The sequence below is a fragment of the Brevibacillus borstelensis genome, from assembly GCF_036700025.1.
GTDB lineage: Bacteria > Bacillota > Bacilli > Brevibacillales > Brevibacillaceae > Brevibacillus > Brevibacillus borstelensis.
Map to the genome: position 1 here is coordinate 413,014 of NZ_CP144922.1, position 115,343 is coordinate 528,356.

General features: G+C 53.5%; 95 protein-coding genes and 1 riboswitch (2 of these 96 only partly in view). Of the genes, 62 read left to right on the forward strand and 33 right to left on the reverse strand.

What is annotated here, in order from left to right; genetic code table 11:
- On the reverse strand, positions 1-2,349 hold the 5' portion of the coding sequence (locus V5G20_RS02060) for a hybrid sensor histidine kinase/response regulator (RefSeq protein WP_338463119.1). It extends 660 nt beyond the left edge of the window; 2,349 of the gene's 3,009 nt are visible here — the first part of the coding sequence; its start codon is at positions 2,347-2,349; its stop codon lies off the left edge, out of view.
- Positions 2,350-2,643: 294 nt separating this feature from the next.
- On the opposite strand from V5G20_RS02060, the gene V5G20_RS02065 reads away from it, so the two are divergent.
- From V5G20_RS02065 to V5G20_RS02105, 9 genes are all read left to right on the forward strand, one after another.
- Positions 2,644-4,842, forward strand: coding sequence for a DNA topoisomerase III (locus V5G20_RS02065; protein ID WP_338463120.1), 2,199 nt, complete (start codon positions 2,644-2,646; stop codon positions 4,840-4,842).
- Positions 4,843-5,183: 341 nt separating this feature from the next.
- Complete coding sequence (locus tag V5G20_RS02070; RefSeq protein ID WP_031932481.1) at positions 5,184-5,996, forward strand: HAD-IIA family hydrolase; 813 nt, start codon at positions 5,184-5,186, stop codon at positions 5,994-5,996.
- Between the two features lie 114 nt (positions 5,997-6,110).
- On the forward strand, positions 6,111-7,394 hold the full coding sequence (locus V5G20_RS02075; RefSeq protein ID WP_122958004.1) for an ABC transporter ATP-binding protein: 1,284 nt from the start codon (positions 6,111-6,113) through the stop codon (positions 7,392-7,394).
- A gap of 27 nt (positions 7,395-7,421) precedes the next feature.
- On the forward strand, positions 7,422-8,777 hold the full coding sequence (locus tag V5G20_RS02080; RefSeq protein ID WP_338463121.1) for an ABC transporter substrate-binding protein: 1,356 nt from the start codon (positions 7,422-7,424) through the stop codon (positions 8,775-8,777).
- A gap of 28 nt (positions 8,778-8,805) precedes the next feature.
- A complete protein-coding gene (locus V5G20_RS02085; protein ID WP_311067930.1) occupies positions 8,806-9,696 on the forward strand; it encodes a sugar ABC transporter permease in 891 nt (296 codons plus the stop codon).
- Between the two features lie 11 nt (positions 9,697-9,707).
- The gene (locus V5G20_RS02090) at positions 9,708-10,511 is read left to right on the forward strand and encodes a carbohydrate ABC transporter permease (protein WP_024983035.1); all 804 of its coding nucleotides are present in this window, start codon (positions 9,708-9,710) and stop codon (positions 10,509-10,511) included.
- A 15-nt stretch (positions 10,512-10,526) separates the two neighbouring features.
- Entirely contained in the window at positions 10,527-11,336 is an 810-nt protein-coding gene (locus V5G20_RS02095) for a sugar phosphate isomerase/epimerase family protein (RefSeq protein WP_003388708.1), read from the forward strand.
- Between the two features lie 43 nt (positions 11,337-11,379).
- On the forward strand, positions 11,380-11,934 hold the full coding sequence (locus V5G20_RS02100) for a glycerol-3-phosphate responsive antiterminator (protein WP_024983034.1): 555 nt from the start codon (positions 11,380-11,382) through the stop codon (positions 11,932-11,934).
- Between the two features lie 239 nt (positions 11,935-12,173).
- A complete protein-coding gene (locus V5G20_RS02105; protein WP_003388706.1) occupies positions 12,174-12,917 on the forward strand; it encodes an MBL fold metallo-hydrolase in 744 nt (247 codons plus the stop codon).
- Positions 12,918-13,059: 142 nt separating this feature from the next.
- Here V5G20_RS02105 and V5G20_RS02110 read toward each other — a convergent pair whose 3' ends face one another.
- Genes V5G20_RS02110 through V5G20_RS02125 form a run of 4 tightly spaced genes read right to left on the reverse strand, consistent with a single transcriptional unit; the run spans position 13,060 to position 16,593 of the window.
- A complete protein-coding gene (locus V5G20_RS02110) occupies positions 13,060-14,751 on the reverse strand; it encodes a hypothetical protein (RefSeq protein ID WP_327985704.1) in 1,692 nt (563 codons plus the stop codon).
- Between the two features lie 22 nt (positions 14,752-14,773).
- Positions 14,774-15,253 (reverse strand): divergent PAP2 family protein, encoded by a 480-nt coding sequence (locus V5G20_RS02115; RefSeq protein WP_338463122.1) that lies wholly within the window; start codon positions 15,251-15,253, stop codon positions 14,774-14,776.
- Positions 15,254-15,296: 43 nt separating this feature from the next.
- Positions 15,297-15,653: an SMR family transporter gene (locus tag V5G20_RS02120; protein ID WP_003388703.1), complete on the reverse strand. Its 357-nt coding sequence runs from the start codon at positions 15,651-15,653 to the stop codon at positions 15,297-15,299.
- Positions 15,654-15,678: 25 nt separating this feature from the next.
- A complete protein-coding gene (locus V5G20_RS02125) occupies positions 15,679-16,593 on the reverse strand; it encodes a decaprenyl-phosphate phosphoribosyltransferase (RefSeq protein ID WP_024983031.1) in 915 nt (304 codons plus the stop codon).
- A 324-nt stretch (positions 16,594-16,917) separates the two neighbouring features.
- On the opposite strand from V5G20_RS02125, the gene V5G20_RS02130 reads away from it, so the two are divergent.
- The 8 genes from V5G20_RS02130 (at position 16,918) to lpdA (ending at position 26,081) form a co-directional block, all read left to right on the forward strand.
- The gene (locus tag V5G20_RS02130; protein WP_122958007.1) at positions 16,918-17,943 is read left to right on the forward strand and encodes a DctP family TRAP transporter solute-binding subunit; all 1,026 of its coding nucleotides are present in this window, start codon (positions 16,918-16,920) and stop codon (positions 17,941-17,943) included.
- 82 nt (positions 17,944-18,025) lie between these two features.
- Positions 18,026-18,505, forward strand: a complete 480-nt coding sequence (locus V5G20_RS02135; RefSeq protein ID WP_003388700.1) for a TRAP transporter small permease — start codon at positions 18,026-18,028, stop codon at positions 18,503-18,505.
- Positions 18,502-19,788, forward strand: coding sequence for a TRAP transporter large permease (locus tag V5G20_RS02140; protein ID WP_003388699.1), 1,287 nt, complete (start codon positions 18,502-18,504; stop codon positions 19,786-19,788). The genes V5G20_RS02135 and V5G20_RS02140 overlap by 4 nt, the downstream gene beginning before the upstream one ends.
- A 13-nt stretch (positions 19,789-19,801) precedes the next feature.
- Positions 19,802-21,259, forward strand: coding sequence for a PLP-dependent aminotransferase family protein (locus tag V5G20_RS02145; protein WP_003388698.1), 1,458 nt, complete (start codon positions 19,802-19,804; stop codon positions 21,257-21,259).
- 144 nt (positions 21,260-21,403) lie between these two features.
- On the forward strand, positions 21,404-22,345 hold the full coding sequence (locus V5G20_RS02150; RefSeq protein ID WP_422387997.1) for a thiamine pyrophosphate-dependent dehydrogenase E1 component subunit alpha: 942 nt from the start codon (positions 21,404-21,406) through the stop codon (positions 22,343-22,345).
- Positions 22,338-23,315: an alpha-ketoacid dehydrogenase subunit beta gene (locus V5G20_RS02155; protein ID WP_338463124.1), complete on the forward strand. Its 978-nt coding sequence runs from the start codon at positions 22,338-22,340 to the stop codon at positions 23,313-23,315. Before V5G20_RS02150 ends, V5G20_RS02155 begins: the two co-directional genes overlap by 8 nt.
- 26 nt (positions 23,316-23,341) lie before the next feature.
- Positions 23,342-24,709, forward strand: a complete 1,368-nt coding sequence (locus tag V5G20_RS02160; protein ID WP_227277653.1) for a dihydrolipoamide acetyltransferase family protein — start codon at positions 23,342-23,344, stop codon at positions 24,707-24,709.
- Between the two features lies 1 nt (position 24,710).
- On the forward strand, positions 24,711-26,081 hold the full coding sequence (gene lpdA / locus V5G20_RS02165; protein ID WP_338463125.1) for a dihydrolipoyl dehydrogenase: 1,371 nt from the start codon (positions 24,711-24,713) through the stop codon (positions 26,079-26,081).
- A gap of 123 nt (positions 26,082-26,204) precedes the next feature.
- Here the strand turns inward: lpdA and V5G20_RS02170 are convergent, their stop codons facing one another.
- Entirely contained in the window at positions 26,205-27,194 is a 990-nt protein-coding gene (locus V5G20_RS02170; protein WP_003388691.1) for a bile acid:sodium symporter family protein, read from the reverse strand.
- A 15-nt stretch (positions 27,195-27,209) separates the two neighbouring features.
- On the reverse strand, positions 27,210-27,980 hold the full coding sequence (locus V5G20_RS02175; protein WP_003388690.1) for an SDR family NAD(P)-dependent oxidoreductase: 771 nt from the start codon (positions 27,978-27,980) through the stop codon (positions 27,210-27,212).
- Positions 27,981-28,178: 198 nt separating this feature from the next.
- Here V5G20_RS02175 and V5G20_RS02180 point away from each other — a divergent pair, with 198 nt between their 5' ends.
- The 5 genes from V5G20_RS02180 (at position 28,179) to V5G20_RS02200 (ending at position 34,222) form a co-directional block, all read left to right on the forward strand.
- Entirely contained in the window at positions 28,179-30,782 is a 2,604-nt protein-coding gene (locus V5G20_RS02180; RefSeq protein WP_338463126.1) for a TPM domain-containing protein, read from the forward strand.
- Between the two features lie 218 nt (positions 30,783-31,000).
- On the forward strand, positions 31,001-31,501 hold the full coding sequence (locus tag V5G20_RS02185) for a DinB family protein (RefSeq protein ID WP_172920890.1): 501 nt from the start codon (positions 31,001-31,003) through the stop codon (positions 31,499-31,501).
- Positions 31,502-31,585: 84 nt separating this feature from the next.
- Positions 31,586-32,647, forward strand: coding sequence for an ABC transporter substrate-binding protein (locus V5G20_RS02190; protein WP_003388687.1), 1,062 nt, complete (start codon positions 31,586-31,588; stop codon positions 32,645-32,647).
- A gap of 4 nt (positions 32,648-32,651) precedes the next feature.
- Positions 32,652-33,425: an ABC transporter ATP-binding protein gene (locus V5G20_RS02195; protein WP_024983022.1), complete on the forward strand. Its 774-nt coding sequence runs from the start codon at positions 32,652-32,654 to the stop codon at positions 33,423-33,425.
- A 5-nt stretch (positions 33,426-33,430) separates the two neighbouring features.
- Complete coding sequence (locus tag V5G20_RS02200) at positions 33,431-34,222, forward strand: ABC transporter permease (protein WP_279041643.1); 792 nt, start codon at positions 33,431-33,433, stop codon at positions 34,220-34,222.
- Positions 34,223-34,499: 277 nt separating this feature from the next.
- Here V5G20_RS02200 and V5G20_RS02205 read toward each other — a convergent pair whose 3' ends face one another.
- The 5 genes from V5G20_RS02205 to V5G20_RS02225 form a co-directional block, all read right to left on the reverse strand.
- Complete coding sequence (locus tag V5G20_RS02205; protein WP_422387989.1) at positions 34,500-35,360, reverse strand: alpha/beta hydrolase; 861 nt, start codon at positions 35,358-35,360, stop codon at positions 34,500-34,502.
- Positions 35,361-35,395: 35 nt separating this feature from the next.
- A complete protein-coding gene (locus V5G20_RS02210) occupies positions 35,396-36,421 on the reverse strand; it encodes an iron ABC transporter permease (protein ID WP_338463127.1) in 1,026 nt (341 codons plus the stop codon).
- Positions 36,414-37,421 (reverse strand): FecCD family ABC transporter permease, encoded by a 1,008-nt coding sequence (locus tag V5G20_RS02215; protein WP_003388681.1) that lies wholly within the window; start codon positions 37,419-37,421, stop codon positions 36,414-36,416. The genes V5G20_RS02210 and V5G20_RS02215 overlap by 8 nt, the downstream gene beginning before the upstream one ends.
- A gap of 10 nt (positions 37,422-37,431) precedes the next feature.
- Positions 37,432-38,451, reverse strand: a complete 1,020-nt coding sequence (locus tag V5G20_RS02220; RefSeq protein WP_024983017.1) for an ABC transporter substrate-binding protein — start codon at positions 38,449-38,451, stop codon at positions 37,432-37,434.
- Positions 38,452-38,536: 85 nt separating this feature from the next.
- Positions 38,537-40,162, reverse strand: coding sequence for an AraC family transcriptional regulator (locus V5G20_RS02225; protein ID WP_338463128.1), 1,626 nt, complete (start codon positions 40,160-40,162; stop codon positions 38,537-38,539).
- A 178-nt stretch (positions 40,163-40,340) separates the two neighbouring features.
- On the opposite strand from V5G20_RS02225, the gene V5G20_RS02230 reads away from it, so the two are divergent.
- Positions 40,341-40,925 carry an RNA polymerase sigma factor gene (locus tag V5G20_RS02230; protein ID WP_338463129.1) on the forward strand — a complete coding sequence of 195 codons (585 nt, stop codon included), beginning with the start codon at positions 40,341-40,343 and terminating at the stop codon, positions 40,923-40,925.
- Positions 40,900-41,817: a hypothetical protein gene (locus tag V5G20_RS02235; RefSeq protein ID WP_251247250.1), complete on the forward strand. Its 918-nt coding sequence runs from the start codon at positions 40,900-40,902 to the stop codon at positions 41,815-41,817. Before V5G20_RS02230 ends, V5G20_RS02235 begins: the two co-directional genes overlap by 26 nt.
- 229 nt (positions 41,818-42,046) lie before the next feature.
- Here V5G20_RS02235 and V5G20_RS02240 read toward each other — a convergent pair whose 3' ends face one another.
- Positions 42,047-42,526, reverse strand: coding sequence for a CarD family transcriptional regulator (locus V5G20_RS02240; RefSeq protein WP_003388675.1), 480 nt, complete (start codon positions 42,524-42,526; stop codon positions 42,047-42,049).
- 188 nt (positions 42,527-42,714) lie between these two features.
- On the opposite strand from V5G20_RS02240, the gene V5G20_RS02245 reads away from it, so the two are divergent.
- The 3 genes from V5G20_RS02245 to V5G20_RS02255 all read left to right on the forward strand — a co-directional run bounded on the left by V5G20_RS02245 (position 42,715) and on the right by V5G20_RS02255 (position 44,861).
- Positions 42,715-43,326, forward strand: a complete 612-nt coding sequence (locus V5G20_RS02245; RefSeq protein WP_024983015.1) for a class I SAM-dependent methyltransferase — start codon at positions 42,715-42,717, stop codon at positions 43,324-43,326.
- Positions 43,327-43,451: 125 nt separating this feature from the next.
- On the forward strand, positions 43,452-43,658 hold the full coding sequence (locus V5G20_RS02250) for a YwbE family protein (RefSeq protein ID WP_024983014.1): 207 nt from the start codon (positions 43,452-43,454) through the stop codon (positions 43,656-43,658).
- Between the two features lie 216 nt (positions 43,659-43,874).
- On the forward strand, positions 43,875-44,861 hold the full coding sequence (locus V5G20_RS02255; RefSeq protein ID WP_338463130.1) for a lipoate--protein ligase: 987 nt from the start codon (positions 43,875-43,877) through the stop codon (positions 44,859-44,861).
- Between the two features lie 210 nt (positions 44,862-45,071).
- Here the strand turns inward: V5G20_RS02255 and V5G20_RS02260 are convergent, their stop codons facing one another.
- Together V5G20_RS02260 and V5G20_RS02265 are read right to left on the reverse strand one after the other, a co-directional pair.
- Positions 45,072-45,650, reverse strand: coding sequence for a DinB family protein (locus V5G20_RS02260; RefSeq protein WP_171506143.1), 579 nt, complete (start codon positions 45,648-45,650; stop codon positions 45,072-45,074).
- A gap of 76 nt (positions 45,651-45,726) precedes the next feature.
- Positions 45,727-46,671, reverse strand: coding sequence for a helix-turn-helix transcriptional regulator (locus tag V5G20_RS02265; RefSeq protein ID WP_171506139.1), 945 nt, complete (start codon positions 46,669-46,671; stop codon positions 45,727-45,729).
- Between the two features lie 1,038 nt (positions 46,672-47,709).
- On the opposite strand from V5G20_RS02265, the gene V5G20_RS02270 reads away from it, so the two are divergent.
- From V5G20_RS02270 to V5G20_RS02300, 7 genes are all read left to right on the forward strand, one after another.
- Positions 47,710-48,057, forward strand: a complete 348-nt coding sequence (locus V5G20_RS02270) for a hypothetical protein (RefSeq protein ID WP_003388668.1) — start codon at positions 47,710-47,712, stop codon at positions 48,055-48,057.
- 413 nt (positions 48,058-48,470) lie between these two features.
- Positions 48,471-49,553: an ABC transporter substrate-binding protein gene (locus V5G20_RS02275; protein WP_172920271.1), complete on the forward strand. Its 1,083-nt coding sequence runs from the start codon at positions 48,471-48,473 to the stop codon at positions 49,551-49,553.
- Between the two features lie 85 nt (positions 49,554-49,638).
- On the forward strand, positions 49,639-50,592 hold the full coding sequence (locus V5G20_RS02280; protein ID WP_031932503.1) for a nucleoside hydrolase: 954 nt from the start codon (positions 49,639-49,641) through the stop codon (positions 50,590-50,592).
- Between the two features lie 26 nt (positions 50,593-50,618).
- Positions 50,619-51,440, forward strand: coding sequence for an ABC transporter permease (locus tag V5G20_RS02285; protein WP_003388663.1), 822 nt, complete (start codon positions 50,619-50,621; stop codon positions 51,438-51,440).
- 5 nt (positions 51,441-51,445) lie between these two features.
- Positions 51,446-52,234 carry an ABC transporter permease gene (locus V5G20_RS02290; protein ID WP_003388662.1) on the forward strand — a complete coding sequence of 263 codons (789 nt, stop codon included), beginning with the start codon at positions 51,446-51,448 and terminating at the stop codon, positions 52,232-52,234.
- Between the two features lie 15 nt (positions 52,235-52,249).
- Entirely contained in the window at positions 52,250-53,311 is a 1,062-nt protein-coding gene (locus V5G20_RS02295; RefSeq protein WP_039070751.1) for an ATP-binding cassette domain-containing protein, read from the forward strand.
- Positions 53,312-53,336: 25 nt separating this feature from the next.
- The gene (locus V5G20_RS02300; RefSeq protein WP_024983007.1) at positions 53,337-55,052 is read left to right on the forward strand and encodes an adenine deaminase; all 1,716 of its coding nucleotides are present in this window, start codon (positions 53,337-53,339) and stop codon (positions 55,050-55,052) included.
- A gap of 212 nt (positions 55,053-55,264) precedes the next feature.
- On the opposite strand, the gene V5G20_RS02305 is transcribed toward V5G20_RS02300, so the two are convergent.
- Positions 55,265-55,402, reverse strand: a complete 138-nt coding sequence (locus tag V5G20_RS02305) for an aspartyl-phosphate phosphatase Spo0E family protein (protein ID WP_122958019.1) — start codon at positions 55,400-55,402, stop codon at positions 55,265-55,267.
- Positions 55,403-55,778: 376 nt separating this feature from the next.
- The gene (locus tag V5G20_RS02310) at positions 55,779-57,149 is read right to left on the reverse strand and encodes a helix-turn-helix domain-containing protein (RefSeq protein ID WP_003388658.1); all 1,371 of its coding nucleotides are present in this window, start codon (positions 57,147-57,149) and stop codon (positions 55,779-55,781) included.
- Between the two features lie 454 nt (positions 57,150-57,603).
- On the opposite strand from V5G20_RS02310, the gene V5G20_RS02315 reads away from it, so the two are divergent.
- The 4 genes from V5G20_RS02315 (at position 57,604) to recQ (ending at position 63,713) form a co-directional block, all read left to right on the forward strand.
- Entirely contained in the window at positions 57,604-59,295 is a 1,692-nt protein-coding gene (locus V5G20_RS02315) for a methyl-accepting chemotaxis protein (RefSeq protein ID WP_003388657.1), read from the forward strand.
- Between the two features lie 159 nt (positions 59,296-59,454).
- On the forward strand, positions 59,455-60,807 hold the full coding sequence (locus V5G20_RS02320) for an MATE family efflux transporter (RefSeq protein ID WP_024983004.1): 1,353 nt from the start codon (positions 59,455-59,457) through the stop codon (positions 60,805-60,807).
- 205 nt (positions 60,808-61,012) lie between these two features.
- Positions 61,013-61,693: an MgtC/SapB family protein gene (locus tag V5G20_RS02325; protein ID WP_003388655.1), complete on the forward strand. Its 681-nt coding sequence runs from the start codon at positions 61,013-61,015 to the stop codon at positions 61,691-61,693.
- A 229-nt stretch (positions 61,694-61,922) separates the two neighbouring features.
- On the forward strand, positions 61,923-63,713 hold the full coding sequence (recQ, locus tag V5G20_RS02330) for a DNA helicase RecQ (RefSeq protein WP_024983003.1): 1,791 nt from the start codon (positions 61,923-61,925) through the stop codon (positions 63,711-63,713).
- A gap of 430 nt (positions 63,714-64,143) precedes the next feature.
- On the opposite strand, the gene V5G20_RS02335 is transcribed toward recQ, so the two are convergent.
- The gene (locus V5G20_RS02335; RefSeq protein ID WP_338463131.1) at positions 64,144-66,003 is read right to left on the reverse strand and encodes an SH3 domain-containing protein; all 1,860 of its coding nucleotides are present in this window, start codon (positions 66,001-66,003) and stop codon (positions 64,144-64,146) included.
- Positions 66,004-66,017: 14 nt separating this feature from the next.
- Complete coding sequence (locus V5G20_RS02340) at positions 66,018-66,959, reverse strand: hypothetical protein (RefSeq protein WP_338463132.1); 942 nt, start codon at positions 66,957-66,959, stop codon at positions 66,018-66,020.
- Positions 66,960-67,314: 355 nt separating this feature from the next.
- Between V5G20_RS02340 and V5G20_RS02345 the strand changes: the two genes are divergently transcribed.
- The 8 genes from V5G20_RS02345 to ltrA all read left to right on the forward strand — a co-directional run bounded on the left by V5G20_RS02345 (position 67,315) and on the right by ltrA (position 82,906).
- Positions 67,315-69,099 (forward strand): vWA domain-containing protein, encoded by a 1,785-nt coding sequence (locus V5G20_RS02345; protein WP_122958303.1) that lies wholly within the window; start codon positions 67,315-67,317, stop codon positions 69,097-69,099.
- A 12-nt stretch (positions 69,100-69,111) separates the two neighbouring features.
- A complete protein-coding gene (locus V5G20_RS02350; protein ID WP_031932511.1) occupies positions 69,112-72,501 on the forward strand; it encodes a tubulin-like doman-containing protein in 3,390 nt (1,129 codons plus the stop codon).
- A 19-nt stretch (positions 72,502-72,520) separates the two neighbouring features.
- Positions 72,521-74,878 carry a hypothetical protein gene (locus V5G20_RS02355; RefSeq protein ID WP_031932512.1) on the forward strand — a complete coding sequence of 786 codons (2,358 nt, stop codon included), beginning with the start codon at positions 72,521-72,523 and terminating at the stop codon, positions 74,876-74,878.
- Complete coding sequence (locus V5G20_RS02360; RefSeq protein WP_003388645.1) at positions 74,875-76,158, forward strand: vWA domain-containing protein; 1,284 nt, start codon at positions 74,875-74,877, stop codon at positions 76,156-76,158. Before V5G20_RS02355 ends, V5G20_RS02360 begins: the two co-directional genes overlap by 4 nt.
- Positions 76,159-76,180: 22 nt before the next feature.
- Positions 76,181-76,816 carry a hypothetical protein gene (locus tag V5G20_RS02365; protein WP_003388644.1) on the forward strand — a complete coding sequence of 212 codons (636 nt, stop codon included), beginning with the start codon at positions 76,181-76,183 and terminating at the stop codon, positions 76,814-76,816.
- A gap of 12 nt (positions 76,817-76,828) precedes the next feature.
- Positions 76,829-78,091, forward strand: a complete 1,263-nt coding sequence (locus V5G20_RS02370) for a TRAFAC clade GTPase domain-containing protein (RefSeq protein WP_122958304.1) — start codon at positions 76,829-76,831, stop codon at positions 78,089-78,091.
- 2 nt (positions 78,092-78,093) lie between these two features.
- Positions 78,094-80,853, forward strand: a complete 2,760-nt coding sequence (locus V5G20_RS02375) for a hypothetical protein (protein WP_338463133.1) — start codon at positions 78,094-78,096, stop codon at positions 80,851-80,853.
- Between the two features lie 754 nt (positions 80,854-81,607).
- A complete protein-coding gene (gene ltrA / locus V5G20_RS02380) occupies positions 81,608-82,906 on the forward strand; it encodes a group II intron reverse transcriptase/maturase (protein ID WP_024985477.1) in 1,299 nt (432 codons plus the stop codon).
- A gap of 159 nt (positions 82,907-83,065) precedes the next feature.
- Here ltrA and lplT read toward each other — a convergent pair whose 3' ends face one another.
- From lplT to V5G20_RS02405, 5 genes are all read right to left on the reverse strand, one after another.
- On the reverse strand, positions 83,066-84,265 hold the full coding sequence (gene lplT, locus V5G20_RS02385; protein ID WP_122957995.1) for a lysophospholipid transporter LplT: 1,200 nt from the start codon (positions 84,263-84,265) through the stop codon (positions 83,066-83,068).
- A complete protein-coding gene (locus V5G20_RS02390; protein WP_003388637.1) occupies positions 84,265-86,376 on the reverse strand; it encodes an AMP-binding protein in 2,112 nt (703 codons plus the stop codon). The genes lplT and V5G20_RS02390 overlap by 1 nt, the downstream gene beginning before the upstream one ends.
- 142 nt (positions 86,377-86,518) lie before the next feature.
- Positions 86,519-87,160, reverse strand: coding sequence for a response regulator (locus V5G20_RS02395; RefSeq protein ID WP_003388636.1), 642 nt, complete (start codon positions 87,158-87,160; stop codon positions 86,519-86,521).
- A gap of 30 nt (positions 87,161-87,190) precedes the next feature.
- Positions 87,191-88,564: a sensor histidine kinase gene (locus V5G20_RS02400; protein WP_024984501.1), complete on the reverse strand. Its 1,374-nt coding sequence runs from the start codon at positions 88,562-88,564 to the stop codon at positions 87,191-87,193.
- A gap of 255 nt (positions 88,565-88,819) precedes the next feature.
- A complete protein-coding gene (locus V5G20_RS02405; protein WP_338463134.1) occupies positions 88,820-89,368 on the reverse strand; it encodes a GbsR/MarR family transcriptional regulator in 549 nt (182 codons plus the stop codon).
- Between the two features lie 251 nt (positions 89,369-89,619).
- Between V5G20_RS02405 and proV the strand changes: the two genes are divergently transcribed.
- From proV to V5G20_RS02420, 3 genes are read left to right on the forward strand one after another with little or no spacing between them, the layout of a single operon-like run.
- The gene (gene proV, locus V5G20_RS02410; protein WP_338463135.1) at positions 89,620-91,020 is read left to right on the forward strand and encodes a glycine betaine/L-proline ABC transporter ATP-binding protein ProV; all 1,401 of its coding nucleotides are present in this window, start codon (positions 89,620-89,622) and stop codon (positions 91,018-91,020) included.
- 1 nt (position 91,021) lies between these two features.
- On the forward strand, positions 91,022-91,861 hold the full coding sequence (locus V5G20_RS02415) for an ABC transporter permease (protein WP_024984499.1): 840 nt from the start codon (positions 91,022-91,024) through the stop codon (positions 91,859-91,861).
- A gap of 11 nt (positions 91,862-91,872) precedes the next feature.
- Complete coding sequence (locus V5G20_RS02420) at positions 91,873-92,811, forward strand: glycine betaine ABC transporter substrate-binding protein (RefSeq protein ID WP_003388631.1); 939 nt, start codon at positions 91,873-91,875, stop codon at positions 92,809-92,811.
- Between the two features lie 263 nt (positions 92,812-93,074).
- Here V5G20_RS02420 and V5G20_RS02425 read toward each other — a convergent pair whose 3' ends face one another.
- From V5G20_RS02425 to V5G20_RS02440, 4 genes are all read right to left on the reverse strand, one after another.
- Positions 93,075-95,255 (reverse strand): sensor histidine kinase, encoded by a 2,181-nt coding sequence (locus V5G20_RS02425; RefSeq protein WP_338463136.1) that lies wholly within the window; start codon positions 95,253-95,255, stop codon positions 93,075-93,077.
- The gene (locus V5G20_RS02430) at positions 95,233-95,925 is read right to left on the reverse strand and encodes a response regulator transcription factor (RefSeq protein ID WP_031932521.1); all 693 of its coding nucleotides are present in this window, start codon (positions 95,923-95,925) and stop codon (positions 95,233-95,235) included. Before V5G20_RS02430 ends, V5G20_RS02425 begins: the two co-directional genes overlap by 23 nt.
- A 288-nt stretch (positions 95,926-96,213) precedes the next feature.
- Complete coding sequence (locus tag V5G20_RS02435) at positions 96,214-96,510, reverse strand: YxcD family protein (RefSeq protein WP_003388627.1); 297 nt, start codon at positions 96,508-96,510, stop codon at positions 96,214-96,216.
- Positions 96,498-96,932, reverse strand: coding sequence for a hypothetical protein (locus V5G20_RS02440; RefSeq protein WP_003388625.1), 435 nt, complete (start codon positions 96,930-96,932; stop codon positions 96,498-96,500). Before V5G20_RS02440 ends, V5G20_RS02435 begins: the two co-directional genes overlap by 13 nt.
- 211 nt (positions 96,933-97,143) lie before the next feature.
- Positions 97,144-97,236: riboswitch (cyclic di-GMP riboswitch) on the forward strand.
- Between the two features lie 99 nt (positions 97,237-97,335).
- On the opposite strand from V5G20_RS02440, the gene V5G20_RS02445 reads away from it, so the two are divergent.
- The gene (locus tag V5G20_RS02445) at positions 97,336-97,524 is read left to right on the forward strand and encodes a hypothetical protein (protein WP_338463137.1); all 189 of its coding nucleotides are present in this window, start codon (positions 97,336-97,338) and stop codon (positions 97,522-97,524) included.
- Positions 97,525-97,678: 154 nt separating this feature from the next.
- On the opposite strand, the gene V5G20_RS02450 is transcribed toward V5G20_RS02445, so the two are convergent.
- Positions 97,679-98,824, reverse strand: a complete 1,146-nt coding sequence (locus V5G20_RS02450) for an IS4 family transposase (protein WP_025845287.1) — start codon at positions 98,822-98,824, stop codon at positions 97,679-97,681.
- Positions 98,825-98,959: 135 nt separating this feature from the next.
- Here V5G20_RS02450 and V5G20_RS02455 point away from each other — a divergent pair, with 135 nt between their 5' ends.
- The 4 genes from V5G20_RS02455 to V5G20_RS02470 all read left to right on the forward strand — a co-directional run bounded on the left by V5G20_RS02455 (position 98,960) and on the right by V5G20_RS02470 (position 103,796).
- A complete protein-coding gene (locus tag V5G20_RS02455) occupies positions 98,960-100,762 on the forward strand; it encodes a methyl-accepting chemotaxis protein (protein ID WP_338463138.1) in 1,803 nt (600 codons plus the stop codon).
- 140 nt (positions 100,763-100,902) lie between these two features.
- Positions 100,903-101,772, forward strand: a complete 870-nt coding sequence (locus V5G20_RS02460; RefSeq protein ID WP_024984496.1) for a transporter substrate-binding domain-containing protein — start codon at positions 100,903-100,905, stop codon at positions 101,770-101,772.
- Positions 101,773-101,978: 206 nt separating this feature from the next.
- Positions 101,979-102,176 (forward strand): cold-shock protein CspD, encoded by a 198-nt coding sequence (gene cspD, locus V5G20_RS02465; RefSeq protein ID WP_003388620.1) that lies wholly within the window; start codon positions 101,979-101,981, stop codon positions 102,174-102,176.
- Between the two features lie 117 nt (positions 102,177-102,293).
- Positions 102,294-103,796: a DEAD/DEAH box helicase gene (locus tag V5G20_RS02470; RefSeq protein ID WP_172920543.1), complete on the forward strand. Its 1,503-nt coding sequence runs from the start codon at positions 102,294-102,296 to the stop codon at positions 103,794-103,796.
- Positions 103,797-103,900: 104 nt separating this feature from the next.
- Here V5G20_RS02470 and V5G20_RS02475 read toward each other — a convergent pair whose 3' ends face one another.
- Positions 103,901-105,178, reverse strand: a complete 1,278-nt coding sequence (locus V5G20_RS02475; RefSeq protein ID WP_003388616.1) for a Glu/Leu/Phe/Val family dehydrogenase — start codon at positions 105,176-105,178, stop codon at positions 103,901-103,903.
- Positions 105,179-105,367: 189 nt separating this feature from the next.
- Here V5G20_RS02475 and V5G20_RS02480 point away from each other — a divergent pair, with 189 nt between their 5' ends.
- Positions 105,368-106,273 (forward strand): LysR family transcriptional regulator, encoded by a 906-nt coding sequence (locus tag V5G20_RS02480; protein WP_003388614.1) that lies wholly within the window; start codon positions 105,368-105,370, stop codon positions 106,271-106,273.
- On the opposite strand, the gene V5G20_RS02485 is transcribed toward V5G20_RS02480, so the two are convergent.
- The gene (locus tag V5G20_RS02485) at positions 106,245-107,471 is read right to left on the reverse strand and encodes an ABC transporter permease (protein ID WP_338463139.1); all 1,227 of its coding nucleotides are present in this window, start codon (positions 107,469-107,471) and stop codon (positions 106,245-106,247) included. The genes V5G20_RS02480 and V5G20_RS02485 overlap by 29 nt on opposite strands.
- A gap of 6 nt (positions 107,472-107,477) precedes the next feature.
- Positions 107,478-108,176 carry an ABC transporter ATP-binding protein gene (locus V5G20_RS02490; protein WP_003388609.1) on the reverse strand — a complete coding sequence of 233 codons (699 nt, stop codon included), beginning with the start codon at positions 108,174-108,176 and terminating at the stop codon, positions 107,478-107,480.
- Between the two features lie 111 nt (positions 108,177-108,287).
- Between V5G20_RS02490 and V5G20_RS02495 the strand changes: the two genes are divergently transcribed.
- The gene (locus V5G20_RS02495) at positions 108,288-109,334 is read left to right on the forward strand and encodes a Gfo/Idh/MocA family protein (protein ID WP_171505944.1); all 1,047 of its coding nucleotides are present in this window, start codon (positions 108,288-108,290) and stop codon (positions 109,332-109,334) included.
- A gap of 97 nt (positions 109,335-109,431) precedes the next feature.
- Complete coding sequence (locus V5G20_RS02500) at positions 109,432-109,764, forward strand: PepSY domain-containing protein (protein ID WP_024984494.1); 333 nt, start codon at positions 109,432-109,434, stop codon at positions 109,762-109,764.
- A gap of 127 nt (positions 109,765-109,891) precedes the next feature.
- On the opposite strand, the gene V5G20_RS02505 is transcribed toward V5G20_RS02500, so the two are convergent.
- Complete coding sequence (locus tag V5G20_RS02505) at positions 109,892-110,959, reverse strand: YeiH family protein (protein ID WP_039071561.1); 1,068 nt, start codon at positions 110,957-110,959, stop codon at positions 109,892-109,894.
- A 207-nt stretch (positions 110,960-111,166) separates the two neighbouring features.
- Here V5G20_RS02505 and V5G20_RS02510 point away from each other — a divergent pair, with 207 nt between their 5' ends.
- The 5 genes from V5G20_RS02510 to eutM all read left to right on the forward strand — a co-directional run.
- Complete coding sequence (locus V5G20_RS02510; protein ID WP_024984493.1) at positions 111,167-112,072, forward strand: LysR family transcriptional regulator; 906 nt, start codon at positions 111,167-111,169, stop codon at positions 112,070-112,072.
- Positions 112,073-112,403: 331 nt separating this feature from the next.
- Positions 112,404-113,054 (forward strand): ethanolamine utilization microcompartment protein EutL, encoded by a 651-nt coding sequence (gene eutL, locus V5G20_RS02515; RefSeq protein WP_003388600.1) that lies wholly within the window; start codon positions 112,404-112,406, stop codon positions 113,052-113,054.
- Positions 113,055-113,070: 16 nt separating this feature from the next.
- Positions 113,071-113,589, forward strand: coding sequence for a BMC domain-containing protein (locus V5G20_RS02520; RefSeq protein WP_003388599.1), 519 nt, complete (start codon positions 113,071-113,073; stop codon positions 113,587-113,589).
- The gene (locus V5G20_RS02525; protein WP_024984492.1) at positions 113,586-115,079 is read left to right on the forward strand and encodes an acetaldehyde dehydrogenase (acetylating); all 1,494 of its coding nucleotides are present in this window, start codon (positions 113,586-113,588) and stop codon (positions 115,077-115,079) included. Before V5G20_RS02520 ends, V5G20_RS02525 begins: the two co-directional genes overlap by 4 nt.
- Positions 115,080-115,141: 62 nt before the next feature.
- Positions 115,142-115,343 carry the 5' portion of an ethanolamine utilization microcompartment protein EutM gene (gene eutM, locus V5G20_RS02530; RefSeq protein ID WP_003388597.1) on the forward strand. Its footprint extends 86 nt past the window's final position, so only the first 202 of its 288 coding nucleotides appear in the window; its start codon is at positions 115,142-115,144; its stop codon lies beyond the right edge, outside the window.

Here is a 115,343-nt window from a genome sequence, read left to right on the forward strand (position 1 = left end):
CGCATCGACCGGTTTTGTGACATAATCGTTGGCGCCGGAGTGGAAGCCCGCTTCTATATCCTCGGGGCGATTGCGTGCGGTCAAAAGCAGGATGGGCAGCTCAGAAATGGAAAACCGCTCACGAATTGCCGCCGTCAACTCATACCCCGACATCTGCGGCATCATCACGTCCGTAATAACCAGGTCCCACTCGTTTTCGCTCAAAATGGCCAGCGCTTCCTTTCCGCTCGAAGCGGTGACGATTTCGTAGTGATCCAACGACAAAATGTTTACGAGTACGTTGACGTTTACCGGATCATCGTCGACGGCCAGGATGCGTGCTCCTTCCGTTGCCGGGACGTCCGCTTTTGGCTTCGCCGCGACCGCGGGCAGCTCGGAAACGGATACGGCAGTTTCCAGACGGGTAACCGAATCGGATGAGGCCAGAACGGAAACATTGCCAGATGGAAGACGAGATGGATCAGTAAGCGGCAGGCTGAAGGTAAAAGTAGTGCCCTTTCCAGGCGTCGAGCTTACCTCAATGGTGCCGCCATGCAGCTCAACCAATTGCTTGCATATGCTCAGGCCCAATCCGAACCCGCCGCCTTCCATCCCGGCGCTTCCCTGTTCGTAAGGCTGGAAAATCCTTAGCTGTGTCTCTTTGTCCATCCCGACTCCGGTATCGGAGACCATGATAAAGACTTTCCCCGCTTTTGCCTGTGCTTTGACGACGATGTCTCCTTCGGGCGTATATTTCACCGCATTGTGAAGCAGATTGAACAAAATCTGGATCAGGCGGTGTTCGTCGGCCATGACGCCGGGCAGGTTGCCGGGGATCTGATTGACGAGCCGCACAGGTTTTCCTTCCGTAAGAAAACGAATCATATCCAGCACGCCCGAGGCAACGGTTTGCACTTGCACGTTTGCTACCTGAAGCTGAATCCGCCCCTCCTTGAGACGATTCAAATCAATCAGGTCATTGAGCATCAGGGACATTCGTCTGCCGACGGAAATGAGCAGCTTCATGTTTTCCCTGCTGTTGTTGTCAGAAATGCTTCCGCTATCAAGTACCGACTGTGCAATCGACAAAATGCCGTGCAGCGGATTTCGCAGTTCATGCGAGGTGTTCACCAGGAAGTCGTCCTTCAGCTTGTCTGTCTTTTTCAGCTTCTCGGCAAGCAAGGCCGTCTGGGTGGAAGCCCTGAAATAGCGCCGGAACCAGTAGGAGGCGAGAGCGATGACCGTTGCGATCATATCAAGCGGGTAATAACCCATCTCCATCGAGCTGTTGCCTTTGATAATCCCCCATAGCAGGTTGAGCATGATGCTGATGGCGCCGAGACACAAGAAAACGACATCCGGGTCATCCTTCAAGGTCTTTTGGAAAAAGAGCCCGGGGATGATCAAAAAAGGAAAGAGGACGACAAGCACCTTAAAGAGATTGATGGCAGGGTACAGGGCAGACGTCGACAAATTCAGGATCAAACTGATGCAAGCAGCGACGAGGTACCAACGGGAAGCTCGAAAGACCACAAAATCCGGAAAGAGGTGCCTGACATATTGAAAGAGAAACACGGAAGCCCCCAGAAAGGAAATGGAGACCAGCTTCCGGTGCCATTCGTATTCGAGCGGCATCCATTGCAGGAGGAGCCGATCATCATCCAGCACAATCGTGAAAATGGCCGACATCATCAACAAAGCAAAATAGATGAGCGACTTTTGCCGTACCCCGAGAAAAAAGAAGATCAAGGCATAAATAATGTGCAGGCTCAAAATCAGGATGACAACGACTTGGGTTCCGACGGAAAATTCCACGGCCCGATTCACCGCTTGCTGGGACCCGAACTTGACGGGGTCCACCATTCCCGCGGAAACGCCGTTGTAGTAATTGGCGGCGTGAATGACGATGTCTATCTCCCCGCTGTCCGCCGTAAAAACAGCAGAATAAGGGACACTGATCGCTTTGGTTTGTTCAGCGTTTACATCCGGATAGCCGGCTTGCCCCATCAAACGGCCGTTTACGTACAGTTCAGAGGCGGAGACGATGCGGTGGACACGTATTTCGTACGGTTGATGGCGGTCAGGATTCACCAGTACGCGCAAGCGATATGTACCGTACCCGAATGATGAGTTCTTTTCGGAAGTAAGATAAGATTTCCAGTGGCCGGGTACTTGAACGATTTTCTTGGATGTCTCCGTTTGCCCTTGCAAACCTGTATCCGTGCCTGAGTGCCTTGCGAGAAACTGACTGGGATAAAACTCCCACTCGCCCTTCAAAGAAATCGGACGCTCAGACGCAAAGTCCCAATCACGCAAGTCCAGTACGCCCTGGACAGCGCGTGGCTGATCCGGAGGGAAGTTCAGGTACATCCATAAAATCCGGATACTTGTCAAAGTCAGTATAAAGATAATAGCAATTAGGAAAAGTTTTCTTTTCGTCATAGTTTCAATAATTCTATTTAGGCGATACAATCCCTTTTATTCAGGGGGGGAATAAAATGCCTTTCGAGCATTGGCGGGCGCAAAATGGACATGGATCCCTCACAAACATTGTTCAAGAGACAGAGAATTGATTATGATGGGGGAAGGATTCTCTGAAGAGGAAAGAACATCACGGCAAACAAACACCGGTCCCTCTTCACTTCTCAAGAAAGGATGTCATCAATGAGCAAAACGTTGGTACTGGCTGAAAAGCCTTCCGTTGGTCGGGATATAGCAAGAGTGCTGCATTGCCATAAAAAAGGAAACGGCTTTTTCGAGGGAGACAAGTATATCGTAACGTGGGCCTTGGGCCATCTTGTTACCCTGGCTGATCCGGAAGCGTACGGCGAGCAGTTCAGTTCGTGGAAGATCGAGGACTTGCCGATCCTGCCGCCTTCCTTCCGGCTGGTGGTGATCAGGGAGAGCAGCAAGCAATTTCATGCGGTGAAACAGCAAATGCTCCGCAAAGACGTAAAAGACATCGTCATCGCCACAGACGCGGGCCGCGAGGGAGAGCTGGTGGCCAGGTGGATCATCGAAATGGTCCGGACAAACAAGCCGCTCAAACGCCTCTGGATTTCGTCCGTGACCGATAAAGCGATCAAAGAGGGCTTCCAACGGTTAAAAGACGGCAAGGAATTCGAGCATCTATACGCCTCTGCGGCTGCCCGCGCGGAAGCGGACTGGGTAGTAGGCATCAACGCGACGCGGGCTTTGACCTGCAAGCACAATGCCCAGCTTTCCTGCGGACGGGTACAGACGCCCACGCTCGCCATCATTGCCAAAAGAGAGGAAGAAATTCGCCGGTTTGTGCCAAAGCCTTATTACGGCATTGCCGCTGTCGCTGAAAACAACCTGCGGCTGATTTGGCAGGACCCGAAAACAAAGGAAACGAGAACCTTTTCCAAGGATGCCAGCGATCAGATCCTGAAGGACATCAAGGGGAAGGAGGCCGAAATCGTCGAAGTCGCGAAAACGCTGAAAAAGAGCTATGCTCCGCAGCTCTACGACTTGACCGAATTGCAGCGGGATGCCAACAAGCTGTTCGGCTATTCGGCCAAAGAGACGCTTTCCATCATGCAGAGCCTGTATGAAAACCACAAGGTGCTGACCTATCCGCGAACCGATTCCCGTTACCTGTCCTCTGACATCGTTGAGACGCTGGCGGACCGGATCAAAGCGGTACAAATCAAGCCGTATGCCCTGCTGGCTGCGAAGGTGCTGCGGTCCGGAATCAGGGCAAACAAGTCCTTTGTCGATGACAGCAAGGTATCCGATCACCATGCGATTATTCCGACCGAGCAGAAGGTCTTTTTGGGAGACTTGAGCGACAGGGAGCGAAAGATTTTTGACCTGGTGGTAAAACGCTTTCTGGCGGTGTTGTTCCCGCCGTTTGAGTACGAGCAGACGACGATCCAGGCGAAAATCGGCGTTCATTTGTTTACAGCCAAAGGAAAAAGGGTCACGGCTTCCGGCTGGAAAGAAGTGTACGATCACGATTACGAGGAAGAGGAGTCAAAAGAAGGTGTAGCCGATCAACTGCTGCCAAGCATCTCCAAGGGAGACCGGCTGCGCATCAGTTCAGCGACGCGGACAACCGGGGAGACGAAGCCGCCGGAGCCGTTTACCGAAGCGAGCCTCTTGTCCGCGATGGAAAATCCGGCAAAATATATGGCGCACGAAAAGAAAGAGCTGATCCAGACCATCGGCGAGACGGGCGGGCTCGGAACGGTCGCGACGCGCGCCGACATTATCGAAAAGCTGTTCAACAGCTTCCTGATCGAGAAAAGGGGCAAGCACATCCATATCACCTCGAAAGGAAAGCAGTTGCTGGAGCTCGTCCCGGAAGATTTGCAATCGCCGACGCTGACAGCCCAGTGGGAGCTGAAGCTGGGGTCGATCGCCAAAGGCAAGCTGAACAAGCAAGCGTTTATCGGCGAGATGAAGAGCTATGCCAAAACCGTCGTTCAGGAAATCAAGAATAGCGACAAGAAATTCCGCCACGACAACCTGACCCGCAGCAAATGTCCGGAGTGCGGAAAGTTCATGCTGGAGGTAAACGGGAAAAAAGGCAAGATGCTCGTCTGTCAGGACCGGGAATGCGGCCACCGGAAAACAATCGCCAAGGTGACGAATGCGAGATGCCCGCAATGCCACAAAAGGCTGGAGCTGCGGGGCGAGGGAGAAGGCCAGACGTTCGTCTGCGTCTGCGGCCACCGGGAGAAGCTGTCGACCTTTAACGAGCGGCGGAGCAAGGAAAAGAACACCAAGGTGTCCAAGCGGGAGGTAGCGAAGTTTTTGAAGGAGCAGGAAAAGGAAGCCGACGGCATGATGAATACGGCACTCAAAGACGCGCTTGCCAAGCTGAAGCTGGACAATTAATGATTCATTCGCAACGATCGCGATCAGTAATCGTTTGCTATCGGTGATAATGGAGTGGCCTTATGTATTTGTGAGGCCACTTTTTCTGTTTTTTGACGCGGCTTAACAAAACTGAGACGATTCTTCAACACCAGCTTAACAATCGGTTGGTACGATCATCTTGCAACCAATCATTTGATACCGACTGTACGCGGGTTGAGACGAGGAGAAAGCCCCCATACAGGAATAGCGTGGAGAAAAGACAGACCTGGCTTTTGCAGGGATGTTTATCTGTGCTATTGCTGCATGGGGGCATTTTGCGTACAGCCGATGCTGTCACGGAAAGGAGCAGGCGGGAGGCTTTGCTGGACACAACGTTGTTTGATGCGTATTTCTTTGACCTGGATGGGACGGTCTTTCTCGGAGACCGGCTGCTTCCCGGAGCGGCAGAGACACTCGCGGGGCTGCGCGTAAGCGGCAAAAAAGTGATGTTTCTGACCAACACCTCCGTCCAGACGCGGGAGGGCTGTCAGGTGCGCCTGCACAAGCTGGGCGTAGACGCGGAGCTGGAGGAAATCATGACGGCCGCCTATGCCGCAGGCCTGTACTTGAGAGAACAGGAAGCCCGGCCGCGCGTGCTGATCATCGGCGAGTCTGCGCTGAAAGAGGAAGTGGATGGCTTTCAAATTGAGCAGGTGCAAAATCCAGCGGAGGCGACGCATGTACTGGTCGGCATGGACCGCGCGTTTACATATGCGAAGCTGCAGGCCGCGATGGAAGCCGTCAGCAGCGGCGCCCGGCTGATCGTCACCAATCCCGACCCGGTCTGTCCCGTTCCCGGCGGCTCCATTCCCGATACAGGAGCGCTGGCAAAAGCAATTGAGACCGCCAGCGGCAAGAGCGCCTGGGCGATGATCGGCAAGCCTTCCGCCTTTTACGCCGAGAAGGTGCTGGCGAAAGCAGGGCTGTCAGCGGAACGGTGCCTGATGGTAGGGGACCGGCTGGAAACGGACATCCTCCTCGGACGAAAAAGCGGCATGAAAACGGCCCTCGTCTTGACGGGGGTAACGGACAGATGCGCTGCTGAATCCTCAGAAATTGTTCCGGACTACATCCTGCCGACGATTGGGCAGTTGTTTTCGATTGCGGGAACCGGAACGGGAGCCGTTTCATGACGGCTTAACAGGACCTTTACACAAACCAAATTATTCCTTCGCAAGCGATTGCTATGATGGGAGGGGCATGCAGAGAACGATGGAGCACAAGTGCAGAGATAAGGGGGGAGAGACATGGCCGAAGTAGAATTGCGGCGCATTTGCAAAACGTTTGACCGGCAAACGGTTGTCCACGAGGTGAGCGCCCTGATTGAGCCGGGCGAGTTTTTCGTCCTGGTGGGTCCCTCGGGATGCGGCAAGTCGACCACACTGCGCATGATTGCCGGATTGGAGGATATCAGCTCCGGGGAGCTGCTGATCGGGGGAAAACAGATGAATCACGTCCCGCCGAGCGGCCGGAGCATCTCGATGGTGTTTCAAAACTACGCCTTGTACCCGCATTTGACGGTGAAAGAAAATATTTTGTTCGGCCTGAAGGTGCGCAAGGTGGACAAGCAGGAGCAGGCCAAAAGGCTTGCGCATGCAGCAGAAATGCTGGGGATCTCTCAGTTGCTGCAGCGAAAGCCGCGCGAGCTGTCCGGCGGGCAGCGCCAGCGTGTAGCGCTCGGGAGGGCGATCGTCAGCCAGCATCCGATTTGCCTGATGGACGAGCCGCTGTCCAATCTCGATGCCAAGCTGCGGGGCCACATGCGCACGGAAATCCGCCAGTTGCAGCAGGAGCTGGGGATCACGATGATCTACGTTACGCACGACCAGGTGGAGGCAATGACGATGGGGGACCGGATGATGGTGCTCCGCGACGGGCAAGTCCAGCAAATCGGACGACCTTTGGACGTGTACAACCAGCCGGCCAATTTGTTCGTCGCCGAATTCACCGGCTCCCCTCCGATGAACACGGTGAACGGAACGTGGGCAGGCGACGGTTCTTGCCAGGGCGTGGTGATCGGGACAGGCAATGAAAAAGCATTTCTCCCGATTGGCTATCGCGAGGGGATCAGGGAGGGCGCTCCGGTGGTCTTGGGCATCCGTCCCGAGGCGCTGCAGCCCTTCGCAGCGGAACCGACCGTCGGCATCCCGGACCATACGGCGAGCGAGCGAGCCGGTCAGGGCAAAGCGGAGCGGGCGGTCCAGGGCATAAGCCAGTTGGCAAGCCTGGCTGCAAATCCGGTTGCAAGCCCGGCGGCAGGCTCGGATGCGAGTGCCGGAGCCATCACTTTGCCCGTCAGGGTGGAGGCTGTCGAGATTCTCGGCTCGGAGACGATCGTCGAGTTCGCTTTGGCAGGCGCCCGCTGGAAGGCCAAATGGAACGGGCAATGGCCTTGCCGGAGGGGAGAAATGGTCCGAGTCGGGTTCTACCCGGGCCAAATTTGCCTGTTTGACCCGCAGTCGGGCAAAAATCTGACTGCTTCGGAGTCAAAGACCATCCACCAAAACGTTTTGCAAATAAACGCCATCTAAAAGACGCGAAAAGGGAGAGAGTAACCGATGCGTACAGTTGTGAAAGGGTTGTTTTCCGTACTGATGAGCATGGCATTGATCACGGGCTGCTCGAGCGGGAATGCCCCGGCGACGGGCAGTCAGGCTGGAGCAGGAGCAGGATCGGAAGCCGCAGCCGGATCGGGAGCGGGCAAGGCAAGCGGGGAAAAAACAGAGCTTACCTTCTTCTATCCGGTAGCGGTCGGCGGTCCGCTGACGAAGATCGTCGACGGCATGGCGGGGGAATTCAACAAGGCGAATCCCGATATTGCCGTGAAACCGGTCTACACCGGAAGCTACCAGGATACGACGACGAAAATCCAGGCCGCCGTCCAAGGGAAGACGCCGCCTGACGTTGCGGTCATGCTCTCGACGGAGCTGTACACGATGCTGGACATGGACGCGATCCTTCCGTTGGACGATTTTATCGCCAAGGATGGCGGCAGCGAGTACGTAAACGACTTTTATCCGGGCTTCATGGCCAACTCGCAAGTAGACGGCAAGACGTACAGCATCCCGTTCCAGCGCAGCACCATCGTCCTTTACTACAACAAGGAAGCGTTCAAAGAAGTCGGCCTTGACCCGGAAAAGCCGCCGCAAAACTGGGATGAGCTGGTGGAGTATGCGACAAAGCTGAAAAAAGACGGGCGCTGGGGTGTCGAAATCCCGACATCCGGGTTTCCGTATTGGATGTTCCAGTCCTTTGCTCTGCAAAACGGCAAAAACCTGATGACCGAAGACGGGAAAAAGGTCTTCTTCGATACGCCGGAAAACGTCGAAGCGCTGCAACTGTGGGTCGATTTGGCGAAAAAGCATCAGGTCATGCCGGAGGGCGTGATTGAGTGGGCGACGGTGCCGTCCGATTTTCTCGAGGGCAAGACGGCGATGATGTACCATACGACCGGAAACCTGACGAACGTGAAAAACAACGCGAAGTTTGACTTTGGGGTAGCGTTTTTGCCCGCGAAAAAGACCTTTGGCAGCCCGACAGGCGGAGGAAACTTCTATATGTTCAAAGGCATCGACGAGAAGAAGCAGGAAGCGGCGTGGAAGTTCATCCGTTTCATGACTGAGCCGGAGAGGGCCGCGCAATGGAGCATCGATACAGGGTACGTAGCCACGCGCAAATCGGCCTACGAAACCGAGAGCATGAAAGAGTACGTCAAAACATTCCCGGTGGCGGCAGTCGCCCGCGACCAGTTGGCATACGGACACGCCGAGCTGTCTACACATAACAACGGGAAGGTGACCAAAGCGCTGAACGACAGTCTGCAAGCCGTGATTACCGGTCAGACGGAGCCTGCCGCGGCATTGAAAAAAGCGCAGGAGGAAGCGGACAAAATCCTCGCGCCGTTCAACAAATAAAAGCAGCAGATGAATTGGGGGAGCGACAATGGGGTTGGAACAACGCGCAAAATGGAGGATCAACATCTACGCCTGGCTTCTGCTCCTTCCCTCCCTCATCTTCCTTGTTCTGTTTACCTTTTATCCCGTTCTTCAAACGGTTATCCTGAGCTTTTACCAAGCGGATCTGGGTTCCCCGGAGCCGTTTTTTAACGGGGGAGACAACTACAGAATCATGCTGGAAGATGACGTGTTCTGGAAGGTGCTGACCAACAACTTGTGGTTTGCTCTGGGGACGGTGCCGACGAGTATCGCCCTGGGACTTGCGATGGCTTTGTTTGCAAACAAGGCGCTGCGCGGCAAAGGGTTTGTCCGCACTGCCTACTTTTATCCGACGGTCGTCCCGATGATTGCCGTCGCGAATATATGGCTGTTCATTTACACGCCGGAGTACGGGGCTTTGAGCCATGTCATGGAATGGTTCGGCCACGGCGGGATGAACTGGCTGGGAGATCGGACGAACGTCATGTTTGCGATGATCTTCATGGTGATCTGGAAGGAAGCGGGCTACTTCATGATTTTTTATCTGGCCGGCTTGCAAAATATTTCCAAGGAACTGTACGAATCCGCCTCGATGGACGGAGCCAAGCCGTGGACGGTGTTCAGGCGAGTGACGTTTCCGCTGTTGATGCCCACCACGATGTTCGTCTTGATCATTGCGTTTACCAACTCGTTCAAGCTGGTCGACCATCTCGTCATCATGACCAAGGGCGGTCCGGACAACGCCAGCAACCTGTTGCTTTACTACATTTACGAGACGGCGTTTTCCTTCTGGGATCAGGGCATGGCTTCCGCTTTGACAGTCGTCATGGTGGTCATCCTGCTGCTCGTTGCCGCGATTCAATTTTTTGGTCTGGATAAAAAGATTCATTACAACTGAGGGGGAGTCAGATGTTTCGCAAAATAACGGGGGTGGCGATGTACGGGCTGGCCGCCCTCTGGCTGTTTCCGCTTGTGTGGGCCTTCTGGACGGCATTCCGGCCGCGAGAGCTGGCGATCTCCTGGACGCTCAGTCCCGATTTCACGCTGGATAACGTGATCAAGGTATGGAATGCGGCTCCCTTTGCCCAGTATTATCTCAACACATTTCTGATCGTAACGGGCGTGCTCGCCGTGCAAATCGTGACCGCCACGCTGGCTGCCTACGCCTTTGCGAAGCTCCGGTTTTGGGGGCGGGACGCGCTGTTCATCCTGTTTTTGGTGCAACTGATGGTGCCGGCAGACATCCTCATCTTTCCCAATTACAACGTGCTGCGGGACCTGTCCTTGCTGGATACGAAGCTGGGCATCATGATGCCGTATTTCGCCTCGGCGTTCGGCGTTTTTCTCTTGCGGCAGACATTCAAGACGATCCCGCATGAGCTTGAGGAAGCCGCACGTATGGAGGGCTGCTCGTGGTGGCAGATTTTGTGGCGGGTGTACGTTCCGCTGGCCCGGCCGACCTACATCGCGTTTGGACTGGTGTCGGTCAGCTACCACTGGAACAATTTCATGTGGCCGCTCATCGTCACCAATTCGGTGGAAAACCGTCCGTTGACCGTCGGACTCGCCATTTTTGCCCAGTCGTTCGAGACAGGGGCGCAGTGGGCCGAGGTGAGCGCCGCCACAGTGATGGTCATTTTCCCGCTGCTGCTTGCCTTTTTGCTGTTTCAGCGGCAGTTTATCAACAGCTTCATCCATTCCGGTGTGAAATGACGAGGGGGGAAAGCGATGAGTGCAAAAGCTTCTTATGCCATCTCAACGTACGCGCTGTTTGACCAGCCGCTCAGGGAAGCGATCCAGCGGCTTGCCGACGGCGGCTGGACGTCGATCGAAATCATGTGCGAAGCAGGACACAGGGAGCTTCTCGAGTGGTCGGCTGGCGAGCTGAACGATCTGCGGGCGCTGGGCAGCGAAAAGGGGATCGTCTGGTCGATCCACGCGCCTATCGACGGATGCAACCCGGCGGCAGCAGGCGGGCTGAGGGAGCAGACGTCAGATGCGATGAAGCGCTGTCTGGAGGTGGCTGCATTTTTGGATTGCACGCATGTGGTGATGCACGCCGGAGAGGTAGAGGATCGCCTGGATGGGGCGGAGCGCGAGCGGGGAGTGGAGCGGGTCGCGCAGTTTATCGAACCGCTTCTGCCACATATCGGGGATTCGCGTACACGGCTTCTTCTGGAAAACGTGCCTCCCTACCCCAAGGTGCTCGGCTGGACTGTCTCCGATCTGATCGCCATCTGCAAACAAGTGGCTTCGCCATCGGTGGGCATTGTCTACGACATCGGTCACGCTCATCTGATCCGCAAAGGCTACGCTCTGGATGGTCTCCGGGAGGTCTTTCCGTATATGCAGGCCCTTCACCTGAGCGACAACCGGGGGATCAAGGACGATCATCTGGCTGTAGGCGAAGGAACGGTTCCTTTTGCCGCGATATTGTCTCTACTCAAGGAAAAGGGGTTTGCCGGCAGCTGGGTCATTGAGACGACATGCGTCGCGGATGCCGAGCTGAGTATCTCGCGGTTGAGCCAGCAGCGATGAGGGAGGTTGCGAGGGAACAATGTCAGAAGGCGAGGGGATACCGATGGACATAAGGACGTTACTGAAGGCAAATCCGGTCATTGCCGCCACGGAGCAGGACCAGCTTGCAGCGGCGATGGCATCTCCGGTCAGCGCCATTTTGCTGATGTACGCAAAGCTGACCCGGCTGATGGAGGAGACGGAGACCTTCACGCAAGCGGGCAAGCCGATTTTCGTTCACACGGATCTGATGAACGGTCTTTCCAATGACAAGGAATCCTGCCGTTTTTTATCCCGGCACATACGCCCGGCAGGTATTGTCACAACCAAAGGACCGATGATCCGCGTGGCGAAAAAGGAGGGGCTTTTGACGATTCAGCGCGTCTTCTTGATCGACTCCAGCTCTTTGCAGAATACGATCAGAAATGTGCAGGAAAACCAGCCCGATGCCATCGAAATCATGCCGGGCATCGCGCCTTCGATCATTCCGTATATCAAAGAACAGCTCTCCCAGCCGATTATTTTGGGCGGGTTGATCTGGACCCGGAAGCAGGTGCAGGAAGCGCTTGCCCACGGAGCGGATGCGGTATCGCTCAGCAGGTCGGAGCTGTGGAATTGATTGCAAAAGGACTAACGAATATGCAAATCTTGACGGATCTCAAGTGGATGAATGAACGGAGAATGTTGGCATGATTACCGGAAAAATATCTGTTGACAAAAATAAATATTTGTGTTATCATTATAATTTATGGAATTGACCCCAACTTTGAAAGTGTGATACATAATATTGTGTAGCTTATAGGAGAATCCATACTTTGACAATCTCCTGCATCCACTTTTACATTGGGGGAATCTTTTTTGAGCAAACAGACTGGTGTAAACATGCTTCATTTGCATGAGAATTCTGTCGGTGGCAGTACCGCATTGCACCCGACCCTGATCTGGGATGACGAGGCAGCTGTCCTGATCGATACCGGTATGCCCGGATCATGGGAGCGAATCCGCACAGCCATGCTGGAGGCGGGTGTTTCTCCTGCCATATTGAAAGCAGTAATTCTGACGCATCAGGATTTCGACCACATCGGCAGCGTACCCGAGATCATCGCTGAGGCGGAGCAAGCAAAAGTGTATGCACACAAGCTCGATCAGCCTTACATCGAGGGGACGCTGCCTCTCATAAAAACGAGTCCCGAAGCAATGGCTCCTTTGCTGGAGATGCTCCCGGAAGAAGAACGCCAGAAGGCGATAGACTTTTTTGGCAATCCGCCGAAGGCCAAGGTGGACCATACTCTTGATGACGGCGACGAATTGCCCTATGGCGGCGGGATTCGCGTCATTCACACACCGGGGCATACCGATGGGCACATCAGCCTTTATCTCGTCCAAAGCAAGACGCTGGTTGCAGGCGATGCCTTGATCTGTGTGAACGGCACTTTGCAAGGTCCTGTAGCCCGGACAACCCTGGACATGGAAGAAGCCCGGCGCTCACTTGCAAAGCTTCTCGATTATGAGATCGAGTCGGTCATTTGCTACCACGGCGGGCGCAGCGATCAAAATGTGAAAGGGCAGTTGGAGCAGCTTGCACAGAGAGACCCTGCCTAGCAGACAGGGGAAGAACAACGGGCTTTCCTAACAGCAAAGATCCGGTAGAAACCTCGACAATATAGAAAATCGCAGCCAATTGAACAAACGAAGCGCCTCCTGATGACAGGAAGGCGCTTTTGTTTCGAGATTCCCTTATTACTTACGGAATAATGTACAGCGTCCGGGAAGAAGACAAACCTTTCGCCTGCTTTTCGTCGATTTTGGTCTCAACAAACGGGATTCCCTCCTCCTGCAGCCGGACGCGGTTGGCATTGAAGTGCCGGAAATCGACCAGCACTGGCTGAGTGCTCTGCTTCATCGCCTGCAGCTGCTGTTTGAGCAGCAGATGCGAATAGCTCTGTCCGATAAAATGACCGAAGCCGACCAAAAACGCGTTTGCTATAAGAGCGCAGAGCAAAAGCCTGCTTCCATTTTGAATCCACGCTTTTCCGCTTTCCAGTCCCATCACGGCAATCAGGACGGGAATGATCCAAAGCTGGGGGACATACCGGGCCCACCACGACTCCGGATTGATCAAAACCGTAAACAGCAGGATAGCCATGACGAGGAAAACTGGCCGATGCGCCCGTCTCTTTTGCAGCAGCAGGCCAAAAATGACCAGGCAGCCGAGCAGCACGGCTCCCCCGAACATGGGACCGAATCCGGCTACCCGCACATCGGGAGAGATGAACGCCGTTATCTCGTACGGCGTGACCGAAAACGGCCATTTGAGCTGGCTTTCTCCGTCGTTTCCGACGTTGGCGGTCGTCGCAAACAGAGAAACAAAGAACTTTTCAAACCGGTTTTTGTCCAGAAAATCATACGGGCTGTTGGTTTTCATGATGTCGACCGCATTTTCGCCAGCCAGCGGGTAAAACGGATGGCCCTTCGTCAGCGTATTCGTTACGTATGGATTGTAGCCGACGAGCGCCACACAGATGAGCAAGCTGGCCGTGAATGCGGCAAGCAGGCTTTTCCACCGCCCCTCGCTGTCGTAGAGGAAAAAGAGCAGCAGCAGCCCGCAGCCGAGCAGGACGGCGTAAACAAGGGCGGTAAATTTCACCTCGCCGAGCAGAATGAGCGCCGAGCAAAGCCCGGCAAGCGTCCACGGGTGATACCGTTTGTACAAAAGATAGCCGAGCGCACAGATGCACAAAATGAGCGATGCCAGCTGTCCGTCAATGTAAAAGGTGATCAGCTGCGTTACCACCACAGGATTGCAGGCCAACAGGAGCGAGAGAATAACCGCTCTTTTCGGCTTCGCTGGAAAAGCTGTCAGCATGGCGGCTGCAGACAGAAAAAAAGACGCAAACAGCAGGATGAAGTTGAAGATCTTGCTCACTTCAATCTGATCGGTCACTTTGTAAAGCAGAGAATCGAGGAGCCAAGGGCCTTTGCTGTAGTGGTTGATCCACAGCTCGAACACCGTCAGCAGCTCGCGTCCCTGCAGCTTCGCAAGCTCTGCATCTGTGGGCGCCTCCAGCTGTTCATAGACCGGATTCCATCCATCCTTCAGAAGGATAATCGCTTCCTGGTGATACGTTTGCCCATCCCATGACAGGTCGTAGGTGTGGGCGCTCACATACAAGCTGATTCCCAAAACGAGCGCAAGCCCCGCGAGAGTGGAGAGAAACGCGGCCACTGTGCGGGCAGGAAAGAATGAGCGCGTCATGCCCCACATGCTAAGAAGGCCGAGAGCCAGGGACAGCCAGAGGCTGATGCCGGTAATCGGTATTCCGCATAACAACAGGACCGAAGTGAAAAACAGCATAAAGGCTAAAAAGAGGATCAACGCAATCCCCAGAATAAAGGAATAGTTCCCCAGCTTGTTTATATTTGTTGATTCGTTCATACTTTCTCTTTCTCTCCCATTCCTAGCCAAATAGACTCGGGCTTGCTTGTGAAAGCACGTGCAAAAGCTTCGCAAGCAGCACGCCGAGAACAATCCCTCCTACAATCTCACCTTTGGTATGCCCCATGCTTTCGCGCAGCGGCTTTGCGACGGAAGCAGGCGAATCCGCTGCGACACTCGACTCTGCAGAGACCGACTGGTACGGCGCTGTCGCCATCCGGTTCAGCGCTTCCGCATGCTTGCCGACGGCCCTGCGCAATCCCATCGCGTCAATGATGACGATAAACGTAACCGCAACTCCCAGCCCGAATACAGGATGGTCAAAGCCTTCGCGCAGGCCGATCAGGGCAATGCTGGTGACCATCACAGTCGTATGGGTGCTGGGGAATCCGCCGTTTCCTATTTTTGACCGGGCTTCCTTCCCAAAGCGAAGGTAGTTGATAAAAAATTTGACCGTTCCCGAGACGAGCCATCCGATAAACGGTGCCAACGCGTACAACATGTGAATTCCTCCGATAAGATAAACTGCCAAGCTGCGGGATGTGTCAGGACTGTGCCAGCACAATGACGCCGATGATGATGATCGCAAGGCCCGCCATCCGCGTGGCAGACATCGGCTCCTGAAACAGAAAAACCGACAGGATCGCTACGAGGACATAGCCCAAGGCGGCCATAGGGTAGGCGTAGGAGAGCTGTACCCTTTCGATGGCCGCTATCCAGACAAATGCGGAGACTCCGTACAGGGAAAGTCCGACGACGATCGGTACGTTGGTGATGTACTGCAAGATTTTCAGCAAAAACAGATCGCTCTTTCCCGCCAGAGACGAGGCTCCCAGCTTCATGGCGACCTGCCCGCATGCGCTGAGCAGGATCGAAACAAAAATCAGGACGTGCGCCTGCATACCCTTCATCCACCTATCTGTGCTGTTATTCAAAAAAATACAGGATGCCGGCCACCGTAACCACATACAAGAGCACCGTGATCAGGATCGGCTTGTCCTCCAGCAGCACTTTTTCCGGACTGCCTCCCTTGCCGCTCATCGCAATCAAATAGAGGTAGCGGAAAATGCCAAAAATCACGAACGGAATCGTCCACATCAACTGGATCGTCCGCCCGGATGTGAAGGTGAACAACGAGTAGCTGATGATCGTTGCCGTTGTCACGATCGTATTGAATTGATTCAACAATTCTGTCGAGTAGAACTCCAGTACTTTCCGGTGGGAACCTTTTTCCGCTTGCAGCAGTTGAAGCTCGTGCCGCCGCTTGCTGATGGCCAAGAAGAGAGCCAGCAGCATGGTGCAAAGCAAAAACCACGGGGTCAGCGGGGTTCCGATCGCGAGGCCGCCTCCGATCGCACGGAGGACAAAACCGGCAGAGATAATCATCACATCGAGAATGACTACATGCTTCAGCTTGAGTGAATACGCGCAGTTCAGCAAAAAGTAAACCAGCAGCACAAAACCGAGGAGCGTATTGACAGAGAAGGCGACAGAAAGGGAAACAATCAGCAGCAAAGCACCGAAAGTCAGTGCCAAAAACGGGTTTAATGCCCCCGAAGCCATGGGCCGGAACCGCTTTTCGGGATGGTTCCGGTCGTTTTTGATGTCTACAAAATCATTCAATATATAGACACAGCCGGATACGAAGCAAAAAAGGAAAAAGGCGAGAATAGCTTTGCCGCCAACATCCATATCCACTCGGCGGAAAGAAAACAAAAGGGCAGCAAAAACAAGCAGGTTTTTTGTCCATTGCTGAGGCCGCAGCTGACGAATCAACAAAACCAAAACATTTTGGACAGGTGCTGTTTGCGCTTTTACTTTCACAGAATTCGGCAATCCCATATGACTCTCCAATCTATTTACTATGTAGCATGTTACCAAAGGTAAGACGACAATTACCAACAAATAGTAACATAATTGATCGATTTTTGCTGTTTCGTTCCGAATCCAGTTCACAAAAAAGGAGATAAAGGCAAGGGGCAAATCTTGAAAGTGGATATATGGAATCAAGGAATTGCAAGGAAAATCGCTATCCAAATAAAGGGATGTTTGCAAATAACGCCCAAAATATAAGGCCAATTTGATTATTGGATATATACCCTTAACACAATTGTCACTATTCTAAAAATTAAAAATTGAAAGCGTATACAACGCGGGGGAGGACATATGAAAAGGCTCGTAAGTTTTGGACTCTCTGTATTGATGGCGGCAGCGCTGGCAGCCTGCGGTTCCCAGCAATCGAACGGAAGCTCTCAAGTTCAGGGGGCAGGCGCGTCGCAGGAATTAAAGCTCAAAGTGAGCATTACGGTCTCGGAGAAAGACACCTGGGGAGTTGCGGTGAAGAAGTGGATGGAGGACGTCGAGCAAAAGTCAAATGGCCGGATCAAAATGAAAATGTATGCAAATGAATCTCTCTCCAACGGCAACCAGCCAAAAGGTCTGGAGGCAGTCCAAAACGGGTCGACGGACATTTCTCTCCACTCTACGATTATCTACAACGTACTCGACCCGAAGTTTGCCGCGCCTTCTCTTCCCTGGCTCATACCAAGCTACGAACAGGCTGACAAAGCGATGAACGGAGAAGCCGGGCAAAAATTGATGGAGCTCGTTCGCAGCAAAGGGATCGAGCCTCTCGCATTCGGGGAAAGCGGCTACCGTCAAATTACAAACAGCAAGAGGCCGATTCTCACCCCGGAAGACTTGAACGGACTGAAGATCAGAACGCCTTCCATGGAAGCGATGGTGGCTACGTATAAGGAGTTTGGCGGTGATCCGACGGTTATGAACTTCTCGGAGGTGTTTACCTCCTTGCAGCAAGGTGTGATCGACGGACAGGAAAATCCGCTTCCGATCATTCTCAACTCCAAACTGTACGAGGTGCAAAAGTACTTGACTGTATGGAACTACATGTACGATCCGATCGTTTTTGGCGTCAATAAAAAGCTGTATGACAGTCTGGACGCGGACACGCAAAAGCTGCTGAGAGAAACGGCCCAAGAAGCCGCCAAATACCAGATCGAGCTGAATCGCAAAGAGAACGAAGAAGTGCTGGCGCAGCTCAAGGAAAAAGGGATGGAAGTCGTCGAGCTGACACCTGAGCAGATCAAGGCATTCCAGGAAAAAGTCCAACCGGTTATCGACAAATATGAGGGCATCATCGGCAAGGATCTTTTGGATGCATTCCGCAAGTAAACACGACAGGTGGAAAAAGGGGCGATAAAGCCCCCTTTTTCATCCCAATCGCAGGGCAATTGCTTTTTACGGGGGGATCGTCATGAAATTCTGGGTTCGGCTGGAAGAGTGGATTCTGGCAGTCTTAATGGGCATCATCTGCGTTTTGACAATGGTCAACGTATTATCGAGATATTTTTTCAACAGCTCGCTTTCCATGACGGAAGAACTGACCACCAACATCTTCGCTTTCATCATTTTTATCGGAGCGGCCTTGCTTGCCAGGGAAAACGGGCACCTCGGCTTTGCGCTTTTGACCGATCAGCTTCCCGCCCGCTTCCGGATCGTTTGTACCGTGATTGTCGGCTGTTTGACGACGGTGTTTTTCGTCATTCTGCTTTGGTACGGTTGGGAAATGGTCATGCAGCAGTATCAGTACAACCAGAAGACGCCGGCCATGGGCCTGCCGGAGTGGCTGATGGGTCTGTCGGTGCCGCTCGGTGCGCTGCTGTGCATGTTTCGTTTCTGGGAAGGGTACGTCCTGGAGATACGAAGGCATAAAAGAGAGGAGGCAAACCAATGAGCGCAACAGCGATTTGTCTATTCGGGTCCTTCTTTCTGCTGCTGTTTTTAAACATGCCTATCGCCGTAGCCCTCGGCCTCTCTACCGCGATTACGCTGCTGCTGTTTGATCTGCCCATCCAGTCGCTGCCGCCGACCTTGTATTCATCGTTGACCAAATTTACGCTGCTCGCGATTCCGTTCTTTTTCCTCGCCGGGCTGATCATGGAGAGGGCGGGCATCTCCAAAAGGCTAATCCAGCTAGCTCAGACGCTTACCGGCCATTTCACGGGCGGGCTTGCCATCGTGTCAGTCGTGGCAGCGTGTTTCTTCGCGGCGATTTCCGGTTCCGGTCCCGCTACGATGGCCGCCGTGGGCGCGATTATCATACCGGCCATGGTCAAGCAAGGCTATCGCAAGGATATGTCGGCAGGGCTTCTCGCGACGGCAGGCGGCATCGGCATCATCATTCCGCCCAGCATCGCCTATATCATCTACGGTGTAATCGCGGAGGTTTCCATTGGTAAAATCTTTATGGCGGGGATTGTCCCCGGCCTCTTGATGGGTGCCATACTGGCGCTGACGGGATACATGATCGCCAGGAAAGAAAAGATCCCTACGCTTCCGAAAGCGAGCGCCAGGGACATTGTGGCTGCTCTGAAGGATGCCTCGTGGGGCTTGATGGCCCCTGTGATCATCCTGGGGGGAATCTACACGGGGATTTTCACGCCGACAGAGTCTGCCGTTGTGGCAGTATTCTACGGTTTGTTTGTCGGAATTTTTATCTACAAGGAAATCAAAATCAAACATTTGCCAAGCCTCTTGGTGGAATCTGCGAAAACGACAGCGATGATCATGCTTATCGTCGCCTCGGCCTCCACCTTTGCCTGGCTGATCACGGTTGAGGGGATTGCGGAGGATTTGGCCAATTCCTTGATGAGCATCGCCCCCAACACGATTACGATGCTGCTGATGATCAACCTGGTCCTGCTGATCGCGGGGATGTTTGTGGATGCCATATCCGCATTTTATATTTTCTTGCCGATCTTTTTGCCGATTCTCACCATGATGGACATTGACCCTGTCCATTTTGGCGTCATGATGACGATGAACCTCGCCATTGGTCTGGTCACACCGCCCGTTGGCCTCGATCTTTACGTTGCTTGCGGACTGGCGAAAATTTCGTTGAAGGAGATATCGAAAGGGGTTATTCCGTTTATTGTCGCATCCATACTCGCGTTGCTCGTGATCACTTACATTCCGTCTATTACACTGTGGCTTCCTGAACTGTTGAACATGAAATAAGGAGTGATCTCTTTTGTCAGCGACCCATTGGGATCAAATTGTTCTGGATGCGGTGGAAAAAGAGCCCTTGTACAAGCAAATCTCGCGGCAGATAGAACAAATGGTGCACGAAGGGAAGTTGAAGCCCGGGACGCGGCTGCCTTCCGAGCGGCGGATGGCTGAGCTGTTGAAGGTGAGCAGGATGACGATCACGCTTGCCAATGAAGACATGAAAGCAAGAGGGATCGTCCGCAGCCAGCAGGGGAGCGGCACATATATCATGCGCGGACCGCAGATGGAGCGGACAGAGCAGGTTGTCACCTGGCATGCCGACTTCGCCTATCAGACGGGGAATGTCAATCATGCGATGGAAGAGATCATGCGTTTTGGCCGAGACCCGCGCCTGATCAATTTCGCGGGTGTCGGCACGGCCCCCGAGGTTCACCCGGGAATCGAGCTGAGCCAATACTTTGCCGAGCATTTGCGGAAAAACCCGATCCTGCTCCAGTTGCCCGCACCGACGCAGGGCTATGAGCCTCTGCGGATAGACGCTTGCAAATGGCTGGAGGAGAGCGGCATTCACGCCGACCCGAAAGAGATCATGATCGTCTCCGGAGCGATGCAAGGACTGGACCTCATCAGCAGGCTGTTCCTGGCTCCGGGCGATTACGTCATCATGGAGGACCCCGGATTTCTCGCCGCCTCTGACGCGTTTACGGCGACCGGCGCCAAAATATTGCGCATCACCCTGGATCAGGAAGGGATTCGCATCGACAATCTGGAGAATCTCCTGATGCAGTTTCCGGTGAAGTTTATTTACGTAAACCCGACGTTTCACAATCCGACTGGCGTGACCATGTCCCTGAAACGGAGAAAGGACCTGCTCGTCCTCGCGAAAAAATACAGGGTTCCCATCGTCGAGGACGATCCGTTCAGCTTGATTTATTTCGGCAAAAAACCGGTGCCGCCGCTCAAAGCGCTGGATCAGGACAATTATGTCATCCACCTCCAGTCGTTCTCGAAGTATTTGTTTCCGAGCCTGCGGGTAGCTCTCCTGGTAGCCCCGGAAGGAATCATCTCCAATTTATCCACGATCAAGCAGCGGATCGATCTGCACAGCAACAACCTGACGCAGATTGCCGTGCATGCCTATTTGACGGAAGGGCGCCTGTCGGTCCACGCAGCCAGGCTCCGTCAGGCCTACAGCGCGCGTCTGTCCCTCATCAGGGAAATCGTAAAGGACATGCCTGAAATCCGCTGCAGCATGCCGGAGGGCGGTGTCTTTTTGTGGTGCAGGATCCCCAGCCAGGTCCGGGCGGAGAGACTGCTGCAGACAGCCCTGCGCAAAGGCGTATCGTTTGTGCCGGGGAACTGGATGAGCGGCGTGGGCTTGGGAGAAAATTATCTCCGCCTGGCCTATACACAGCCCTCGCTGGACTTGTTGAAAACCGGATTCGAAATGATTCGTGAGGCCATTTCCGAATATCAGTAAGACCAATCACGAGAATGGTTATATGAAAACGTTTGCACACCCCTTATGCTGATGGTGGGAATTCTCACATCTTACCAGAAGGGGTGTTTTTTGGTGGGTAATAAAGCGATATCGACGGACCTCTTGCAGGATTGGTATTACCACATGCTCTTGATCAGACGCTTTGAAGAGGCGATCAACGAGAAGTTTTTAGCCGGGGACATTCCGGGTTTTGTTCACTTGTACATTGGCGAGGAAGCGACCGGAGTCGGCGTTTGCTCCGCCTTGAACCGCACCGATTACATTACCAGCACACATCGGGGGCACGGCCACACCTTGGCAAAAGGCGCCGAAGCAAAACGGTGCATGGCCGAATTGTACGGGCGCAAGACAGGCTACTGCAAGGGAAAGGGCGGATCGATGCATATTGCTGACTTTGGCATTGGCATGCTCGGGGCAAACGGCGTCGTGGGCGGCGGGTTTAATTTGGCCGTCGGAGCCGCGCTGGCAGTCCAATTGCGCAAAGGCTCAGAGGTAGCCGTCTGCTTTTTCGGCGATGGGGCGAGCAACCGGGGTACCTTTCACGAGGGGCTGAATATGGCAGCCGTCTGGAAGCTGCCCGTCGTATTTGTCTGCGAAAACAACCAGTGGGCATCGACGACGCCGATTCACGAAGCGACGGCCGTCACGGATATTTCCGTAAGAGCGTCGTCCTATGCCATGCCAAGCGCGATGGTGGATGGCAATGATGTTTTTGCCGTGTATGAAGCCGCAGTAGAAGCCGTAGAACGAGCCAGGCGAGGCGAGGGCCCTACACTTGTCGAGTGCAAAACGTACCGGATCAAAGGCCATTTCGTAGGCGATCCAGAGCAGTACCGGACGCGGGAAGAAGTGATGAGCCAGATGGAGAGCAACGACCCGATCAAGAAATTCCTCGAGCGGGTTCTCCCGGAAAAGCTTCTGACCGAAGAGCAGCTCCAAGCAATCGAGCAGCGGGTCGCGGAAGAAATCGAAGAGGCGATCCGCTTTGCCGAGGAGAGCCCTTACCCTGATCCGGAGGAAGCATTTGATGATCTGTACGTAGAGGAGGAGGCCAGCCATGCGTAACATATCCTTTTCTCAGGCAACATTGGAAGCGATGCAGGAAGAAATGCGCCGGGACGAGCGAGTCTTTATCATGGGAGAGGACATCGCAAGCCAGGGCGGCATTTTTGGGCAGTTCAAGGGCTTGCCAAAGGAATTCGGACTGGAGCGCGTACGCGATACGCCGATTTCGGAAACCGCGCTGGTGGGAGCGGGAATTGGCGCCGCTCTCGCGGGAGCGGTGCCGGTCGTCGATATGCACTTTGCCGATTTTATCGGGGTGACGATGGACGAGGTGCTCAACCAGATGGCCAAAATACGCTACATGTTCGGGGGCCAGGCGACCCTGCCGCTCGTGCTGCGGGCACCTGACGGCGTGACACGCTCAGCGGCGGCGCAGCACTCGCAATCGCTGGAAGCATGGTTTTTGCATATTCCGGGCCTCAAGGTCGTCATTCCGTCCAATCCCGCGGATGCCAAGGGGCTTCTGAAAGCGGCGATTCGCGACCAAAACCCGGTGATCTATTTTGAACACAAAGACTTGTTCAGCAAAAAAGGACCTGTTCCGGACGGCGACTACCTCACCCCGATCGGCAAAGCGGCGGTCGTGCGCGAAGGGAAGGACGTGACCATCGTGTCGTACTCGGCCATGCTGGGGAAATGTCTGGAGGCCGCCGATCAGCTTGGCAGCCTGCACGGAATCGAGGCGGAGGTGATCGATCTGCGGACGATTGTTCCAATGGACATGGAGACGATCTACGAGTCTGTCAAAAAGACACATCGTCTGGTCGTAGCCCATGAGGCGGTCAAAACAGGCGGTGTCGGGGGAGAAATTGCCGCCTCGGTCAGCGAAAACATCCTCGAGTACCTGGACGCCCCCATCATCCGCGTAGGTGCCGCCTTTACCCCGATTCCTTTCAGCCCGCCTCTGGAAAAGCAGGTGATTCCACAAGTGGAATCAATCGTAGAAGCTGTTCTGCGGGCACGCTGGTAAACAAATTGAAGGAAGGGGGAAATAACATGGCATTCGTAATCACCATGCCCAAGTTCGGTTTGACGATGACAGAGGGGACCGTTTCCGTCTGGTGCAAAGCTGTAGGCGAGCGTGTCGAGAGCGGCGAAGTGCTGTTCGAGGTGGAGACAGACAAGATCACCAATGAAGTGACGGCACCAGGAACCGGGGTTTTGCGCCATATTTTTACGCCCGCAGGCGCAGCGGCACAGGTCGGGGCAGCGCTTGCGATCGTGGCGGAAGAGTCCGAGGATATTAGCGGGTTGCTGGGAGCAGACGGTCAGCAGGGGGCAGGCGAGGGTTCACATCACAAATCCAACGATGCTGTTAGCCGTGATTCGAACGATGCTTCGAGTCTCGAATCAGGCGATCACACCCTTTCTGAGGGGCTTCGCCTCGCGACTCCGCTCGCTCGCAAGCTCGCCAGGGAGAAGGGAATCGATATAGGCCAAGTCAGTGCATCCGGCCCGAGAAGCATCGTTGTCTCCCGCGATGTCGGGGATACTGGGGCAAAGCAGCCGGCTATCTCGCCAGCAGCCAAAAAATATGCGGAGGAGCAAGGTGTGGCCTGGGAGAGGATCGACCAGCGGGGGCGGATCATGCTGCCTGACGTGATTGCCGAACAACTGAAGCAAGCGGGAGGTCAGTGGACGCATCCGCCACGGGAAGCGGAGTCGGCAGCCGCAACCCGCCCGATGACAGGCGCACGCAAGGTGATCGCGGAGCGGATGACCCGAAGCTGGCAGCAGATCCCCCACGTTACACTCACCAGGGAAGTCGATGTAACTCCGCTGCTGGCCGCACATGCCATTCTTTCCGCAGATTTGGCGAGTACGGGGACCAAGCTGACCGTTACCCATTTTCTGGTCAAAATCGTTGCCATGGCTCTGCAAAAGCACCCCAGTCTGAACGCCTGGTGCCAAAATCAGGCGATCACTATCCACCCGGACGTCCATCTCGGCGTGGCTGTCTCTGTCGAAGACGGGCTGCTCGTTCCGGTCATTCCTCACGCGTGCAAACAAGATTTGGGCGAGATAGCGGAAGCCTTGCATAATCTGACGACGCGCGCCCGCGAGCAGCGCCTGACGGTCGATGAAATGCGCGGGGGCACGTTTACGATCAGCAATCTCGGCATGATGGGTGTCGACGGTTTTACGCCGATCATCAATCCGCCAGAAACCGGGATATTGGGGATCGGCAGGATCGTCGAAAAGCCCGTATGGATCGGTGATGACCTCGCTCGACGTTCCATGCTGACGCTGTCCCTCTCTTTTGACCATCGGGCACTCGACGGGGCGGAGGCAGCCGGGTTCCTCCAGACGGTGCATGACTACATCCAGCAGCCGCTGCGGCTGCTTGTAAAGGGGAGGCGGTAGGATGAAAAAAAGGCTGATCGTCATCGGTGGAGGGCCGGGAGGATATACGGCAGCTTTGCGCGCGGGCCAACTGGGGGCGGACGTCACCCTGATTGAAAAAGGACAGCTCGGCGGCACCTGCCTGAATGTCGGCTGCATCCCGACAAAAAGCCTGCTGGAGTCCTCCCACATATGGGCGAAAAGCAGTCAGTGGTTCCCGGAGAACAAAGCTGGTGAAGTTCCATGGCCGTCCATTCTGGAGCGGAAAGAAAAAGCGGTCATGCAGCTTCGAAAAGGCGTAGAAGGGTTGCTTCGGAAGGGGCAGATCAGGGTCGTAAAAGGGACAGCTTCGCTTGCCGGAGAGAAAAGGGTGGCTGTTGCGGGAGAAGAGCAGTTGTTGCTGGAGGCGGATGCCATTATCCTGGCGACAGGCAGCCGTCCGGTCATTCCGCCGATTGAAGGCATTGACCTGCCGGGAGTAGTCACAAGCGATGAGCTGCTCTCCGTTGCCGAGCTGCCCAAACGCCTTGCCATCATCGGAGGCGGGGTCATCGGCGTGGAATTTGCGACCGCTTTTTCCGAGCTGGGCGTGGATGTGCATGTCATCGAAGCGGCAGAGCGCATCCTGCCGAATATGGACCCGCAACTGTCCCGGCAGTTGAAAGAGCTGCTGGAAAGACAAGGCATTGCCTTTTGCCTTGGCCAAAAGGTCGTAAAAATCATCAAGAAGGAAACGGAAGGGCTGGAGCTGCAATTGTCGGAAGGCAAATCGGTACAGGCCGACCTGGTGCTGGCGGCGGTGGGCAGAGCAGCCGTTCTGGAACCGCTCGGGCTGGATAAGGCGGGGATTCGGGTAGTGAACGGCAAAATAAAGGCAGATGCGTATCAACAGACGAATCTGCCGGGCATCTACGCCATCGGGGATTGCGCAAGTCCGATCATGCTGGCGCATGTCGCGATGGCAGAAGGCAGGGTAGCGGCTGAACATGCCCTGGGCTTCCCCACACAGCCAGTCAACTTCGACCTTGTCCCTCACTGCGTCTACTCTCATCCGGAAGCGGCTATGGCAGGCCTAACGGCAGAAGAGGCGAGAAACAGGGGATTCGACGTTCAGGAAGGGGTCTTTCCGCTGATGGCAAGCGGCAGAGCCCTGGTTGGGGGAGAGACGGACGGGTTTTTAAAGGTGGTAGCGGACAGAAAGTACGGGCGGCTTCTCGGCATTCATCTGCTGGCTCCGCACGCGACCGAAATGATTGCGGAAGCGTCGCTCGGTCTGACGCTCGAGGCTACGCTCGACGAGCTGGTCAAAACGATCCATCCGCATCCTACGGTCGCGGAAGGCATCCAGGAAGCCGCGATGAGCATCATGGGGCAAGCAATTCACCTCCCCTAGTCCAGGATGCTGCGGCTTGCATGCCTGCCAAGAGGCACTGCCGTACACGCCAGGGAAAAGGCTGGTTTGCAGAAACCTAAACAGACAAAAAAAGGCTCCCTTGTCTCGCAGACAAAAGGGGCCTTACTGCGTTGACTGATGTTGTGCCGCAGAGCTTGAGCTCGATCTGTATCGCTGCCAGCGGGTGCGGGCCGGTTCCCACAAAACGGCGATGAAAGCGCCGAGGGACGTATTGGTGATCATATTCGCTACAGCAGGGACCGCAGCGATCGGGCTGATGTGCTCCATGGCAAGAAGCGCAGCCAGGGCCGTATTGCAAATCCCGAATTCATAGACGACGGACCGTCGATCCGCTTCCGGCATCCGGAAACCGGCGCCAAAGCAGTACCCGAGCACCATGGGAAGGGTTATTTGCAGAAATACGCAGAGAAACAGCCAGGGGAGCAGGACCAGATTCTCCTGAAGCATGGTCTGCGCGCCGGAAACGACAGCGAGATCAACAACGATGAGGGCGGCAGCAGAGAGCAGGGGAATGACTTTCTTGACAGGGGCCAGCCGCGACTCCCATTTCCACTGGATCGCCAGGCCCGCCAAAATCGGCAGGAGGACGACGTACACCATTTGCAAAAACAGCGGCAGAAAAGCTACGGGGACAACGCTGCCGACCGTCGCTTTCATGATCAGCGGGGTCAAAACGGGGCCCACCAGCGTATCCACAGCGGACATCATGATGCTCAAAGCGAGCGTTCCTCCTGCCATAAAGGTGTACAGATTGGCTGATGTCCCGCTGGGCACCGCCCCTGCGAGGATTGTCCCCGCCAAGAGATCAGGCTGATCCCGGAAGAACAGAAACGCGAGCCCGATGGAAATGCCCAGCGAGATCGTCCATTTGCCGGCTACGCCAAGCAAGGCGTTCTTTGGCTGCCGAATGACCCGTCTCAAGCTCTCCTGCGACAAGGTAAGTCCCATGTTAAACAAAATAAAAGCGAGCGCAGGGGCGGTCCAATTTTTCAAGAACAGAAAGTGGCCGGGAAAGTGGTAGGCGAGAAGCGCACAACAGACGATCCACAAGGGCAACAATTTGGTGACGGCGGCTTGGAAAAAGCGAAGCATAGGCGGTCCTCCCGGCTATGTAACTGTCCACCCGCCGCAGACGTTTACGGATTGGCCTGTTATATAGGCAGCGGCGTCGGATGCCAGGAATGAAACGGTTTTTGCTACATCATGCGCGGAGCTGATTCGCCCGAGCGGGATGTTACCGATGTAATTTTGCAGGGACCTTTCGCTGCTTTGGCCAAAGAGAGCGCTCATGTCGTCAGCCATTTTCGCCAACAGCTCTGTTTCCATGGCACCGGGACAAACGGCGTTTACGCGAATGCGTCTTGGGGCAAGGACAATCGATGCAGTTTTTGTCACGCTCAAAACCCCCGCTTTTGAAGCCGCGTAGGCTGCGGAGAGCGGGCGCGGGCTGTTTGCCGCAACCGAGGCGATATTGACGATGGAGCCGCCGTCATGCAGGAATGGAGCGGCGGCTTGTATCATGAAAAAGACAGCCTTCAGGTTGATATTCATCACCAGGTCCCAGTCGGAGCTTGTGACCTGATCCATCGGCTTGACGATATTGACGCCAGCGTTGTTGACCAAAACGTGGAAGGCCCCGTGCTCCTGAACGATCTGGGAGAGCAGGCCTTGTATCGCATCTGTTTCCGCCAGATCGATTTGTTTCCCATCTGCTGTATGACCTTTGGATCGGAGCGTTTCGACGGCGGCAAGCAGTTTATCCGGATTGCGGTCCAGCAAAACAACGCGGTGACCAGAAGCAGCGAGGTCCTCTGCAATCGCGTAGCCAAGTCCCTGAGCCGCACCGGTAATAACCGCCAGCTTTTTTTCTGAACACATGGGTATCGCCTCCTTCATGATCTTCCTCTCGTCAATACCCACAGTATTGCTTGCAGCCGACGAGCGAGTCTAGAGCCACTTCCACAATTGGCCTTTCGATTGCGGAGGAGAAAAATGGAAAAGCAAGCCGGGCAAGCGCGACAGCTCTCGTTACTGTATAATTTGGAAATGAACGACATATCAGGAAAGGATTAAAGAATGAAGAGAATCAGTTTGTTTATGTTGGCGATCCTGTGGCTTGTCTCGGGCTCCATCGCCTCCGCGGCCGCTCTCCCGGAGCGGAATGGAGTCGTGACCGACCCCGTCGGGTTGTTTTCATCCGATGAAGCCGAGCAGATCAAAGAGAGTACGAAGGACAAAAAGTACGAGCTGCTGCTCCTTACCGCCAGCGGGCTGGATGAGGCGGAAGGGGAGCGCTTGGCCAACGAGGCCTACGACGGCTGGAAGCTCGGAAAAAATCAACTGATGCTGGTCGTGACGGTGAATCCGAATCACGTGCATCTCGTATTCGAAAACAAGGAGCTGGCAAGTCAAGTCGCCCAAAGCGATGCGGGGGATGTAAAGGGGATTCTCGACCTGCAATTCGTACCGCTGGCGCGAGAGGGAAATGTCGCTGCAGGAGTGATTGCGGTCAGCGACTACGTCAATGAGATTTCCGAGTCGGCGTCTGCGGGGAATGCGGGAGTCACTGCGACGACCCCGGCATCGTCTCCGGCAAATGCGACGACGGCACCGTCAGCATCGCCCGCGGCCTCAGGCGCTTCAAAGGCACCCTCCGGCAATGCGGCAACATCGAAGCACGCTGCGACTCCGCCGCCATCATCCGCTCCATCCGGTTCGGCTCCTGCACAGGCCAAATCGGCGACATCGGCTCATTCCCAGAACTCCATCGTCTGGGTTCTGCTCTTTCTATGCATCGGAGCGGCTCTGTTTTTCACGATCAGACAGCTTGTCTATCGCTCCCGTCTAAAGAAAATGCTGGACCGGGCTGTAAAGAGCCATGCGGAAGCGACGCCTGCCGTCGACCAGATGATCGTCTCCGGGCTGTTCCGCGAGCTGGAGGTCGGCCTCATCGAGGGGGAAACGAAAAAGCAGGTTGCACAGCTTGAACAAGCCGCCCTTCAGCTGCACAAAGAGTCGCAGCAGCTGCAGGAGCAGCTGGCGGGACAAAAGGTTTCCTTTTTCTCCGGGGCCAAAACGGAACAAGCCATACAGGGCCTTCTGGATGCAGTGGAGGCGTATTGTAACAAAATTGAACAAAATCAAGCAAGATTGAAAGAAATTGAAAGGCTGTCCGTCGAGGTAAGGCGTCTCGTCGAAGAGGCTAAAGAAAGAGCAAAAGAGACGTCGGCAATCATCGAGGCGCTCGCCAGGGAAACGTCCTTCTCCTTGACCGTCATGAGGAAGCAGCTGGAACAGGCGGAAGCCATTTTGAACAAAGCGGACAGCATGGATGAATTTGATTACTTGCAAGCCGAAGGACCTGCCAAAGAGGTACATCAGATGTTTGACGGCTTGCGGGCTGCTGTCGATGAGATCAGAGCCCAGATCGAAAAGCACAAGGAGTTTCCTCCCCGGATCAAGCTGAGAGAGGAGGAGCTTCGCCAAGTGGTGGGACGTGAACAGCTGCTGCTTGTCGATGCCGACCCTTTTGCCATTTTGAAAGCGGCGGAAGCGGAAGTGCCGCGCCTCGGAGCGCTGATCGAAGCAGGTGACAGCAACGAAGCAAAGGCATGTATCGATGGCATGGAGAATGGTTTGCAACAGGCGAGCGACGTCGTAGCGGAAATGATTCGGCACCGAGATAGCGCAAGAGCGACAGTACGCAACACGGAACAGCTTCTGGCTGAACTGAGGGAATTCGATTCCGCGTACAATCAGGAGTTTGCGAGACTGCGCGAACGCTTTGCCGAAGTTCATCTCCGTGAGCAGGAAGAGCGTTACGGACAAATCATGGGGGACAAGGAAGAGCTTGAACGGCTTTTGATCGAAATAAAGTCGGCGCTTGACGAGCGCGTGCAAAAATACAGGCTGGCCCACGAACGGAGCGAGCTGTCAGAGCACCTGCTTTCACAGATAAAAAATGTCCGGGAGCAGAGCCTTGGCTATCGCATGGCTCTGGAGGAGCGGGTACAGACGGCAGGCGACCGTTTTCAGCAGTTCCAAAGCCGTTTCTATCAATCAGCGTCTGCTTTTGAGCAGCTTTATGTCAGAATTCCCGAGATTGCCAGGATGATCGCCGAGATAGACAAGGAGATCAACGGGCTGGAGAGCCTGATGAACGGTCAATTGCTCGACGTCTATCAGATCGAGGAGGCGCTGACTTCATTTGAAATGCTTGTCGATCAGCTTGCTCACCGGGTGGAGCTGGTCAAGCAGAAAAAGGAAGAGACGGTGCGCGCTTTCCGGAGGTTCGAGGACGCCTATTCGAGCAGACGCAATCGATACGGCAGAAGAATCCGCCTTTCCCGCTATTCCTCCCAGTACGATCGCTTAAAAGAACAGGTGGAGCTGGCGATCAGGGAGGGGGCCTTTGCCGAGGCCATGCAGGAAATCTCCCGAGGAGAAACGATCCTCAGCGAAATGGATCGGGAGTACCGGCGAGCTTTGGATGAGGAGCGCCGACGAAACAATTCTGGCGGATTTGGAGGCGGCTTCGGAGGAGGTTTTGGCGGCGGCTCGGGAGGAGGACGCTCTTCGGGAAGCTCGAGCTGGGGCGGAGGCGGCCATTCGTCAGGCAGCTCAAGCTGGGGAGGCGGGTCGTCGAACAGCGGGAGATCCTCCGGGTCGTCGCAATGGTAGACAATGTGGTCCGACTACTGCCATACAGCACCGCAAGGAGAAAAAACGGCTGGCTTCCGGCCGTTTTTTCTTTGGCCAACAAAGTTTCGCGAAGCCCATTTTCATAAAGGCAAAAGGGGGCGTCAGGCACTTGATGCCGACATTGCGCCAGTTCCCGGAAGACCTGTGGTATCCTATGGAGTATGAATCAAAATACATAGGGAAGAGAGGGAGCAGGCATGCATCGTTTTTACAGCCAAACACTGAAGCTGCTGGACACGGAGCTGGAACGGATCAGGAAAGCATTGGACCGATTGCCGGAGGAGCGGGTGTGGAAAAAAGTGCGCGGGAGCACCAACAGCGTCGGCAATCTCTGTTTGCATCTGGCCGGAAACGAATATCAAAACATCGTCAGCGGGATCGGCCAAAAGCCGTTCATCCGGGAAAGATCGGCAGAATTTCTCGCGGAAGGCGGCGTCAGTCCGGACGAGCTTTTGGCGCAGCTGACAGGCGTGCGCCAGCAGACGCGGGCGATACTGGAATCGCTCTCGCCAGAAGATATGGAAAGAGAAGTGACGATTGTCTATCCGCCGGACGCGGGAATCGCCTCGTACACCCGTCATTTGCTGGAAATCCTGTACCATACGACTGCCCATTATTCGTATCATACAGGTCAAATTGTCTACATGACCAAGCTTTTACAGGACGGCGATGAGCATTTATTGAGCTGGAAGCATTGATCTATGTCACTTTTTGTGTTACTTTGTCGAAATATAATGGTAATTTTACGACGATCAAAAGATCACGACATGGAGGGGCGTTACGTGAAGAAATCAGCAATGCTAGTTGCAAGCACTCTATTGACTCTATCCCTGGCTCTCGCTGGCTGTGGAAAGCAGGAAGGGGAAAGCGCAGCCGGAGGATCAAACGGGCAGCAGAAGGCGGAAGCCGCTACTGTCCAAATCGGGATGCTCAAGCTGACAAGCTCTGCACCGTTGTTTATCGGGATCGAGAAAGGCTTTTTCAAAGAGGAAAACATTGATGCGCAGGCAAAGTGGTTTGAAGCTGCTCAGCCGATCGCGGTAGCGACAGCTGCAGGAAGCGTGGATGTCGGGGCAACCGGGATTACAGCTAGCCTGTACAATATGGTTTCGGGCGGACAAAAATTGGTGATTGTGGCCGACAAGGGAAGGGAACAGCAGGGCTACTCCTCCTCTGCTTTGTTAGTGCCTGGCGATTCACCACTTAAAAGCATCGAAGAATTAAAGGGAAAGAAAATCGGCATTACACAGACCGGATCGACCTATCATTACATGGCCGGCAGAATGCTGGAAAAGCATGGCCTTGGCCTTGGCGACGTGGAGCTCGTTCCGCTCAACAGCATCAAAGGATTGATGGAAGCGCTCAAGAGCAAGCAGGTGGATGCTGTTCTTTTGAACGAGCCGAATATCTCGACCGTTGTAGACGAGGGCTACGGCAAAGTTATCGCGCAGGTAGGCGACGAGATCGAGTACCAAACTTCGGGCATCTTCTTCTCTCCGAAGCTGGCTGAGAACAAGGATGTGGCCGAACGCTTCCTGAAGGCATACGCAAAAGCGACCCGTTACTACTACGATGCCGTTCTCACAAAGAAAGACGGACAGATCGTCCCTGGCGAGCATTACGATGAAGTCGTCCAAATCATCGCCAAGTACACCGATCAAGAGCCGGACATGATCAAAAAAGGATTGCCTTACATTGACCGCGACGGCAAGCTGCTGGAGTCCGACATCAAGACCCAGGTAGAGTGGTATGCCAAGGAAAAGCTGATCGACAAAGCGATCGATACGAGCGAAATCGTGAATACGCAGCTATTGGAAGATGCTTTGCAAAAGTTAGGGAAGTGATCGCATGAGAATTGTCATCGAAGATGTCGGCAAGACGTTTCTTGATTCAAAAAAACGAGAAGTGACCGCGCTTACGAACATCAATTTTTCCATTGAAGAGCAGGAGTTCGTCGTGCTGGTCGGACCGAGCGGCTGCGGCAAGTCCACGCTGCTCAACATCGTCGGAGGCTTGATGTCGCCCAGCAGCGGGACGGTCTATTTTGAAGGAACCCAGGGGAAAAAGCCCAAACTAGGCATTGTCTTTCAGGAAATTGCCCTGTTTCCGTGGCGGACGGTCTATGAAAATGTCATCTACGGACTGGAAGAGAGCGGCGCCAGCAAACAGGAGCAGCAGGAAAAGGGCAAGCACTACATCGACATGGTCGGCTTGCAGGGCTTTGAAGGGGCGTACCCGAAACAGCTCTCAGGCGGGATGAGGCAGCGGGCCGGGATCGCCAGAGCGCTTGCGGTCGAGCCGGATCTGCTGTTGATGGACGAGCCTTTCTCCGCGCTGGATGCCCAGACGCGCACACTCATGCAGGAGGAGCTGCTGACGATCTGGGACCGGACCAGACTGAGCACGCTGTATGTAACGCACAACATTCAAGAGGCCGTTTACCTGGCTGACCGGGTGATTGTCCTGTCCAGACATCCGGGCCAGATCAAGGAGATTATCCGCATTGACCTTCCGAAAATAGGAAGGGACAAAGAAGAGTACCGCAGCCAGTTCGAGCAATACGCCGATCAAATCTGGCAGCTGATCAAACACGATGCCCAGGAAGCGCTGAAGGAGGGGTGAGCAAGATGAACGAGCAAAGACAAGTCATTACCAACCGCGTCGCCTTTCTGGAGCAAAAAATTCCGGGCTATGCCGCCGCACTGGGGATTGCCGGACTGGTGGCACTGTGGGAAATCGTCTGCCGGATGAACATCGTACCCCCGCTCTTTTTGCCTGCTCCCTCCGCTATTTTGACAGCGGCATGGGACATGCTCGTGAACGGCGAGCTGATCGAGAATCTGCTGGCCAGTATGTACCGGATCGGAGCGGGATACGCCATCGGAGCGATCTGTGGAATCGCGATTGGCCTGATCCTCGGGTTCTCCCGGTGGGCCGATGCCATTTTGACCCCTATCGTTTATTCGATTTATCCGATTCCGAAAATTGCCCTGCTGCCGCTGATCATCCTCTGGTTCGGGATTGGCGAGATGCCCAAGGTCGCAATCATCGCACTCGGGGTGTTCTTCCCGGTCGTGATCAATACGTATTCGGGCGTGAAAACGGTCGATCCCATTTTGATCAAGGCCGCTGTCACCTTTGGCTCCAACCATCTCAATGTCATCCGAAAAGTGATCCTGCCAGGGGCGCTCCCGATGATCTTTGCCGGTCTGAAGCTGGCGGCCGGAACCTCGCTGCTCCTGTTGGTGTCTGCGGAAATGATCGCGGCCCAGCAGGGGATTGGTTCCATGGTGCTGCACTACGGAAACCTGATGATAACGACCAAGCTGATGGTGGGCGTGCTGTTCCTGTCCCTGCTCGGTCTGATTTTCAACCGCACGCTGCAGTGGCTGGAGCGAAAGCTGATTCCGTGGAAGTAATGTGAGGGATGCGGCTTTGGCGAAGGGGCCGGACTCAAAGCAAAAGCGTAAGTCAGGCTGTCAGGAAAGTGAGTCCCCGCCTCCATGCTGCTTGAGAGGAAAACAAAAGCTGACGTTTGCAAGCTAGTTTGCATACGTCAGCTTTTTCCTTTTCCGCTGCAAATGGTTGTACCTGTATAGCAGAAGCTGGACTGGCTGTAGCGGTGTTGTCCAGGTAAGTTGGCTTCGGCGTTATGCTTATAAAGAAAAGTGGCTCCCTTTTATGAAGCGGCCCCATTTATAAAGGGCGGGATACAAACCGCACGGCGCGGCTGATCAAGCCCGGCAGCACCGAAACATGGCCTTCTCCCTCATACTCCTTGTACTCGGTGCGAATCCCGCAGTCTGCCAAGGCGGAAAGACGCTCTGCAAGCTCCTTTGCATTCTCGTTCATGCGGCTCTGGTGGCCCTTCTCCAGCTCTCCTACCGCGATCATGATGCCGATGTCGCCGACTGCCTGCTGCTTTGCAAGGGAAGAGAACTGCTTCTCGGCTTCCAGCAGAAAGGCCTTGTTCCAATGGATGGACGGACTGCCGGCGATATAAGTCTGGAAGGCGTGCGGACGGGTGAACAGGACTTGCAGGACAAAAAGACCGCCAAGAGAGTGCCCAAAGATGGCCTGTCTGCTTTTATCGACAGGGCAGCAGCTTTCAATCCTCGGCTTGAGCTCCTCCTCGATGAAAGTCAGAAAGGCTTCGGCGCCGCCGTGCTCCGGCCACGCGGTCCCATCAGGCCGAGGAGGGAGCTCGGCAAGGGGGCTTGGCATCGTAAAATCATAAAAGCGGGCGGGCGGAAACGGCGCTTCCTCTGGATAGCCGATCCCGACAATAACCGCCGGAAAAACGCCCGTCTTCTCGGAGCGGCGGGACTGAATGCGTACGGCCTCCGCCATCGTGGCGAACAAGGCGTTGGCGTCGAGCAAATAGATCACCGGATACCCCGAGGGTGGCGGAGCCTCGCTTGGCCTGTAAATGAGAATGCGATACTCCCGGCTGCTGACGCTGGAGCGCATGGCGTACTGTTCGGTTTGGGGAAGAAAGACCCCGCCTCCGCCTTCCCACACGTTCACTTCTTCAAGCTCCTTTTGCTGGCTCTCCACTGTATCTACTTCCTCTCGCAGTATTTTTTTCGGACTCAACGGCTTTTTTTTCTGGAAAGCAAAAAGATGAAATAGGGAACACCGATGATCGCAATGACGATTCCGACCGGCAATTCGGCCGGGGCAAAGAGGAGCTTGCCAATCGTGTCAGAGACCAGCACCAGCGCCGCTCCGACCAGTCCGCAAACAGGAATCATGTGCCGGTGGAAATGGCCGACCAGGCGCTTCGCGATGTGGGGAGCCATCAGTCCGATAAAACCGATGCCACCCGACACCGAAACACAGGCGCTCACGATGCCGATGCTGCACAGGATGAGCATTGCCTTTTCTTTTTCCGACGAAACACCGATGCCGATGACGATGTCTTCGTCCAATTTGAACACATCGAGGATGGCCGACTTGCTGACAATGACGGGAATCAGACAGACCAGCCACGGGAGGATGGAGGCGATATATTTCCAGTTGGCGTTGTAAATGCTGCCCGAATTCCAGACGACTGCCATCTCAAAATCGCTCGCGTTCATCTTCAAGGTCAGAAAAAGGGTGAGCGCACCGAGCCCGGAACCGATCGCAATCCCGGTCAAAAGCAGGCGCTGCGGCTCCAGCCGCCCGTCTTTCCAGGCAAAAAGGTAGATCAGGAGGGCCGCCAGAAGACCGCCAGCCAACCCGAAAAGCGGCATGGTCAAAATCGCCGTCCACCCGGTTCCCTTTACCTGTCCCTGATAAAAAAACAGAAAGATCACCATGGCCGCGCTTGCCCCCGCATTGATTCCCAAAATGCCGGGATCTGCCAGGCCGTTTCGCGTAATTCCCTGAATGACCGCTCCGGCAATGCCAAGCCCGATTCCGACCAGCACGGCGATGACGATGCGCGGCAGACGAAACTCAAGGATGACCAAATCATGTTCCGGCTGCGGGTCGATACGCAAAAGCGTCCGAACAATATCCATCACAGTCATATCGAAAGAGCCGTTCGTCAGGCTGATATAAGCAGCGGCCAGAATCACGCCGATCCCGGCGGCCAATACGGCAGCGTAACGGCCTTTGGAAGCATTATGCACGCTTTTCGCCCCCTCTTGTCCGGATCAGATAGAGAAAGAAAGGGACGCCAAGCAAGGAAGTGACCACGCCAATCGGCATCTCGTACGGATAGTTGACAAACCGGCTGAGCACATCGCATAGCGCCAGAAAGATGCCGCCAAGCACCCCGGAGCACGGGATGATCCATCTGTAGTCGGCACCGGCCAAAAAGCGGGCGATATGGGGAACGATGAGTCCCACAAAGCCGATTTTTCCTGCCAGCGCTACGGATATGCCGGTCAGGATGACCACGCTTCCGGTAGCCATAAACTTGATAGCGGTCGTTTTTTGCCCGAGGTTGACGGCGATCTCCTCTCCGAGAGACAGGACCGAGATGGACTTGGAGAGCCAGATCGCTGCCAGTATGCCGACCACCGCAAACGGGACTGCCAGCTTGACCAGCGTCGGGTCCAACTGGTGAAGCCGGGCGTTGTACCAGAAGCTGATGCTTTGCGACACCTGAAAGTAGGTCGCCACAGCGGTAGCCACGCTGCTCAAAAACGTGCCGATAATCGTCCCCAGAATCGCCATGCGCACCGGGGAGAGCCCCCCCGGCAGCAGGGTGGACAGTGTGTAAACAAGAAAGATGCTGAGGGCCGATCCTATAAAGGAAAAGAGAATCATCTCCATCGAGGACGAGTTGGGCATAAACACCATGCAGATCGTGATGGCAAAAGCCGAACCGTCGGTCACCCCCATAATGGAAGGCGACGCCAGATAATTTCGTGTAATCCCCTGCATGATCGCCCCTGAAATAGCCAGGAAGGCCCCGATCAACAGGGCCCCGATCGCTCTCGGAAATCTGGAGTGCATGATAATCTGGTGATTGACATTGCCCGGATCAAAATGGAACAGCGCATCGCGAATCGTATCCACATCAATCTCCTTGGCCCCATAAAGGACTGACAGCAGGATCGCAAGGACGATGAGAACCGGCGAGCTCCCCAGGATCAGGGCAGATGCAAGCTTGTTTGAACGCATCGTATTCTGCTCACTTTGTCTGCTGGATGCCACTGTCTTTTACCGCCTTGAGGAAGGCCACTTTGCTGTAGGCTGTGCCGCCCTGGGCAACCGGGTCTACGATATTCACGAAGAGATTGCCGTTTTTAACGGCGTTGATGCTCTTCCAGATCGGGTTGTTTTGCAACTCCTCGAAAACCCGGGGGGTGTCTTTGTTTTCGCTCTCGGCAAATTGGACGAACAGATAATCCGGATTCATCTCGGACAGCTTTTCAAGGGAAATGAGATGCTGCGCCTTCGCCTGCTTGACCTCCGCAGGAGCTTCCGCACCGAGGTCGGCGTAAAGGGACGGGTTGAAGAATACGGATTCCGGATAAATAAACGTGCTGCCTGCCCGGACGCGAATGGCCAAAACCTTTTTGTCTTTAAAGATCGGCCCGATTTTTTCCTTGAGCTCCTGCACTTGTTCCTTGTAGGTTTGCAGCACCTGCTTGGCCTTGTCTTGCTTTCCGGCAAGCTCTGCCAAGAGGTTCAGATTGGCTTCCCAGTCTGTCGATATATGGGAGACCGGAATGGTAGTAGCGACTTTGTTCAATTTCTCGATGGTTTCTGCCGGGAATTTGGTGCTGGCCAGAATCACATCCGGCTTCAGCTTCAAGATCGCCTCGATATCCGGCTGTGTTTTCTCCCCGATCCCTACGGTTCCTTCGGTAATCTCGGCGAACACCGGAGCGAACTTGCCTCCGGTCGTCATCGCCCCAACCGGCTTCACGCCAAGCACGAGAGCATCCTCCATTGACTCGACCGATCCGGTGATCACAATCCGGTCGGCGACAGCCGGAACCGTGTAGTCTTTCCCGAGATATTGGATTGTCCTTGATTCGGCGGTAGCGTTTGCCGGATTGGCAGCAGGCTTGCCGCCAGCTTCCTGGGCCACGGCAGGGCTTGTCGATGAACCGTTTGCCGTTGTCGCCGCCTTGTCGGCTCCGCATGCCGCAAGCGCCGCTGCCATCAGGGAAACGAACAGTACCGCACAATATTTTTTGAGCATCGTTGCTTTTCTCCTCTCCAGGAAATGCGTTTGATAATCATTCTCAACAATGAGTATAAACCAGCTCCCGCGAACGGAACATGGACTATATCCGGAAATCATTTGGACGATCTCCATGCAGCCGCATCAAAAGGTCGTCCACCATTCGGTCGCAGGCATAGGCGGAGTATTCTCGCCACGGGTCGGAGGAGATGAGATGCACCCGGTTCTTGCGGACGGCCTTCAAATCCCGCCAAACTGCGGACGATTGCAAATGGTGCCATTCCCCAAGCGATTCCGGCTCCTGGCAAACGTTGACCAAAATATGATCGGGGTCCAGATCGGCCAATTGCTCCACGGAAATGGCTTGCCGGTGTTCGTCAGGACGCGGGCCGGGAATGACGTTCAGCATCAAATCGCGGCGGAGGACATCCATCATCCCGCGAGCCGGAGATACGTAGAAGCTTTTTTTGTAGATACTCATGGCGAGCACTTTGTCATCCTTCAGTTCCCGATGTAGCCGCTCCCTGGCGGACTTTGTCTTTTGGTCGTAGCTGCGCAGCCAGCAGTCGGCTTCATGCTCCGCCCCCAACAACTGGGCCGTCAGCTTCAGTTGATCCCGCCAGTGCATCCCCGCTCCGGGTATGTAGAGGATCTGCGCGATTTGCTCCAGCTCTTCCCGCTCCCTGGTGTGCAGGCTGTCCTTGTCGCACACGATGATATCCGGCTTGGCATGGGCGAGCATTTCCACATTGGATTCCCAGTCCCGGTTGAACCGATAGGCGCTCAGGTGCAGCGGAATATCCGCCCGATACCGCCGATGGTAGTAATGCGTCCATTTCGGGTGGAGGGGTGCGGCGTAGGGCGTGATCTGCAGCGCGAGCAAATGTCCGAGAATGGACGGAGTATAGGCAACGATTTTCCGGCGGCGGTTTTTTATGTAAATGCTGGGGGAAACTCCTACCACTTTCTTGAACTTTCGGCTAAAGTAGAACTCGTCGCTATAGCCTACCTGGTGGGCAAGATCGCGAAGGCGAATATCGGATTGCAGCATGAGCCGTTTGGCGTTGTTGATCCTCACCTCTGTCAGGTAGTCGATGCAGCTTTTTCCGTACGTCTTTTTAAACAGGTCGACAAAGTACTTCGGACTGATGTCGGCCATGCGGGCCAACTGTTCAATCGTCAGATTCTGCTGGTAGTGAGCTTCGATATACGTCTTGATGCTGTCCAGCGTTGTTCGCGGGTCCCGCTCGGGGAGAAGCCGGATCTTTTTCAGCAGCACATACATCAGCTCCAAAAACGCCGATTGCCCGCGAAAATGTTCCAACGGTTGGTCGCTGCGAAAACAAGCGGTAACCAGATCGCACAGCAGCAAAGCCTTGGGCTCGGGGTAAACCGGCACCTCGCCCGCCAAGGGGAAGACACTAGCGGTCTTTGTGTCTTCCAAAACCGCGAATCTGACCGCATATAGCTCGACTTCCTTTTCAGACTCGGCAAACACCCCGATGGTTTGACCGGGATAAGCGAAATGAATCGCATCCGGACGCAATCGGTAATCGTGAAAATCGATCATCAAACGCCCCTCTCCGGCTTTGGAGACGAAGAGAATATGGGACTCGATGAGCTGTTGTTCCATCTTGCCGACGCGAATCAGTTCGGCGCTCTGCAGCTTCAGCCACAGGTCGTTTAAAATGTTTTGGACAGATTGTGTATGGTCAGGGGTATATTCCAAGCTGGAAACCTCCAAATTTCAATAATGATAATCATTATCACTACCTTACGTTAGCATAGACGCACTTTTATGGTCAATTGCCAGTAGACAGTTTTGGCAAACGAAAAAAATTTTTCGGATACGGTCACAAAGTGCGATCGTTGATTGTTATAGAAGGGCAAAAGGGGGTGAAAAGCTCTTGGATAAAGAGCAAATCGAGCGGCTTGTCGTGGAGATCAAGGCCTCCGGTTCGCTTGAAGGGTTCGGAATGGTCATTGAGCAATTGCAGCAGCCTATTTTCACTTATTGCTATCACATGCTCGGGCATCGGCAGGAGGCGGAGGACGCGGTTCAGGAGGTTTTCATAAAAGCCTATGAAAACCTGGAAAAGTACACGGAAGTGGTTTCCTTTTCCGCATGGGTCTACAAGATTGCCTATCATCACTGTCTCAACCTGATCAAGCGAAAGCGGCTTTACCGCCTGGTTCCCTTTTTGAACAATCGGGTGCCGGCGGATGACCGAGAGGAAGGAGCAGCCCGGGTGGAACAGGGCCAGTTGAGCGCTCCCCTCCATCGGGCGTTATCGACTCTATCCCCGGAGGAACGAAATTTGATCCTTTTACGGGTAATCGAAGAAAAAGGCTATGAGGAGTTATCTGTTCTTTTCCAAGAAAAGCCGGCAACCTTGAGAAAACGATACGAACGGGCAATGAAAAAGTGCAAAAACCAACTACTTTCGCAGAAAGGTGGGGAAATGAGTGAAGCGTTCAGACTCATTCGATGAAGTCAAACAGCTGATAACGGATACACCAGTTCCCCAGATTGATATTAAGGATCAGGTGCTGGATCGTTTGCGCGAGCGGCAAAATAAAAAGGAGGAGTTTCGAGTGAAAAAAAGAATGGGATTGATCATTGCGGCGTGTGTGGTATTCAGTGTGACAACAGCGTATGGGGCGGTAAAAGTGTATGAATTGAAAAATGAAAAAGGCGAAGTCGTATCGCAGATCACCCACACGACAGCAGAACCGGGAGAGGGTCAGCATAAAACCTACAGCCAATTGTTCAATGAAGTCCGTGAATCTGTCAAACCGGGCAATGCTGCTGCGGTCTATATCGTCCCGGACAATCCGAATAAGATCGTGAGCTTCTTCCAGATCCCGATTACCTCGACTGACCGGGCAGTAATACAGAAGGAGGCGGGAGACAAGTTTACTTTCCCGGCCGAATTGGCAGGCGGTTTCACGTTTAAAGATGGTTCGGTTCAACACGAAGTCATTCGTGACTACAACAAGGAAGACTTTTATAAAGAGGCAGAGGAAACAAAGAAGGATGTCATCGTAAAAGAACTGAAGGTGGAACCGACATTCCAGCTGATAGCAGGTACCTATTCCAATAGCAAAGGTGACGTTACGGTAAGAATCGAGAACTTTGAAAAAGTCAAGTATTCTGCCGCGGAAGCAGGCCCGGACGATACTGTGGAAAATGTAAAAGTAGGCGGCCAGGAGGCCCTTTACCAACTGACTAATCTCAAGGGAGAAAACGGAAGTGTAGTAAGGGTTGACAAGTCCATTCAATTTTACAAGGAAGATAAAAAATTGATGGTCTTTGTATCGACTTCTTCCCCGGACATTGCTAAGGAAGACTTGCTCGCCATCGCGGAAAAGCTCGTGAAATAATCTCTCCTGACCCAAAATTTTTACAAAACCAGTTCGCGATCGTGGACATCATCAAATGGCCAAACAGCGATCTGGAACAATACTGCATGGTCTATCAAAAAACATAGAAAAAAGGGGCTTTCCCTCATGTCTGAAAAGACGAGGGGAGCTCCTGTTTGCGTATCGCATAAAAAAACTGCCTCACAGGTTCGTTGAGGTAGTGGAGGGTATTGCTATAGCCAGTGATAAATTACCGATGAATGGCCTGCATCAATAGGGCGGATGCTTCTTCTGTTGCAATCCCTTTGACGAGTTCTACTTCGCTGATGAATAATTGCTGTGCCTGATCGAGCATAAGCTTGTCTCCTGTGCCGAGCACCTTTGTTCTCGAGATCCAGGTCAGATCGCGGATGACTTCGGCCTCCTCGTAAATATCCCCGCGTTTGATCTTCTCCATATTGATGCGGTGTCTCTGGGCAGCGGTGACGCTCAAGTCAGGCTCTCCCTCGTTCAGGGCGACAAAAGCAGCTTCCAGTGTATGCTCTTCTACAATCGGGCGAATGTTCAGATCGTCCATCTTGTGCAGCGGGACCATGATTTGCAGTTCTCGAAGCAACATGTCCAAAACAAAGTATGGCTGTTTTTCGCCGAGAAATTCTTTCTCAACAATGGCTTCGATCACTCCGGCTCCGTGGATCGGATAAAAAATCTTGTCGCCAATGTGAAACATAACCCCACCCCCGATCTTGTAATACATCTAGTATAACACAAATTTGATATTCGGTAAAAATAAATAATCTTACCACATGAAAATATTTTATGTCAATAATGACTTTGGGTGCTTTCCGAGCCGTTTCTATGAATTTGCCTGTGAATGCGGTAAGATGGGAGAAAATCATGCAGGAAGGGGTGACGGGTATGCTTTCATGGACAGGAGAAAGGATTATCCCCAAGCTGCTAAAGCCGACAAATGGCATGCTGCTGGAGCACATCGCCCGCTATTATTTCGCCACTCCGTACATCCGCGGAAGGGTGTTGGATTTGGCATGCGGCACTGGATATGGCTGTCATATGGTGGCCAAGGACCGAAAGCGCGAAGTCACCGAGATTGTCGGGGTGGATATTGATCCGGAAACGGTCGAGTATGCCAATCGGGAGTACAATCACCAAAAGGTTGTCTATCAGCAGGGCGATGCGCTTGACCCGCACCTGCCGGAAAAGCTCGGGATGTTTGATACGATCCTCAGTTTCGAAACGATTGAGCATGTAGCGGATGACGTTCGGTTCATGGACCAGCTTTATCGTCTGCTGAAGCCGGGCGGGACGCTTGTTTTGTCCAGTCCGTTCGGACGGGGGAGAGGCATGCCGACCAGCGAGCCTTTTCATGTCCATCAGCTGACGCCGGAAGAGTTCCAGGAGCTGTTTGTCCGTTTCTCAGATGTAGACATCTACTATCAGCGGGGTGTTACCTTTGAGAAGCCGAGAAACGGCGTTCGTTATTTTATCGGAGTGGCGGTTTGCACGAAGTGAGGATGTTGGGTTGAGCTTGTCGACAGAGCAGGTTCAAAAGAAGGCTGTAAGACAAGGAAGGATACAGACAACTGGAGGTTTTGCGAACAATGGCAGACAAAGCGAATCAACCGCTGCCAACCAGCCTGGCGGGGCAGCAGCGAAAAAACATATATCCGGGACTTGAGGTCGAGATCGTTCTCAAACAGGATCAACGCACCGGAAAGACGACGCGGGGGATCGTCAAAGATCTTCTGACCAATTCTCCGGCTCACCCGCACGGGATAAAGGTTCGCTTGCAGGATGGGCAGGTCGGCAGAGTGAAGACGATCGTGTCCTCTGAAAAACAATGACAAACGGACGCGGAGGGGCGTTCGTTTTAAAGAGAGGCCGGACGCTTCTCTTTTTTTTTGCCTGGAAGTGACAGAGAGTGTGCCATACAGAGAGCAGACTCATAGGAAAAAAGGGCCGGATCGGTTATAGTACAAGAGAGTGCATCCGTTTTCCCGGCCTTCGACAGAGGCAGAAATAAAAGCAAAAGACAAAAGAGTGACAGGAGGACAAGCCTGATGCTTTTCATCGACAATCAAAACATAACCGACCCCAGGATCAATCTGGCCATCGAAGAATACGCATTGAAATATCTCCCTGCCGATCACGACTACCTGCTTTTCTACATAAATGAACCGTCTATTATCATCGGCAAGAACCAGAATACGGCCGAAGAGATCAATGCCGACTATGTAGCCAAGAACGGCATTCACGTCGTCCGCCGCCTGTCCGGTGGAGGGGCTGTCTACCACGATCTGGGCAATCTCAATTTCAGCTTTATCACCAATGACGACGGGAACTCCTTTCACAACTACCGCAAGTTCACGGAGCCGGTCGTAAAAGCGCTGAACGAGCTGGGCGTCGAAGCTGAACTGACGGGACGCAACGACATTCAGGTAGGGGAGCGGAAAATTTCCGGCAACGCCCAGTTTTCCACCAAAGGGCGCATGTTTACGCACGGGACCCTGCTGTTTGACTCCCAGATGGAAAATGTAGCCTCAGCCTTGAATGTGAACCCGGAAAAGTTCAAATCCAAAGGGGTAAAATCGGTTCGCAGCCGCGTGGCCAACATTTCCGAGTTTTTGCGTGAGCCGATGAGCATCGAACAATTTCGGCAGCACATTCTCAACTCGATTTTTGCCGGATCACAAGTGCAGCAGTATGTACTGACTGAAGCAGACTGGAAACGCATCGACCAGATCTCGGCGGAGCGCTACCGGAACTGGGACTGGAACTACGGCAAGTCGCCGGCTTTCAACGTCAAGCGGGTGAAGCGGCTTGGCTCAGGGACCTTCGATGTCCGTCTGTACGTGGAAAAGGGATTGATCAAATCTGCCTCCGTCTATGGAGACTTCTTTGGCTTGGGCGAAACTTCGGAGTTTACGGACAAGCTGGTGGGTGTAAGGTATGACCGGGAAGCACTGGAGCAGGTGCTGGATACGTTGGATCTCGCGTATTATTTCGGGCCGGTCACCAAAAAGGAATGGCTGGAGATGGTGCTGTAGCGAGGAGGGGCGGCAATAGCCCGAGTCCTGCCGCATGGGTGCTGTATCATACTCGAAGCAAGTGAACGTCTTAAAAAAGCGGAAGGCTCTTTCCCGGCGAAACGTGTGTCGAGGAAAGAGCCTTTTTTGCTTATTGGGCACTTGGAGTTGGTCCCATGCCTTCGGACCGTGTGCCTCAGTTTCTTCCGGCCGGTCTCTCGCAGCAGTCGGTCATACCTGCATCAGCAGAGCATCCAGACGTTCTTTTTGCCGCAGGTGGTGGCGGTAGTGCATCTCTACGATGGCGAACCACTCCGTCGCATTCAAGTGGCCAAAGGCTGGATGGGGAGCCGTAAAGACGGGAGAAATGTCAGCCAAAACCGGCTCCAGCTCGCGCATCTTGCTAAAAACCTGGCGCAATCCTTCTGCAAGCTGCTCCTTGCTCTCCGGCTGCGGAGGCGTATATTCCGGGGAGGCCGGGACACGAATGCGCACAGGAGGGAGGCTGCCTTGGGCAAATACCGCTTGCCCTGCTTCCGTTTTTTCTCCTGGCGTATCTCCGCCTGACAAGGACTCGCTGCCAGCTTCGCCGTTTGCGGCTTCAATCTGCTCGCTCTGCGCTTTGAAGGTATCCACGTGGCGAAGCTGCATGAACAGGGCGGCGCGGATCAAATGCATATACATTTGTCCGAGCGACCATTCGTCTTCACTTGGTTTGCGGGTGAGCTGCTCCATATCATAGCGGTCCAGTTCCCTCACGTACAGCTCCGTGATTTCCTCCATTTTTTTCAACGTCTCTTTCGTATTCATAAGCATATCAGACAGCTCCTCTCGTTTTCTCGATCTACTCTCCTTACTATACGAGAGCGCTCCTGACAGCAGTATGTCAGTAGTGTTTCAGCATGTTTTCGATTTCTTTACGCACGTGCAGCCGAAACGATTCCGGCTCGACGACCACCGCCTTGCTTCCCCAACCGAGCACCCATGGCAGCACTTCCTCGGGCTGCCGGACCCGGAGCGTGACGAGCAGGCCGTCCGGATGGTCCTGAATAGCGTCTATATAATAGAAACGCGATTCCCTTGCCTTGTCGGAAACGTCATGCGCAATGCGGACAGTGATTGTCATAGTTCGGTCATCTGCCGGGGTATAGTCCTGCAGATTGAAATCGGGAGGCCGCACCGCTTTTTCATCCAACAGGGTAAGATCACGCATTCGCTTTACGAGAAAACGGCGGATGTCCGCCCGCAGCTCGCAGTACCCGAGCAGTCCCCATGAGCCGTTTACGAATACCAAGCCATAAGGAGCGACGGTACGGAGGTTTTGGCGATTTCCATCTGCTTCAGGTAGCTTTTTCGTATAGAGAAACCGCACTTTCCTTTCCTCTTGTATTGCTTGACGGAGCAATTGCAGCATCGTCCGGGAATCGGCATCTGCTGCCGATTGGGCGGTGAGCAGTTTCATGCCGGATCGCGTCTTCTCCACTTCCCGCTGTACAGCTTGGGGCAGGATCGCTTCGATTTTTTTGCGCGAGGCTTTCGCTTTGGCGAGATAGAGCGGATCGAGCTGCTGTTCGACGAAGTCGAGTCCGAGCAGCAGGGTTACCGCTTCGTCCGCCGAAAAATGAAGCGGCGGCAAAAAGTAGCCCTCCATCAAGGAATATCCCTGCCCGGGAGCGCCGACAATCGGAACGCCAGCCTCTGACAGCGCCTGGACATCGCGGTAGATGGTTCTTACGCTTGTTTCGAAAATGGCTGCCAGATCTTCGGCACGCAATGTTCCTTTACGCTGCAATTCGAGTACGATGGCGAGCAGGCGGTCCGTCTTGTTCATCGTGTTCAGCTTCCCTCCGCAGGTGATTTTCCTTCACTGTAATCGGTTGGTCGGCGTCTGGCAACTGGGGCTCTTTTTCTTTCCAATGGGTACAGCCCGAAAGGCCGCTGATCGGGCTTTGGTGGAGGAGATGAAAAAGCAGAAAAACGCTCAAGGTTCGGTGGGACACTGCTTGGAAGATTCACTGTCCGGCTCCACTCCAAAAGCGGAACCGCGTCCAAAAGCAGCGACTCAGGGAGCTTCTCAGAGTTGGACGCTAAAAGCGTGTTCCGCACTCTTCGCTCTGCCTGGGAGGTGTCCCAAAGACCTTCGCGTTTTTCTGCTTTTTCATCTCTACAGCTTTGGGGTTCGTTCAGACATTTTTTCCGGGTAAATCAAAGAGGGAAGGATAAAGGACAGAGGAATAAGAAATGAAATCCGAGTCTGAATCAGAATTGCAACCTTATTCTTATTATGCAAGCGTCCACCTTCTTCGCCATCAGATCATATCTCAACCATCGGATAAGCCGTCATCCTTGAACACTTCAGACTCCCTTCTCATCCTGAGTTTCCTACAAAATCCGTTACCTCCCTTAAGACTCCCCCAGCAAAAACCCGAAGCAAACCCCCTGCTCGTCAAAGAAGCATGTTCCCAGACGAACGCCTGTGGAGCCCTGCCCAGCTTCGCAAGCAATCGCGGGGAAACAAAGCGCAACCTATGAATAAGCTTCGAAGCTGCGCGTCGTTTTGCGCTTTCCCGCGATTGCTTGCGAAGCGGACAGTCTCAGCTTCCTCGCAGGGCGGAGCCGAAGTGAGTCTGGGAACATGCTTCTTTCCCTGCAGTCCCGTTGCTTATACAGATTTTCACGACAGCAACGGCTATCCTCATAAAGCAGGTACACACCAGGATAAAGCCAGGATAAAGCCCATTCCGAATGATAAAGCTTCGCATCGTCTATTATTTGTGCGAAAATACGAATGTTTACTTGCCCGAAGACAAGATCATATGTATAATGAGGACAATGAATATACCTGAACATCGCTCTAGCAGGTGATATCATGAGCCTACTGGACTCGAATGAGAGTAAAAAAAAGCTGAGCCATATCTACAACGAGATCTCCAAGGAATTATTCGGATTTGGCACAACGCTCTTGCGAGTGGAGATTGACAAGCAGATCATTACCTTTCAAGCCAAGCATCGCAGGTCGCCTCGTTCAGCAGCGTTGGAAGGTGAAGCCCCAACGCTCAAGCTGGAAGTCGATTTCCGGATGTCGCTTTTGTACAAAAAGAGACTCCGCGAGCGGCTGGAGGAAGAGATGGGTCTGCGCATTGAGGCAGTCTTGCGGGATTATGATGCACCGACGTTGTGGGCGATCACCAATGTGATTTTGTTGGAGTCGCCATAATCGAATACGTGAAACCGCCAGTGAACGGATTATCCCTTTTGATCTATCTTAAGAGATGACCGGAGCGTGGCTGAAACGGGCGTCACTGTTCTTTGTTTACAAAGAAAAGTGCTCTTGTTAGAAAGCAAGTTTTCTACCAAGGGTACTTTTCTTTTTCTATTTGGCAAAAAAATACAAATGGCAAGGCGGTGAGACTGCAGCGCAAGATAAACAAGCGAAATGAAGCAAAACAAAACGTAGAAAAACGCAGCCGAGCGAACCCAAACACAACTGAAGATTAGCAAACAGGACAATGATAAGCATTATTTTGTTTCTTTTTACTAAAAAACAATTAAAAAAAACGAACGTATTTTGATGTTATTATATTAATGTTCGATTTTAGTGAATAACGCAATGGGTGGAGGAATATAGCGATGAAGAAAACGAAACTGTTTGGTGGCTTTCTGACCATTTCCCTGTTGTCCGCGGCTTTGGCCGGATGCGGCGGAGGAAACGGACAAGCGGAAAACGGAGCAGCAGGCGGTTCAAACAAAGGCGAACCGAAAAAGCTGGTTATCTCTACGTGGGGCTTCTCCGAGGACTTTTTCCGCAAAGAAGTGTACGAGCCGTTTGAAAAAGAACACAACGTAAAAATCGTCGTGGAAATCGGAAACAATGCGGAACGACTCAATAAAATCCGCCAGGGCAGCTCGCAAGTAGACGTCATCTACCTCTCCGACTACTATGCTCAGCAGGGCATCGATGCCGGTCTGTTTGAAAAAATCGACCGCAGCAAGATCCCGAACATTGACCAAATCTACGACATCGCCAAAGCGCCGCTGGGCGAGGACTACGGCCCAGCCTATACCATCGGCCAATTTGGCATTGCCTATAATCCGACCGTCATCAAGACCGAGGTGAAATTCTGGAAAGACCTGTGGAATCCGGAGATGGCCGGCAAACTGACACTGCCGAACATCACGTCGACCACCGGTCCAATGCTGCTGGACGCTGCTTCAATTGTAGCGGGCAGCGAAGCATTCGATGAAGACAAGGCGTTTGCCAAGGTAAAAGAAGTGAATCCGGGCGTCGTAAAATACTACGACAAAACTTCCGAATATGTGAACATGTTTAGCCAAGGCGAAATCGCAATCGGTCCGATCATGGAAATGTACTTCAAGGACATCCAGGCTGCCGTACCGGAAGCAAAATTCGTATCCCCTGAGGAAGGCGGCTACGCGGTCATGAACACCGTGAACGTCGTCAAGGGAAGCAAGAACAAAGAGCTGGCCGAAGCGTTCATCAACTGGCAGTTGAGCGAGGAAGTCCAGGAAAAATCGGCGAAAGCCAAAGTCGATTCTCCTGTAAATACGAACGTACAGCTTTCCGACGAGGAAGCAAAAGGCGTCACCTACGGTGCAGAGGTCATCGGCAAGCTGCGCAAGCTGGACATGAAGGCCGTAAACGAGCAATCCAAAGCATGGATTGACCGCTGGAACCGGGAAATCGCCCAATAGATCGCTAAGACGAAAACAAGGGTATATCACACACATATGCCCTTGTTTTTCTGTCAAAAGGACAAGTAAACGCTGGCAATTGTACATGCCAAAGGAGGACCCTGCCGTGAAAGAAAAAGTCATCCTCGATGTCGATACCGGAATTGACGATGCCCTGGGCATCATGCTGGCAGTCAAAAGCAAACGCTTCGATATTCTCGGGATCACGACGGTGAACGGAAATGTGTCGCTGGCAAAAGCGACGGAGAACACCTTGAAGGTACTGGAGTTTTTGGGCGTGGAGAAGGAAATTCCGGTGATCCGTGGAGCAGACCGTCCTGTACTCAGACCGACCTTTTTTGAACACCGGGTCCATGGAGAGGACGGGCTTGGCGGAGCGCTGCAGGACGTTTCCGTGAAGACACAAGCAGCAGTCGGCTTTGCCCCTGACTTCCTGATCGAGAACGTGCTGCGCCATGACGGAGAAATCACCTTGATCATGACGGCGCCGCTGACCAATCTCGCATTGGCGGTGCGGAAATGTCCGGAGATCGTCCGCCATGTAAAAGAAGTGATTGTGATGGGCGGCGTGGTCAAGGATTTCGGAAACGTTACCCCGACGGCGGAGTACAACATCTACGTCGACCCCGAAGCGGCCAAGATCGTCTTTCACGCCGGATTCCAAAGGCTCACACTCGTCGGTCTGGACGTGACGCGCAAAGCGTTGTTGACGGAGGAGCATATCCGCCAGCTTGGAGACACTCCTGTCGGCCAATACGTGAAGACAAGCACGGCTGATTACATGCAGCGCTACTTTGAGAGGAATGGCGTACGTGCATGTGCCCTGCACGACCCGCTCGCAGTCGGGGTCGCGCTGCAAAAAGACCTGGTAGGGACCCGGAAGCTTTTTGTGGACGTGGAGACCCGGAGCGAGCTGTGCGACGGCCAGACAGTATGCGATTTCCAAAACCGCTTGTCCAAAGCGCCGAACATGGACGTTTGCCTTGAGGTAGATTCCAAAGCGTTTCTCGACCTATTTATCCGCACGCTGCAGTCGTAGCGAAATCAGGAACAGGAGTACATGTGATGAAAAAACTGGGTTTGTATTTGTTGCTGCTGCCTGGACTGCTGTTTTTAACGCTGTTTATGGTCATTCCCATTGCAATGACGATACTGTCTACGTTTTTCCAGGAAGGAAGCTTTACGCTTGAGGGCTATCTGCACTTTCTCGCCGACCCGTACTTCCTGAAGATCTTGTGGACAACCTTGCAGGTAAGCGTGGTAACGACGATTGCATGCATTCTGCTGGGCTTCCCGGCAGCCTACTATATCTCCAAGCTCGGACCGCGGAAAAAGGGAGTTCTGCTCGCGCTGGCGATCTTCCCGCTGCTGACCAGCTCTGTCGTCCGTTCGTTCAGTTGGATGATCATCCTTGGGAAAAAGGGGCTGTTGAACAGCTCGCTGCTTTCGCTGGGGCTGATCGAAAAGCCGCTGGAAATCCTCTATACGCCGAGCGCCATGATGATCGGCCTGATTCACCTGTTTCTCCCGCTGATCATCATCACACTGGTAGGGGTCATGGAAAATATCGATCCAGACCTGCTGAAAGCGGCAGAAAGCCTGGGTGCATCCAAGTTTACGGCGTTTCGCCAGGTGATCGTTCCTTTGAGTGTGCCGGGCTTGATCATCGGCAGCATTCTGGTCTTTGTGGGCAGCCTGACCGCCTACACGACACCGGCGCTTCTCGGAGGGAAGCAGCGGGTGATCTCGACGTTCCTTTATCAAAACGCGATTACCTTGAATGACTGGCATATGGCCTCCGTGATCGCCACGATCATGATTGCAATCACCTTTATCGTGATCGGGCTGATGAACAAACTGGCTACGAAACTAAATCCGAAGGGGTAAGAGGCATGCGGGAGAAAAATCGAGGGCTCGCCCTGTTTACGTTTTTAATCTTTCTCTTTTTGCTCGGGCCGTTGCTGATTATTTCGGTTACCTCATTCGAGCCCGGCACGGTGTTGAAATTTCCGCCTCAGGGCTTCTCGCTGAGATGGTATGAAAACATTTTTGAGGTAGAAATGTTCATGGAGACATTCAAAACCTCCATGATTGTGTCGCTGGCGGGAAATTTGCTGGCTCTGGCTTTGGGCATCCCGGCCGCTTATGCGCTGAGCCGCTTTCAGTTCAAGGGGAAGTCGCTTCTAAACGGCGTCTTCATCTCTCCCGTTCTGATTCCGGGAATCGTCATGGGATTTGCCATGCTCAAATACGTCATCATCACGTACCAACTGCCGATTTACGCGGGCCTTTTGGTCGGGCACACCGTATTGATGCTCCCGTTTATCATCCGGGTCATCGCATCCAGCCTGTCCAACTTTGATTTTGCCATCGAAGAGGCCTCGCTCAGTCTGGGGGCCGGACGGCTGGAAACCTTCTTCAAAGTCGTACTCCCCAACATTCGGTCGGGGATTATCGCGGCGGTCCTGATCGCTTTTCTCGAATCGTTCAACAATGTCGACATTTCCGTGTTCATGACGGGGCCAGGGGTCAGCACACTGCCGATCCAGATGCTGACGTACGTGGAGAACTACTTCGATCCGACGATCGCCGCCATCTCGGTATTGCTGATGATCATTACGGCTATCTTCATGTTCATCATTGAACGTCTCATGGGTTTGTCCTACTTTACCAAACGATAATGGAGGCATCAATTCATGGCATTGCTCACGCTGGAAAACGTATCGGTCGCCTATGAAAATCAGAACATCCTGGACAATTTCAGTTTGAATATCGAAAAGGGCCAGCTCATTTCACTCCTTGGTCCGAGCGGCTGCGGGAAAACGACGACACTGCGGCTGATCGCCGGGTTCCTGGAGGCCAAAGCGGGACGATTCCTGTTCGACGGCAAGGATTATACCCGTGTGCCGGTAAACAAGCGCAACTTCGGCTTTGTCTTCCAGAGCTACGCGCTGTTTCCGCACCTGTCCGTGTTTGACAATGTCGCGTTTGGACTTCGGCTGCGAAAGGTCAATCAAGCCGAAATCGACCAGCGCGTCCGCCACATTCTCGATGTTGTCAGCCTGAACGGTTTTGAAAAGCGCTTCCCCAAGGAGCTTTCCGGGGGGCAAAGGCAGCGTGTGGCGATTGCCCGCGCACTGGTCATACAGCCCGATCTGCTCCTGTTTGACGAGCCGCTGAGCAATCTGGACGCCAATCTGCGGGTAAACATGCGGGTGGAAATCCGCCGCATCCAGCAGGAGCTGGGCATTACGACGGTTTATGTGTCCCATGACCAGGAGGAGTGCTTCTCCATCTCCGACCAGGTGGCGATCATGAACAAGGGGATTATCGAACAGCTTGACGATCCGGCGACTATTTTCAAGTATCCGCGGACGGAGTTCGTCGCCCGGTTCATCGGCTTCAACAACTTCATCGACTTTGGCGAAAGAACGGAGCAGGACGGGGAGATCCATTTGACTGCAGGCAGCCATACGTTCCGGGCTGCCAAAAATCTGGGTACAGCCAACCATTCCGGGAAAAAAGGGGCGATCCGTCCGGACGACCTGGTGGTCAGCGCGGAAGAACCGGCCGATTCGGTACGAAATGTGTTGAAGGGCAAGGTGAAAGTAAGCACGTTTTTGGGCAGAAGCTATCAGTATGTCGTGGAGACCGACCTGGGCGATTTTACGGTCAATCAGGAAATGGATTCCCCTTATAAAGCAGGCCAGCCGGTCTATCTGATGTTTCCCAAAGAAAAGCTGGTTTTGGTCGACTAATCGTCAGCAGACAGGAGGGGTATCCATGCAGGTTGATCTGCTCATCTTGCAGGCAAACGTATACAACAGTTATTTCAAACGGTTCACGAAAGGCAATGTCGCCGTTCTGGACGGACGGTTTCTCTATATCGGGCAGCGCGGCGCGGAAAGCTTTGAAGCCAGGGAAGTGATCGACGCAAAAGGGCGCTACATGATTCCCGGCTTGGTCGATATCCATCTGCATATTGAGAGCACGATGGTGACGCCGGAGACCTTTTCGTTTGGGCTGATTCAAAACGGAGTGACGACGATCGTTCCCGAGCCGCATGAGATGGCCAATGTGTTTGGCATCTCTGGCATCCGGGAGATGATCCGGGCAAGTCAGAACTGTATCGTCGATATGTTTTACGCGATCCCCAGCTCGGTGCCGGCGACATCGATGGAGACGACCGGAGGGGCTGTGGAGATCGAGGACATCGACGAGCTGCTTCGTTCCGAGCGGATTATTTGCCTCGGCGAAATCATGAACTACGTCGACGTGATCACCGATCCGGATTGCAAGACCAATCGCATTCTGGAGCATATCCGCAGCCATTACCCGGATCTCGTCATCGAAGGCCACTGTCCGAAGCTGCTCGATCTCGACCTGCACCGCGTCATTTTCGCCGGTGTGGATTCCGATCACACCCACCAGACATTGGAGGGGATGGAGGCCAGAATGGCAGCGGGCATGTTCATCGAGATTCAGGAAAAGTCGATGACGGAGGAAGTAATGAGCTACCTCGTCACAAACGACGTATCCGAGCTGTTTTGCTTCGTCACGGACGATGTGATGACTGATTCGCTCTACCATCGCGGACATCTTAACCACATCGTCAAAAAGGCGATCCAGATGGGGATGGAGCCGGAGAAGGCGATCTATGCCGCCACGTATACCCCGGCGAGAAGGATGAAGCTGCTCGACCGCGGAGCCATTGCGCCAAACAAGGTAGCCGATTTCATGCTGCTGTCCGATCTGCGCGAGCTGGCGATTGATGAGGTCTACAAGAATGGGAAAAAGGTATACGACAAAAATGAAGCATATCGCCAACAGGTAGTGCCCAATCAGTTCCCGGCCCATTTTTATCAAAGTGTGCAGCTTTCGCCACTCACCGAGGAAGACTTCAAGGTGCGCATGGATGCGGATGCGGCCGATGGACGATACACCGCCCGGGTCATGCTGGTAAAAGACGGCTCCACCTTCACCGAGGAGCATCACGCCCCGGTCGACATCCGCGGGGGAGAGCTCTGCTGGCAGGAGAGCGGCTACGGTCTGATCGCCGTATTCGAGCGCTACGGCAGGAACGGCAACCGGGGCTACGGCCTGATCGGCGGCGACACCATCAAGCGGGGAGCTGTGGCCACTACCTACTCCCACGACAATCACAATTTGCTCGTAGTTGGGCACAATCCGCAAGACATGGTGATGGCAGCCAATCAAGTCATCCGCAACCAGGGCGGCTTCTGTGTGGTCGACAACGGAGAGGTGCTGGCCAATCTGCATTTGCCTGTAGGCGGGATTTTGACCGAGGAACCGCTGGAGAAGACGGCCAAAGAAGTGGAGGAGCTGCGCAAAGCGATGCTGTCGCTCGGCTATCGACACTACAACCCGATCATGTCCATCAGCACGCATTCCTTGCCGGTCAGTCCGGCCCTCAAGCTTACGGACCTCGGATTGATCGATGTAAACCAGGGCAAGGTTGTTCCGCTGCTGGTCCAGTAAGATTGTCAATACGGAACGAGAACGAATATAAACGGTATAACAAAAAACGGCCGCTGTATAGAAGACAGGGCCGTTTTTTCATGACCAGCTTTCCTTCTTTATATAAAACAACTGGCCAGCTCGTTCCAGTTCCTTGATTTGGACAAAAAAAGAACCGGCAGCGCTCAGATTGCGCCCGGTTCCGACAGGAAGGTGTATACTGCTGCTCGATCTCAGTTTATCGATTTCTTCACATTCATTCTGCTTTGCAACTGGACAATATACTTGTCCAGGCGCTGGCTCAGCTCTATTACTTCCCTATGTGAAAATCCCTTTTCGCAAGCCAGTTCGACCAATTGCCTTCGCAGCATTTCTGTGACCTCTATTAACTCTTTATCTTCTTCCAGGAACCCCTTCTCTTTTGGCTCGATCACCCTGAATATATACTTATCTGAATGGGGTTCAAATGTACTGCTTGTGTACGCTCTCTTGCTTGCAGCTACAGCTATACCAATACCCCCTTTTTTTGTAAGAACAATTATTTTAAATATAATCTGTTATGCGAAAAATGAGGGACTGACAAAAATTGTATAAAAGAAAAAAGCATCCGATTTGGATGCTTTTATTTTCCTACCCCATGATCGTATTGGATTACTGTTGGAGGTTTTTTTATGGTGACTTCTCCAGATACTCCATTGATGCCGATCCCTAACCCCAATACCAAACATACCGACAAAATAAAGCTCTTCATACCTTCCTGCTCCTTTCGTCTACAAGGGTTTGAAATGTTTTCTTTTGCTTGTCCGATGCGTGCTGAAGATGTGTCCAAAACAACCCAATGCATCGTTTGAAATAGTCGAAGTCTTTGGATGCATCGGACAAAACAAGGCAACGTAAGGTTTCGTCCAGGCCTGTGGAGTAATCGCCTTTTTTAAACAAGTATACCACTAATTGGTACAGAAAGTGAAGATGGAGAATTTTATCAACAGCATCTTGGTACTCTTCAAAACGTTTTATGTCTTCTGAAAACCGCTCCAACACAGATTCAACGGGAAAGCCGAACTCATTCGCAGATTTCATGATCGTTACCAGACCAGGAAGCACCTCACTTGGATGTTCAGACAGGAAATCCAAATAATCGGGCAGCACTTCTATACTTCCTGTACTCATGGACAAGGTGTACGAATTAGCCAATGCCCATAATCGCAGTTTTTCAACCTCTGCTTCAGCTTCTTCATCAAGAAGCTCGAACCAGCTCAAATCGGCATAGCCGTTCGTATAATGCTTCGATTCCTCGTACCTTCCCATATTTTTTAATGCTACCGCTTTTAACAGAAAACCTTGTCCATAGTAAACAATCAAAGGGCGTTCCGTTTTTGGCAATTCGCTGGGCCTGTTGTTTTTTCGTCGGCGAAGCTCGTCCTCATAGACGATCATTGCCAGCTCCCTTAGTTCGTCAGCGTACTTCTCAACATCTTTCCACCTTCGTAGGGTGTAACATACATTTGCTAAATGCAGGAGAGCATCCAACTGGTAATCTTCAGCTAACCGCTTGCGATAAGGCTCAAAACGAATGACAGCTTTAAAATCTTCCTCAGAGTTCGTTCCTTCCACCGCTCGGAACAGTCGATATTGGCTGATGACAAACTGATTTGAGTAGCTGTCCTTCTCGTTATCGATGACGAACTCGTAAAAAGGAACGGATTCTCTCCGTTTTCCACTCTCAAATAGCTGCTCTGCTACGGTAAATAGAATCGAAATGTTCTTAGGGTTATCCAGCAGCCGGGAAACGGCAGCATCGATACAATCTTGTCTGCCGATCTCCGCACAACGAACCAGATACGGAATCAAGCGCGGCCGTGAAATTTTCCCTTCGCCCAAACATTCTTCTGGATACAATTCGTACAACCATCCAGGAGGGTAACCAAAAGCCTCAGCCATCTTGTCGAGATGGCATATCGTTAAAGCACGCGGCGGATTGCCGTTTAAAATTTCGCTCAAACTTCCAGGGTTAATACCGGTCAATTCACTGAATTTACTTAGTGTATAGCCATTTTCCTTTAAGTTTTTTTCGATTTCTGACCGCAACGACCGTTTCAATGTCTCTTGCAGCCTCATGAGAAAATACCCCCTACTCCCCAATGGACAGATACTAGGTCCCCTCGCTCCGGTATGGAAAATCTCAATTTTCTAATATCCTTTATATTAACACACTACCCATAAAAAGGTAAAAATTTAAGCTGCAAAAAAAGTGTTAGGCAGCAAGCGATACTTTGGTATATATTGGTGAAGCAAGCCTTTTTACTTACATGGAAAAAATTTCAATAGGGTAAAAGCTCTGGAATTATTGAAGGGCTTGCCATCAGGCGATAAGTCTACGTACTCATAAATTGGGTCTATTTTTTAACAGGAGTAAGACGATCGTTTCGCTGAGGGGAAAGTCATGTTTTCGCTCTACCTTCCAATAGGAGTAAGTAAACGGGTAAACCATCAGTGGGAAAGAAGAGGTGGAAGCAAAAGATAGGAGTGCAGCTATACGGAACCAACTACAGAAAGAGAGAGTGAAACCGCTGTGAAGATAGCCAAAGCCATAAAGGTGGCCATTGTTTTTTTCCTGTTGTTTTCTGTTCTGACCATAGGCAGCCTGTATATGCTGGCCGAATCGATTCAAAAACAGGATCGGGCAGTCGAAATGCAAATGGAAGCAAAGCAGCTCGGTGACGAATTGCTCGACTCCAGCGAATACTTGACCAATGAACTCAGGAACTACGTCCAATCCCGCGATAAAGAAAATTATGATAACTACTGGCGGGAGGTTAACGAGGCCAAGACTCGGGAAAGAGTCCTCGAACGAATGACGGAAATGCACGTTCCGGAATACCTGGTGGACAAGGTAGAACAAGCCAAGCAAAGCTCCGATGTTTTGGTCGGGCTTGAAAAAAGGATATTCCAGCTGACAGAAGCCGGAGAGTATGAGCTGGCACTCAAGGTTTCGTTCGGTGAAGAATACAAACAAAAGAAGCAAATGGTCATCGAGAAGCTGGAGGAATTCCAGCAGGAGCTGGATGCATGGGCCACGGATCTGGCGGACAGCATGACCAATCAAATGTATTTGTTCATGTGGGTAACGATTGCCCTGGTGGTCATTATGGCCCTCAACTCGATAGGAACGATTCTCTATTTGTATCGGAAGGTAAAACCTCTATCGGTCGTAACGGAGACAGCCGATCTCATCGCATCCGGCAACCTTCGCGTACCGGATTTGTCTATTAGCGGAAAAGACGAGGTTGCTCAACTGAGCCAGTCCGTAGGGAAGATGGCGAAAAGCCTGCGGGAAGTCATCAGCGTTGTCAGTGACTCCAGCGATAAAATCGCTTCCTCCTCCAATGACTTGCTGATGAGCTCGGAGCAAACCGCTCAAGTGGCCAACCAGGTAGCGAGCGCCATGCAGGAGATGGCGACCGGTGCCGAGCGTCAAGCGATCGGGGCGCAGACGAGCAGCCAATCGATCTCCGAAATGGCGGAGGGGATCAGACGGATTGCCGAGTCGTCCAACTTCGTATCGGTCTCGTCCCAAGAAGCTTCGGAGCAGGCCGTCGAAGGCAGCAGCTCCGTCGAGAACGTAGTCAACCAGATGAAGCTGATCGATTCGAGTGTGGCTCAGACGGCAGAAATCGTCAAAGAACTGGGTGAGCAGTCCAAGGAAGTCGGGCAAATCGTCGAGGTGATCACGGCGATCTCGACGCAGACCAATCTGTTGGCGCTGAACGCAGCGATTGAGGCGGCCCGCGCAGGCGAGCATGGAAAAGGATTTGCGGTTGTAGCCGATGAGGTACGCAAGCTGGCCGAGGACTCCAAGCAGTCGGCGGAACAGATCGCCATGCTGATCAGCAACATTCAGGCCAGCACGGAACAAGCCGTCCAGCAGATGCAAAAGGTAGCCCGGGTCGTAGAAGACGGTACACTTGTCGCCAATGTCGCGGGAGAGTCCTTTGAGCGCATCCAACGCTCCATTCAAAAGGTGTACGAAGAAATCCACGAGGTATCCAGCTCTGCGGAGCAGCTTTCCGCCAGCTCGGAGCAAGTGGACGAGGCCGTAAAAGAAGTGCTGAATCTGGCAGTCGAAGCGTCGTCTCAAGCCCAAAGCGTAGCCAGCTCCTCTCAGGAGCAATTGGCGACAAATGAGGAGATTGCCGCTTCCACGGCGTCCTTGCATCAGTTGGCCGATGAGCTGAAAAGGACAATGCAAAAATTTGCTTTATAGGAAATAAATGTATGATAAAAAAGGTGCCCCCAAGCGGTGCACCTTTTTTATCAGCCGGGAGCTGGCGTGCACTTCTTTTCTTTACTATTCCTTACAGATGTCTCTATAATAACAGTCAGTACGTTTTAAAAATCTGTACTACAAGGATGTTAGACAACCATGCAACAAACGAATACGTTTCAGGAAAAACTCCGTCAGCTTTTCGTAGTGCTGCTGCCGATTCTGGTTACGCAGCTGGCTTTGTTCAGCATGACGTTTTTTGATACGGTCATGTCCGGAAAGGCAAGCCCGGTTGACCTCGCGGGGGTTGCGATCGGCTCCAGCCTGTGGACGCCTGTACAGGCCGGTCTGACAGGAATTTTGCTGGCCGTCACGCCGATGGTGGCGCAGATGGCGGGAGCGATGCGAAAGGATCAAGTGCCGTTTACCGTCATGCAGGCGCTGTATTTGTCTGTTGTCATCGCGATTGGGGTCGTCATACTCGGCGCGCTGCTGCTCGGTCCCATACTGGACGGGATGAGTCTGGAGACGGAAGTTCGCCATATTGCCTACTACTATCTTGTGGCAATCTCGTTTGGCATTATTCCTTTGTTTGTCTATACCGTTCTCAGATGCTATATAGATGCACTGGGCATGACCAGAGTGACCATGGTCATTACACTGATGTCGCTGCCGATCAACGTCGCGCTCAACTACGTCATGATTTTCGGTTACTTCGGTTTTCCGCGGCTGGGCGGTATCGGTGCCGGATTGGCCTCGGCCATTACTTACTGGATCATCGTCTTGATCAGTCTGTACGTGGTGCACCGGGTAGAACCGTTTGTGGAATACGGCATGTTCAGCAAGTTTTACCGCGTCTCGATGGCTGCCTGGAAGGAGCTTCTCAAGCTCGGCGTTCCGATCGGGTTTTCTATCTTCTTCGAGGTCAGCATTTTCGCCGCCGTTACGCTTTTGATGAGCGAATACAGCACGATCACCATTGCCGCCCACCAGGCAGCGATGAACTTTGCCTCCTTCATTTATATGGTGCCGCTCAGCATCTCCATGGCACTGACGATTGTGGTCGGTTTTGAAGTGGGGGCAGAGCGGTTTCGGGATGCGCGTCAGTACAGCTACATGGGCATCACTACAGCCGTGGGAATGGCCTCGCTGTTCGCTGTAGGCCTCTATTTCTTCAGTGAACAAGTGGCAGGGTTCTACACCAATGACCCGAGCGTTCTGGAGCTGGCCCAGCATTTCCTGATGTATTCCATCCTCTTCTTGCTGTCCGATGCGGTAGCCGCACCGATTCAGGGAGTGCTCAGGGGGTACAAGGATGTGACGGTGACGTTTATCGTGGCCCTTGTATCGTATTGGGTAATTGGTCTGCCGCTCGGGTTTGCGCTGGCCCAGCTGACGTCGCTGGGAGCCTTCGGATACTGGATCGGACTCATTACAGGCCTGGCGGCGGGAGCGATCTTCCTGTTTGGCCGTCTCCTGTCATTGCAGAAGCAGAAAATCAGAGGAACCTAGCGAGCTTCATACCGATTTTCGCTTCGGCGGGATGCCTTCTACAAGGCGTTCCGCTTTTTGTATGAAGAAACCGGGGCGCGTTTACAATAGGGAAGGAAGATGTCCCGAAATTTTTCTCCAATTTTTACGAAAAAACGTTTATACTTTCTACAAGGCTTTTCATGTTAGAAAACCTTACATTGACATAGAGAGGAGGAGAATGATGATGGCTTATGATTTTTTGGTGAAACTGGGCATCGCCATGTTTTTAGGCCTGCTGATCGGTGTGGACAGACAGCTCAAGCACAAGCCTCTGGGGGTAAAAACCAGCATGGTTATCTCGGTAGCCAGTTGTCTGATCACGATTGTGTCGATCGAATCCGTTCACCGATTCTCCTTGCCCGGACACACCAATATGGACCCGATGCGCTTGGCTGCACAAATCGTCAGCGGGGTCGGTTTCTTGGGCGCGGGGGTGATTCTGCGGAGAAGCAACGATGTGATCTCCGGCCTCACGACAGCGTCCATGGTATGGGCAGCCTCTGCCCTTGGGATCGCAGTTGGCTCGGGCTTTTACTTTGAAGCCGTTTCGGCCACGATCCTGATCATTTTGGCGATTAATCTGTTTCCGCTCATCTTGAAATGGGTAGGCCCGAGCACGTTGCGGCAAAGGGATCTGGCCGTCAAGATCATCGTTGAGGGGGAAGGAGACCTCGATACGATTTTCAAACAAATCAAGCGTATGAACATGAGTGTGAAGCGGGTAAAGGTCAAGGATGTGGAGCAGGGCCACCAAAAGCTCGAAATGGTGATTTCTGCCGAGGATGATACGTACACGACAGATATTTACCGCTCCCTGAAAGAAGTCGACCATATTGTGTCGGTAGAAGTGGAAAGCAGGGAGTAAAGTGGAAAGCACGAAGTTAAAGTGGAAAGCACGAAGTAGAGAAAAAAGTGGACTTTTAAAAAACGGCGCGGCTCCCCAAACGAGATGGAGCGAGCAGAACATTTTTAAGCACCCTATGCGGTGCTTTTTTTTTCTGGAAGTTCCGACCTTCTCTTGTTTTGTCTCAAACACTTTCTATACACTAATAGAAATAACAGGATAAAAACTCAGAAGAGAAGGTGAATTCTCTTTGTTGCACCAAGCTGAAGAAGTCTTGCAAAACTATTTTGGATACACTGCCTTTCGCGAAGGACAAAAAACGATTGTCGCGAGTCTTCTTTCCGGCCACGACACTTTGGGCATCATGCCGACCGGGGGCGGAAAGTCGATCTGTTATCAGGTGCCGGCCCTTTTGTTTGACGGAGTCACGATTGTCATTTCCCCGTTGATTTCTTTGATGAAGGACCAGGTGGACGCGCTGGTCAGCATGGGGATCGCGGCTGCGGAGATCAACAGCACGCTGGATTCCTCTGAGGTGCGGGACAGGATGAGAAAAGCCCGGGAAGGGACGTACAGGCTGCTGTACGTAGCCCCGGAGCGTTTGGAAACGGAGAGCTTTTTATCCCTTGCAAGCGAGCTGCCGATCTCCATGGTAGCGGTCGATGAGGCGCATTGCGTCTCCCAATGGGGGCATGATTTTCGCCCGAGCTATCTCGCGATTTCCCGCTTCATCCAAGCGCTGCCCGTCCGGCCTGTAGTCGCTGCCCTGACGGCTACGGCTACGCCCGAGGTCACCGAGGACATCAAAAGACTGCTCACGCTGCAGGATGAGCGCGTCTACATCAGCGGGTTTGGCCGGGACAACCTCCACCTTTCCGTGCGAAAGGGGGAAGACAGGCGCCGGTTTATCCTCGATTACCTGGAGGCAAACCGGCAGCAATCCGGGATCGTCTACGCATCTACGCGCAAAGACGTCGATGCGCTGTACGAGTTCCTCGATGGGCGGGGTTTTTCCGTCACCAGGTACCACGCCGGTCTGTCCGAGGCGGAAAGGGCCCGCAATCAGGATGCGTTTCTCTTCGACGACGCCAAGGTCATGATCGCCACCAACGCATTTGGCATGGGCATCGACAAGTCCAATGTCCGGTACGTCATTCACTACAGCATGCCGAAAAACCTGGAGGCCTACTACCAGGAGGCGGGCCGCGCCGGACGGGACGGAGAGCCGAGCGAATGCATCCTGCTCTTTCATTCGCAGGATATCCAGACGCAGATGTTCTTCATCGAGCAGAATCCGCTCGGGGAAGAGAGAAAAGAGCACGAATACAAAAAGCTGTACGCCATGATCGATTACTGCCGGACGCCGCGCTGCCTGCAGCAGTACATCGTAAGGTACTTCGGCGACCACTCGGCGCCGGAGTGCGGCAAATGCGGCAACTGCACCAATGACGCTGAGCTGGCCGACGTCACGCTGGAGGCCCAGAAGGTCTTTTCCTGCGTCAAGCGGATGCGCGAGCGTTTCGGGGCTTCACTCGTCGCCCAGGTACTGAAGGGCTCCCGCAACAAAAAGGTGCTGCAATTCGGCTTTGAAAAGCTGCCGACCTACGGCCTGATGAGCGATTACACGGAAAAGCAGATCGTCGACCTGATCGAGCTGTTTATCGCCGAGGGCTACCTGCGCGTGACGGAAAGCAAGTACCCGACCCTCGCCCTGGGCGACAGGGCACTGCCTGTGCTCAGAGGGGAAGAGCAGGTGTGGCAAAAGGTGCTCATCCGTCCGGTCAAGCGTGAGGAGGACGACGAGCTGTTCGAGCGCCTGCGACAGCTTCGCAAAGAAATCTCGCAGAAGGAAGGCGTGCCGCCGTATGTCATTTTCCACGACAGCACCTTAAAGGAGCTGAGCCAGCTTTGTCCGACTGATAGAGAGACGATGCTGACCGTGAAAGGGGTTGGGGCGGCCAAGTTTGAGAAGTACGGCCAGGCTTTTTTGGATTGTCTGCAGGATTATGCGCAAGCAAAGGCGGGAGTAGGTTCGCAATAATTTATTCGCAACAGGCGGGATTGACGGCTATAAGGATATTTTGACTATGAAACTTCAGTAAGAAACAGTGTTAAACATCGTTTCATACTGATCTTTCAATTACAGGATAAAAAACTGCCGTGCAAACGGTAGTTTTTTGTTTTTTAGCGCAGTGAGCCGGAGCAAACCGTGCCGCCTCCAGGCATTCCGGCTTTTCCAAAACCCCGGGTGTCCAGTACTAATCGCAGAGCGAGTTAAGCCATATTTGACAGAGCAAGAGCACGCAAACTTTGTAAAGAACAGGGAAGCCGGTACCACTATAAATTAAAGGATGGAGGGACAGATCAAGCGATAAGGGGAAATATGCCGATAGGGCCGGAGCCAAGCGACCGAGCAAAAAAAGAACGCAGAATAATCTCTGCGTTCTTCCATGCCAAGCAAGAAGGCGTCCCTACGGAACCGTGTTGATCCACCCTTTTTTCCCTTCAAACGACACCTGGTACCAGCCATCCGCTTCCGTGAGAATCGTGACCGACCCGTTCGCGGGAATCTGGCCGACCTGCTCATACTGTTCGCCAGGACCTGCGTACATCTTGATCGCATTTCCGGCATTTGCGATATCGGGCGGGGCTTCTTCGGCGGCCGGAGAGCCGTCTGATGTTTTGCCGGGCGTCGGCGTTCTGTCTCCCCGGCCCTGATTTTGCGGGTCGTGCCGGGAATCTTGAGGTGTATCTTGCCGCGACTCATCCTGAGCATCGTCTCCGGTTTCCCCCGATGCATTGTCCTCGCCTTCCGCCGTCTCCGACAGGTAATCATCCTTCTTGCCTTCGTACACGAGGCCCTTTTCTTCCAGCTTGAAAAAGGCAATCTGGCCTTCCCCTTCGCCTGTCGGGTTGTCAACGATGATCAGCTCCGGGTTTTCTGCGGCAAAGCCTTCTCCTTCGATTTCAAAGACTTTGGCAAGTCGCGAGCTGAACAAGTCTGGGGCGAACCCTGTGTAAAGGTAGGTGCGCTCCTTCCCTTGGGCCTCCAAAAAGATAAGCGGGGCTTCCTTTTCGCCAAGCGCTTCGGACAGGCTCAGCTTGGATGGCGCAACGCCCGAGCCAACCGATTTCTCCAGATACAGCACATTCCCATCCGGCATTTTGGCCGCGAGGTAAAGCTGCGGATCATCGTCTTCAGTGAGTCCGACTGCGTAAACCTGCGAACCCCAGAGGCTTTCTCCAGACATGACGAACCGATAGGCCTTGTCCGGGTATTTTTCCCTCAAGAGCCGTACGGGCTCATTGTCCACCCAGCGGCTTTCCGCCTCAGCGATCAGAGTGGAGGTGTCTTCGAGCGCATTCAGCTCCCGATACAGCTCGATCGCTTTCTCGTATTGACGAGCGTCGACATAGCGCTCCGCCTGACGAAGCTTGCTGCTGATGTAACGGTCGATCTGGTCGAGGGCTTCGGAGCGGGAAGGAAGCACGTCCCGGATCTCTCGATATGCCTTGGCCAGCGCAATGAAGGCAGGCAAATCGTCCTGACGGATGGCCGAGCGTATTTCCTCCTTTGCGTACCGTTCCAGAAGTGCGACCAGCCAATCTGCCTGGATGCTTGCCTGCTTGTAGGCACGCAAGCTGTTCGCCGCGCTTGCCGTCACTTCGGGAAAGCTGCCGGCAGCGGTCAAATGAGCAAACTTCGCTTCATCATAGGAGCGGAACAAGCGGGTCAACTCCCGCTTTTTTTTGTCCGTACCGCCGTAGTATTCGTCGGGGATGGCGGCGAGCGAGGCGATAAACTCCTCGTTGCGGTAACGCTTCTGCACTAGATTGTTCTCCAGTGCGCCCTTTGCCAGCTCCATGGCTTGCAAAAAGTAGCTGTTTATATTCGATTCCAGCGAAAGACGGTTGGATATTGCCTTGAAAAAGGAGACAGTCTGAGGCTCCTGCTGCTTCACATATTTGCTTTTCATGCCATGGTAACCGTCGTATATCGCAAGCATCCGCGCGTCATCCCGTTCCTTTATGGCAGCATCTGCCTGACGGGCAAGCGATTCCAGCTCCAGCCTGATCGTGGTCAGTCCCGACAACGACCGGCTCCAAGCTTCATCTCCGTACTGGATGGAGGTGATGCCATTGGCTTTGGAGAACGTCTCTTCCGCGAGGAGCAGATTGTTTTCCTCATAGTAGCCCCGCGCCTTTTCATACAGGCTGACTTTGTACAGGCTAAACCCGATTTTCCAGACGACCCCGACCGCGGCGATGATGAAAAGAACCAGGAGGGCATTGCGGACCCAGAGCGACTTTCGATAGGAAGAGACAAACATGCCACCAAACTCCTTCACAGCACACCTTTAAAGTCGGGATCAAATGAATAGCGCGTTTCGATCAGGCTGGAGGCGGCTTCGCGCAGACTGCCCCAATTCTCGTCCGGATTCGCCTTGAGCAGCTTGGCCAGACGCAGCAGGCGCTCCCGAGGGATGTACTCCAGCGACTCGGAAATGAAATCCTGGTACATGACGACATAGGATTTCATCCGCAGCGCGGCGCCCGCCACCTGTCCGATCACACGCGTGCCGTTTTCTTCAAGGAAGATGTTCCCCTTGTAGCGGATGACGTAGTCGATGACGGACTTCTTCAACAGCCACGGCTGCACCTTGAGGACCTCGCCGAGATACTCGATGAAATCTCTGTCATACGTAGACGGAATCAGCGTCTCCAGCTCAAGCTCCATGTCCTTGCGCAGGACGAAGCGATTGAGGAGCATGATTTTGCACACCTTGACGGCATCGGAGTGAAACAGACAGCCGACCTCCCTGATCTTTTCGTAGGCGTCCTTGAAACGCTCCGCTTCGACGTCCTCGTTCACTTCGACCAGATTCCGGGTCAGACCGCTCTTGATTTTGCCGTGTTCCTTGCTGATCAACTTCATAAAGTGGTTTGTTTTTTCGTAAATGGAATATTTTTTCTGAAGAAGCGCATACAACAGCAGGGATACGACTCCGCCAACGGTTGCGGCTGCGAGCTGCCAAAGCGTGTCTGCGCTCAGGATGGCCAGACAGATCAGGAGGCCCAGGATCAGCAGCTGCTTCTGAAAATGGCGGCGGCTCAGGATGTGCGAGAGCTGACGCAGAGAAAGGAAGCTGTTTTTTCTGCCGCAGACATCGCACTCCCCGTGCTCCAGCACGGTGTACGATTCGCAGTGCTTGCAGTACTTCAAGCGCTCAAAGGCGTGTGTGGTTTTCTTGCTTTTCCTGAACTGGACGCCCAGCTTTTTTTTCATAGGGTTCCCTCTCGTCATTCAACAAGGTAAGCAGATGTTGGTCGACTTCCGCTTCAGACAGGTTTTTTCGTTTGTGCAAAAGGAGCACGACGTATCGCGCTGCCAAAACCAGCAGGATCACGGCAAGGATATAATAGGTAAGCATTCTATCATTCTCCCAACTTGGTTTGTCGAGTTATGTAACAAAAAATGAAGTAGCCCGTATAACGTTATATAGGCCGAAGGATTCTTTTTCATCCAAGTTAGTGTAGAATATAGTGGTAATCTTGTCATAATATTGCTTCATTTGCAATACTTCCAAATTCGTTCGGTCTATGAATTCGACAAAAATCTACATAAGCGGAGGTTCTAACAGATGATACGTATGACAGCACTCTTTCGATACATCCTGTGTCTGTGGCTTCTGCTGGGACTGGTGACCTCGGGAGGAACCACGGGCTTTGCGCAAGCGGGCACAGACAAAATGGACGCCGTGCTGGTGGTGGACGTCAGCAACTCCATGTCGGAAAGCGACAAAAACGGCGTCAGCCTGGAAGCGATGAAAATGTTCGTGGATATGACCTCGGCCCAGGGGAACAAGATCGGGGTCGTTGCCTACACGGACAAGATCGAGCGGGAAAAGGCGCTGGTCAATGTCAATTCCGAGCAGGACAAAAAGGATATCAAGGCATTTATCGACAGCCTGCAAAAAGGGGCGTATACCGATATCGCGGTCGGAGTGGGCGAAGCGGTAAAAATTTTGGAGGACGGGCACGACCAGGCCCACTCTCCGATCATCGTGCTGCTGGCCGACGGCAACAACTATTTGAACAAGGCCAGCAGCCGTACACAGCAAAAATCCGACCAGGAGCTGGCGGCGGCGGTCAAGACCGCAAAGGACAAAGGCTATCCCATCTATACGATCGGGCTGAATGCGGACGGCAAGCTGAACCGTGCTCCGCTGCAGCAAATTTCCGCGGAGACAGGCGGCGCGTTTTTTGAAACGAGCACAGCAGACAGTCTGCCGCAAATACTAAGCGAAATTTTTGCCAAACACGCGAAGGTAAAAGTCGTTCCGGTCCAAAACTTCACCTCCAACGGACAGTTCCAGGAGGTACCTATTTCCATTCCGAATGGAAGCGTGCTGGAGGCAAACATCTCGATCACGTCCGGGAAAGCGGTCGAGCTGAAGCTATTCGACCCCACAGGAAAAGAATTGACGATTCCGTCCAATGACATCCTGCTCTCCCGCTCCCGCACGTATTCGCTGCTCAAGCTCGTGCAGCCTGCCCAAGGGGAATGGAAGCTGCAAGTAAAGGGTGCCGACCGGGACAAAATCAACGTCAATCTGATCTTCAACTACGACGTGGGGCTGGAGATGGAGCCGCTCCCGTCCAAGACGTACAAGGCGGGCGATGTGATTCCGATCAAGGCGGCGCTGTCGACCAACGGCCAGCCGGTCAGCCCTGAGCTTTACAAAAAAATGAAGGCCAAGCTGATCGTCCAGGATATGAGCAGCAAGCAGACCAGCGAGATCGATCTGACGAACACCGGCAGCGGGTTTGAAGGCAGCTACACCATCCCGGCCGCAAGCCGGTACGAGATCAAGGTAAGGGCGGAGGAGACCAGCTTTTACCGGGAAACGAAGCCGGTTACCGTAGATGCGTCGCAGGGTGGAGGAAAAGCAACGAGTCCGCAGCCGCCAGCGTCTTCACATACAGAGGAGTCAAGCCCATTTCCGTGGACGGCGGTGATCGTGGGGGCTGTCGGATTGATACTCGTGGCTGCCGGAGCGATCTATCTGCTGTCTGCCTGGAAAAAGGCGAACAAAGGCTTTACGGGCCAGGTCGCCATTGAGATTGTCGATGAGGATACGGGCGAGAAGTCGAGCCCGCAGTACAAAAAACTGAGTGCATTTAAAGGAAAGGTCAAGCTCCACCAGCTCTTGCAGCTCGCACCGGAGTTCCAGGAGACCGAGAAGGTGGTTTTCCTGCCGGGCAAAAACGATACGCTGCTGATTGAGAACCGCTCCGGCTGCCGGATCGAGAAGGCAGGACGCGTCCTCGATGCCAGCAAGGGCAAAGAGCTGAAAAAGAACGACCGCATCAAAATATCACTGACAAGCGTGAACAAGTCCGTTTATGTAGATTACATCGTGTAGGAGTGATCGAAGATGAAAGCAGTAGTGAGAGAACATATCCAACAGTTGGACGTATCGCTTGGCGGAGGAATTGTCAGCGACAAGATTCGTGTCGATACCATCGACAACCCGATGCTCGTCATCGGGATCGGCGGGACGGGGATCGACGCGCTGCTCCGCCTGAAATACCAGGTAAACCGCCGCTTCAAGCTGCCGGTAGACCCGCTCTCCAAGAAGCGGAAGGAAAAGCCGGACAATATCGAGTTCATCGCGTTTGAGACAAACGAGCACGACCGCAACAAGAAGTACAAGGGCATCGGCCTCGATCCGGTCACGGAATTCGTCCTGCTGTCCAATCCGGAGATCGGCGGCGTCCTGCAAAACAGGAGCATTCTGGAGCCGTACATCACAGACTGGCTCTCGCCCGAGCTGACGATCACCGACGGGATCAGCGGCGCGTCCGGCGTCCGTCAGGCTGGCCGCCTGCTTCTGTTTACCAAGATCACGCAGGTCGTGCAGACGATCGAGAAAAAGATCAAAATGCTGTCCGAAGGCACCAACAAAAAGCTGATGGTTTTTCTTTTGACCGGTATTTCCGGCGGAACAGGCAGCGGCTGCTTCCTCGACATCGCCTATATCGTTCGCGGAATTATGGAGCGAGACTTCGGCAGCGCGGGCGTCGACAAGGTCAACACGCTCGGCTATCTGTTCACGCCGGACGTCAACCTGTCCAACAAGAGCCTCAGCTCGCACACCCGCGACTACATCATGAAGAACGGCTACGCCGCCTTGAAAGAGCTGGATTACTGGATGAACGCGGACGAGCGGAATGAGCGCTTCCGCCAGCAGTACGGCAATGTGCTGACCGTCCAGTCGCCAATGCCGCCGTTTAACCTGTGCCATCTGATTTCCGCCACCAACCTGGAAGGCAAGGCGCTGGAAAACGCCTACGACTACTGCATGAACGTGACGGCGGAGAACATCACCAACTTCATGGCCAGCGAGGAAAAACGGTCTGGCGAGGAATTCGCCATTCACGACTATATCAGCAACATCCGCACCAACATCAACCAGATGCCAAAGGCTTATGCCGCCAACTACCAGTACAACGTCATCGGCGCATCCTCGGCCGTGCTGCCGATCGAAGAAATGACGACTTATCTGGCGTACCGCTTGTTCAAGAAAATGGAGAACATGTTTGCGGTCGCTCCGACTCAGGAGGACGCCGAGAAGTTTGCGCGCAAGCTGGGCATTGACGTCGACTCCATTTCCCGCAAGTTCGAGGAGCGCGTGCCCGATCCGCTGCCCGGCTATGAAAACAGCGAACGGCTGAACTACAGCAACGTGATCAGCCAGCAGGTCGTCAGCATCGACCACGAGCTGGAGCAGGGCTATCTGGCCAAAGCACGCGAGGAGTACATCAAGAGCAAGAAGCAGCTTCCAGGAGAGCTGACCGCCACCTTTGGCGAAATGATCACCCGCGTCTTTCTGCACCCGCAGCAAGGACCGTTTTACGCATCCCGGCTGATCCATTCGGACAAAGGCTACTGCCTTTTGAAAATGATCCAGTCTTACATTGAGACACTGAAGGCAAATCTGGAAAGCTATCCGCGCGAGATCGAGGGCGCCCGCGAAAACGCCAACGAAAAGCTGGGCGACGCCCGCAGCGCCTTTATCTCCAAGGAAAAGAAAAAGAACGCCTACATCGAAGCAAAGATCAACGAATACCAGCTTCTGGCCGACCAGGAAAAGCTCGAGCAAATGATCGAGTTCTACGAAGAGCTGTACCGCCTGCTCAACGACGAGAACAACCGGATTTACAACGTGTTTACGGAAATTCTCAACACGCTGAACCAAATTTTCGAAAAGAACGGCGACATCCTGATCAACGGCAGCGAAGAGGTCGACCGCACCGGCAACAAAACGTACTACTGGAATGTTGTCGGCGTTCCCGACATCGCCAAGGTGATCAACAAGATCATGGAGGAGAAAGAGGCGGAGGATTTGATCCGCGACTTCACCAGCGAGCTTTTGAAGCGCTCCGACCAGTGGGTGAAGGAGCAGGAGCTGGACATCGTCAGCGCGATCAGCGAGTTTTTGTCGGAGAAGTTCGGCGACCTGATCACCAAGTCGATGGAAGACTTCCTCGTGATCAAGTACGGCCAGGACGAGACGCTGGACCGCATCGTCGAGCGCAAGATTGCCGGCAAGCTGGATGAAGAGGCGATCCCGGTGTTCCACCTGAGCAACAATCTGGGCAACCTGCACTTCCCGTCCTGGGGCTTCGTGTCGGTGCCGGTGAAGGCTCCAGGCATCCTGAAAGGGATCAAGAACTACCAGAACACCTCGATCAGCGGCTCCCGCTTTACGGTGAAGGAAAGCGAGGTCAAAAACCGGATTTTCTGGCTCAACACGAAGAACGGGATTCCGCTGTTTGTCTACACGCCGCTGAAGGTGTACGAGGAAAGCTACGAGCGCACCATTCTGGAAAAAGAGGGCATCGGCCGCCACCTCGTACAGACGGAGAAAAACAACTGGACCTACCTCCCGTCCCCGATTCCGGAAAAATCCTGGGGAGACGTCTACGTCAACAATCGCGTGCGGGAGTACAACGCGCGAGTGCGGCAGTTGTTCGACCATGCAGTGCGCTACGGCTGCATCCGCGAAAAGGGAACGGGCAGCCAAACAAGCAGCCGATACGAGTGCGTCATCACGAAGCCGTTTGAGCTGAAAGCATTCCTCGCCGGCTGCGGAATGGACGGGGAAGCCAAAAAGGCAAGCCCGGGCGAGATCAAGCGCTGCCTGGCCGAGCTGAAAGGCTTTATGAAGGACGGACTGGAGAAAGAGTACACCAAAGACATCTTCGGCAGCACCAATGAAGAGATGGCGAAGGAAAACTTCATCCGCTACCCGGAATTGATCCGCCTGATGCAGGAGGAAGTCCGCAAATACGAAGAGATCGAGGGGAAAATCGGCGAGCTGGAGAGCATCGTCAGCGCGATGCAGGGCGAAGAAGAGCTGCTCAACCTGTTCATCGAAGCGATGTACACCAGCACGATCTGCAAAAAGGGAGCCTTGTACGTCTACGACAAGGACGAGGAAGAAGAGGCGTGGGAGCCTTTCGTCAATCTGATGAAGGTGAACAAGCACGTGGAGTACGCGATCTACGAGCAGCTCCGCAGTCTGGAGCCGAAACGCCTGACCAGCCTGCAGCGGAAGGCGAGCAAGCGAAGCGACGCCATGACGCTCTCCGAGGATACGCAGGCCCTGATCGGCAAGCTGGATGAGATCGCCGCCACCTTCCAGGAAGTGAAGAACGATCTGGAATACGACCGGGATGAGTACGTCAATGGCGAGGAGCTCTACGATTTTTACAAAAAAGTGTGGGCAAAAGTAAACGACATGCGCAAAACACTGCAATAGCCGGACATGAGGAGGAAGCATGAGGGATTTGATCGAACAGCTCGCAACGCAGTACGCCTCGGACCTCGACACACAACTGGATAGCGGAAACGGACAGCGAAGCATACAAAACCCCGTGCTGTTCCTCTTCATCGGGGATAACAGCCTGGAAGCGCTCCAGGCTGTTTATTCCTTGAATGAACGGCAGTGGAAAAACCACGCAGGGGCGCTCTATTTACACGCGAGCTCAGGCAAAACGCTGTCCGAACCCCGTGTGTACGGTTGCCGGCTGCCCGAGCCGCTCGCAGGCAGGCAAACCTTGCGAAGCGACATATACAGCCAGTTTTACCAGCAGGAGCCGCTGCGCGTCGAGATCAACAAGGTCATGAAGAAAGTCAGCATTCATCTCGCCGAGGCGGGAGGGCATTGCCCATCCGTCCAGCACGTAAACATTGCGGTCGTGACGCGGGCCGATGACCCGGCCAACGTGCTGGTGCCGGAGCTTGTCCTGCTGATGAAAAGCTATTTGTCCGAGGTGTTCAAATACGTCTCTATCGATCTCTACGCCTTGATCCAGGAGAAGAGCAGCGGCGACGATTTCGGATTTTCCGCATCGCTTTCGGTCAGCTTTCTGGAGGAGCTGACGAATTATCAGCGGAGCGATTACCGGTTCAAAGAATCGCTGCAGGTGACGGAGGATCACGTGACCCTTGAGGTGGCTCACGCTGGAAGCCCGCTGTTTTCGCTGATTTATTTGCTCAGCGACAAAAATGAGCGGGGCCTGTTTGCCGAGAACGGCCAAAAGGACAACTACGAAATCATCAGCCGTCTCGTGCTTTTGAACAACAAACCAGCAGAGCCGGAGCTGGGCGAAGGCAACGAGAGCTACAACAAGCACCAGTTTACCCGCAGCATCACAGTGGACAACGTGCAGACAGCCTTTGCCACGGCCGGTTTTTCCAAGGTCAAGCAGCCAAAGGATGCGATCGCCTTGACGGTGCTGTCGCACGTGTACGACGACCTTCTGGAAAGAATGAAGACGTCTCCCCTGCCCGATCCGGCCGGGCTGATGGAACGGCTGGAGCTGGCGCCCCGCCATATCCTGCGCAGCGTTCAGTCGATTTTGCCGGACGGCGGCAAGCTTGACGAAATGACGGGCCTGATGGCGACGGGAGTCAGCTACGCCGAGCTCAGGAGCATGACGCTCAGAGAAGCGGAGCATGCCTTGTTTCAAGGGAGCAGCCAAGCGTTTTTCGAGATGCATTTTGAGCAGCGTGCCCGCAAGCAGCTAGAGAGCCTGCAAATCAAGGAGAAATTCGCCAGACTGTTTCGGGAAACCGTCGCGGAAGATCCGCGCTGCGGCCCGTATGCGGCCTGTCAGCTCACTTCGGGAAACGAGACGCTCCCCACCATTCGCGGCGAGCTTTTGGCAAGAATCAGGGAGACGGCCCGCCTGCTGGAAGAGACGAGGGCCGAATGGGAGGATTTGTACCGGCAGCGCGTCGAGCAGCAGGATTTTAAAAAGGGCGGGTTTTTCACCAGAGAAAAAGACCGGATCAGAAATTTCATCCGCCACCTGCTGCCGCTCGTCTACGGAAAACGGTACGAACTGCTCGGACTGGAAATGGAGCTTCGGCTGCTGCGGGACTGCGAGCAGCAGGCAGAAGAGCTGCACCGCCAGCTTGCGGAGGAATGGGGACAGCTCGAAAGACTGCAGAAGCAGCTCCGCGAGCTCGCGCAAAAAAGCGTCAAGGAAGCGACCGACTACCTCGGGAAAAACATCGACCAGTATTACGGCACACTCGTCCGGGAGGCGATCCGCTCTCTCGAAGCAAAGAAAGGGCCCTTGTTTTACTGGGAGGATCGCTATCTTGGACAAAAGGCGAGCATCTTAAACGGCGGACAAACGGAATCGTCGGCTCTGATCGAACGGCTCTCAGCGCTGTGCCGCCAGGAGATTTTAAGCAGCCCGCTGTTTGCCCTGGCGTTCGAAGACGAGCTGTTGGCCCGGGCCAATGTGGCGGTTGCCTACGAGAACAGAGACGTTCTGACCAAGGAAGAGCTGTTCGAGGATCTCGACCGCGCGCTGGAGGAGAGAGCATCGGTGCATGTAGAGGTCTTCCACTTTTCGCAAAAGCACCGCTACGAAGAAAAGTACTTTTTCGCGGACATCGACAGCGACTTTATCCAATACGTGATGCAGAAGGGTCAGGGACTGCGGACCTGCAAGCAGGGGTGTATACACGAAGCGGGCACAAGCGGCATCGAAAAGCTGCACCTGATGGGCGGCTTCGGACTGGGTGACCTGATGTACTACCGCAACAACAAGAAATATTACGACTCCTATGTGGCGAACGGCTTTGTTTTTCACCGCCGGGAAAAGGGGGTATCCATATGAGTCAAAAAAGAATCAGCATGCTGATGGTCTTGCTCAGTACGATTGGCGGTCTCATCGGGTTTGGTGTGGGGGAAATCATTCTGCACCAGCTGTCCGGCGAGATGCCGCAATGGCTGCTGATGGGCCTGTATATCGGACAGTTCGCATTCTTCGTCGGACTGTTTTGTCTGATTGCTGAAATGATTTCACCAAGAGTGAACGGTACGGGCTGGAGGCAGCGCTATGCCGGTTTTTCCTGGAAAATGCTCGTACCGGCAACATTTATCATGCTGGGCGTGGCCGGTCTGCTGTTCCAACTGCTGTACGGCTCCAACATCCAGCGCTCCAGCGGCGCGGACAGCATCGTCATGGTGCTGGACACCTCGGGAAGCATGCGGGAGACCGACCCCGACGGCCAGCTTTTCAAGGCGGCAGCCGATGTCGTAAACCGGATGGACAACGATATGCAGGTCGCCATCATCGGCTTTAACGACGAGGCCAGCGTCCTGCAGCCGATGGTTTCGCTCGGAGACAGCAAGGTTAGGCAAGGCGTGATCGACAAGCTTGAAAATCACGATGGACCAGGCGGCGGCACCAACATTGACGCGGCTCTGGAAACGGCGCTGAATTTGATCCGGGACCCTGCTTCGGGAGCGGGCAACAGCACCGTTGTACTGATGTCGGACGGGTTTAGCAGAGTAGATACGGACAAAACGCTTCCTCCGTTCCGCGACCAGCACATTCCCATCCATACGGTAGGGATGAGTGCGGTCAGCGCTGACGGAACCGGGCTTTTGAAACAGATTGCGACAGAGACCGGCGGTACGTATACCGATGTGCAAAACGCCGAGCAGCTGACTTCGGCTTTCGGCCAGATTTACGAGCTGAACAGGCAGGACCGCAACCTGATGGGTGAGCGGAACGGAAGCGACAGCGGCCGTCTCCTGTACGCGGTAGAACGGGTTCTGCTGTTGACCGCGACTGGCGCGCTGCTCGGGCTCGCACTTGGACTCATATTCGATAACAAGCACATCGCCAAAAGCTTTTCCATCGGCGGCGCGGTCGCCGGACTTTTGGCCGGTCTGGTGCTGGAAATGGGCTTTGCCTCCACCGGCCTGCCTGGTCCGGTGCTGCGGCTGGTTGCGGATATTTTGCTGGCGCTCGTATTGACGCTGTTCACCATAAACATTCCGGCGCCCGTAAGCGGCCAGCTTTCTGACGCGGGAAGCTTTTCGAGGCGGAGGTATTCGCCAAATAGCAGCCTCGATGCGAAAACGCCAGGCCTGAAGCGGTTTGACTAGTAGAGTGGGAGCATGATGCCTGATGATACAAATGGAAGAAACGGATAACCGGCTGATCAAGTCCGTCTCCTGCCAGGTGCAGGGGAGCGAATGCGTCATCAACTGGCATTGGCCAGAGTCGGTTCCCTGTGTCTACGTGCATAAATCGCGGCTGGATGAACCGTTCGATCCCTTTTTGCTCACGCAACGGGATGTAAAGCTGTACACCCGGGAGGAATACAAGGCAAACAGGGGCTACCGGGAGCCAGTCGAAGGAATCGGACGCTACGCCTATCGGATTTTCCCCTGCGAGCTGAGAGATGGCAAGCCGGTCATGCTCATTCCCGCAGGGGAGGATCATATCGGCCGCGTCAGCACGGGAAAGGCGAAAATCTATTATTCCGTAAAGCGCAGGAAGAGCTGGTTTCGCCCGTATCAATCGATTCAGATCCGGATTTTTTCCGAGCTGCCGATCTCCAGGGACGTGCTTTGCTACGTCAAAAAAGAAGGCTCCTACCCGGCAAACAAGGAAGACGGGACGCAGTACGCGTTCATTTCCGACCTGGAGCCCGGAGAGAACCTGATGCCGGAGATCGAAATCGGAAAAAACGACTACATCCGGCTGTTTTTTACCGACGGAAAAAAATACGGGGAACTCTACGAACTGATTCCCGAATAGGAGGGAACGGAGATGCTTACGTTTCTCAAAAACATGTTTGACAAAAAGCCGCCCCAGAAGGAAAGGCTTCCGTTTTACGATATCGTCTGCCCGTACTGCTTTTCCAAGTATTCTCCGGAAGAGGTGGTCTTTCGCGCGGCTCACCACCGCGAGGACGACGAGGACTACGCCCTGCAGGAGGACGTGATCCTCAACCAGTATCGAAACAAGTTCGGCCTGGACGACATCGAGGAGATCGAGGCCGTGATCCACCCCGAGACAATTCCCGAGGAAAACCGGATCGTCGTCGACAACGTGCTGGTCGGCCTGACGGACAAGTACGGTGTCGTCACCAAGCGGAGGCTTTGCCCCAAATGCCACAACGAGCTGCCGATCACGGCCGGCAAAGCCCCCAGCAACATCATCTCCATCGTGGGTGCCTCCCAGGTGGGCAAATCCGTCTACATGACGTCATTGATCCATACCTTGCAAAACACGACGGCCAATCACTTTAACGCCGCCTGCATGCCGCTGAATGCCCAAATCAGCCGGAAGTTCCGGGAAAACTACGAGGCACCGTTGTTCGAACGCGGGCAGCTTCTTGACTCAACGCAAAAAGAGAAGCGGCAGGAGCCGTTTATATTCCAGTTCATCTTCAAGGACAATGAGCGCGCACCGCTGATTCTCGTCTTTTTTGACGTCGCAGGCGAGGGCATGGTCGACCGGGAGTATCTGGAGATTTATGCGGCCCACGTGAAAAATTCCTCGGGCATCCTGTTCCTCGTAGACCCGCTGCAGATCCGGAAGATTCGCGACAAAATCCAGTTGAATGCAGGGGATGAGCCCGGAGAGTTTACCGCCAAGTACGACGAGCCGCGCGAGGTTGTCATCACCATGTTTGAAAACTTCATCGGGTACGAGCAGGAAAGCAAGACGCACATCCCGACGGCAGTCGTGCTGACCAAAAGCGACATGCTGCACCTCCTGAAGGAAGAGGACGGGGAGTACATCAAATCCAACAGCAATGTGTTCCGCAACTATGTTCATGAGAAGCATTTGAATCTGACCGAGTTTGAAAATATCAACGGGGAGATTCGCCGGTTCATCGAAAAAGTGGATCGGCCGTTCAAGGACGCGCTGGATGTCTACTTCACCAATACCGCCTTTTTTGCCGTATCCGCATTGGGAAGCAATCCGGTCAATCAGAAGGTGAGCGGAGTCGTCACGCCTGTCCGGGTAGATGAGCCGTTTATCTGGCTCCTGCACCAACTGGACTACATCGAGGGGAGAGAGTGATTGTGACGCGGCATTTGATCGAGCAGCAATACTACACGCGCGGGCGCCAAGGCATTTTCCGCTCCAACGAGGGGTACGATACCGTCGCCAAATCCCCGGGGCTGGACAATTCGTTTATCAAGAAGACGCTCCACCCGTTCTGCGTATACGACGCCCCGCGGGAGCTCCAGGAGAGAGAAGCGGACCCGCGGGAGTACCCAGATGCGCTGATCTGCTTCCGGGCCGAGACGGGGGAGCTGGTGATCGGTCAAAGCGTGTATGCCGGCGCCGATTTTACCGGACAGCGCAATACGTTTTTTTCCCACAACTACGTGATCCCGGCCCTTCGCCGGGACGAATTTTGCCTGCGCCCCCGCAAAATCTTCGGAATCGAAGGCTTTGACCGCAAGCATGACGAGACAGCGGGGAAGGACTTGCCATCGCTTGAGGACATCCCGTACCGGGAGGGCGATCCGGGAGACAGGAAACGGGCACTGGCCCGGCTCGGCGTAGATGAACGGACCTTCAAGCAATTGCTGTACGCCGTCATGATGTCGCTCTCGGCGAAGAAAAAGGTGTTTGTCAGCCTGGACGGCGAGGTTGGAACAGCAGCCGCATCCGCGAGGGAGCTGATGGAAATCCTCTACGGCTGCCTGCCTTACGAGATGCGCCGGCACATCGGCTTTCTGACCTACAGCAACGAGCCGCAAAGCAAGAAGCACATCAATGTCATGTTTGTGCAAAAAGACAGTATCCGCCCCGGAGCCGGCCACATCGACAAGGAATTTCTGTTCGATCTGCCAAACAAGCGCATCTGGAATGCCGATTTGCAGGAAGGGGAACACGAATATCTCGATTTTGCCTGGATGTATCTGAATGAGCCGCGTGTGCTGGCGGATTTTTATCAGTTCGCGGAAGAAGTGCTGGCTGGCGACGAGAGCGGAGCTGGCTTGCGGCTGGCTACGTATTACGAGCTGTGCCCGCTGTTTCTGATCGAAAAGGGCAGAATGGCCGTATACGAAAAGAACCGCGCAGCTGTATGGCAGGTCATCCTGAATTATGTGGAGAATGGCCAACTGAAAAACAAAAAGCGGCTGCAAGAGCTGCTCGTCGGCCTGTTTCGCGAAGAAAAAGCGGCTGTCGCGGCCCGCGTGCTGCCTGCTGGCGAGCTCGTGCGGCTGATCATCCAATCCGGCCGCGTCGTCGAGCCCCGCAGCAAGCAAAAAGAGATGGTATTGTACCTCATGGACGTGCTGCTGAAAGGCAGGCTGATGCAGCCCGGGAAGTACTTAGGCGAGGTGTACAAGCATCTGGCCGCCGAACCGGAGATGTTTTCGCTGGTCATGAGTACGGCGTTGCGGCATGAGCAATTCGTGAAGCCGCTGTTTGAGGAGTATCTGGCCAAACGGCTGGAGGCTGCGCTCCGCATCGAGGACGTATTGAAGGAAATCGGCTTCTGGGCTGAACATGCGCCGGAGGCATTGCGAAACCCGTTCTTCAAGGAGGCGACGCGCAACAAGCTGCTCGCCCAGTTTCGCGGAAGCGGGCAAAAAACTGATGCAGCATCCCAGATCCACCGATTTTTCCGGAAGTCGCGGGAGAGCAGCGACTACGCCCGGGAAACGCTGGACGAGATCGACCGCTGCCTGTTGAAATACGTCAACCTGGAGACGCTGTCCCGCGAAGACTTTGAGGGGATCGTCGAACTGTTGGAGGATAAGCCGCAAACGTTTGCCAGAGAGCTCGATCTGGAAAGCAGGGAAACGTACGATCTGCTGATGAATCTGGCTGCGCTGGAGCAGGCCGAGGTGATTCCGCCCCCCGAGGAGTTTTTCCGCTCCTTTGACCCGGACGAGATCGACAAACAGCAGCGCCTCTTGAGAAGGCTCCTGGGGGAAAAGCTGGACCAACGGAGCTTTCCGATGGTATGGCTTGCGTTTTATCAGGCAGACTCCCAGTCGATCCACGATACGCCGTATGACAGAATGCTTTCCTTTGTCCATGAAAAGGGCGGGGAAGAAAGCGTGTATCCGTTTGTCCAGTGGACGATTACGGAACGCAGCTTCTTCCACGGGAAAGCCCTCGCGCCCGGTTACCGAGCGGCGCTAAAGCGGTATTTCCTCGAAGACAAGGGACAAAGGCTGCGCGACAAGGCTTGGCGGAAGAAATGGTACGCCGTTCGAAACGCCGACTTTCGGAGGGTGCTGGACGAGGTGCGAAACGAGAGCTCGAATGGATTGGTGCGCCTCTTCCGGCGGCATACAGGCATCATGGTCATCGGCACGGCCCTGCTTGTAGCCGGAGGCTCTGTCGGCGGTGTTATGCTCTATACGTCAAAACAAACGACGCCAGCCACCGGAGAAGCAGGCCACCCTGCATCTGGAAGCGGGACCGGCAACCCCGGTACAGGCGTGTCCGTGCCGGGCAGCGGTGAGGCAAATCCGCCTGTTCGGATCTACGGACCGATGCTGCCTGCTGGAAATGGTACCCCAGCGGGAGATGCCGGGAATGCTGGAAATACCGGGGATGCCGGAAATGGTGGAAGTACCACCGGAAATTCTGGAAGTACCGGAAGTGCTGGAAATAGCGGAAACGCTGAAAACACGGGAAATACCGGTAATACCGAAAATACGAACAGTCCCGGGGATACTGGCAAAACCGGAAGTGCCGATACTACCAAGGATGAGTCAAATGCCGGAAGCTCCGGCACCGGGGAAAACGGTCCAAATACAAGCCCGACGCCAAAAACAGGCGATGGGCAGTCCTCGCCGTCGCCCCCTTAGGCACTGCCTACAGGCTCCGGATAGCGGTAAACAAACGTACGACGAACAATCCGTCACGAACCGCCGGTACAGCAAATTATACGCAAACAGACGCACCAGCAAACATACCGTACACAAACCAAAGCTGCCCATTTTGACGTGCAAGCTCGAATGGAAGCAGCACTACGTCATCGCAAAACCAAATAAACAGCAAGCCAAAAGCCGTGACCAGAACAGTCACGGCTTTCTTTTTTTGTAAGCGTGCCCAGCAAGCCGTTAATTGCTAGTTGGTGAAAGTCCAACCGAGGCAGGAGCCAAGTCACCTCGTAGCTGACAGGCAACTGGTGGAGAAATCCTAAGGTTGAAGCCCTGTGACAAAGTAACTCGAAAGAGTGCGAGCAAATCAGCAGGCCGTAACATAAAGTGAATCCTGCAGCCTCGTTAAGAAAGACCACCGAGAGGTGGACAAAGGGAAGCCGAGCTTGTTTCATATGGGCGAAGGCCAAGGACGGTGTGGAGAACTTGGAATACAGCACCTATGAATCCCTCGGGGTATGGGGAGCGGTATGTTGAGAAAGTAGTTAACGGAACTGGGGAGACCCTACTCTGCACGCCCCGTCAGGAGCGTAAAACGGAAACCTATAACCGTAAGGGAAGTGGTGGATGGCAGAGAGGGAGTCGGAGGGGTTCATAGTACCGATGAACATAAGGACAACACAACCTTATGGAGGGAAGGAGCCCTGCTTTGTTCACGGGTCGAAGGAGGTAAGAGTGAGTGAATGCAAGTAAACTTGCTAACTACACCGATGTAAAAGCTCGACAACTTTGGACAACCCTATATCTTTGTGCCAAGGCAAACTCAAAACGGCGATTTCATGCCTTGTATGACAAAATCTACCGCCCGGATATTCTAGCGACAGCTTGGAGGAGAGTAAAAGCAAATAAAGGGAGCGGAGGAATCGACGGACAATCCATCGCACAGATTGTGGAGGAGTATGGGGAGAGCCGTTTTCTTAACGAGATCTATCTAGATTTAAAAGAAAAGCGGTATCGTCCACATCCGGTTCGTCGAACTTACATCCCTAAACCGGATGGCAAGAAACGTCCACTCGGCATCCCGACGATCAAGGATCGGGTGGTCCAAATGGCTACTAAGCTAGTCATTGAACCGATCTTTGAAGCTGATTTTCGGGACTGTTCTTATGGCTTTCGGCCAGGAAGAAATGCTCACCAGGCAATTGCACAGATACGCAAAGCAAGCAAGAGGTGTTATTGGGTCGTAGATGTTGACATTAAAGGGTATTTCGACAACATCAACCATGAGAAGTTGATGAAACTGGTCGAAATGAGAATCAGCGACAGACGTGTTCTGAAACTTATCCGACAATGGCTGCAGGCTGGGGTCATGGAAAATGATCAATTCCATGAAACAGAACTGGGAACTCCGCAAGGAGGGGTAATCTCGCCTCTTCTTTCAAACATCTATCTAAACTACATGGACACCATTTGGGAAAATCAATTCTCCCATCTTGGCACACTTATCCGCTATGCGGATGACTTCGTTATCATGTGCAGAACCAAACAAGAAGCATTGGAAAGCATTCAAGTGCTGATGGCTATTCTAAACAAGCTGGAGCTTAGTCTCAGTAAAGAGAAATCTAGACTCGTTAATATTTGGGACAATTCCACTGGGTTTGACTTTCTTGGGCTGCACCATCGCAAATTCCCCGTGTTCAACAAAGGGGGGAGCAAGGTATTTGCTATGTCTCATGTACCAGCTAAGAAAGCAATGAAGGAAATGAGACGTAAAATTAAGGAATACACTGCACCAAGGAACAAACTGTTTCTGTCTCTAGAAGAGCTAGTGAAAGGGCTAAATCGCAAGCTAAGGGGGTTCAAGAACTACTACTTCATCTCGCCCATCGCCAAACGATGGGCAAGACGGATAGACTGGTATGTGATTGAACGCCTTACAATCTTCTGCAACAAGAAAAGAAGCAAGCGGAATAAACATGCCGGAAAGCTGAAGGTCATACAAAACACGCAGGGTAGTTTATTGAAATTAGCCGGATAAAGTAAGCCGAATGCCAAAGAAAGAAGAACATCGGAAAGCCGTATGAGGGAAAACCTCACGTACGGTTTGATGAGGGGGAGCTGAAATGAGCAAGGCGACCATACGGTCGCCCGAAAGTTTCAGTTCTCTACTCTACAACAGGGATGCACGCTGGCGGCCCTACATCCGCGTTGCCGCCAGCCGTTTGGTCTGCCCGGCCAGATACAGCAGGAACACCAGCAGAACAAGACCCTGGGCAATGATCGCGCCGCTGACGGTTGTGCCGAGATAGATGATGACGTAGTAGATACCCGATCCAACCAGCATGAGCGCGTTCTCGACAAAGTTCTGAATGGCAATCGTTTTTCCCGTACCGACCATCTTCTTTCCTTCCTCCTGCAGGACGGTGTTCATCGGGACGATAAACACGCCGCCCATAAAGCCAACCAGGAGCAAAAACAGGATGGCAACCGCCGTGATATGAAACAGCGGGAACAGCAGGATCAGCACAAACATCAGAAAGCCGTACATGATCGAGCGGTAAAACCGCTGCAGCGGAATCAGCTTGGGAGCGAGAAACGCACCGGCGATAATCCCGATGGATGTCGTTGCCAAAATCAGCGAGACCGCAGAGCTTTTCGGATCGATCCCGAGCGCGATCGGAATCCAGGCGATAACCGCTACGCGAAGGACCGAGGAGCTCATCCAAAAGGCGCCTGTTCCGACAATGGCGAATCCGGTCTCCGGCTTTCTGAGCAGCTGCCGGAAGTGTGCAAAGAACAAACGGGTTTCCGTGCCGTAGCGAATCATCGCGTTTCCGTTGATCCTCGGGATGTTGAACGTCATCAACACGGACAAGCCGTACAGAACCAGACAAATGGCGGACGATACGAGGGTGGGGGTCATGGCGGCAATCGCGCCGCCGCCCCCGATCCCGGTCAAAATGGCGATGATCGTATACGCTTCGATGCGGGCGTTGGCATGGAAGAGCTGGTCTTCATTTTGCGTCAGCTCCGGCAGGATGCCGTACTTGGCGGGAGAGTAGACGACCGCCCCCACCCCGACGGTAAAGTAAGCGAGCATCAGCATCAGGATACTGCTTTGGTCAATAACCAGAAGAATCAGGACACCCAGCACCTTGATCAGATTGCCAACCACCAGCACGAGCGACTTCGGATGCTTGTCGGCGAAAGGCCCCACGAGCGGGGCCAAAGCGATATAAGGAAGAAAGAAGGCCATCGAAACAAGCGCCAGCATCACGGGTGAAAAGCCGTTGTCCTGCAGCAAATTGGCGATGACAAACAGGATCATGTTGTCGGCAAAGGCAGACAGGAACTGGGTAAAGTAGAGGGCCTGCAGCGGTCGCATTCGATTTTTCATCATGCGGGTTCTCCTTTTTCAGCCATTTGTTTCAGCGTAACGTAGTCCGTTTTTCCGCTGCCAAGCAAGGGCAGCGCTTTGGTCCAGCGGATGGAGGACGGGAGCAGCAGGGGAGAGAATTGCTTCTCCGCCAGGTAAGCCCGAAGCCGATCCAGCTTTGCCGTTTCATCTGTCGTGTAGAGGAGAATGCGCTCTCCTTTGCGAGCGTCGCTGATCGTGACGGTGGCAAAATCGGAATGGCCAAAGCACTGGGCAGCCAGCTCCTCCACGAGATTGAGCGAAACCATCTCTCCGCCGATTTTGGCGAAGCGCTTCAGACGCGACTGAATGGTCAAATATCCGTCGGCATCGGCTTCCACGAGGTCGCCTGTGTGGTACCATTCCTCGCAGGGAATAAACCCTTTGCCGTGAATCAGGTAGCCCTTCATGACGTTCGGGCCTTTGACGAGCAGCTCGCCGCCTTGGGTGATGCCTTCTACCTGCTCTAGCTGGTATTCCATGCCGGGCAAGAGACGCCCGACCGTACCCGGCTTGTTGGCCAGCGGCGTGTTCAGCGAGAGGATCGGGGATGTCTCTGTCGCACCGTAGCCTTCGAAAATGCGTACCCCGAATTTGTCCATCCACATCTGCCGTACATCGGGCTTCAGCTTTTCCGCTCCGGCGAAAATATAGCGGAGCGAGTAGAAGTTGTACGGATGAGCATATTTGCCGTAGCCGGCGAGGAATGTCGATGTCCCGAACATGAGCGTGATGTTCTGGTCGTAGCACAGCTCAGAGATGACCTTGTAATGAAGCGGACTCGGATACAGATAGGCCGGAATGCCCGCGATGACTGGCAGCATCGAACCCGCCGTCAGGCCAAAGCTGTGGAACATCGGCAGCGCGTTTAAAATCTTGTCCTGGTTCGTCAGATCGATCACGCTTTTTACCTGCATGATGTTGGCGTACAGGTTGGTATGCGTCAGGACGACGCCCTTCGGCTTGCTTTCGCTGCCGGAGGTAAACAGGATCAGCTCGTTTGTCTCAGCCTTTGACCGCTTGCCGGTCAGGTAGGAGACCAGGGCGGAAAGCTTGTTGCCTGTCGTAGCGGACGCCTTGACATCCTCCAGGTAAACGATGTGTACGCGCCCTTCCAGTCCGTCAATCAGATGCTGCAGCTTTCCTTTTTCAATAAACACGCGGGAGGTCAATACTGTTTTGATCCCGGCCGTTTCGCAGCAATCCAGAAGCGAGCGGATGCCGAGCGAGAAATTCAGGATCGCCGGGGTCACGCCGATCCGGAACAGGGCAAACAGTGTAACCAGATGCCCGACGGATGTCGGCAGGAGCACACCTACCGTCCGCTCGCCTTTCAACAGGTTCTGCATTTTGTCGCCGAGCAGATAGCTGCCGATGAAAAGCGTCCGGTAGTTGATGGACGATGTCATGTCTTTGGCGATGACGAGCTTTTTGCCGTGAATCCTGGAAGCCTCCAGCGCTTCGTTGAACATGTTTACATTCTGTTTCATCCGAGCCTGGAACAGCTCGCGCTGCATCGTGCGCAGGATCAGGTCGCTTCCGGCTGCCTTTTGCTCCCGCATCGAGACGTTTTCCTTTTTATGCATCGTAAATGGAGTGCCGACCGTGATGTCTACCTTCGGGAACCAGACGATGCGCAGCTTGCCTTTCAGATACGAGAATACGGAGCGCTCGAGGCCCTGGATGATGACCGGGTAAACGGTAGCGCCGGTTCGCATCGCCAGATAGCCTACGCCGCTGTAGATCTTCATCAAGCCGCCGGTTGTCGTGATGCGGCCTTCCGGGAAGATGACCAGCGAATCGCCGTTTTTGACGACGCGGATCATATGGCGAATGGAATAAGGATTCATCGGGTCAACGGTGATATGTTTTCGGAAACGCAGGAAAAGTGAAAACTTTTTTGCGATCTCTGTATTGGCTACAAAGGTCGTGTTGGATGGAAGGCAGAAGGACAGGAGCACCGCATCCAACAAAGAGACGTGATTGGGAATGATGATGCCCGGCTGGGAGAGATCCAGCTTGCCGAGGCCATGGACACGCGGGCGAAACCAGAGCATCAGAAGCCATTTGATAAAGGTATAAATGAGAACCATCTGAACCACACCTTTTCTTGTGATAAGGACCGGTCTTGTTAGTTCTCATTCTACGCGGCGCCAGAAGTAAAAAAAGTACCAACTTTCATTGGTACCTGGTCATAAGACTACCGGATAAGGCTGTGAGGAGCTGGAAAGCCGCTCAAAACAGCTTTTTTTGTTTGGCCTTGGCCGCCGCTTCCTTGCTCGTTTTGACGCCCATTTTTTTCAGGATGCGGTTGATGTGGTTTTTGATCGTGCGCTTGGTGATGTGCAGGGTCTGCTCAATCTGGGATTGCGTCTGGCCCTGGTGGATGAGCTGCAGGATGTCCTTTTCCGCCGGAGACAGCAGCTTCTGGTCCTCGCCGCTTTTCAGCCGCATGAATTCGTTTCGAAGCGCGGCGGCGGCGGTGGGATGGATGGCGGACTGGCGCTGATAGGCGGCGCGGATCGCACCGGGTATTTCCTTGAAATTGGACTTGCTGATGTAATTGACGACCGCCGCGGCGGAGAAGGATTCGACGATGACCTCCTCTGCCGTCAGCGAGGTGAGCATGATGATGGCCAGCTCGCGGCCCATCTCCGTCAGCGCCAGCGCGGTTTCGATCCCGTCGAGATTGTTCTCGGTCAGGTTGATGTCCATCAGCACGACGTCGGCTTCGCCGTCCTGAAACCAGGCGAGCGCATCGTCCTTGGCGGCGGCCTCGCCGACGATGGAGAGATCGGCCTCCTTGCTGATGAAATCAATCAATCCCTTTCGCCACACAGGGTCGTCCTCCACGATATAGACGCGGATTTGTTCCATGGGTCTCCCTCCTTTTCACAGGTGCTTTCTTTATTCGACTGACTCCACCCGCTGGTGCGGGAAGTACAAGAAGACATTTGTTCCCTCGTCCTTGACGCTGTAAATTTCCAGGGTGCCCTGGTGTTTTTGCATCACGTTGTAGCAGTAGGAAAGCCCGAGCCCGAAGTTTGTCCCCGTCTTCTTGGTCGAGAAGAAGGGATCGAGTACATGCGGAAGGTTTTCCTTGGCGATCCCTACGCCGGTGTCGGCTACGGCGATGACGAGGTGTTTCTTGGATAAAAACAGGTGCAGCGTTAGCGTGCCGCCCTGCTTCATCGCCTCCAGGGCGTTCATGGTCAGGTTGATCAAAATCTCGCGGACCTGCACAGGATCGCAGCGAAGCAGCCACTGGTCGTCCAGCTCTGTCCGGATATCCACCTGCTGTTGTTCCGCGAGGGGGCGCAAATTTTGCAGGACGTGCTCGATCAAGGCGGCGGGCTGAATCGTTTCCTCGCGCAGGGCAATGTCCCGAAGCTGCCCTTGGATGCGATTGACCATATCAAGCAGGTGGGAAGTGGACTGCTTGATCACTTGTATATCTTCCTGCAGGGCAGGCTGGTTGGTTTTCTCCGCATAATCCTGCATCCGTTCCGTGTAGAGCGAGATTTTTCCCACTTCGTTTTTGATGGTGTGGTTAATGATTTGCGCCCCTGACGTCATCGCCCGGAGTGTGCTGTCCAGACGACGTTTTTCCACGCGCCATTTGACTCCGAGAAAGCCGTACTTGACACTGATCACCAAAATCAGAAGAAACTGAATTCCGACGATCAGACTGTTGTACCTCCAGGCTTCATAGTGGTTTTGCGTCCGCATCACGTAAATGGTAATAAACACCAGAAGCACCGGGAAAATGACGAGAATATTGGTAAACAGCCTGCTCTGTTTCACGAGCGGGTCTTTTTCCTTTTTGTACAGCAAGATGAGGATCAGACTGGCGGCGATAAAATACGGAATCACCCATGCCACCATCAGCCAGTAGTCAAACTGCAGCACCGGGTAGATCGGTGTGATGAGCAGCATGATCAGGGGCGGGAGCAGAGCCGCATACTGGAGAATGGTCTTGGTCTTTTGCCGCAGAAAATCTCCGGAGTGTACGGCGAACATGAGAAACGCGTAAGGCAAGCCCACCTGACAGATAAAGGACGAGACCCTGCTGGCCATGAGCAGCGCGGCGGACAGGGCAGCGGAAAGCGGAAACGAGTCCTTTACGAGCGGCAGGAGCGTCTCGTCGAATACGGCGGACAAGAACCCGCATCCTCCGACGAATGCGGTGGCGCTGGCCCAGCGTGTAGACGTGTTTTTCGGATCCGTGTACAAGACAAAGGCCCCGAAGGCCCATATGGCCAATAAGATGAGAACCATCATGGCGGCTTTTCTCCTGTCATTTGTATAGATTCCATTATACCGTACCGGAGCGGCAGGCGCCTTATTGGCAAGGTTCTCTTTTGCGGAAACTTTTGCTTCGCCCCGTCCAAAATCAAGCGGAAACAAGCATGGCTGACAGAGAAAAGGAAAAGCGCCGGCAAAACGCTTCAAGCTTTCTGATGGACAAATAAAAACAGGCCCCTTTTTCTACATGATAAGTAGAGAAAGGAGCCTTTTCCTTTGCTTCGTGCTTCTCTATTTTTTTACCGGATCTTTCGGAACAAGCTCAAAAATCTCATGCGACTCCATCGTGTCGATGAACCGGGAAAGCCAGTCGTAGTAAGCCAGTGCGTTGTCTATGCGGGTGATGCTTCTCTCCACGCGCGCCTTTAAATCTTCGGAAAGCTCTTCGTTCTGGAGCAGGGATTGGAGCTCCAGCCGGGACTTTTTCATCGCATGCACATTTTGCTCGGAAGCAGCTCTCCATTTCAAGGAGAAGAAATCAATAAAGGTCTGGTGCCAATCCAGATTGACCTCGTAGTGATCCTTCCGTGTGCCTTTTTTCCAGATTTTGTCCACCATCTGCAAATCCATCAAGGTGCGGACACCTGTGCTCATGCTCGTTTTGCTCATGCCGAGCGCTTCGCCCATCTCGTCCAAGGTCATGGCTTTATCCTGAAACAGCATTGTGCCATACAACAGACCAGTAGACATCGTAATCCCATACAGCTCCATGTTCTTGGCTAGTGTCTCGATGACCTGTTCCTGGGCCTTATTCAATTTTTCTTCATGTTTGTCTTCCATTTTGAAAAGAGCAGCTCCTCTGGTCAATTTACCTGTTAACGATTGTACTAATGAAGTTTGCGAAAGTAAATAAACGAATCTTACCGTATATGCTAGATATACTGAGAATACGGAACAAAAAGTACGTAAAGTTTTTTCTGAACAAAGATTACGCTCGAATATGGCCCCTTACCAAATTTGTGGAAACAAAGGGCCGACCGATACAATAAGAGGGTCAGATTCGTGCGAACAATTTATTCGGAGGTGACGTTATGCCAAAAATCAAGGTAGAGCAGTTGACGAAAGTATTCGGGCGTCAGCCGCAGCGCGCCCTTCCTCTTGTAAAGCAGGGTAAAACCAAGCAGGAGATTTTGAAGGAAACCGGTCTGACCGTCGGGGTCAACCAGGCCAGCTTTGAAGTAGAGGCGGGCGAAATCTTTGTCATTATGGGATTGTCCGGGAGCGGGAAGTCGACGCTGGTGCGGCTGTTGAACCGGCTGATTGAGCCTACAGAGGGAAAAGTTCTGATTGACCATGCGGATATCGTGCAGATGAACGAACAGCAGCTGCAAGAGGTCAGAAGAAAAAAACTGGGTATGGTCTTTCAAAAGTTTGCCCTTTTCCCCCACCGGACCGTATTGGAGAACGTAGAGTTCGGTTTGGAAATACAGAATATTCCAAAATATGAGCGCGAGCCGAAAGCGCGTGAAGCTCTGTCGCTTGTCGGGCTGGCCGGCTGGGAAGACAGCTACCCGGATCAGTTGAGCGGCGGGATGCAGCAGCGGGTGGGACTCGCCAGAGCGCTGGCAAACGATCCGGATGTGCTGTTGATGGACGAAGCGTTCAGTGCGCTTGATCCGCTCATTCGCAAAGACATGCAGGATGAGCTTCTGGAATTGCAGGCGACGATGCAAAAGACGATTATCTTTATTACGCACGATCTGGATGAGGCGCTGAAGATCGGGGACCGGATCGCGCTGATGAAGGACGGGGCGATCGTTCAGATCGGAACGCCGGAAGAAATTCTGACCAATCCGGCCAATGAGTACGTGGAGAAATTCGTGGAAGACGTGGACCGCTCCAAGGTTCTTTCTGCCGAGCACGTGATGAAGCGGGCCCAAACGATTACGCTAGACAAGGGGCCGCGGGTCGCCCTGCAGCTTATGAGAGACAGCGGCGTCTCCAGCCTGTATGTGGTGGACCGCAAAAAAACGCTGCTTGGCGTAGTGACGGCCGATGCGGTGAATACGGCCAAGCAGGAGTCCTTGACGTTGGAGTCTGTGATGCGAAAAGAGATTCCGACGGTCTCGCCAAAGACATTGCTTCACGAGCTGTTTGACCTGGTCGCTTTTTCAGACATTCCGGTAGCAGTAGTCGGGGAACAAAACCGCCTGCTCGGTGTTGTCGTGAAGGGCAGCGTGTTGGGAGGTCTGGCAGGGAAGGTAAATCCGGAAGTGGGCAGCACTCCCCATGCCGATCAGACTGCCGCTGCGATGGAAGGTGCGAATAGCGGTGAGAATGCAGGGACGAATGCGATGAATCCTGCAAGCTTGAATGCAAGCGCGAATACGCGTGTGAATATCGGTGTGAACAAAAGCGAAAACAAGCAGGCTGCCGCGGACGTGAAAACGGATGAGGAGCATGCTTTCGCGGAAGAAAGGCAGGTGAAGTAGGATGGGAGAGCTTTTTCCTAAGTTGCCGGTAGACCGTTGGATAGAAAATGTGGTTGATTTTTTGGATGATCATCTGGGCATCGTCTTTGACATGATTACGACAGTGATCGGCGGTCTTGTCGATTTGTTTGCCCTGTTGTTTTCGGGGTTGCCGTCGTGGCTTTTGATCATCGTCCTGGTGCTGCTCGCTTATCGTGCAGGAAAATGGCCAATCGCCCTGTTCTCGTTTATCGGACTTCTTCTGATCGAAAATCTGGGGTATTGGGAGCACGCCATGGATACCCTGGCATTGGTTATGACTGCTGGTCTTATCTCTGTCATTATCGGTATTCCTGTCGGGATTTGGTGTGCGCGAACGGATAGCGTCCGCAATGTCGTGACGCCTGTTCTGGATTTCATGCAAACGATGCCGGCGTTTGTCTACCTGATTCCGGCGATCTTCTTCTTTGGTCTGGGCAAGGTGCCCGGGGTCATCGCCTCCGTTATTTTTGCGATGCCGCCGACGATCCGGCTGACCAATCTGGGGATCAGACAAGTGCCAGCCGAGCTGATCGAGGCTTCGGATGCATTCGGCTCCACGGCGTGGCAAAAGCTGGTGAAAGTACAGATGCCGCTTGCCAGACCAACCGTTATGGCAGGTATCAACCAAAGCATCATGCTCGCGCTGTCCATGGTCGTGATCGCGTCGATGATTGGTGCCAAAGGACTCGGGGCGGACGTGTACCGCGCCGTTACCCAGATCAAGATCGGTGCAGGCTTCGAAGCCGGTCTGGCAATCGTCATCATGGCCATTTTATTGGATAGGATCACCCAAAGCATGGGGAAAAAGAAAAACGCCTAGGAGGGGTCTTCATGAAAAAGAGATGGAGCACAGGAATCGCAGCCGTATTGGGAATTAGCTTGCTGATGGCAGGCTGCTCGGGAGCGCCATCCGCGGAGCTGCCAAAAGATAGCCAGGGCGGCCAGTCCGCAGAAGGTTCAACCGGCGGTTCCGGCGGTGTCGGAGCCCAGGTCGACTACAAAATCATCGGGATCGATCCGGGTGCTGGCATTATGAAAGCGGCAGAAAAAGCCATCGAGGAATACGACCTGAAGGATTGGGAGCTGGTCGAGGGCTCCGGTGCCGCGATGACCGCCGCTTTGACACAGGCGTACAAGGACAAAAAGCCAATCATCATCACAGGCTGGACACCGCACTGGAAGTTCTCCAAGTATGAGCTGAAATACTTGAAGGACCCGAAAGGCGTGTTCGGAGCAGGTGAAGAGATTCATACGGTTGTGCGTAAAGGGTTGAAGGAGGATCAGCCAAGCGCGTATGCTTTCCTCGACAATTTCCATTGGACGACCGAGGACATGGAAAAAGTGATGCTGGACATTGCAGACGGGAAAAAGCCCGAGGAAGCAGCAGCCGAATGGGTGAAAAACAACGAAGAAAAGGTAAACAAGTGGGTTGAGGGCATTCAGCCTGCGGACGGCAAGAAGATTTCCCTGGCGTATGTAGCGTGGGATTCGGAAATTGCCAGCACGAATGTCGTCAAGACCGTTCTGGAACAAAAGCTGAAGTACCAGGTCGAGCTGAGCCAGGTGGAAGCAGGTCCGATGTGGGCTGGCGTAGCCAATGGCGATGTGGACGGAATGGTAGCGGCATGGCTGCCGACCACTCACGCCGATTACTATGAAAAGCTGGGTAAAGACGTCGAAGACCTGGGCGCGAATCTGGAAGGAACCAAGGTTGGACTCGTCGTTCCTGCTTATATGGACATCGACTCGATTGAGGATTTGAAGAAGTAAGGACAAATCCGGTGAGAAAAGGCTAGGTAAGCGAGCAAGTAGGGAAGCGGATAAGCAAAAAAGCAAATAAGTTAGCGGGTAAGCAAGTAAGAGTGAGCAAGTAAGTGAGTAAGTAAGCAAACAAAGATGCAAGCAAGGTATCTAAAAGAAAGACAGCCCTGTTCCCGATTCATTCGGGTGCAGGGCTGTACTTTTTTGTATTTATAGACCTGGAAGCTGCAGAGGTGAGGAAGCTAAGGGACACGGAACACGACCTACCCGGGTTACTTCGGAAACGCGACCGTGACCTTGAAGTAGTCTCCGTCGATCTCAATCTCGAGACGTCCTCCCTGGAGCTCTACGATGCTTTTGGCAATCGCCAGACCGAGGCCGGAGCCTTCGGTATGCCGTGATTTGTCACCCCGTTTGAACCTCTCGAACAGTTCTTCGGCATCGAAGTCGATCTCGTAGGCGGAGACGTTTTTCATGGTGAGGATGACTTCTGCGTTTTGCTCGGACAGGGAGACGTACACGCGCGTATTCGGCATGGAATACTTCAGCGCATTGACGATCAGGTTTTCCAGCACTCTCCACGTTTTGTTGCCATCCAGCTTGGCAAACATCTGCTGCTGCTCGACCTGCATGCGGAAGGTGAGCGAGGACTCCTCGATCTTGTCACTGAACTCCGCCAGGGCCTGATTCAAAAGCGAAGCCACGTTGACGTTCTCCACTTGCAGCTCCACCGCTCCGCTGGCCATCTTGGACGCCTCGAACAGATCGTCGATCAGCACCTTCAGCCGCTGGGTCTTTCTGTCCAGCACCTCGATATAGCTTGCGACCTCTTCAGGCTTCAGATTTTCCCCTTTTAAGAGATTGACATAGTTGACGATAGAGGTGAGCGGCGTTTTCAAGTCGTGGGAGACGTTGGTGATCAGCTCCGACTTGAGCCGTTCGCTTTTTATCTGGCCTTCGACGGATTCCTTGAAGCCTTGCTTGATATTGTTCAGGTTGTCGGCCAGGCGGGACAGGTTTCCTTTTCCTTTGCCTGTCGCGATGATCTGGTGGTCCAGATTTCCGGCTGCCATCTCTTCGGCACCGCGGAAGATTTTGTTCATCAGGCTGATTCTCCTGAGAATGTACGGAAGCACGATAGTGACGTAAAACAGGCAGTAAGCTCCTGAAACCAACAGAAAGAGCTCTTCGCGACGATCAAGGGAAATGAGAGCGACCAATGCGCTCACGGGAAAGGCAAGCGACAGGCCAACCATCAGGATGAGCTTGACCAAGATGTTTCGATTGGCCAATACATCCGTGAGCAGTTCACGGTATTTGACAAACCAGCTTTTCTGCCATTGCCGCTGCCACAGCTCTCGGTCCCGTAGCATCCGAGCGGCCTCTATCAAGCAGAGCGTAACGTAGGCTGCGGCGAACGATTCCAGCCCGAGGATAATGAGCTGCTCGGGACGAAGAGGCAGCGAAAAAAACGAGACGGAGATGGCCAGCACAACCGCGCAGAAGACGGCAAAGAACAGCACGAAGATTCGCAGGTCAACGGGAATGCGCCGCAGCAAGAAGAGCGAGCCTTCGACAAAGGAGAGCTCGGCTGCGCGCTTGCGCAAATACAGGAACAGTCCGACCGCAGCTACAGCGGTGATGACGAGCAGGGCGCATTCCTTGAACAGCCTTTCGCGGATCGCCGCATAATACTGCGCGTTGGAGTGGATCAGGCTGTATCCTTCCACATTTTTCGGGACGTAGATGATCCCTTCCCAGTGATTGGTTTGAAAAAAGTGATTGATCCAACGGAAGCTGTTATCCGTTTCGTTGTCGCTGTTAGGAAAGCGGATGGAATAGACAGAGTTGGATTTCAGTTCTTCCACCGAAGGAGGGGTCGGTACATTGGTGTACACCTCGTCCCTGTTCTTGTTCACGATGTAGTAGCGGAATGACCCGCTCCGCAAAGCGATGCTGTCCTCCAGATCCCTGTATTCCTGGTCCTTTGCGGCAACGGCTTGCTTCACCGCTTGCCGGAACGATTCTTCCTGAGACTGGCGTATCTTTTGCAGTTCCTGGTCTCTTGCCTGTTCCAGCTTGGGGACATTCGCCGCTTTTCCGGAAGCCTCGGCTTCCGCGATCAGTGAAGCGTAATGCTGGTTGATTTCTTCCATTTGCCCCGCAGAGCTGCTCGCGAAATCGCTCTTGAGCTGCTCGTATTGATCTTCTCCGAGCTTCTCCATATCTGTTTTGTCGGGATACCCCCGGTAGTTGAAATGAAGCCTTTTGACCATGTCGATAAACTGGCTGAGCTCCTCCTGGAAGCCATTTGTCTTGTAGTAGCGGTCCTGTTGAAGGTAATCGGTCCGCAAAGCGATGTCCGCCGACGCCAGGAAAGAAAGAGAGGTCATACACAGGAACAGCAGGGAAACCAGAATCAGCCCCAGCTTATTTTTCGATTTTGTATCCAATTCCCCATACCACCTTTAAATATTTCGGTTCCTTCGGGTTGATCTCGATCTTTTCCCTGATTCTTCTCACATGTACAGCCACCGTATTTTCGGCGTTCATGTACGGTTCCTTCCAGACCAGCTCGTATATTTCTTCAATGGAGAAGACACGGCCCTTGTTTTTCATCAGAAGCTCGAGGATTTTGTACTCCGTAGGGGTCAGGCGAACCTCCTCGTCATCGACAAAAACCGTCTTGGAGGTCGTGTTGAGGACCAGCCCCCTGACGTGAATTTCGTCTTCGCTCGCAACATACGTCCCCAGATGGGTATAGCGCCGCAGCTGCGATTTGACCCGCGCTACCAGCTCCATCGGGTTAAACGGCTTCGTTACATAGTCGTCCGCTCCGACGTTAAGCCCGAGGATTTTGTCCGTATCCTCCGATTTTGCCGACAGCATGATGATCGGAATGTTTCGGCTTTCCCGGATGGCAAAGGTCGCTTTGATCCCGTCCATCTGCGGCATCATAATATCCATGATAATGAGGTGCAAATCCTCGTTGTTTAACACTTCCAAAGCTTGAAGTCCGTTCTCTGCTTTGAATACCTTGATGTTTTCGTTCTTGAGATAAATTTCGATCGCGTCGCGGATTTCTGCTTCATCGTCCACGACAAGCACATTATACTTGGACACGCCAGCTTCCCACCTTACGAATCTTTCTTGTGTCTGTTCATTTCCCGAACCGAGGAGATATTTCTATCATACCGGGTACTTTTTACAAAAGGGCTTTGAAAATCCTTACAAAATTCTTACGAAAAGAAATGATAGGCGAAAAAGAAAACAATGACCCGCAAGACAGGGCACCTGGTAAAGTGTCCGGCTTGCGGGTCAAAGCTCAGCATTCGGATCAAAGCTCAGCAATTTTCCGATGATGCTTTTTTATGGCAAACAATGATCGTGCAGAATTGTGCTGCGTTTTTATCAGCCGTAGCTCGCATAGGCGATAATGCCTTCTTCTTCGTCTAAAACGAGTTCCAGTCTGGCCGAATAAGGATCGCGGTGCATGTACGTCTGCAGCCAATAACGGATCGCTTCAATAATGTTGATTTTGATAAAGATCTGCTTGCGGTCGTTGGCGTACACTTCAGCGGAAAAACCGTAGTCCTCGTCCCACATCAGCTCGACGGCAACCTCTTGCGGCTGAATCTGCTTTTTGCTCGCCACATGCATGCAAATGGCGTTTATAATGTCCTGCTCAAGAATTTTTATCGTTTCCATGTATCCCATTCCTGCTTTTTACGCTGGTTTTTAAAGAGCAAGTAAACCTTCCGGATCACAGCGATCAACACGATGACCGCGAGGATGTTGATCATGAATCCGAGGATGGAGCCGAGTACGCCCAAATCGCTGAACAGGCTGCCAAACAGCAATCCTGCCAGACCGCCGACGAGCAGGCCTTTCATGAAACCGCCTTTGCTCGGTGCAGCAGTAGATGTATTTTTTACCGGTGTTGTGGAATTCGTGGTGTTGTTGTTCGTCGTCGCATTTACATTGGAATCCGCTTTGTTCGGCGTCGTTTTTGTAGGAGCGATAGACTTTTTGCCGGATTTGTAGCCTTTGGCATCGGCGTGATCGGTTACAAAGCCAGTTGGAGCCAGTACAAGGACAAACGCAATGACCAACATCAGTAATTTTTTCATTATAGGAAAAGTCATCTCCTTTTTATTTTCCGTCTATATATAAGTCTATGATTATTTTCCGGCTTATTCAACCGGTATTGATAGTAAATGATGATTTGTCACAGATTGTATGATATTTTTTTGTTCGCAAAATAGTCCTCATTTACTACGCTCAATAGGTTATGAGTATGTTATTATAATTTTGCTATAGTATTTTTAACCTAATTAAAAATTCTGAAAAAGGCAAACCCACTGAAAGGCGGGGACGCAAAGCCACGGGTCTAAGGCTGCATAAAAATGCGGCTACGACAGCCGGGTTGCCAGACCGAAGCAAAGAAGCTGTCGGAATGGCAGTCTTCTTTTTTTTGTGCCCAAAAAAGAAGGCAGGTCGTCGCGTGTAGGGGGATAGGGAGGGATCATATCCATGGGAAACAGTCTCAAGCAAAAACTGATTGTGGTGATGAGCATCCTGCTAATTATCAGTTTGATTTCTGTATCTGTTGCGAGTTACTGGAGCTCCTCGAGTATTCTGGAAACGAGCCTTGACAAGGAAGCCGAGCTGAGCGCAAAAAATCTGTCTGAACAGATTGAAACGTTTTTTAACAGCCATTAGCGTTGCATAAAAAATGAATCCATCTATTGTCAAATTATTCTGAATGACATTTTCAACTTTACAACCAAAAACGAGAACAGCCAAGCAAAAGGTAGCCACTATCCATTTGGTAGTTTTATACATTTATTACAACATCGACAACAACAAACAACACTTACTTCCTTTTCTGTCGCCCTCTGGATGTTCGTTTGGATTGGTAATCCATTCTGCCTATCCATTGTTCAAAGGTCTGCCAGAGAAACACTTTGAGCCATCTACTGATTTGCAGCAGACTGTGCTGACTGTTTCTTTCCAGCTTTACAAGAAGCAACAAGCAGTAAGCAATGAGAGCGAGAAAAACTTGATTCCAGACCGCATTTTCACTTGTTCCATAGAACGTCTTGATCTTTGCGTGTTGTTTCATCCATTTGAAAAACAGTTCTATTTGCCAGCGCCAACGGTAGATGTCGCTCAATTCTTCTGCTTCTAAGTCGAACCGATTGGTGATGATTCGAATACGATTTCCTTTCGAATCATGCGTTTCAATCAGTCGTAACACATTATCCACCCGTTTTTGTGGCGTTCCAAGAAGGATCATGGAGTCGGATAAAACGGAGCTTTCTGGTGGTACTTTGAAAGTATACAAATGACGAGTTTCCGCGTTATCCTTGAGACGTGAAGCAAAAAAGATGCCCTGATCGGTATACTCATCGAACTTTTCATAATCCACGTACCCTCGATCAAAGACGTACATGGCTCCGATCTCATCAATCAGCGACTCCATTTGGGTGCGGTCATTGGATTTGGCACAAGTTAGGGAAATCTTTTCAGGATAGACATCCTCCTGGCTTGCGAAAACGAGACGAAGATGAATTTTGATTCCTGCCTTTGTTTCGCGAAAGGTTGCCCACTTATACTTTTGCAAACATAATCCAATTGTAGTGGAATCAATGATCTTTATGTGTTTTCGAAGAGAGCAGGCTTTTCCAGAAACGCGTTGAATTTGCTGGACAAGGTCGACAAAAACTTCTTCAAGCAAAGCAGGTTCTACCCGATTGTTTTTTCGACTAAGCTGTGCGGGGCTGATCGATGACAGTCCTAATTCTTGCTGAAATTTCTTTGATAGAACATCGTCAGCAATGGCTCGAAGCCCTTCGCGTTGCTGAAGTTGGGCATGTAAAAATAGGAGAAGATACGCTTTTGTCGTCAGCTTCTTCACGTACTTGTCTTGATCCGTTTCGTCAATTCGTTGTTGAAGTTTCATAATATTGATGGGTGCAACCCATTTACCAAATGAAGAAAATAGGGTATTCTTGTCCATGAGCTATCCTTTGCGTTGGATTTGGACAGGAACTACCTGACCTTTCCAGTGTAAAGGATTTTTTTGTTCCCTAGACAACCAAATACCAAAGATTATGTGTATTTTGAATGATGGGAAAAGATTAATGCAACGCTAGTGTTTAACAGCAAAATTATCATTCTCGAAACGATTTCCAAAATGATCTCGGAAGACAACGATCAGGCAAAGGACCTGAAGCTGATTCAGGACGCCCAGAAGCAACACCCGGAGTTTGAAACCTTCTTCTTTTCCTACGACCTGACCGGAAACCGTGTCATCAACTTCAAAGGCGAAGTGACACAGGTTTCCGACAGGGAGCACTTTCAGGCTGCGGGAAAAGGCGAAGGGAAAGTGATCATCTCGGAGCCGGTCGTCTCCAAGCGTACCGGCAACAATATCGTGACGATCATCGTACCGCTGATGAAAAACAACAAGCAGTACGGGTACATGGGGTCTACCATCCCGATCAACGAAATTCAGACAACCGTTTCCGAGGAAACCTTTGGGCAGACAGGCTACGCTTTCCTCGTCAGTCAAAAAGGAACCTATGTCTGGAATCCAAATGAAGAGTTGATCCTGAAGGAGTCTCTGGCTACTACCGATATTCCGCAGCTGCAGGAGGCTTTCCAAGCGATCCAAAGCGGCGGAGAGGGAACGGTTCAGTACGAGGCGGATGGCAAGGAAATGTTCGCATCCTACGCGTCTACTGACCAACACTGGGGGGTATTTATTGCCGCTCCATCTGAAGAGCTGCATGCCCCTATCGCTGAATTGATGGTGAAGCTGTTGATCATCTCCGGCGTCGCTATCGTTCTCGCTATCGCCGTCGTTTATGCCGTGGCAGTCAGCATGGTCCGGCCTATTCAGCGTCTGAACCAGGTGGTGCAGGTGGTGGCGAAGGGCGACTTGACCAATAGCGTGACCGTGCAAGGAAAAGACGAGATCGCCGTGTTGTCCCGCGATTTCAACCAAACGGTGAATCATTTGAAGGACTTGATCCAGGGTGTCTCCCTGTCTTCGGATGAGGTGCTCTCCTTCACGAAGGAAGTATCTGCCGGGATAGATCAAGCGACCCAGGCAGTAAACCGGATCAGCAGCTCTGTTCAACAAATTGCTGACGGCGCCGCAGCGCAGGCTGGCAGTGCGCAGGAAGTCGCGCTTTCGATGAATGATATGGCCGTCGGCATCGTGAAGATTGCGGAGACATCCTCGCGGGTATCGGAATCTGCGCAGGAGGCGGCCAAACAGGCGGAGCAGGGCGCTACGGTGGTAGATCACGCCGTGCAGCAAATGACGAGTATCGGAGAGGGCACTGCCAAGGTGTCGACAGCCATCGAAAAACTGCATGCGCGGTCCCAGGAAATCGAAAGCATTCTTGACACGATCAGCGGGCTGACCTCACAGATCAATCTCCTCGCCTTGAACGCATCGATTGAAGCGGCACGGGCAGGCGAGCATGGCCGCGGCTTCGCGGTTGTAGCGGGTGAAGTGAAGAGTCTGGCGCATCAGTCTGAAGAATCGGCGGCGAAAATCGCTCAGCTGATCCAGGAAATCCAGCAGGATACCGCGGAAGCAGTCGAGGCGATGGATGCCGGGAATAAAAACGTGAAAGACGGTGTTGAGCTGATCGAGGAAGTGCGAGCCATTTTTGATCGCATCATGAGCGCCTCGCGCAATGTAGCAGACCACATCCTCGAAGTCTCCGCCGCTTCGGAAGAAATGTCGGCCGGTTCGGAAGAGGTAAGCGCATCGGTGGCAGAAATGCACGCCATCGCCAACCATGCATCCGAGGATGCAAAAAATGTGGCGGAAGCGACACATCAACAACTGCGTACGATTGAAGATATTGCCGAATCCGTCGGCAAGCTGCAAGATGTGGTGGATGAAATGCAGAAGAGGCTTGGGAAATTTACGCTGTAGCCATACGCTGTGGCCATTTTGGATATCAGTAGGAAAAGCCTCCTGCGAAAGGGGGGATGCCTCTGGGAGGTAGCAGGAAACATCTGGAAAGTGTTGAGGCAGAAACAAAGACAAAAGCATTGGATCTGGAGGAGAAGAAGATGAAAAACTGGAAAAAACTCATGATGGCAAGTACTGTAGCCGCTGCTTTGCTTGCGACAGGCACAGTCGGCAATGCTTCGGCGATGAGCTCTGTCGCGGCGGCCAATCAAAATGCTGTATACGCGAAAAATACCGATCTGAAACAGGAAAATAAAAAGTTTGAGTCCCGCCTCGATGCGATCATTAAGCGGGGGTACATCCTCATCGGCACACCGGGTGACTACAAACCTTTCACATATTTGAATCCGAAGACTGGCGAGTTTGAAGGTTACGATATCGACGCCATGAAAGAGTTTGCGAAAAGTCTGGGCGTAGAAGCCCGCTTCGTCCAAACCTCCTGGCCGACATTGATGGATGACCTTTTGGCTGACAAATTCGATATCGCTGTTGGCGGCGTTACCCGCAATACCGAAAGACAGAAAAAGGCCCACATGAGCGAAGGCTACATCCAATTCGGAAAGGCTCCGCTGATCCGCAAAGAGGATAAAGACAAGTACAAAACCGTTGAAGACATCAACAAGCCGACTGTCCGCATTGGCGTGAATCCAGGCGGAACCAACGAAAAATTTGTTCGCGAGCACCTGACAAACGCGAAGGTGACAGTAGTGGAAAACAACCTCGACATTCCGGGCCTCGTAGCCAACGGCACTTATGATGTGATGATTACGGACACGCTGGAAGCCATGGTTTACCAAAAGGCAGACCCGCGCTTGTATGCGGCTTTGACTGACAATCCTTTCACCAAAAGCGAAAAAGCGTACATGATCCACCGCGGAGATTTTATCTTTGCCAGCTATCTGGATGTATGGATGGATGAAATGAAGCTGCAAGGCAAATTTGATGAGCTGTACAAAAAGTGGCTCCAATAGCCAAATATTGCTATAGTGGAAATATCGCTGCGTGTAGGCACGCAGCGATGTTTGCTAATTGACGAAAATGATGGTATGATATTATCTATGTTAAAAAGACATGAATACCCGGGAACGATTTTGCGGCCTCTCATGAGGTTTCAAGCGGAAACGGTTTTGAGGTTTTCTTGCTTTTTATCAATTGTTTACATGAGGAGGCCACAATCGTGATCGGAAAAGTAAAATGGTTTAATGCAGAAAAGGGCTTTGGTTTCATTGAGCGTGAAGATGGTGACGACGTATTCGTTCACTTCTCCGCGATCCAAGGAAATGGTTTCAAAAGCCTGGAAGAAGGACAAAACGTTGAATTTGACATCGTGGAAGGCAATCGCGGTCCACAAGCTGCAAACGTAAACAAACTGTAAATCCTTCTGATATAGACGCGAAAAGAGGGCTTATTCCATCAACAGGAATACAGCCCTCTTTTTCGGTCATTTTAAGTGGTAGGACATTTAGATTTAAGCAAAGGAGATTGACGCGCATTGGCAACATTTTATGATTTTGGGCTCCATCATCTGGTAGCCCGCGCCCTCAGTGACATGGGGTTTGAAGAGGCGACACCGATTCAGGCGGAGACGATCCCCACCGTCCTGCAGGGACAGGATTTAATCGGGCAGGCACAAACCGGTACAGGGAAAACCGCTGCTTTCGGCATCCCGCTCGTGGAAAGAGTGGATAGCGAAAAGGAACAGATCCAGGCGGTAGTCCTCACTCCCACCCGGGAACTGGCTGTTCAGGTAGCAGAAGAACTGAACAAGATTGCCCAGCACAAAAAAGTGACTGCTCTGCCGATCTACGGCGGACAGGATATCCAGCGCCAGATCAGGGCATTGAAAAAGCGCCCTGAAATTATCGTAGCGACTCCGGGCCGGTTCATGGACCATATGAACCGCAAGACGATTCGTCTGCACGGTGTGGAAATGGTCGTACTGGATGAAGCGGATGAAATGCTCAACATGGGCTTTGTCGACGACATCAAGGCTATCTTGCAAGAGATGCCGGAAGAGCGGCAAACCTTGCTGTTCTCGGCGACGATGCCGCGCCCGATCCAGGAAATTGCCCGCAATTTCATGAAAAACCCTGTTACCATCTCGATCAAGGCGAAGGAACTGACCGTTCCCAATATCCAGCAGCAGTATATGGAAGTGCCGGAGAAACAGAAATTTGATGTTCTGTGCCGTCTCCTGGACATCCATTCGCCTGAGCTGGCGATTATCTTCGGACGGACCAAACGCCGCGTAGACGAGCTGGCAGAGGCTCTGAACAAGCGCGGATACGGTGCGGAAGGCATCCACGGAGACTTGAATCAGGCAAAACGCGACAGCGTGCTGCGCAAATTCAAGGAAGGCACGATCGAAGTGCTGGTCGCAACTGATGTGGCCGCTCGCGGATTGGATATCAGCGGTGTTACTCACGTGTACAACTTTGACATTCCGCAGGATTCAGAGAGCTATGTCCACCGCATCGGCAGAACCGGGCGTGCGGGTAAAACAGGCTTGGCGATTACGCTGGTCACTCCGAGAGAAACCGACCACCTGCGTTATATCGAGAAGGCTACCAACCGCAAAATGGAAAGAAAGCCTGTTCCGACGCTTGCAGAAGCGATCGAGGGACAACAGCGTCTGACAGTGGACAAACTGATGGAGACGACAGGCAGCGATGAGCTGAGCATGTACAAGTCGTTGGCTGAGCAGCTGTTGGATGAGGTCGATTCCGTAACGCTGGTCGCAGCTGCGTTGAAGCTGCTTACCAAGGAACCGGACACCACTCCTGTCCGTTTGACAGAGGAAGCTCCTCTGCGAGTAGGCAAGAGAAAAACGATGGATCAGTCCAGAGGCAGAGGCCCGCGTACCGGAGCCAAGCGGAGCGGCGGAGGCGGAGGCGGCTTCTCGCGAGCGGGGCATGGAAAAGGAAGACCGGCCCAACACAACAGGAACAGAAGAGACTGGGATCGGGATCGCGACCGTGACCGCAATAGAGACTAGAGCAGCGCCAGAGCAACCTCTGCGCCGACTCTAGGCCACAAAAAGAGCCGCCAAGCGCTGATGCCGGGCGGCTTTGATTATTTGATCCGGAATGTGCAGGAGCTCTACACCCAGCCTCTTGCTCTCATCGCCTCTGCGATGCGTTTGAGAGAGATCATGTAAGCGGCTGTGCGGAAATCCGTTTTGTACTCCTGCGCGATTGAACGAACGGCCCAGTACGACTGGGTCATGACGTCGCGCAGCTTCTGGTTTACTTCGGCTTCGCTCCAGTAGTAATTCATCAGGTTTTGCACCCACTCAAAGTACGAGACGGTCACGCCGCCTGCATTGGCGAGAATGTCGGGGATGACCAAGACGCCGTTTTGGTGCAGCACTTTGTCTGCTTCGGGCGTAGTCGGGCCGTTGGCCGCTTCGGCGATGATGCGCGCTTTGACTTTATGGGCATTTTTCAATGTGATCACGTTTTCCAGCGCAGCGGGGACCAAAATGTCTACATCGAGCTCTAACAGCTCCTCTGGCTGCTGGAGGTGGAAACGGGCGTCGTAATCCAAAATGGTGGACGAATCCTTCAATTTCTCCACCTGGGCCAGATCCAGCCCGGCCGGGTCGTAGAGAGCGCCTTTGGAGTCGCTGACAGCTACGATCTTGCAGCCGAGCCCGGACAGCAGGTCAGCCGCGATGCGCCCTGCATTGCCAAAGCCCTGGATGGCGACGGTCGCTCCTTGCAGCGATTTGCCCATATCCTTCATCGCTTCTTCGATGGTGTATACACAGCCGCGTGCGGTGGCCTCACTGCGTCCTTTCGATCCGCCGATGATCAGGGGCTTGCCGGTAATGACGCCGGGGCTGTAAGAACCTTTGATCCGGCTGTACGTATCCATCATCCACCCCATAATTTGCGGGTTCGTATAAACGTCCGGGGCCGGGATGTCTTTTTCCGGACCGACGATGTCCGCGATCGCTTCCATAAAGCCGCGGCTGATCCGTTCGATTTCCGCTTTGCTGAACTCGTGGGGATCGCAAATAACACCGCCTTTGCCGCCGCCGTACGGCAGGCTGACGACGCCGCATTTGAACGTCATCCACATCGACAGCGCCTTTACCTCATCCAGGGTCACATCCGGGTGAAAGCGGATGCCCCCTTTTGTCGGTCCGATCGCATCATTGTGTTGGGAGCGAAAGCCTTCGAATACGCGGATACTGCCGTCGTCGAGCTTGACCGGGAAAGAAACGTACAATACCCGTTTCGGTTTTTTCAGTATTTCTACCACGCCGCGCTCCAATCCGAGCAGGGATGCTGCAGTTTCAATTTGGGTCTGCACAATTTCATACGGATTGAGGACTTCACCCGCCGATTGTTGAACCTCCTGGAAAATCGCCATAGTTCTCTCCCTCTTTTTTCTTTATTTTTAAATAATTTTAAATAGAGCAGTAATAGTAATCAGAACAATTCAAAAAAAGATGAACGGAATACAAAAGTATTTTATCTGTAAGGATTAATCGAAACAATATAGAATATAGATGAGATTAATGCCGAAATGAGATGAATAAAAATAGAGAGGGGGAGAACGGTGGAACTGAGGCAGATTCAGTATTTTATCGAGGTAGCCAAACGGGAGCATGTGACGGAAGCTTCCCATGCCCTCCATATCGCGCAATCGGCGGTCAGCAGGCAGATCGTCAATCTGGAGGCAGAATTGGGCGTCAATCTGTTTATCCGCGATGGACGCAACGTACGGCTGACCCCGATCGGAAAAGTGTTTCTGGAGCATATGGAGCAGGCGATGAAGGTGATTGACAAAGCCAAACGGGAGATCGAGGAATTTTTGGACCCGGAGCGCGGGACGATCCGCATCGGATTTCCCAGCAGCTTGGCGGCCTACACATTGCCCACCGTCATTTCCGCTTTTCGCGAACAGCATCCGCATGTGCAGTTTCACCTGCGCCAGGGATCGTACCGGCAATTGATCGATGCGGTGATCAAGGGAGAAATCGATCTGGCTCTCCTTGGACCGGTTCCCAAGGATGAAAAGCAGGTGATTGGCCATACGCTGTTTTTGGAGAAGATCGTGGCGCTGCTTCCTTCCCACCATCGATTGGCAGGGGAGGCTAGGCTGCAGCTCAGTCAGCTTCGCGAGGAAGGGTTCGTCTTGTTCCCGGAGGGGTTCATTTTGCGAGAGCTGGTCGTACAGGCGTGCGGTCAGCTCGGCTTTCGGCCGACCATCTCGTTTGAAGGGGAGGACATTGACGCGATCAAAGGGCTGGTGGCGGCCGGACTGGGGGTCACGCTGCTGCCTGAAATCACGCTGACAGACAATCGGCCCCGCAGCACCGTCATGATCCCGGTGACGGAGCCGACCGTTACCCGCACCGTGGGCGTCATTATCCCGGCTGACCGGGAGCTGCCGCCCACGGAGAAATTGTTCTGTGACTTTCTCAAGCAGTTCTTCAGCGTTTTAGAGGGATTTGATAGTTAGCCGCCGTTTTCTTGCGACGGAAAAAATACGCCGTCAGCAAATACGTCCATATCCAGCAGATCGCAATCAGCGCGAGCTTGTCCAAAAGCGGCGCCGTCTTGCTCAAAATAACGACGGTCATTCCGGCGGTCATCAGCCCGAGCATGGCCAGGCAAAGCCGGAAAGCTGCCCGCTGCCGCTCTTCCGATGCGATCGGCAAAAGCCGGATGGACGGAGGATGCACGATGGTGCGGATATGCTGTGTTACCTGTTTTCCGGCAGCAGCGAGGCCAAGCAGGCAAAGCGCGTACAGCAAAAGAGGCGCTTTTGCCCATGCGATCAGGGCGAGCGTCAAGAATGCCAAACGCAGATAAATCGCAAATGTCTCTCCGGTCCGAATGACGTGGCGGACGAGCACATAGAGATACGCATCGCCCTTGTCTCCGGTCAACCGATCAAAAAGGCGGATGGCCCACGTTCTGGGGCGCACCTTTTTCCGTTTATGGGGGACATCGATAAACATATTCAGGATGGTGTAGTACAGGTCGATACGCTTGTTTTCCTTTTCGATCAGGAAAAGCCACGGCAGGTGGTATCGAGCGGCCTTGCTCATCGCCATGGCGGTCAGGATCACCATGAGCACAAGCGCAGCGGCCGCGTACACCCTATTGCTTGTCCAGAAGCCGTACAGAAACAGGGCGGCAATCCCCCATCTGGCGACAAGGAGCAAAAAAGAATCGCGCTCCAGTCGCACGTGCCGCCAGTACAGGTCGCTGCACCACATTTTCAGCAGGATGAGGCTGCCGGCGAGCAGCGCCCATGAGCCCGGAGACAAGGCTGTCCTTTTATACACCGGATAGACGATCGCGGCCAAAAGCAGCATGCCGGCAGCTTGCACCAGCAGACTGTAGACAAACGCAGACCGCAAATAGTGTTTCATCGGGTAAGGAGAAGGCGCCAGCATGGCCAGATCGGCTTTTCGCAAAAAAGTGCGAACGGAGGCCGGAGCCACAAACACAGCGGTCAACAGGCAGGCGGCCAACTGGGTCCAGAAGGTGCCGGTCAGGGACTCGGCAACCCTCATGTACAGGAAAGCGGCCAGAAAATAAAGCACCACCAGGCCGAGCGAGTTGCTTCCGGCTACTGCTCTCTTGGCGTACCTCTGCCCTGTTTGCCAGGCGGCCTGCAGCCTTGTCGCGTAGAGTGGATCAAACGCCATGGCACATCACCCCCGCACCGCAGCCAAAAACAACTGTTCAAGCGTAGCATCCGGCAGCCCCGCCTGCTGGCGCATCTGCTCAAGCGTGCCGTGAAGCGACATATTCCCGCCGTGGACGATGACGAAGCGGTCCACATACGTCTCCGCAAGGCTCAGCACATGTGTCGACAGCAAGATCGCCGTCCCTTCCTGCTTGATTTCTGTAAGCTGGTTCAGCAGTGTCTCGGTTGCAAGCGGGTCCAGGCCGACGAACGGCTCATCCACGACAAGGACATCCGGCTTTACGAGAAAGGCGCAGAGGATCATCACCTTTTGCCGCATGCCTTTGGAAAAGGAGCCGGGAAAATGATGCGCCCTTTTGTCCAGTCTGAATAGCTCCAGCAGCCGTTTGGCCCGTTCCTGAAACTGCTGTTCCTCTAGCCCGTACGCTTTTGCCATGAACTGCAGATGCTCCCACAGAGTCAGCTCTTCGTACAATTCCGGCATTTCCGGTACATAGGCGAGCAGCGGCTGATCTGTGGAGAAGGCGATCGTCCCGGAAGACGGCTGCAAAAACCCGAGGACGTGCTTCAAAATGGTGCTTTTCCCTGCTCCGTTCAAGCCGATCAGTCCGACGATTTCACCGGATTGGACGGAAAAGGAAATATCGTGAATGGCGGGCTTTCCCGTCGAGTAGCCCCCTGTGACTCTCTCCAATGTAAGCATTTGGTTTCACCTCAAAGGCCGTGCTTTTTTCCAATATACGGATAAGGCCCTCTTTATCATATCACGAATGCGGGGGACAAGCAGAATGCCAAAAGAAGGAGGGGATTGCATATGGCAGCCTCTGAATCCGAACAGATTTCGGACAAGGAAGACAGAATCGTAAAGATAGGACTGGTCGGAGCCGGAAATATCGGCCAGACGCATTTGAACGCCTACCGGCAAGTCAGGAGCGCCCGGGTGGTGGCAATCGCGGGGCGCAATCGGGAAAGAGGGGAGCAGATGGCTGAAGAATACGCCTGCCGTTATTATCCTGCTCTGGAGGCTATGCTGGAGCAGGAGGAGATCGACATCATCGACATTTGCCTGCCTACGGATTTGCATGAACAGCATGTCGTACAGGCTGCCCGGGCCGGCAAGCATGTCCTGTGTGAAAAGCCGATCGCTCTCACGCCCGCTGCGGCTGAACGGATGCTGGAGGAGGTCCGGCAGGCAAATGTACTCTTTATGGTCGCGCAGGTATTGCGCTTTTGGCCGGAGTACGTCGCGATCAAGCAGTGGATCGATGCGGGGCGGCTCGGTCGGCCAGAGATGATCTATGCCCAGCGGCTTTCGCAGCCGCCTGACTGGAGTTCGTGGTTTCAGGACCCGGCGAAGAGCGGCGGGGCTTTATTTGACCTGCATCTGCACGATATCGACTTTTTGATCCACCTGCTGGGGCCGGTCGCTTCGGTATACGCTGTCGGCAAGCAAAGCGAAAATGGAGCCTGGAATCACGTGGTGACCAATCTCGTGTTTGCAAGCGGAAGCAAGGCAGTCGTCGAAGGCTCGCACCTGATGGGGAAGGACTTCCCGTTTTCCGTCGCGATGAGGGTGAATGGACCAGTGGGAACGCTCGACTTTTCCTATACGTCTGACAGAGCTTCCGGGAAAAAACAGAGCCATTTTTTCTGGTATGGCGAGGGGAGCAGACAGCCTGTTGCAATCGAGCCGGGTGCCCCCTTTGTCAATCAGCTGCAGTACTTCGTGGACTGTGTCAAAACCGGGGAAAGACCCCAGGTTGTCACTCCCGAGGAGAGTGTTCAGGTTCTCCGGGTCATGACGGCGATCCAGCGGTCGCTGGAGACGGGGGAGGTGCAGCGGATAGACTGGATGCGGTGATTTGGGACGATAAGCAAGAAAAGGGATTTGGAGGAATAAAGGCGCGGGCCGGAGACAAACTATGTGCGTAACAAGCCGTGGAAAGGGGGTAGGAAACATGAAGAAGACGACGACCAGAAGGATGTTGGGCGTGTTGGGGTTGTGCTGCATGATTGCTTTGGCAGGCCAACCAGCTTTCGCGGCGAATGACTCCGGTCGTGTGGACCAGCCTGCCAACCTGTCTCCGGCGCGGCAGCTTATCACCGTAGAGCAGGCCAAGACAATCGCATTGCAGCAGGTAAAGGGACGAGTCGTCCATGTAGAGCTGGAAACGGAAGATGGCGTGCCCGTCTATGAGGTCATCGTGATCAACGAGCAAAATCAGCCGTATGAAGTGGAAATCGATGCGGTGACAGGGAAAGTGCGCAAGGTCGAAAGAGAAGACGTGTGATCGAAAAAGACGGCTTAGGCGAGGGGTTCGCAGCAAGCCGTCTTTTCCGTTTTTGCTCTAAAGCTGCGCCAGGACGTGCCCGCTGATTGCCATCAAGTCACCATGCTCCTTTAGGCGACATCCACATCTACACGAGTACAAACGTCAACACGGAAAGCAAAACGGACGTAATCGCCATGGCGATGAGCGGGCGGGATGCTTTGGTCCGCAGATCGCGCAGGTTGACATTGAGGCCGAGGCCGACCATGGCCATCGTCAAAACAAAAGTAGTGAGGCTGGCGATTCCGCTGCTGAAACCGTCGGAAACGGGAATCTGCTTGCCCAGTACATAGCTGCCAAAGATACTCATGGCGATAAAGCCAATCAGGAACCAGGGAAACTCGATCTTGGCGTTTCCATCTGCTTTGCCTGTCCGCTTCATCCAGTACATGAGGATGAAACAGAGCGGAACGAGCAGGAGAACGCGGCCCAACTTCGCCAAAAGCCCGATCGCCAGACCGTCCTGTCCGGCTGGAGCCGCTGCGAGTGCGACGTGTGCGATTTCATGCAGGCTGACCCCTGACCAGGTGCCGTATTCGATTGGCGACAAAGGCAGAATCGGCCTCAGGATGGTGTAGGTGATAGCGAAAATGGTACCGACGAGTGCGATAATTCCTACACCGATCGCCGTATCCTCGTCCTTAGCCTTGATGATGGGGGACACCGCTGCAATGGCTGCCGCTCCGCACACACCGGTACCCACTCCGAGCATGAGCGACAACGAGGTGTCCGCTTTCAGCCATTTGGCGATCAGCAGGGTGAGGAAGATGGAAAATGCGATAACGCCCGCATCGTATACGAGCAACCCCAAGCCATCCGACATAACGACATCGATATTCAGCTTCAGGCCGTACAAAATGATGGCGAGACGCAGCAGCCGTTTGGCGGAAAATTGAATACCGGGCCGGATCGCTTCGGGGTATCCCCAGATTTGGCGGTAAGCCACCGCAATCAGGATCGCACATGCCAGTTGGCCCACGCGGTCAAAGCCGGGAACCTGTGCAAGGCCGTATCCGAGCAGGGCCACGATAAAGGTAAACCCCACCCCCGCCAGCCACAGCCAGGCTGCCGGCGCTTTTTTTGCCGCGCCGGGCCTGCCTTTTGCCAAAGCGGCTTCGTCATCCGTGGGCATGCTGTTTTTCAATTGAGTAGACATTGCATCATCTCCGTTACTTTTTTGCAGAAGGAAAAGACAATGACCCTCGTGCCGCACTCTCCAAAAGAGAGGCTTCCTCCGAACTGTTTTACAACCAACTCCAGCATACGGCAAACCGGTGAATAAGAAAAATAAATCATTATGATAATGATGATAAGCAAAATAGTATAATGGGGCCAAGACACACGAAAACGGGTGGGGGGCAGAATGGATCAGCAGTTGCTTGTTTTTGTAACAGTGGCGGAAAAAGAAAGCTTTTCCCGCGCGGCCGAGCAGCTTCACATGACACAGCCGGCAGTCAGCCAGCATATTCAAGCGCTGGAACGCGAATTCGGCACTCGCTTGCTGGAGCGAAGCAACAAATATGTACGCCTGAACAAAGCGGGAGAGATCGTGTATCACCATGCCAAGGAGATTCTCGGACTTCACACGCGCATGCGCGATCTGGTGGACGATCTGATGAATACGCCAAGCGGCAATTTGATCATCGGTGCGAGCTATACGTTTGGCGAGTATGTGCTTCCCCACGTGGTTGCCCGCCTGCGCGACCGGTACCCCAAAATCAAGCCGACGATCACGATCCACAATACAAAAGAGATTGTCGAGCTCATCGCCGGACGACAGCTCGATGCAGGCATCGTGGAAGGAGAGTGCCGGCATGAAAAGCTGAGCATTGAGCCGTTTGCCGACGACGAAATGCAGATCATCGTCTCGTCCAGCCACAGGCTGGCCAAAAAAGTAAAGGTGACGGTAGAGGAGCTGGAGGAAGAAACGTGGATCGTGCGGGAAGAGGGCTCAGGGACGAGGGAAGCCGCCGAAAAAATGTTTGCCAGACTCGGTCTGTCTCCGGCAAACCTGATGGAATTTGGCAGCACGCAGATCATCAAGGAATCGGTAGAGGCGGGAACGGGCGTCAGCTTGCTTTCCTCCTGGGCGATTCGCAAAGAGCTTACCTTGGGGTCGCTGAGCACCGTAAAGCTATCTGAAACGCCGATCATGCGGAAATTTTCCCTGGTGACGCAAGCGAATCCGTTTCGGACGAAAGCACTCGATATTTTTCTCGATTTGCTGCGGAAAAATGATGTGCTCCCCGATTCTCTGGAGCGGAAGTGATCAGTGTTCCTTCTCCTGCGGTTTGAGTAAGGCGTTATTTTGGGGCAAAAAAAGACCGCTGCTCTCTGAAAAGGCAAACGGTCTGTAAAGCCGTTACGTACGGAAATCACAGGAAAAACGGAAGAAAACGCTTGCATTTTCGGGTGGGCTATAATAAAGTGAAAACACGGGGAGTAAACAGAATTTCCCCACTTCTTTCTTTTTTATGACAAGTGAACAATCAAAGGCAAAGGTGCCAAGAACACGAGGGTTACACCCATGTGTTTCGGCACCTTTTTTGCGTTTTTTGGCAAAGGGTTGGTGCCTTTACCGGAAAGGAGCGTGACTGGCATTGGAAAAACCGATCAGAGCAACGCCACTGGCCGTACGGATGATCCCCAATGTGGATCCCCGGCTGGCCGAGAAGCTGAATGTGGCTCCCCACATCCGAAGCTTGGGGCTGCTTACCTCAACGATCGATGATGTAGGCTACACAGCCATTGATGAAGCGACAAAGAAAGCGGCAGTGGAAGTGGTCTATGCCCGTTCGTTTTACGCGGGTTCGGCCCACGCCTCGGGTCCGTTGTCGGGTGAGTTTATCGGAGTGATCGGAGGCGCTACTCCCTCCGAAGTGGAAAGCGGCCTCGATGCGGCCATTGCTTTCATGGCGAACGGGGCTTGCTTTTATTCGCTCAATGAGGAAGGAACGCACGCATACTACGCTCACGTCGTATCGCGGACAGGAAGCTATCTGTCCCAGGTGGCGGGTATTCCCGAGGGCGAACCGCTGGCCTATCTGATCGCCCCTCCCCTCGAAGCCATGTACGGCATCGACGCCGCACTCAAGGCGGCGGATGTGGAGCTCAAGCAATTCTTTGGCCCGCCTACAGAAACCAACTTTGGGGGAGCGCTCCTGACCGGCAGCCAGTCGGCGTGCAGCGCTGCGGCAGAGGCATTTGCCGAAGCGGTGCGAAGTGTCGCTGCAACGCCAGTAAAACGATAAGCGGGAGGAAACGTAAATGCGTGCTCATGCATATGCGCTCGGCATGATCGAGACGCTGGGCTTTCCGGCACTAGTCGCTGCCGCAGATGCCGCGGCCAAAGCGGCAGATGTCCAGGTAGTAACTTATGAAGGAGCAGATGCCGGAATCGTCACCGTCTACGTCATCGGCGATGTCTCGTCGGTGCAGGCCGCAGTCGACGCGGGTTCGGACGCAGCAAAGCGGGTTGGACGCCTGCTGCATTCCCACGTCATACCGCGCCCGGACGAGTCTGTGCCCCAGATGATCAAAAAGATGTTTAGTCAAAAGGAATCCGCTCCGCAGGCTGCTGCCCAGGAGCAATCGGCTGCAGAAAAGGCGGCGGTCGACAATACCGAAGCTGCAGAGCTTGACGCCATGTCGATCAACGATCTGAGAAAGCTGGCCCGCTCGTATGCGGAATTCCCGCTTTCCCAGCAAGAGATCAACACGGCGAAAAAAGAAGACCTGATTCGCCATCTGGAAGCCAAGCGGAAAGATGGAGGTGAAGACAAATGATGCTGGATGCTGATTTGTACTCGGTGCAGGAAGTAAGGACTTTCCTCGCCAAAGCCAAAGAAGCGCAGGCCAAGCTGGAGAGCTTCAGCCAGGAACAGGTGGATGCCATCGTTGCGGCGATGTCCAAGGCAGGCGAGGAAGCTGCTGAGCGATTGGCTGCGATGGCTGTGGAGGAGACCGGCTTTGGGAATGTGCCGGACAAACGGATGAAAAACCTGTTTGCCGCACAGCGCGTCTACGAAGCGATCAAGGACCGCAAAACGGTAGGGATCATTCGCAAGGACGAGGAGAACAAGGTCTGGGAGGTAGCGCAGCCCGTAGGGATTGTAGCGGGAATCGTTCCTTCCACAAACCCGACCTCGACGGTGATCTTCAAGTCGATGATCGCGCTCAAAGCGCGCAATGCGATCATCTTCAGCCCGCATCCGTCTGCGGCAAAATGCACGCTGGAAGCGGCAAGGCTGATGGCCGAGGCAGCTGTACGCGCAGGGGCCCCAGAAGGGCTGATCCACTGCATTACCAAACCGACTCTGCAGGCGACGAATGAATTGATCAAGCACAAGCTGACTGACGTCATTCTGGCTACAGGCGGAACGGCGATGGTAAAAGCGGCTTACAGCTCGGGCAAGCCCGCCTTTGGCGTCGGACCGGGAAACGTGCCGGTCTACATTCACCACACGGCAGACGTGGCTGCAGCAGCGAAGCATATCGTACAAAGCAAAACGTTTGACTACGGCACGATCTGCGCCTCCGAGCAGGCACTGGTCGTAGACGAGTCGATCAAGCGGCAGGTCATTGCCGCACTGCAGCGGGAAGGCGCCTATTTCCTCAATGAACAGGAAAAAGAAAGAGTGGCCGCTGTCATTATGATCAACGGCTCGCTCAACGCCAAGGTCGTGGGCCGCTCCCCGCAAGCCATCGCAGAGCTGGCGGGAATCTCCATTCCGACGGGCACCCGCGTGCTGATCGGAGAAGAAACACAGGTGGGCAAGGCGTTCCCGCTGTCGGTGGAAAAGCTCTCTCCGATCCTCGGATTTTATACGGTCCAGGACTGGAAAGAAGGGGCGAAGCGCTGCCGGGAGCTGCTGGATTTGGGCGGACTCGGCCATACGCTGGGGATTCACGCCCAAGATGAAGCCGTCATCACGGCATTTGGCCTCGCCCAGCCGGCATCGCGGATCGCGGTCAATACCGGCACCACCTTTGGCGGCATCGGCGCGACGACCGGAATCCAGCCGTCGCTGACGCTCGGATGCGGTTCGTTTGGGAACAACATCACGTCCGACAACATCGGGCCGCAGCATTTGCTCAACGTCAAGCGCGTCGCCTTTGGCATCCGCGAGATGCCCCCGTCCCAGCCAGTAGCGGCAACTGCCGCGACGGAAGCAGCGGCTCTTGAGGCGGTATCGTCTCTCAACGTCGGCCTCAGCCGGGATGAGATCAAAGACATCATCAAGTCGGTGCTGGCGGAAATGACCGCAAAGGCATAAGCGAAGTTAACAAAATCAATATCCATATAAATCCAAAGACAATATCCAAGGAGGAATAGAAAATGGCAGGAGAAATGGCAGCATTGGGCATGGTGGAAACAAAAGGTCTGGTAGGTGCAGTGGAAGCTGCAGACGCAATGGTAAAAGCAGCGAACGTGAAGCTCATCGGCAAGGTGCATGTCGGCGGCGGTCTGGTAACCGTTATGGTCCGCGGCGATGTAGGCGCAGTAAAGGCATCCACTGACGCAGGCGCAGCAGCAGCAG

Coding starts and splice junctions, on each gene's coding strand:
- V5G20_RS02065 (WP_338463120.1), top strand. CDS start 2,644: ATGAGCAAAACGTTGGTACTGGCTGAAAAGCCTTCCGTTGGTCGGGAT.
- V5G20_RS02075 (WP_122958004.1), top strand. CDS start 6,111: ATGGCCGAAGTAGAATTGCGGCGCATTTGCAAAACGTTTGACCGGCAA.
- V5G20_RS02080 (WP_338463121.1), top strand. CDS start 7,422: ATGCGTACAGTTGTGAAAGGGTTGTTTTCCGTACTGATGAGCATGGCA.
- V5G20_RS02085 (WP_311067930.1), top strand. CDS start 8,806: ATGGGGTTGGAACAACGCGCAAAATGGAGGATCAACATCTACGCCTGG.
- V5G20_RS02090 (WP_024983035.1), top strand. CDS start 9,708: ATGTTTCGCAAAATAACGGGGGTGGCGATGTACGGGCTGGCCGCCCTC.
- V5G20_RS02095 (WP_003388708.1), top strand. CDS start 10,527: ATGAGTGCAAAAGCTTCTTATGCCATCTCAACGTACGCGCTGTTTGAC.
- V5G20_RS02100 (WP_024983034.1), top strand. CDS start 11,380: ATGGACATAAGGACGTTACTGAAGGCAAATCCGGTCATTGCCGCCACG.
- V5G20_RS02110 (WP_327985704.1), bottom strand. CDS start 14,751: ATGAACGAATCAACAAATATAAACAAGCTGGGGAACTATTCCTTTATT.
- V5G20_RS02115 (WP_338463122.1), bottom strand. CDS start 15,253: ATGTTGTACGCGTTGGCACCGTTTATCGGATGGCTCGTCTCGGGAACG.
- V5G20_RS02120 (WP_003388703.1), bottom strand. CDS start 15,653: ATGCAGGCGCACGTCCTGATTTTTGTTTCGATCCTGCTCAGCGCATGC.
- V5G20_RS02125 (WP_024983031.1), bottom strand. CDS start 16,593: ATGGGATTGCCGAATTCTGTGAAAGTAAAAGCGCAAACAGCACCTGTC.
- V5G20_RS02130 (WP_122958007.1), top strand. CDS start 16,918: ATGAAAAGGCTCGTAAGTTTTGGACTCTCTGTATTGATGGCGGCAGCG.
- V5G20_RS02135 (WP_003388700.1), top strand. CDS start 18,026: ATGAAATTCTGGGTTCGGCTGGAAGAGTGGATTCTGGCAGTCTTAATG.
- V5G20_RS02140 (WP_003388699.1), top strand. CDS start 18,502: ATGAGCGCAACAGCGATTTGTCTATTCGGGTCCTTCTTTCTGCTGCTG.
- V5G20_RS02150 (WP_422387997.1), top strand. CDS start 21,404: ATGCTCTTGATCAGACGCTTTGAAGAGGCGATCAACGAGAAGTTTTTA.
- V5G20_RS02155 (WP_338463124.1), top strand. CDS start 22,338: ATGCGTAACATATCCTTTTCTCAGGCAACATTGGAAGCGATGCAGGAA.
- V5G20_RS02160 (WP_227277653.1), top strand. CDS start 23,342: ATGGCATTCGTAATCACCATGCCCAAGTTCGGTTTGACGATGACAGAG.
- lpdA (WP_338463125.1), top strand. CDS start 24,711: ATGAAAAAAAGGCTGATCGTCATCGGTGGAGGGCCGGGAGGATATACG.
- V5G20_RS02170 (WP_003388691.1), bottom strand. CDS start 27,194: ATGCTTCGCTTTTTCCAAGCCGCCGTCACCAAATTGTTGCCCTTGTGG.
- V5G20_RS02175 (WP_003388690.1), bottom strand. CDS start 27,980: ATGTGTTCAGAAAAAAAGCTGGCGGTTATTACCGGTGCGGCTCAGGGA.
- V5G20_RS02180 (WP_338463126.1), top strand. CDS start 28,179: ATGAAGAGAATCAGTTTGTTTATGTTGGCGATCCTGTGGCTTGTCTCG.
- V5G20_RS02185 (WP_172920890.1), top strand. CDS start 31,001: ATGCATCGTTTTTACAGCCAAACACTGAAGCTGCTGGACACGGAGCTG.
- V5G20_RS02195 (WP_024983022.1), top strand. CDS start 32,652: ATGAGAATTGTCATCGAAGATGTCGGCAAGACGTTTCTTGATTCAAAA.
- V5G20_RS02200 (WP_279041643.1), top strand. CDS start 33,431: ATGAACGAGCAAAGACAAGTCATTACCAACCGCGTCGCCTTTCTGGAG.
- V5G20_RS02215 (WP_003388681.1), bottom strand. CDS start 37,421: ATGCGTTCAAACAAGCTTGCATCTGCCCTGATCCTGGGGAGCTCGCCG.
- V5G20_RS02220 (WP_024983017.1), bottom strand. CDS start 38,451: ATGCTCAAAAAATATTGTGCGGTACTGTTCGTTTCCCTGATGGCAGCG.
- V5G20_RS02240 (WP_003388675.1), bottom strand. CDS start 42,526: ATGTTTCACATTGGCGACAAGATTTTTTATCCGATCCACGGAGCCGGA.
- V5G20_RS02245 (WP_024983015.1), top strand. CDS start 42,715: ATGCTTTCATGGACAGGAGAAAGGATTATCCCCAAGCTGCTAAAGCCG.
- V5G20_RS02255 (WP_338463130.1), top strand. CDS start 43,875: ATGCTTTTCATCGACAATCAAAACATAACCGACCCCAGGATCAATCTG.
- V5G20_RS02260 (WP_171506143.1), bottom strand. CDS start 45,650: ATGAATACGAAAGAGACGTTGAAAAAAATGGAGGAAATCACGGAGCTG.
- V5G20_RS02265 (WP_171506139.1), bottom strand. CDS start 46,671: ATGAACAAGACGGACCGCCTGCTCGCCATCGTACTCGAATTGCAGCGT.
- V5G20_RS02270 (WP_003388668.1), top strand. CDS start 47,710: ATGAGCCTACTGGACTCGAATGAGAGTAAAAAAAAGCTGAGCCATATC.
- V5G20_RS02275 (WP_172920271.1), top strand. CDS start 48,471: ATGAAGAAAACGAAACTGTTTGGTGGCTTTCTGACCATTTCCCTGTTG.
- V5G20_RS02280 (WP_031932503.1), top strand. CDS start 49,639: ATGCCAAAGGAGGACCCTGCCGTGAAAGAAAAAGTCATCCTCGATGTC.
- V5G20_RS02285 (WP_003388663.1), top strand. CDS start 50,619: ATGAAAAAACTGGGTTTGTATTTGTTGCTGCTGCCTGGACTGCTGTTT.
- V5G20_RS02290 (WP_003388662.1), top strand. CDS start 51,446: ATGCGGGAGAAAAATCGAGGGCTCGCCCTGTTTACGTTTTTAATCTTT.
- V5G20_RS02295 (WP_039070751.1), top strand. CDS start 52,250: ATGGCATTGCTCACGCTGGAAAACGTATCGGTCGCCTATGAAAATCAG.
- V5G20_RS02300 (WP_024983007.1), top strand. CDS start 53,337: ATGCAGGTTGATCTGCTCATCTTGCAGGCAAACGTATACAACAGTTAT.
- V5G20_RS02305 (WP_122958019.1), bottom strand. CDS start 55,402: ATGCTGCGAAGGCAATTGGTCGAACTGGCTTGCGAAAAGGGATTTTCA.
- V5G20_RS02310 (WP_003388658.1), bottom strand. CDS start 57,149: ATGAGGCTGCAAGAGACATTGAAACGGTCGTTGCGGTCAGAAATCGAA.
- V5G20_RS02320 (WP_024983004.1), top strand. CDS start 59,455: ATGCAACAAACGAATACGTTTCAGGAAAAACTCCGTCAGCTTTTCGTA.
- V5G20_RS02325 (WP_003388655.1), top strand. CDS start 61,013: ATGGCTTATGATTTTTTGGTGAAACTGGGCATCGCCATGTTTTTAGGC.
- V5G20_RS02335 (WP_338463131.1), bottom strand. CDS start 66,003: ATGTTTGTCTCTTCCTATCGAAAGTCGCTCTGGGTCCGCAATGCCCTC.
- V5G20_RS02340 (WP_338463132.1), bottom strand. CDS start 66,959: ATGAAAAAAAAGCTGGGCGTCCAGTTCAGGAAAAGCAAGAAAACCACA.
- V5G20_RS02345 (WP_122958303.1), top strand. CDS start 67,315: ATGATACGTATGACAGCACTCTTTCGATACATCCTGTGTCTGTGGCTT.
- V5G20_RS02350 (WP_031932511.1), top strand. CDS start 69,112: ATGAAAGCAGTAGTGAGAGAACATATCCAACAGTTGGACGTATCGCTT.
- V5G20_RS02355 (WP_031932512.1), top strand. CDS start 72,521: ATGAGGGATTTGATCGAACAGCTCGCAACGCAGTACGCCTCGGACCTC.
- V5G20_RS02360 (WP_003388645.1), top strand. CDS start 74,875: ATGAGTCAAAAAAGAATCAGCATGCTGATGGTCTTGCTCAGTACGATT.
- V5G20_RS02365 (WP_003388644.1), top strand. CDS start 76,181: ATGATACAAATGGAAGAAACGGATAACCGGCTGATCAAGTCCGTCTCC.
- V5G20_RS02370 (WP_122958304.1), top strand. CDS start 76,829: ATGCTTACGTTTCTCAAAAACATGTTTGACAAAAAGCCGCCCCAGAAG.
- lplT (WP_122957995.1), bottom strand. CDS start 84,265: ATGAAAAATCGAATGCGACCGCTGCAGGCCCTCTACTTTACCCAGTTC.
- V5G20_RS02390 (WP_003388637.1), bottom strand. CDS start 86,376: ATGGTTCTCATTTATACCTTTATCAAATGGCTTCTGATGCTCTGGTTT.
- V5G20_RS02395 (WP_003388636.1), bottom strand. CDS start 87,160: ATGGAACAAATCCGCGTCTATATCGTGGAGGACGACCCTGTGTGGCGA.
- V5G20_RS02400 (WP_024984501.1), bottom strand. CDS start 88,564: ATGATGGTTCTCATCTTATTGGCCATATGGGCCTTCGGGGCCTTTGTC.
- V5G20_RS02405 (WP_338463134.1), bottom strand. CDS start 89,368: ATGGAAGACAAACATGAAGAAAAATTGAATAAGGCCCAGGAACAGGTC.
- proV (WP_338463135.1), top strand. CDS start 89,620: ATGCCAAAAATCAAGGTAGAGCAGTTGACGAAAGTATTCGGGCGTCAG.
- V5G20_RS02415 (WP_024984499.1), top strand. CDS start 91,022: ATGGGAGAGCTTTTTCCTAAGTTGCCGGTAGACCGTTGGATAGAAAAT.
- V5G20_RS02420 (WP_003388631.1), top strand. CDS start 91,873: ATGAAAAAGAGATGGAGCACAGGAATCGCAGCCGTATTGGGAATTAGC.
- V5G20_RS02435 (WP_003388627.1), bottom strand. CDS start 96,510: ATGGAAACGATAAAAATTCTTGAGCAGGACATTATAAACGCCATTTGC.
- V5G20_RS02440 (WP_003388625.1), bottom strand. CDS start 96,932: ATGAAAAAATTACTGATGTTGGTCATTGCGTTTGTCCTTGTACTGGCT.
- V5G20_RS02445 (WP_338463137.1), top strand. CDS start 97,336: ATGGGAAACAGTCTCAAGCAAAAACTGATTGTGGTGATGAGCATCCTG.
- V5G20_RS02450 (WP_025845287.1), bottom strand. CDS start 98,824: ATGGACAAGAATACCCTATTTTCTTCATTTGGTAAATGGGTTGCACCC.
- V5G20_RS02460 (WP_024984496.1), top strand. CDS start 100,903: ATGAAAAACTGGAAAAAACTCATGATGGCAAGTACTGTAGCCGCTGCT.
- V5G20_RS02475 (WP_003388616.1), bottom strand. CDS start 105,178: ATGGCGATTTTCCAGGAGGTTCAACAATCGGCGGGTGAAGTCCTCAAT.
- V5G20_RS02485 (WP_338463139.1), bottom strand. CDS start 107,471: ATGGCGTTTGATCCACTCTACGCGACAAGGCTGCAGGCCGCCTGGCAA.
- V5G20_RS02490 (WP_003388609.1), bottom strand. CDS start 108,176: ATGCTTACATTGGAGAGAGTCACAGGGGGCTACTCGACGGGAAAGCCC.
- V5G20_RS02495 (WP_171505944.1), top strand. CDS start 108,288: ATGGCAGCCTCTGAATCCGAACAGATTTCGGACAAGGAAGACAGAATC.
- V5G20_RS02500 (WP_024984494.1), top strand. CDS start 109,432: ATGAAGAAGACGACGACCAGAAGGATGTTGGGCGTGTTGGGGTTGTGC.
- V5G20_RS02505 (WP_039071561.1), bottom strand. CDS start 110,959: ATGTCTACTCAATTGAAAAACAGCATGCCCACGGATGACGAAGCCGCT.
- V5G20_RS02510 (WP_024984493.1), top strand. CDS start 111,167: ATGGATCAGCAGTTGCTTGTTTTTGTAACAGTGGCGGAAAAAGAAAGC.
- V5G20_RS02520 (WP_003388599.1), top strand. CDS start 113,071: ATGCGTGCTCATGCATATGCGCTCGGCATGATCGAGACGCTGGGCTTT.
- V5G20_RS02525 (WP_024984492.1), top strand. CDS start 113,586: ATGATGCTGGATGCTGATTTGTACTCGGTGCAGGAAGTAAGGACTTTC.